The organism is Pedococcus sp. 5OH_020, from assembly GCF_027812955.1.
Lineage (GTDB): Bacteria > Actinomycetota > Actinomycetes > Actinomycetales > Dermatophilaceae > Pedococcus.
The window spans coordinates 1-109,451 of record NZ_JAPYZV010000007.1 but is presented as its reverse complement, the minus strand read 5'-3'; the positions used below and the strand labels follow the sequence as shown (position 1 = coordinate 109,451).

The following is a 109,451-nucleotide window of genomic DNA, read 5'->3' as shown; positions in this document are numbered from 1 at the left end:
ACCCTCCTCGGCGACAGGCACGACGGGATCGCGCAGATGTTTCGCGTCATCGAGCACGCGCGGATGCTCGTGGGAACCAAGGCCATCTCGACGCTTTCCACCGCCTACCTGAACGCCCGCGACTACGCCAAGGAGCGGGTCCAGGGAGCGGACCTGACCCAGCAGAACGACAAGTCCGCCCCGCGCGTCACCATCACGCACCACCCTGACGTCCGCCGGTCACTCATGACGCAGAAGGCGTACGCCGAAGGCCTGCGCGCCCTCGTCATCTACACCGCGACCCAGCAGGACGTCGTCGACCAGGCCTTCCTGGAGAACGGCTCCGAGGAGCTGGACCCGCAGAGTGCGGCCGCGATGGCGAACCGGCTCAACGACCTTCTCCTGCCGATCGTCAAGGGTGTCGGGTCGGAGCGCGCCTGGGTCCTGCTGGGGACGGAGTCGCTGCAGACCCTGGGCGGGTCCGGGTTCCTGCAGGACTACCCCGTCGAGCAGTACATCCGCGACGCGAAGATCGACACGCTCTACGAGGGCACGACAGCCATCCAGGGCCTCGACTTCTTCTTCCGCAAGATCATCCGCGACAAGGCTCAGGCGCTCGCGCACCTTGCGCTGCAGATCCAGGAGTTCGCCAAGGCGGACGACGGCACGGCGTTCCTGCGTACCGAGCGTGAGCTGCTGGGCAAGGGGCTCGAGGACGTCCAGGCGATCCTGGGCTTCATGGTGGGCGAGCTGATGAAGTCGGACCCGCGCCAGGAGGGGGGCGATCTCCGCAACCTCTACAAGGTGGGCCAGAACACCTCCAGGCTGCTGCTCAGCGCAGGGGACCTCGTCATCGGCTGGCTGCTGCTTCGCCAGGCCGACGTGGCGCAGAAGGCGATCGACGGCGGCGCCAGCGGCAAGGACCTCGACTTCTACACGGGCAAGGTGGCGGCCGCGTCGTTCTTCGCCCGTACGGTGCTTCCGCGCATCGCCGCGGAGCGTCAGGTGGCCGAGGCCACGGACAATGCCCTCATGGACGTACCCGAGTCGGCCTTCTGAGCCACGGGCCACCCCCTCGCCGACGAAGTGGTCGAAGTGTCAGGCGCGGGGGTCCACATCCACCTCGTCGACGCGGGTGCCGGTCGAGGGGTCGGTGTGGCTGACGCGGCGCGACGAGTAGCCGGGTCCACCGACGTTGCGGCGGTTCGCCAAGACGAGGGAGAGAAGGATGGCGAGGACCCCGGCGGCCATGCAGATCCAGCCGATGGCAGCGAGGTTGACCGCGTCGACGGACGCGTTGAGGGCGAAGGTCAGGATCGCGCCGACGACGATGAGAAAGATGCCGACTCCGATGTACATGCTCACTCCTGGTGTTTCGCGGGCTTGGGGTGACCCGACCCTTCGACTGTAGCCCCAAAGTCCGTGACCTGCGGGAACGCGACGCGGATCCTGACATTTCCGCGCGCATGGGACGCCGCGACAGATAGCGCACCACATCCCACGCCGGGCCGCGTCTCAGACGCCGCGCAGGTCCAGCGTCAACGTGTCCGCCGCACCCGCGGTGAGCACCACCGGGATCCCCCAGTCCTGTTGGAAGAGGTGGCACGCGGCGTGCTCGGGCACCTCGCCGGTGACGGGGTCGCCGTCGCAGGCGGCGGCCTGCACGGACACGTGGAGCACCCCGTCAGTGACGGATCGGTCCAGCTCGAGCTCCCTGGTCAGCCCGCGAGCGCTGCCGCCACCCGACCGCAGCAGGGACTCCGGCGTCGCGGAGACCATGAGCCGCGTGGGATCGCCCCACCGATGGTCCAGCTTCTGACCGGTCGGCGGTGTGAACCCGACGTTCAGGGTGACCTTCCCCGGAGCCAGCTCCGTGGGGGGCCGCTTCGTGTGGTGCGCCAGGCCGTCCACACGCACGGCGTGGTCCGGCAGCGGCACCCGTACCAGCTGGTGCGAGGCCGACTCCGCTACGAGGAGGGTCGCCGTCGCGCCCGGGGCTGAGCCCTCCACGAGAGCGTCCGAAGGCTCCCGCAGCCCGGTCGCGAGCGTGCTGACCTCGTCGGTGACAGGGTCGAACCGGCGGATAGCACCGTTGTACGTATCGCTCAGGACCACGGAACCGTCGGGCAGGGCGGTCACGCCGAGTGGATGCTGGAGCAGGGCCTGTGACGAGGGACCGTCCCGGTGCCCGAAGTCGAAGAGGCCCTGCCCCACATGCGTCGTGACGACGAAACCGTCGTCCGTCAGGTCCAGGGAACGCAGGGCCGATGTCTCGGAGTCCGCTACCCACAACCTGCTGCCGTCCGCGGACGTGGCGAGCCCCGACGGCTGCGCGAACCAGGCCTCGTCCGCGGCACCGTCCCGGACGCCTTCTGCCGACGTGCCGGCCAGGACCGCCACGGTGTTCTCCGCCGGGTCGGCGGCGAGATGCAGGGCCCAGAGCTGGTGAACCCCTGCCATGGCGATGACCACGCGGTCGATGAACCAGGCCAGGTCCCACGGCGTCGACAGCTGCTGTCGCAGGGCAGGTCCGCTGCCGGAGCGTTCACGCAGCTGCGTGCCCGTCCCGGCCAGAGTCGTCCACAAGCCGTCGGACAGACGTAGGCCCTTGACCTGGTGGTGCACCGAGTCGGCCACCACGGCGTCGTACCCCACGCGGGCCGCCGTCTCGCGGGGCAGCACCAGCACACCTTGCGGCTCGTTCAGCTCGCCCGGACCACCGAACCGTCGACGCTCGGTCTGCAGGTCGGCCTCGAGCCATACGACCTCGTGGTGGGCGGTGTCCGACACGAGGACGGACCCGTCCGCCAACGCGGCCACCTTCCCGGGAAACCGCAGCGCGGTCTCGGCGGGCTCGGGTGCGACGTACGGGGAGTCACCCCGGCGCAGCGTGCCCTTGGTGCGGTGCTCCTCGACGAGCTCCTCGACGAGGGTCGAGAGCCCGTGCCCGTGCCCCTCGCCCGACATCGAGGCGACGATGTAGCCCTCGGGGTCGATGACCACGAGAGTCGGCCACGCCCGCGCGGTGTAGGCCTGCCACGTCACCAGGGATGGGTCGTCGAGCACGGGGTGGTGGACCGCATACCGCTCCACGGCCGCGGCCAGAGCCTCGGCGTCCGCCTCGTGCTCGAACTTGGGCGAGTGCACTCCGACGAGGACCAGGGAGTCGGCGTACTTCTCCTCCAGCGGCCGCAGCTCGTCCAGCACGTGCAGGCAGTTCACGCAGCAGAAGGTCCAGAAGTCGAGGACGACGATCCGCCCCCGCAGGTCAGCCAGCGACAGCGTGGCACCGCCCGTGTTGAGCCAGCCACGCCCGACCAGCTCCGGCGCTCGCAAGCGGGTCGCCGACCTCGCCACCGACGTCGTCACAGTCGCCGGTCCTGGAGGACCGGGAACTGCTCGCGCCACGCGGAGACCGCGTCGAGGTCCAGCTCGACACTGAGGACCTGCTCGTCGGTCCCAGCCATCGCCAGCGCCTCCCCTTTGGCGTTCACCACCTGCGAGTGGCCGCCCATCTCGGTCCCCGCGTGTGTCCCGGCCGTGTTGCAGGCGACCACGACGCACTGGTCCTCCACCGCCCGCGCGTGCGCGAGCAGGGTCCAGTGCCGCACGCGCGCCGCCGGCCAGGCCGCCGGAACGATGAACGCGATGGCACCCGCGTCGAGCTGGAGCCGGTAGAGCTCCGGAAAGCGCAGGTCGTAACAGGTGGACAGGCCGGCCCGGCCACCGCCGGGCAGGTCGACGAGGACGACCTCCTCACCGGCGTCCATCAGCCTGGGTTCACCCGAGCCGAAGCCGAAGCGGTGGATCTTGCGGTAGGTCGCCAAGAGGTCACCGTCCCTCCCGTAGACCAGCGACGTGTTCCATAGCCCGTGGCCGTCCGGTCCCAGCTCGCCGGAGGCCGGCCGCTCCACGATCGAGCCCGCGTGGAGCATGACACCGGCCTCGCGCGCTGCTGCCGCCATCGCCTGGCCGACGGGACCGTCGACAGGCTGCGCGCGAGCCTCCCACTCTCGGTAGGCGAAACCGCCGGCCGCCCACAGCTCCGGCAGCACCACGAGGTCGTGACCGGCCTGGGCCCGCACCAGGTCGGCAACCCGTGACACCCGCTCCTCCATGGGCTCGCCGTCACCGTAGGCGACCTGGAGCACAGCAACCCGCATCGTCAGCCTCTTTCCTCGGCTCGCTTCTTGAGCTCCTGCAAGTGTGCGTTGTACGCGGCGAGCTCGGCATCGCCGTCCCGGTCTGCCTGGCGGTCACGGCGGGTCGTCTCGGCCCGGTCGGAGCGCACCCAGGCGATGGCGACCATGAGGGTCAGGGCCAGCGTCGGCGCCTCTCCGATGCCCCACGCGACCGCTCCCGCCTGCTTCTGGTCGCCCAGCACGTCGGTCATCCACGGCAGGTGCAGCGCCTCGAAGAAGCCGGGCGCGAGGACCGTGGTGCTCCCCGTCATGACGACCCCGAAGAAGGCGTGGAAGCTCATGGTGGCGAAGAGCACGACGAGGAGCATCAGGGGCGGCCACTTCCGCGGTCCAGGGTCGGCCCCTACCAGGACCCAGACGAACAGGTACCCGCTGAGCAGGAAGTGCACCAGCATGAGGACGTGCCCGGTGTGGGTTCGCAGCGCCAGCTCGAACAACGGGGAGTAGTAGAAGACGGCGAGGCTGAGGAAGAACAGCGCCGCCGCGACCACCGGGTTGGCGAGCCACCGGAAGACGTGCGAGTGCACCACCTGCAGGATCACCTCCCTCGGGCCCCACGTCTGGTCGGGGCGGGCCGGGATGGCGCGCAGCGCGAGCAGGATCGGGGCTCCCGGCACCAGGAGCAACGGCACGAGCATCGCGACCACCATGTGCATCACCATGTGCATGGAGAAGAGGACCCGGCCGTAGACACCCGGAGCGCCGCAGACGGCATAGACGAAGACCAGCCAGCCGAGGACCCACAGGAGTATGCGGTGCACGGGCCAGGCGTCGCCGCGGCGTCGCAGTCGTAGCACGCCGGCGACGTAGAGCCCTACGGCGACGGCGGCCAGCGCCACCCAGAGCCAGTCGGTCGTCCATGTGCTGAACCAGCTCGCCGAGGTCAGTGCGCGTGGCGCCGGGTAGCCGGTGAGCTCGTAGGCGGCGGAGGCGTCCTGGACGGGTGTGTCCGGGACTGGGGGTGCGCTGCGGGCAAGCGCGACAGCAGTGCCGGTCGCGATCCCCATCACCACGAGCTCCGCCAGGACCAGCCTGGTGAAGGCGGCGGTGGACCCGCTCGCCAGCCGGGCCAGCAGCGAGCGCCGGTGCCACCAGCCAGCGGCCCCCAGGAGCACCAGGGAGGCAGCCTTGACCACCAGCAGAGCGCCGTACCGGGTGGCCAGGTCGCTCCAGCCCCCCACCCGGATGAAGCCGCTCTGCACCCCGGAGAGCGCGACGGCCGCGAAGCACCAGCCGGCGAGCACGGAGAACCGCTGGGCGGTCGCCGCAAGGTCCCTGCCAAGCGTCGGCCGCATCACCGCAAGACCCAGTAGGCCCCCGACCCAGAGCGTCACCCCGGCGAGGTGGACCGCGAGCGCGTTCACGGCCGTCGCATGGTCTGCCGCCCCGGCCGCGTGGCCGCCCAGGGCCAGGGGCAGCACAGCGACCAGGGCAACCGTGGCGAGCCACGCCATGGCAGCCCTGCTGGTCGCCACTAGGGCGCACAGCGCCACCACGGTGACCAGGCCGGTGGAGATGAGTTCGACGCGGATGGTCTCCAGGCCCCAGGCGAACGACGTGAGCTGCTGGACGAAGGTCGCGTCGGACAGCGGGGTCCCGCTGAGGTCCGCGAACGCGAACACCGTGCCGACAGCGCCGGTCAGCGCCCACATCCATGCGCTCACCGCGGCCAGCCTCGTGGCCGTGAGGCGCCGATGCGTCCGCGTCGTCTCCGGCATGAGGAAGGCCGCGTGCACCAGGAGGCCCACCGTCGCCGCCGCGCTGACGTCGTGGAGGACCCGCGCGTAGAGCACGCCCCAGCGGACCACCGCGCCAGGGTCCCCCAGGTCCGGCTTGGCGGCTGCCAGGCCGACCGCGGCAGCCAGCGGGAGCATCCCGAGCGCCGCCACAGCGACCACCACCAGCGGCGCGCGGGTCGCGTGAGCCGTGGCGGCCGACCCGCTCTGGGGCCCCGCGGCCGTCACGCCCGCCGTCCCAGCGGAGGAAGTCATGCGGACAGCCTAAGTAGGGTGGGCCCATGCCCCTGCACCCGGCAGCACCCGAAGACCTGCCCGGCCTCGTCGCGGCCTACCAGCAGACGACCCAGGCGGTGATCGACCTGGGACGCAGCTGTGGCGACGCCGACTTCGACCTGCCCACCGCCTGCCCCGGCTGGTCGGTCAAGGACCAGATCTCGCACGTCGTCGGGCTGGAGTCCTGGCTCCACACCGGAGAGACGCCCAGCGCCACGGTCCCCCACTACGCCCACGTGCGGAACGAGGCGGGCCGCTTCGTGGAGCGGTCGGTAGAGGTACGTCGGACGATGCTCGGCGCCAAGGTCGTCGACGAGCTCGAGACCGTCGTGGCGCGACGGGTGGAGCAGTTCAGCGCTCCCGAGATGACGCTGGAGACCCCGGTGCGCGGAGCGTGGGGTCCGGGGCCCGCGGGCGAGAGCCTCAAGACCCGCATCCTCGACATCTGGACCCATGAGCAGGACATCCGCCAGGCCCTGGGACGGCCCGGGAACCTCGACTCCGGCGGGGCGGCCGTGTTCATGTCCGTGCTCTTCGACGCGCTGCCCAGGCTCGTCGCCCGGGACGCCGCCATCGAGCCGGGGAACGTGGTGATCTTCGACGTCACCGGACCGGTCCTCGGCCGCGCCGGCGTCTGGGTGGATCCCGAGGAGGGCGGCAAGCCACGCGGCATACCGCTGTTCTCGGGCATCGCGCACGACGGCGACCCGCACGACACCTTCACCACCATCACGCTGTCCACCGATGCGATCACCCGGCGGGCCGCCGGCCGCGGTGGCCTGGACGACATCCACTTCACCGTGCACGGCGACGACGAGGTCGCCCGGCGGGTCCTGGAGAACCTCGTCTTCGTCCCGTAGCCTGCCTGGCCGCAGTTGTTTGCGCCATACAAGCATCGCGTGATATTTGTATGGCGCAAGCAACCTCCCCGGTCCAAGGAACGTCATGCCGTCCACCCACCTCGACCCGCAGAGTGCCGACCGCGTCAGCCGAGGCCTCATCCGGGTCATGAAGCTCATGCAGGTGATGCGTCATCACGCGCCGCGCATCCACCCTGCGGTCGACGCTGCCGCGTACCCCCTGTTGTTCAACCTGGCCGCGGAGCCGAGGCGGGTCTCGGCGCTCGCCGACTGCGTCCATTCCGACGTCTCCACGGTGAGCCGGCAGGTGAGCACCCTCGTCGGGCATGGCCTGCTGGAGAAGCTCAGCGACCCTGACGACGGGCGGGCGCAGGTCGTCCGGCTCAGCGACGAGGGACACGAGCTCCTCAGCCGGATCCAGCAGCACCGCAACGCCTGGTTCGGCGAGCTTCTCTCGGACTGGACGGTGGACGAGGCCGCAGCCTTCGCCGCCCAGCTCGAGCGCTTCGCCGCGACCCTGGAGGGCGCCCGCGAGCAGGCCACCGGTCGCGGACGCAACATAGAGGCGAGCACCACCGGCACCACCACTGCACAGCCCACCCTCGCCGTCGCCGCAGGCGACCCGACACCATCGGAGCACTGACCATGGCAGCCACCGCCCCCGCGCGGACCGACGGGCCCCTCACCCACCGTCAGATCGTCACGATCCTGGTGGGTCTGATGATGGGGATGTTCCTCGCCGCCCTCGACCAGACCATCGTCGCCACGGCGATCCGAACCATCGCGGACGACCTGAAGGGGCTGGACGAGCAGGCCTGGGCGACGACGGCGTACCTCATCACCTCGACCATCGTCACCCCGCTCTACGGCAAGCTCTCCGACATCTACGGCCGGAAGAAGTTCTTCTCCACCGCGATCACGATCTTCATCGTCGGCTCCGTGCTCTGCACCCTCTCCCAGTCGATGCTCCAGCTCGCGTTCTACCGAGCGATCCAAGGTCTGGGCGCCGGCGGCCTGTTCTCCTTGGCACTGGCCATCATCGGTGACATCGTGCCGCCTCGCGAGCGCGCCAAGTACCAGGGCTACTTCCTGGCCGTGTTCGGTACCTCGAGTGTCCTGGGCCCGGTCATCGGCGGCTTCTTCGCCGGGCAGAACACCCTGCTCGGGATCGACGGCTGGCGCTGGGTGTTCCTCGTGAACGTCCCCATCGGCATCGCCGCGCTGCTCGTCGTCTCCAGGACCCTGCACCTGCGCCACACGCGGCTGGACCACCGGATCGACTGGTGGGGTGCGGCCATGCTGACCGTCGGGCTCGTCCCGCTCCTGCTCGTCGCCGAGCAGGGCCGCGACTGGGGCTGGGGCTCCGGACGGTCGGTCCTGTGCTACGGCGTCGGTCTCGTCGGCGTGGTGGCGTTCCTGCTCGTGGAGCGGGCGATGAAGGACGAGGCCCTGCTTCCCCTCACCCTGTTCCAGGAGCGGACGGTGGCCGTCGCCTCCGGGGCCTCGGTGCTCATCGGCATGGCGATGTTCGGTGGGTTGGCGTCGCTGCCGCTCTACCTGCAGATCGTGAAGGGAGCCAGCCCCACCAAGGCCGGCCTGCTGCTGCTCCCACTCACGCTGGGCATCATGGGCGGCTCGATCCTCTCGGGCCAGATCATCAGCCGCACGGGCCGCTACCGCAGGTTCCCGATCATCGGCTCGGCCCTGCTCGCCCTGGCGTTGTTCGCCTTCCACTACGTGCACGCCGACACTCCGCTGTGGCAGACGATGATCGTCATGGTGTTCTTCGGGCTCGGCCTCGGCTTCAACTTCCAGCCGCTGACCCTGGCGGTGCAGAACGCCGTGTCGCCCCGGCTCATCGGCGTCGCGACGTCGTCCGCCACGTTCACCCGTCAGATCGGCGGCACCCTCGGCACGGCCGTGTTCCTGTCGATCCTCTTCTCCACCGTGCCGGACAAGATCAGCGCGGCCATGCAGCGCGTCGCGCCGACCAGGGAGTTCCAGACCGCGCTCCACGACCCCGCCAACGCACAGTTCGCGAAGAGCCTGCAGGCCGCTCAGTCCGGCGGCTCCGGTGCCGGGTCGGCAGGCGGCGTCCTGAAGGACTCCTCCTTCCTGACGAACCTCGACGCCCGCCTGGCGAAGCCGTTCCTCCAGGGCTTCTCGGACTCGATGGACCTGGTGTTCCTCGTCGGGTCGGGCGTGATGCTCATCGGCTTCCTCGTCATGCTGCTGCTGCCGCACGTCGAGCTGCGAGGCGGGTCGGCCTACTCCGAGCGCGGCAAGGCCGACCAGGCCGACGCCGACGCAGCGGCAGCTCACGCGGCGCCCTCCGCCTAGCGCCCTCCGCCTAGCGGCCTCCGGCGAGTCCCAGACGGAAGAGGGGTCAGCCCCAGACGAGACCGCGTGCGGGATCGGCCAGGATGGCTCCTACGTCGGCGATGAACCTGCTCCCGAGCTCACCGTCCACGAGCCGGTGGTCGAAGCTCAGGGCGAGCTGGGTGACCCAGCGGGGCTCGATCGTCTCGGCGCCGTCGGGAGCGGTGACGACCCACGGCTGGCGGCGGATCGCCCCGAACGCGAGGATCGCCGACTCTCCGGGGTTGATGATCGGGGTACCGGTGTCGACGCCGAAGACGCCGACGTTGGTGATCGTGATGGTGCCGCCCGACATGTCGGCAGGCTGGGTGCGCCCCTCCCGCGCCGTCGCCGTCAGGTCGCCGATCGCCTGCGCGAGCTGGAGCATCGAGAGCTGGTCGGCGTCCTTGATGTTGGGGACGATGAGGCCACGGGGCGTCGCCGCGGCGATGCCGAGGTTGACGTAGTGCTTGACCACAATCTCCTGGGCTGCCTCGTCCCAGGTCGCGTTGATCTCCGGGTTGCGACGGATCGCCACGGTCATCGCCTTCGCGAGGACCAGCAACGGCGTGACCTTGACTTCCTTGAACTCGCGGTCCTTCTTCAGCCGCTCGACGAGCGCCATCGTGGCGGTCGCGTCGATGGTGACCCACTCGGTGACGTGCGGCGCAGTGAAGGCGCTTCCCACCATCGCCTGCGCGGTCATCTTCCGGACGCCCTTGATGGGGACGCGCGTCTCACGTTCCCCGCGGGTGAACACCGGAGCCTGGTATGCCGCGCGGCCGGCGCCGGCGCCGGAAGTCGGCTGCGTCCCGGCCACCTCCGACCCGCGCGCACCCGAGCCGCTGGCGTGGGCCTCGACATCGGCGCGGGTGATGACGCCACCCTCGCCAGAGCCGGTGACCGCCTCGAGGTCGACGCCGAGGTCCTTGGCGTACTTGCGCACCGGTGGCTTGGCCAGCGCACGTGCCCCGCCCTGGCCCCCAACGACGGGCTGGGCGGCCGCCTCCTGGGTGGTGACGGGCGGGGCGGCCGCCTCCTGGGTGGTGACGGGCGCCGCACCGCCCCTGCGGGGGCGACGGACCGCTTCGGTCTGCTTCACGCCATACCCCACGAGGACGGCCGTGCGCCCGGTGGACGTGGTGCCGCCGATCTTGCCTTCTTCGATCTCCTCGTCGTGAGCGGCGGCGATCTCCGCGGCGAGCTTCGGGGCCGGGCTTCCCTCGATACCAGGTTCGACCGGCCCCTCGGCGGGCGCGTCCTGCACGGTGGCGGCGGCCCCTGTCGCGGCGCCTCCGGCGGTGTCGACGGCGATGATGGGCGTCCCGACCTCGACGGTCTGCCCCTCCTCCACGAGGAGGGCCGTCACCCTCCCGGCGAACGGTACGGGCAGCTCGACCAGCGACTTGGCGGTCTCGATCTCCACGACGATGTCGTTGACCTTCACCGTGTCCCCGACCTTGACGTTCCAGGTGACGATCTCGGCCTCCGTGAGACCCTCACCGGGGTCGGGAAGCTTGAACTCCTTGACAGACGCAGACTTTTCGGCAGACACAGGCGTTTCGCGTCCTCTCTCAGAAGGCGAGCGAGCGGTCGACGGCGTCGAGCACCCGGTCCAGGTCGGGCAGGAACTCCTCTTCCAGCTTGCTCGGCGGATACGGCAGGTTGTACCCGCCGACCCGGAGCACCGGCGCCTCAAGGTGGTAGAAGCATCGCTGCTGCAGCGCGGCGGCGATCTCGGCGCCCATCCCGAGGAAGGTGGAGGCCTCGTGCACGACCACGGTTCTGCCCGTCTTCTCCACCGACGACGCCACCGTGTCGAGGTCCAGCGGGCTGAGCGAGCGGAGGTCGATGACCTCCAGGTCCTTGCCCTCGCCGGCGGCCGCCTCGGCCGCCTGGAGGCACGTCTTGACCATCGGGCCATAGGCGACGAGCGTCGCGTCGGCACCCTCACGGACCACCTGTGCCTTGAGCAGCTCACGGGGCGCAGCGCTGACGTCGACCTCGCTCTTGTCCCAGTAGCGGCGCTTCGGCTCGTAGAACAGGACCGGGTCGTCGCTCTCGATCGCCTGCTGGATCATCCAGTAGGCGTCCTCCGCGTTGGAGCAGCAGACGACCTTCAGGCCGGCGGTGTGCGCGAAGTACGCCTCGTTGGACTCCGAGTGGTGCTCGACTGCGCCGATGCCTCCGCCGACGGGGATGCGGATCACCATGGGAAGCCTGACCTTGCCGAGCGAGCGTGCCCTCATCTTGGCCACCTGGCTGACGATGTGGTCGAACGCCGGGTAGATGAAGCCGTCGAACTGGATCTCGACCACGGGACGGTAGCCGCGCAGCGCCATACCGATCGCCGTGCCGACGATGCCGGCCTCCGCGAGCGGGGTGTCGATGACCCGGTCCTCGCCGAAGTCCTTCTGCAGGCCGTCCGTCACCCGGAAGACCCCGCCGAGCTTGCCGATGTCCTCACCCATGAGAACGACCTTGGGGTCGCGTTCCATGGCTGCGCGCAGACCGTTGTTGACCCCCTTGGCGATGGTCATGCTGGTCATCTCAGTGACCACCTTCCGTCGCGAATCCGGCATGGTACTCCGCGAACTCGCGACGCTCCGCCTCGACGACCGGGTGCGGCTCGACGTAGACATGGTCGAACATCGAGTCGCCCGTGGGGTCGGGCATCGTCAGGCAGCCTTCCCGCACCTGCGCGGCCAGCTCGTCGGCCTCGCCGTCGACCGCGTCGAAGAAGCCCTGGTCGGCCTTGGCCTGGTGGACGAGGCAGGACTTGAGGCGCTCGATCGGGTCCCGGTGCTTCCACACCTCGACCTCGGCCGACACGCGGTACTTGGTCGGGTCGTCGGACGTCGTGTGCGCGCCCATCCGGTAGGTGTAGGCCTCGATGAAGGTCGGGCCCTGGCCCGAGCGGGCGGCGTTGAGCGCCTGGGTGGCGACGGCGTACACCGCCAGCACGTCGTTGCCGTCGACCCGCACTCCGGGGAAGCCGAAGCCGCGCGCCCGCTGGTACAGGGGGATCCGGGTCTGGCGCTCGTTCGGCTCGGAGATGGCCCACTGGTTGTTCTGGCAGAAGAAGACCACGGGTGCGTTGTTGACGGCGGCGTAGACGAAGGCCTCGTTGACGTCGCCCTGGGCGCTCGCCCCGTCACCGAAGTAGGCGATCACCGCGGTGTCGCGGTCCGGGTCGCCCGTCCCCACCGCGCCGTCACGCTGGACCCCCATGGCGTACCCCGTCGCGTGCAGGGTCTGCGCGCCGATGACGATCGTGTAGAGGTGGAAGTTCTTCTCGTTGGGGTCCCAGCCGCCGTGGTTGACCCCGCGGAACAGGCCCAGAAGGTTGAGAGGGTTCACCCCGCGGCACCACGCCACGCCATGCTCCCGGTACGTGGGGAACGCGTAGTCCTGGGGGCGCAAAGCCCTGCCGGAACCCACCTGGGCGGCCTCCTGGCCGAGCAGCGAGGCCCAGATCCCGAGCTCACCCTGGCGCTGCAGGGCGGTGGCCTCTGCATCGACCCTCCGGATGAGGACCAGGTCGCGGTAGAAGCCGCGCAGGTCCTCGTCAGTGAGCCCGTCGAGGTAATGGTCGTACTCGGTGTTCTCCACCCGCTGGCCCTCGGGCGTGAGCAGCTGGACCATCTCCGGTCCGCCGTCACCCACCTCCGGCACCGGGGCGGTCAGCTCCGCCAGCACGTCGTCCTCGGCGGGACCGGTGCTGACACCGGCGACAGCGTTGTCGCTCACAGGCACTCCTTCTTCCGACCGCTCCACGGGTGGCGGGGCGTCCGGCTCGGGCCGCGGTCCCCGTGCGGGGTCTCCGCTGCTGGTTCTGCGGCAGGCTGGTTGCGCCGAGTGTGGCGGCGCTCACATGGTGGCCTTGCTGAGGCCAAAGATATCCGCCGCCCCCGAAATCTCAGAATCCGGACCCCGCCCGGGACGCAGCTCGCCTGGTGGCGCCGCCTGTGGCCTCGTGGACCTGCCTCTGGTTTTCCGCGTGCGCGGAAGGGCACCATGAGGTATGTCGCCGCGCCTGGCAGGAACCCTCGGCTTCTGCGTCCTGCTCGCTGCCTGTGGCAGCACGGGTTCCGGAGCGGGATCCGGCCCGTCCAGCGGGCCGGAGACGACCACCCACGCGCCAACGCCATCTACCACCGACGCGCCAACGCCGTCGACCACCGAGGCACCGACGACAGCCGGGCGCAGCATGACGGTCACCGGCACCGTCTCCGCAGGCGTCGAGTCGGGCTGCCTGGTGTTCGAGCCGAAGTCGGCCCCGGGGAAGGGGACGTGGGTGCTCGTCGGCAGGACGGGCGGCCTGGAGGCCGGCATGACGGTGACCATCAGGGGCGCACTCGCTCCAGGTGTCATGACCACGTGTCAGCAGGGCACCCCCTTCCGGGTGGAGGCAGTCGTCTCCCGGTGACGATGCGGTTGACCGCTCCCTGTCCACCCTCGCCGGTTGGTAACCCGCGTCGACCGGGCGTGCAGCACGTGCGGACGCAGGTGTCCCGTCGGCGGGGTCTACCGGGGCGTCACGTGAGCCGGGACTGCGTACGCCAGAGGTCGATCCCCGCCTCCACCGCGTCCCGGTCGATCTCCTCGAGCTCGGCGTCCGAGAACCGGAGGTTGGCCACCGCCGCGGCGGAGTCCTCCAGCTGTCCGACCGAGGAGGCCCCGATCAGCACGGAGGTGACCCGCTCGTCGCGCAGCACCCAGGCCAGCGCCATCTGCGCGAGCGACTGGCCGCGCTCGGAGGCGAGGTCGTTGAGCTTGCGGACGTGCGTGAGCGACTCCTGCGTCAGCAGGTCCGGCGACAGGGACTTGCCCTGGGACGCCCGCGAGCCCTCGGGGATCCCTCCAAGGTACTTGTTCGTCAGCATGCCCTGAGCCAGCGGCGAGAAGGCGATGCAGCCGACGCCGCGCTCGCCGAGGGTCTCCAGGAGGCCACCCTCCACCCAGCGGTTGAGCATCGAGTAGGACGGCTGGTGGATCAGCAGCGGCACCCCGAGGTCGTCGAGCACGTCCGCGGCACGCGCGGTGAGCTCTGGGCCATAGCTGGAGATCCCGGCATACAGCGCCTTGCCCTGCTTGACGATGGAGGCCAGTGCACCCATCGTCTCCTCCAGTGGGGTGTCCGGGTCGGGGCGGTGGCTGTAGAAGATGTCCACATAGTCCAAGCCGGTGCGGCGCAGGGTCTGGTCCAGGCTCGCCACCAGGTACTTGCGGGAGCCGCCGTCACCGTAAGGCCCCGGCCACATGTCCCAGCCGGCCTTGCTGCTGATGACGAGCTCGTCGCGGTACGGCCTGAAGTCAGCGGCGAGGTGCCGCCCGAAGTTCGTCTCGGCCGCGCCGTACGGGGGCCCGTAGTTGTTCGCCAGGTCGAAGTGCGTGATGCCGATGTCGAACGCGCGGCGCAGGATCGCTCGCTGGACGTCGAAGGGCTTGTCGTCGCCGAAGTTGTGCCACAGCCCCAGGCTGACCGCGGGCAGGCGCAGCCCGGACTGACCGACCTGGCGGTACGGCATCGGCCCGTAGCGGTCGGGGTGGGCAAGGTACGGAGGCATCCAGGTGTCGACCATGGCCCCAGTCTGCCCGGGGACGGCCGCGGGGGCATGGCAAGGGGAGTCAGTCGCGGACGCGCCGCGTGCTGGGACGCCGCCTACGTGGAGGACCGGAGGAACTCCCCGGCGACTCGGACGAGGACGTCGTTGGCCTCACGCTCCCCGATCGTGGCGCGTACGCCGTCGTTGCCGTACTGGCGCAACGTGAGCCCTGCCTGTTGCGCTGCTGCGGCGAAGTCGCCGGACCGGTGGCCGAGCGGGAACCACACGAAGTTCGCCTCGCTGTCCGGGACGGCCCAGCCCTGGCCCCGCAGGGCCCCGACCACCCTGGTGCGTTCCGCGACGAGTGCGTCGACCCGCTCCTTCAGCTCGTCGAAGGCCGCCAGGGACGCCACCGCTGCGGCCTGGGCGATGGAGCTGACGCCGAACGGCGTTGCCGTCTTGCGCAGCGCCGACGCCACGGGCGGGTGGGCCACCGCGTACCCGACCCGCAGGCCGGCCAGGCCGTAGGCCTTGGAGAACGTGCGCAGCACCATCACGTTGGGTCGCTGCCGGTACAGCTCCAGGCTGCGAGGAGCGTCGTCACCCGTGACGAACTCGACGTACGCCTCGTCGACCACGACGAGCACGCGGCTCGGCACCGCGTCGACGAACCGCTCGAGCTCGGTGTGCGTGACCATGGGGCCGGTGGGGTTGTTGGGCGTGCAGACGATGACGACCTTCGTCCGGTCGGTGATCGCGGCGCGCATGGCGTCCAGGCGGTGCCGGGCCCGCTCGTCGAGCCCGACCTGCACCGAGGTGGCTCCGGCGAGCGCCGTGACGATGGGGTACGCCTCGAAGGAGCGCCACGCGTAGACCACCTCGTCACCCGGGTCGCAGGTCGCGGTGATGACCTGGCCGAGGACGCCCACGGACCCGGTTCCCGTCGCGATGTGCTCCACCGGCACCTCCAGCGAGTCCGCCAGAGCCTGGGTCAGCTCGGTGACTGCCATGTCGGGGTACCGGTTGATCGTCGCCGCGGCCTCCTGGACGACCTTGAGGACGGACGGCAGTGGGGGGTAGGGGTTCTCGTTGGAGGACACCTTGTACGCCGTAACCCCGTCCTGCGCAGCGGCGGGCTTTCCCGGGATGTAGGAGGGCACCTGGTCGAGGGCTGCCCGCAGGCGGACATCACTGTCAGTCATGGCATCACTGTAGGCGGCGCCGAACCGGCCCCACTCGGCTCTCGTGTGCGCGGCGTTCGGCGATGGAGTGCGGCGGTGCCGCGCGACAGCTGCCTCGCGTGGGTAAGGGGGCCCGTCTACTCGTCGCGGTCCGGGATGACCCAGCCCAGGACCATCGAGACGATGGTGATGACCAGTGCGCCCAGCACGGCGTCCCAGAAGAAGTGCCTGATGGCGAACGACAGCCCCAGTGGGCTCGAGAGCCACTCGGTGAGCTGGAGCATGAACGCGTTCACGATGAAGGTGAAGAGGCCCAGCGTGAGGATGATGAACGGGAAGCTGAGGAACTTCGCCACCGGTTTCACGACCGCGTTCACGAGGCCGAAGACCAGGGCGACCAGGATGACCGTGGCGAACCTCGAGCCGAACTTCCCCGCACCGAAGGTGATGCCCGGGACCAGCCACGCCGCCACCCACAACGCCACGGCATTGACCGCGATCTTGATGAGGAAGCCCATGGCGCGATAGTGCCAGACGACGCGGCGCCATACCCGGCCGGACTCACTTTCCTGCACTCACCTTCCGGCTCACTGACCTGCCTGCACTCACCTTCGCGCGGCCGTCCCCTTCCGTCCCCTCCCGCCCCCGTCCCTCGACCAGACTCACGTTGTTGTGCGTGTCTCGTCCGCCGAAGGCCCGACACGCACAAGATCCCGAGTCTGGTCGGGCGAGGGAACCGAGGAAGTGAGGGCACAGGACCTGGCACGAGGCTCGCCAGTCCACAGGACGTCTCGTCGGCGCCCTGCAGGGACCAGATCAGCCTGATGCTCGGACGGGTGCATCCAGACCTGCTGCCGGACATCTTCACCCGACGCCAGGCGGTCGAGGCGGGCGTCAGCGACGTACGGCTGCGTACGTGGGTGCGTCGCGGCCTCGTCCGCCGGCTGCGCCACGGCACCTATGAGAGGGCGGAGCCCGTCGCGCCCGAGGCCCGCTCGGCACGCCACGTCAGCGAGGCTCGCGTAGCCCTCGACCGGTTCACCACGGGGTATGCCGCGAGCCACCTCACCGCGGCCGCCGCATACGGCCTGCCTCTGCCCATGGGGCCGGCGGGACCCGTCCACCTGACGACGATCCACTCCACGCAGCGCTCGCGCACTCCCCACGGCGCGGTGCTCCACCACTGCGACTCCGTCGAGCCCGAGCTGGACCTCGCCGACGGGCTTGTCGTCACGAGCACAGCGTGGACCGTCGCCGACTGCCTACGCAGCTTCGGGCCTCGGGTCTCCGTACCGATCGCGGATGCCGCGCTCCACCGGGGTCTCACGGCTCCGCAGGACGTGCGGGCCGTCTTGGAGTCACAGCGTCGCTGGCGCGGTAAGCCGCGGGCTCGTGCGTCGCTGATGCTGGTCGACGGCCGACGGGAGTCCTGGCTCGAGTCCTGGGGGTCCGTCCGCTTCCACGAGTGGGGAGTCAACCTGCCGGAGCCACAGGTCGTCATCGAGGATCTCGGCGGGCTGTTCCTGGGTCGCGTCGACGGAGGGTGGAAGGACGATGCCACGGTGCTCGAGCTCGACGGTCGCGCGAAGTACCAGGACGACGATGGTGAAGGGATCGGTTCGACCTTCTGGAGAGAGAAGTCGCGTCACAACGACCTGACCAACGTGGGGCTGACGGTGGTCCGCTTCGAGCTGCGGGACTTGCTCGAGCGCCCGCGGTCCGTCCAGCACGCCGTCTGGTCTGCGCGCAGAGCCGGCGACGCTTCCCGGTTCACGGGCCTTTGGCGCTCCACCCCCTCGACCGGACTCACCTTTTTATGAGTGTCGAGCCGCTTGCGACCTCGACACTCACAAATTCGTGAGTCCGGTGGGGGAAGGGCGGCGGGGAAGTCAGACGTGGCGGCGTGAGGTGACGACCCGGAACCGGTTCGCCACGAAGGCCGTGTCGACGTATGCCGCGTTGGCGGCCGGGTTCGCGCCCGTGCCGTGCAGGTCCGAGAAGGCCGCGGTCTGGTTCACGAAGACGGCACCGGTGAGGTTCTCCGAGAGTGCGACGCCGGCGTCGGCAGCCGCCTCCCGGGCGTCGTCGAGGACCTGTTCGTCGGTGGAGTACACCGCTGCCGTCATGGCACCGTGTTCCCGCACGGTGTCTCGGAACTGCGCCAGCGACTGCTCCGTGCCCGCGGTCCCGATGAGGAAGCTGACCGGCCCGAAGCACTCCTGGGTGTAGACGTCCTCGCGGCTGACGTCGAGGCTGACCAGCCCGGGCGCCCTGACGACCGCCTCGGGGAAGGTCGGGTGAACGACCGCGCGGGAGTCGAGCACCACCTCGCCGCCGGCCTCCCGAGCCAGCGCGGCGAGCCCCTCGGCGTTCGCCCGGACCCCGTCGTTGACCGTGGCGCCGAGCAGCTCCACAGCCCGGGCGTCGTCGCCGGTGAGCTTCCCGACCGCGGCCGCCAGCTTGGCTCCGAACTCCTGGAACGACAGCATGCCCTCGTCGGTCCGGATGCCCTCGCGCGGCACGTAGATGTTCTGCGGGGTGGTGCACATCTGACCCGAGTACAGCGCCAGGGAGAACGCGAGGTTCCCGAGCACGCCCCGCAGGTTGTCCGTCGAGTCGACCACGACGGTGTTCACCCCCGCCTTCTCCGTATAGACCTGCTTGCCGGCTCCCGCGGCGGTCTGTTCGAGCCAGGTCCCGAACCCCGGACCTCCGGTGTAGTCGATGATGCGCACCTCGTCCCGCTGCGCGAGCACCTTGGCCAGGCCTTCGCCTTCCGCCTCGGGCGCCAGCTGCAGCAGGTCCGGGCTGAATCCCGCTCCGGCGAGCACCTCGCGACCCACCGCCACGGAGATCGCCAGGGGCAGGATCGCCCGGGGGTGCGGCTTCACGATGACGGGGTTCCCGGTGACGAGGGAGGCGAAGAGCCCGGGGTACCCGTTCCAGGTGGGGAAGGTGTTGCAGCCGATGACCAGCGCGACGCCACGGGGCACGACGCGGTAGTCCTTCTGCAGGCGGATGGGGGCAGGGTTGCCCTGCTTGTCTCGGCCTGGCTTCTCCCACACCACCGAGGCGGGGATGCGCTCCTGCTCGGCCAGCCCGGCGGCGACGGCCTCCAGAGCCCGGTCCTGGGCGTGTGGTCCGGCGGCCTGGAAGGCCATGACGAACGGCTGGCCCGTGGTGTGCATGACGGAGTGCCCGATCTCGAACGACCGCGTGTTGATGGCATCGATGATCTCGACGCAGACCGCCGCCCGCGTCCGTGCTCCGGCGTCCCGCCACCGCGGCAGGGCGGCCTGGGCCACCTCGATCGCACGGTCGACCTCCAGGTGGGGGTAGGTGACGCCCAGGGCCGGCCCGTACGGCGAGACCTCCTCGCCGACCCAGCCACCGTCGGTCGCCACCTCCCCCAGTGCGCCGAAGGCCTTGTCCAACAAGGCCTCGTATGCCGCCTGGCCCTGTTCGGCGGCCCCCGCGCCGTACACCCGAGGTGACGGCGACTCGGGGTAGCGCGAGAAGTAGGAACGTCCCGCGAGGGCGGCGGTGGCCTCCTGCAGCACCCCGGCATGCCGGTCGACGAGAGGGTGGCTCTGGGGCTGCTGGGACTGGGTGGGCGCCGTTGCCGTGGTCATGCCAGCCATCGTAGGCGCCGCTCGGACTACGTTGGCCGGCATGGACGAGGACCTCAGCCATGTGCGCAGGATGTGGGCCGACGACCGAGCGTCACGCGAGCTGGGGATGCGGGCCGTGACCATCGAGACCGACCACGCGGTCGTCACGATGCGGGTCACCGACTCCATGGTCAAAGGCCACGACATCGCGCACGGCGGTTTCATCTTCACCCTGGCCGACTCCACCTTCGCGCTCGTCTGCAACAGCCGGGGAGCGCTGACGGTGGCGGCAGGCGCGGACATCACCTTCGTCGCCGCCGCCCGGCGTGGCGACGTGCTGGTCGCCGAGGGCATACAGCGAGCGGCTTACGGCCGCAGCGGTCTCACGGATGTCACGGTCATCCGCGAGTCCGACGGGGCGCTCGTCGCGGAGTTCCGCGGCAGGTCCCGAAGCCTGTCCTCCGGGGCAGCGCGAGCCTGACCAGCATACGGTTGTCCCATGCGCGTCTTGGTCACCGGCGGTGCCGGCTACATCGGGTCCCACACCGTCGTCCAGCTTGCCGCCGCAGGGCACGATGTCGTGGTCGTCGACAGCTTCGCCAACGCCAAGCCCACGGTCGTGCCACGGCTCGAGGCACTGGTCGGCAAGCCGCTGGAGGTCCATGCGTTCGACCTCACCGACCGCGACAAGACGGAGTCGCTCTTCGCCGAACGGCAGTTCGACGCGGTGATCCACTTCGCCGGTCTCAAGGCGGTGGGCGAGAGCGTGACGGTGCCGCTGGAGTACTACCAGAACAACCTCGACTCCACGTTCGCGCTCGTGCGGGCCATGCAGCGGCACGGCTGCTTCAAGCTCGTGTTCTCCTCCTCCGCCACCGTCTACGGAGACAAGGCGCCGGTGCCCATGAAGGAGGAGTTCCCCACTTCCGCCACGAACCCGTACGGCTGGACCAAGGTGATGATCGAGCAGGTGCTGCGCGACGTCGCTACGACCGACGAGCGGTGGAGGATCGCGCTGCTGCGCTACTTCAACCCGGTGGGGGCCCACGCCTCGGGCACCATCGGGGAGGATCCGCAGGGAATCCCCAACAACCTCATGCCCTTCATCGCGCAGGTGGCGGTCGGCAAGCTGGACAAGCTGCGCGTCTTCGGCAACGACTACCCCACCCCCGACGGCACAGCGCTGCGGGACTACATCCACGTGGAGGACCTCGCGGCGGGTCACCTGGCGGCGCTGAACAAGCTGGGGACGAGCGAGGACCGGGTCTCCACCTGGAACCTGGGGACCGGGCACGGCACCAGCGTGCTGGAGGTGCTGAAGGCCTTCGAGAAGGCCTGTGGCCACGACCTGCCGTACGAGATCGTCGGACGGCGGGCCGGCGACATCGCCGCGTCGTACGCCGACCCCTCGCGCGCCGAGGCCGAGCTGGGCTGGAAGGCGACCCGGACGATCGAGGACATGTGCGCGGACCAGTGGCACTGGCAGCGCGAGAACCCGCTCGGCTATCCGGACTGACGCCCAGGGCGGCCGGCGTGGCCGCCGGCCCTGCCACCACCTGAGGCGACCGCACCCGTGCGAGCGGCGAACGCAGCGCTTGGGTTGAATGGGGTCATGACAGCACCCTCCCCCTACCGCGTCACCGTCGTCTGCACCGGCAACATCTGTCGCTCGCCGATGGCTGAGTTCCTGCTGCGGCAGCGGTTCGACGAGGCAGGGCTCGGCGAGGAGGTCGCCATCGACTCTGCCGGCACGCACTCGTATGAGGTCGGCAACCCGGCGGACCCCCGGACCCTGGCGGTCCTGGCCCGCAACGGCCATACCGACTGGGGTGGCGCAGAGCACGTGGCGCGCAAGTTCGAGCGGGCCTGGCTCGACGACGTGGACCTCGTGCTGGTGGCCGACTCGGGACACCTCAGCGAGCTCCTGCCCCTGTGCCGCACGGCCGGGCACCGTGCGAAGCTGCGGATGTTCCGGTCTTTCGACCCAGAGGCCGAACGCGCCGGAACGCTCGACATGGACGACCCCTGGTACGGCGACGACTCGTCCTTCGAACAGACGTATGCCGAGATCCTCGCCGCCGCCGACGGCGTGGTCGAGTTCGTCCGCGGCGAGCTCAAGACCCGTCATGCACAGGAAGCTGAATAGGTAGGAATAGGTGGGTCGGGACCGCGGTTGAGGCGACATGACGACGATGGCCAGCCCCTTCCCGCTGCGGCTCTCGTGGGCCCGGAGCCTTTTCGACCGCGGCGAGTACGCCGGCGCCGCAACGGCGCTCGCGCAGCTCGTCGCAGAGGTGGAGTCGCAGGCCCAGGGAACCGCCGATGGTCCCCTGCACGGCACGACGGACCTGCGTGTCCTGCTGGCCCGGGCCTACTTCGGCTCGGCGCAGCTGGGGCGGGCCGAGGTGGTGCTGCGTGAGCTCGTGGAAGCTGCACCGGACGACGGCTACCTCCACCTGCTGCTCGGCCGGACCCTCCAGCGACAGGGCAGGCACGCCGATGCCCGGCGTCACCTCGCGCTCGCCGAGGTGCTTGGCGACTACGCCCGGCCCGCGGCGTACGGTGAGGCCCGGACCAGCGACGACCGCTGAGGAGCTGCCATACCCGACTACGGCCACGACCTCCGGTTCGGGATCTTCCCCAGCCCGGACGCCGCCGGTGCGCAGCTCGTGCTCGAGCTCAGCGAGGCGGCGGACGTCGCGGGGCTGGACCTGGTGACGATCCAGGACCACCCCTACCAGGCGAGACACCTGGACGCCTGGACGCTGCTGTCCGTCATCGCGGCCCGGACCACGTCCATCAGCGTGGCACCCAATGTCGCGAACCTTCCCCTGCGGCCACCCGTGGTGCTGGCTCGCAGCGTGGCCACCCTCGACCTGCTCAGCGGCGGGCGCGCCGAGCTCGGCCTCGGCACGGGCGCGTTCTGGGATGCCATCGTGGCCGCGGGCGGCCCACGTCGCACGCCCGGGCAGTCCGTTGGCGCGCTCGAGGAGGCCATCGCGGTGATCCGCGCGGTGTGGTCCGGGAGGGGCTCCGTGCGGGTCGACGGAGAGCACTACCGCGTCACGGGACTGCACCCAGGGCCGGCTCCCGCCCACGACGTGGAGCTCTGGCTGGGCGCCTACAAGCCGCGGATGCTGCGAGTGACCGGCCGGCTCGCGGACGGCTGGCTCCCAAGCCAGGGGTACGCCGACCCGCCCGCCCTGCGGAAGCTGAACGCGACCATCGACCAAGCCGCCGTGGCGGCGGGGCGCGCCCCTGCCGCGGTACGGCGCCTCTACAACATCAACGGCACGTACGGCTCCGGCCCCGGCTTCCTGCGTGGAGGGCCGCGCGACTGGGCGCAGCAGCTGGCCGAGCTGACCCTCGACGAAGGCATGAGCACCTACATCGTCGGCGTCTCGACGGTCGCGGAGGTGGAGCGCTTCGCCGGCGAGGTCGCTCCTGCCACCCGCGAGCTGGTCGACGCCGAGCGGGAGCGCCGAGCCAGCCGGCCCTCCACGGATGACGGCGCCGAACCCCTCCGTGATGCCGGCGGGCGCAGTGACCCCGGCCGGCGGCAGGTGGCGGTGGAGACAGCGTCGGGGTGGGAGCCGCGCTCCAGCGCCCGGCCCCTCGTCGTGCGGCCGACCCCTGACGACGGCAACCGGTTTACGGGAACCCTCAGCTGGGACGAGGACAGTCGTCCCACCCTCTCGCGCGACCCGCAGTCCCGCTACACAGCCGAGCAGCAGGCCTCTGCTCAGCATCTCGTAGACATCCACGACGGTCTGCGCGGCGAGCTGGCCCGGCTGAGGGACATCGTGGAGCAGGTGCATGACGGCGCGGTGGAGGCCAACCGCGCGCGGAACCTCATCAACCAGCTCACGATGCGGCAGAACCACTGGACCTTGGGCGCCTACTGCGCGCAGTACTGCCGCATCGTCACGGGCCACCACACCTTGGAGGACCGTTCGGTCTTTCCCCACCTGCGCCGCAAGGAGCCGGCTCTCACGAGAGTCCTCGACCGGCTGCAGCACGAGCACGAGATCATCCACGACGTGCTCGAGCAGGTCGACCGCGCGCTCGTCAGCATGGTGTCGGAAGGCGGTGACACGACACCGCTGGACCGGGCGGTCGACCTCCTCACGGACACGCTGCTGTCGCATCTGGCGTACGAGGAGCGCGAGCTGATCGAGCCGCTGGCCCGTCACGGCCTGGGCTGAGGGCCAGGACGCCATTCAGGTCTTCTATGGCGGGCTGGGCAGGCCCCCGCGCCATGGGAGACGCTGTACGCAGGCAGTCCGGCGGTTCGCTCGCGCCCCCCCGTGCGTTCGGCTCGCCGGACTGCTCGTCCCGGCCCAGGACAGGGAGGAGGTCAGTCGAACCGCCTTGACACCACCTCGTCCCCTTGGTGGCTGTCAGACCCCTGTGGTTGGTTGGTCGTCAGCGGGCACAGGCCCGTAGACGTACTGACCAGGAGGTACCAGATGCCCACGCGTGACGAGCCATGGCCGGCGGGGACCCCGAGCTGGGTCGACCTGATGGTCGACGACGTTCAGCAGGCCCGGGAGTTCTACGAGGCGCTGTTCGGCTGGGAGTTCCAGCAGGGGGCACCGGAGAGCGGCGGCTATCTCACGGCCACCAAGGACGGCGGTGCCGCCGCCGGCCTCGGTGCGAAGCCTGAGGGGCAGGGCGACGTGCCGACCATGTGGACGACCTACCTGGAGTCGCAGGACGCAGAGGCCACCACGAGTGCGGTCACGGCCGCGGGCGGCCAGGTCGTCGTCCCGGTCATGGATGTCATGGGCCTGGGTCGGATGGCCGTCGCCACCGATCCGACCGGCGCGGTGTTCGGCATCTGGCAGTCCCAGACGATGACCGGCGCCGCGGTGGCGAACCAGGACGGCGCCTACTGCTGGAACGAGCTGCACACGCGCGACTACGAAGGGTCGAAGGAGTTCTACGCCGCCGTGTTCGGCTACCGGTACGACCAGATGGGGGATGGGGAGAGCTTCGCGTACTCGACGTTCACCGCGCCGGGGCAGCAGGCGAGCTGCGGGGGCATCAACGACGACACCAAGATGCCGGGCGAGCACCCGCCCTACTGGCTGGTGTGGTTCCAGGCGGACGACGTGGACAGCTCCACGGCGCGGGCCACCGAGCTGGGCGGGAGCGTCATGATGGGCCCCGACGACACCCCGTTCGGCCGGATGACGATCGTGCGAGCGCCCCAGGGCGAGGTGTTCGGCCTGATCGACCCGACCAGCACGACCCCGGCTCCGACCCCGGGCTGAGCGACCGGCGCTCGAAGGCCCACCGCGCCAGACCCGGTTCGGTTCGCCAGGATCAGCCCTCCTGGATGAGGGCCCGGTGGGGCTGCCTGACGCCAGCCGGGCCGTACGGGTAGTCGGGCACAGGCGGGGCGCTGACCTCGCTGAGACGGTCCAGGTGTTCCGGCGCCAGCTCGAGGTCGGCGGCCGCGAGGTTGTCCCGGAGCTGGTCCACAGTTCGCGCGCCAAGGATCACCGACGTCACGGCAGGCTGAGCGGCGACCCACGCCAGAGCGACCTGAGCGGAAGTGACTCCCTCGTCTCGGGCGACGTCCGCGACTTCCTCGATGACCTGCCACGTGCGCTCCTCGGCGTTCCGAGGGCCCCACGCCTCCATACCGCGGTTGGGGTCCTCTCCCAGGCGCGAGGCGCCGCTCGGCGTCTGGTCCCGCTGGTACTTCCCGCTGAGCCAGCCACCGGCGAGCGGGGACCACGGAAGCAGGCCGACTCCCGCATCGAGGCAGGCGGGGACCACCTCGTGCTCGATGTCGCGGACGAGCAGGTTGTACTGGGGCTGGAGGGTGACCGGTCGGCTCCAGTGATGTGCCTTGGCGGTCTCGGCCGCCTTGACGAGCTGCCAGCCGAGATAGTTGGAGAAGCCGTAGTACGAGATCTTCCCCGAGCTCACCGCGTCATCGAGGAACCGCAACGTCTCCTCGATCGGAGTCAGCCCGTCCCAGGCGTGCATCTGGTAGAGGTCGAGGTGCTCCACTCCGAGGCGTCGCAGCGAGTCCTCGAGGGCCATCCGCAGATGCCGGCGGGACAGCCCGAGGTCGTTGGGCCCCGTGCCCATCGGGAACCTTCCCTTGGTCGTGATGACCAGCTGCCGTGCATCCTCGGGATGGGAACGCAGCCACCGCCCGATGATCTCCTCCGACGTCCCCTTGCTGTAGACGTCCGCCGTGTCCACGAACGTGCCGCCCGCTGCGACATACTCCTCGAGGATCCGCCCGGAGGTCTCCTCATCGGCCTCCGCACCGAAAGTCATGGTTCCGAGACACTGCGTGGAGACGACAGTCCCGCTGGGTCCGAGGGTGGTGTATCGCATGACTGCCACCGTAGGTCCTGCCCCATCGCACCGCTCGCTCACCGACCGGTGCTCCACCGCGACGCTCCCTCACCGACCGCTCCACGTCCCGCCGGCTCACCGGCCACGCACCTGTTGGTCGCCGCGTACCGGAGGGACGACCTGCCGTCCAGAGCTGCATCGACGCTCTGGGAGACTGTGCGACATGGCCTCGCTTGCTGACGCGACCCCTCCCATCGCCCTGGGGGCACTCGACGGTCGCTACCGGGGCGCCGTGGCTCCTCTGGTGGACCACCTCTCCGAGCCGGCCCTCAACCGCGAGCGGCTGCGGGTCGAGGTGGAGTGGCTCCTCTTCCTGACCTCACGCCACGTCGTGCCGGGGGTCCGGACGCTGACCGAGGAGGAGCAGCGTCGGCTGCGCCAGGTGGTGGACGACTTCGGCGCCCAGGAGATCGCCGAGCTGGCCGAGATCGAGCGCGAGACCCAGCACGACGTCAAGGCCGTGGAGTACTTCCTGAAGCGTCGGCTGGGCACTATCGCGCCGGCCGAACACGACCGCGGCCTGGCCGAGCTGATCCACTTCTGCTGCACCAGCGAGGACGTCAACAACCTCTCTTACGCGCTCATGGTCAAGGGCGCCGTCAGCCAGGTGTGGCTCCCGCGGGCCTCCGCGCTCAGGGACATGGTCGCCACGATGGCTTCGGACCTTCGCGACGTACCGCTCCTCGCGCACACCCACGGCCAGCCCGCGACGCCGACGACCATGGGCAAGGAGCTGGCGGTGCTCGCCCATCGCCTCGGACGTCAGCTGCGCCGGATCGGCAGCGCCGAGTACCTCGGCAAGCTCAACGGCGCGACCGGGACCTTCGGGGCCCATCTGGCGGCTGTGCCCGAGGCCGACTGGCCGACCCTGAGCCGTCAGTTCGTGGAGTCGCTCGGCCTCCAGTGGAACCCGCTCACCACGCAGATCGAGTCGCACGACTGGCAGGCCGAGCTGTATGCCGACGTGGCCCGGTTCAACCGGGTGCTGCACAACCTCTGCACCGACGTGTGGACGTACATCTCACTCGGGTACTTCGCGCAGGTCAGGGGCCAGGGGACCGTCGGATCCTCGACGATGCCGCACAAGGTCAACCCGATCCGGTTCGAGAATGCCGAGGCGAACCTCGAGGTGAGCAACGCCCTCTTCGACGTCCTGGGCGCCACGCTCGTCACCAGCCGCCTCCAGCGTGACCTGACCGACTCCTCGATGCAGCGCAACATCGGCACTGCGTTCGGCCACTCCCTGCTCGCCATCGACAACGCGGATCGGGGTCTGGCCGGGTTGGACGCCGTCCCGGAGGCGATGGCAGCCGACCTCGACGCCAACTGGGAGGTCCTCGGCGAACCGGTGCAGTCGGCCATGCGCGCCCTCGGCGCCCAGGGGGTCGCCGGGATGGAGAACCCGTACGAACGGCTCAAGGAGCTCACCCGGGGTCGGCGCATCACCGGTGAGGACCTGCGCGGGTTCGTGGCCGGCCTCGGGCTCCCCGACGACGTGGCGAAGCGGCTCTGCGAGCTCACCCCGCAGACCTACGTCGGAGTCGCTCCACGGCTCGTCGACTACCTCGGCTGACGCATGGCCCCTGCCGCGGGATGGACGGTGCTGGCCCTCGTCTTCCTCGACGAGGTGCTCGCCGCGGTGTCCGCCGGGGTCTGGGGACACCACGCCGGTGGCCCGCTGCTCGCGGGTCTCCTGCTCGTCGTCGTCATCGCGGTGTGGTGGACGTTCGCCTCTCCGAAGGCTCCCGTGCGGGGCCGCGGGGTCCGACCGCTGACGAAGGTGCTCGTCTTCGGCGCCGCGTCCCTCGGCCTGTGGGCTGCCGGTCACCGCAGCTGGGGGGTCGCCCTGCTGGTGTTCTCTGCGGCGGTGAACGCCGCGGCGCAGCTGCCCTCGGTACGCGGGCTCGTCGCCGATGGCGGACCGGGGCCTGACGGCGCGCCCAAGCCCGATGGCTCACCGCACGCCGCTGGACCGCCTGCAGTGCCCTGAGCGACAGCGGCCGCTCAGAGCGCCGTGAGGACGAAGGCCTCCACGGGCTCGGCCTTGCCTTTCAGCTCGAACGTGCCGAGTGGCTCGGTCCGGGCGTTCGGGAGGAGTCGGGCCGTGGCCGCACTCACCGCGACGCCGCCCACCGGCGCCTTGGCCTCGAGCCGTGACGCCACGTTCACCGCGTCCCCGATGACGGTATGGGTGCGCCCGCCTCCGACGCCGAGGACGCTCACCGACACCTCTCCCGTGTTGACGGCGGCCCGGAACCGCGGCCAGCCCGGATGCTGCGCGGCGACCACGGCAGTCGCCTCCTGCATCGCCAGCGCCGCTGCGGCGGCCCGGCGCGCGTGGTCGGGCTGGTCGCCGCGCCGGTTGAACGTCGCCATGATCGCGTCGCCGATGAGGCGGTCGATGTCGCCACCGTGCGCGCTGACCACCGGCGGGATGGCCACCCGGAAGTAGGCGTTGAGCATGGCGGTGACCTCCTGTGGCTCATGGGCCTCGGAGAAGGTGGTGAACCCCTGGAGGTCGGCGAACAGGATGCTCATCTCGCGCCGTCCGGACACCGTCTGCTCGAGGTACAGGCCTACGAACCGCTCCTCGTGCCACTGGCGCTGCGCTCCCCACGCCACCAGGGTGAAGGCGGCCAGCATCAGCACGTGCCACTCCCACCAGCTGAGGTGCCAGTTCGGGGCGAAGAGCAGAGCGACCATGGCCTCGGCGAGCAGCACGACCGCCGCCGCGACGGCCAGCGGCATGGTCCCGCGCCGGGTGCGCCACAGTGCCAGGTAGCGGTAGGCCGCCCACCCGTAGAGGGCGATCGCGACGAGCGCCATCGCGACGAGGGGCCCGGACGCCTTCTCGGGTGCCTGGTCACCGTGCAGCGGGGGTAGCTCGGCCAGCGAGGCGACGGCCCAGAGCACCATGAGAGCGACGAGGGCGGTGCGGACCCACCCGGCGACAGCGATCAGGCGTACGCCGCGCTCGCCCTCCAGGGGGATCGCGGACCAGGCCGCGAACACCGCTCCCAGTGCCACCCCAACCGGCGTCGCGAGGACGAATCCCGCGTTGGGGTGCCCCAGCAGCACTCCCGGAGTGGCCAGCGCATGGAGCCCGAGGAAACCGGCAGCAGACAGGAAAGTCAACGACACGAGGAACACCCGCGCGTCTGCCCGTCGGATGGAGGCGACCCCCGTCCCGTACGCCACCACCGCACTGAGAGCCGCGGCTCCCAGTACGAGCCAGAAGTGTGACGGGTGGTGCTCCCACCGCAGGTCGAGCGCGGGCCGGCGCAGGAGCAGAGCGAGCCCGGCCAGCGGCACGGCGGCGGCGAGGCCTCCGGTGACCAGCGTGCTTCGATCGCGGGAGCGTGGCGCCGCGGCTCGCGGACCGGAGCTCACCGCGGCACGCCGGAGCGTTCGGACCGCAGGTTCGCAAGGTACTGGTGCAGCTGCGAGACGACCACCGAACCCTCGCCAACGGCCGAGGCGACCCGCTTCACCGAGCCGTGCCGCACGTCCCCGACGGCGAACACGCCCGGCATCGTCGTCTCGTACGGCAACGGCAGCCGGCCGCCCGGCCACCGGGGTTCGTCCATGGCGTCGGTACCACACAGGACGAACCCTTGGGCGTCCCGGACGACCTGCTCGGGGAGCCAGGACGTACGCGGGTGCGCACCGATCATGACGAAGAGGCCCTCGGCCCGCACGGTCTGCTCCACGCCGGTTCCACGGTCGCGCACCACCACCGTGGCGAGCCATCCGTCGCCACCGCCGCCGACGATCTCGCTGGAGGTGTGCACCACGACGCCCGGGTTGGCATGGATCTCGTCGACGAGGTACTGGGACATGCCCTCTGACAGCGCTTGAGCCCGCACCACAAGGCGCACCTGCGAGGCGTACCTGGCCAGGTGCAGGACCGCCTGGCCGGCCGAGTTGCCGCCGCCGAGCACCACGACGTCCAGACCGGCCAGCCCCTGCGCTTCCGAGACGCTCGCGCCGTAGTACACGCCAGCGCCGCTGAGCGCCTCGAGCGAGGCGATGCCCAGCCGCCGGTAGGAGACCCCCGCGGCGAGCACCAGGCATCTCGCGTGGACCAGGCCCACCGTGTCCACCTGCACCGTGAAGCCCTCTGCTTCCTGACGCACCTCCTGCACCTCGCGCGTGAGCAGGAAGTGCGCCCCGAAGACCCAGGCCTGCTGGTACCCCCGCTGGGCCAGCTCGGACCCGCTGAGCCCCCGGGAGAACCCGAGATAGTTCCGGATGAGGGAGCTCGAGCCGGCCTGGCCGCCCAACGTCTCCCGCTCGACCACCAGCACCCGCAGGCCTTCCGAGCTGGCATAGACCGACGTCGCCAGGCCGGCCGGACCCGCGCCGACGACGACCACGTCGAAGTCACGCTCGTCGTCCAGAGTCGTCCGGATGCCCCATGCCTCGCACAGGTCGGCGTCCGTCGGGTCGACCAGCACAGAGCCGCCGATAGCCGGCATCCAGACCACCACCGGGCCGGTCAGCGCTTCGGGGGTCCGCACCCCCATCTCGGTCAGGGCTGTGACGGCGGCCGGGGTACCTCGCTCGAGGTAGGCGTGCGGGATGCCGTTGCGGGTGAGGAGGTTGCGGATGCCGTGCCCGCGCGGCTCGCGGCGCTCGGCGACCACCACCACCTCCCGCGTCGGGGAGACGACCGTGCGCGACCACTCGTGGACGAACTCCCCGACGCTGCGGCTGAACTGCTCGTCGACGTCGGACCACGGCTTCAGGAGGTAGTAGTTGATGTCCCCCACAGCCATGGCGCGCAGCACCGCCTCCGCCGTGGGCCGATCGGACCACGACCCCCACCGGACGAGGAGCGCGCGCCGCGCGTCGGGGTGCAGGGTGCGGACATGGCGCAGCAGCTCCGATCCCGAGAGACCCGCGAGCCACAGGTCCGCGACGACCACTGCGACCGGGTCTCCGCGTTGTGCACACGCCTCGAGCAGCTCCAGCGCGGCGGCGCTGGACTGTTCACCACGGACCCGGTAGTCCGCCCCGAACCGGCGCTGGAGGTGCGTCTCGATGCGGGACAGCGCATCCGGGTCGGCGTCGACGGCAAGGAGGAGAGGACGAGCCATCGCACCTCCGGCGCCTGGGGACCCTGCGGGCCTCTCACGCTAGGTCTGAGGCTGGGCGCGCGAATCACCCCGTTGACGTAGCCGGGCGGCCTCACTGGTCAGCCGGTGACCCTGCCGGTCGGGTGGCGAAACTGCGGGGCTGGCGGGAGCCCGTCAGACGGTGACCTTGCCGGTCGGGGTGTCGAAGGTGACAGCCAGCAGGCCGGGCGTGCCGTGCGGGGCGACGAAGGTGAAGTCGATGACCGAGGACGTGTGGTCCGCCGGCAGGTCCAGCCAGTCGCGGACCCGGTCCGGGTCGCCGGCGATCTGGAGGTTGTCGATCGTCACCTGCGTGCGTGCGCCGACGGAGGGGTGCAGGCTCAGGTCTGCCCACTGCACGAAGAAGGGCAGCTGCGGGTCTGAGATGAGGCCCTTGACCCCGAGCTGACGCCACCGGATCTCGGTGCCGTCGGGGCGGTAGCGGTTGCCGTCGACGGCCTGCCGCCCGATCCGCGCCTCGAAGGGGGCGAGGTCGTCGACCGCCACGACCCAGCCGAGCCAGCCGCCACCGTTCTCCGAGCGGGCGCGGACTGCCTGGCCGAACGGCGCCTTGTCCGATGCCGGGTGGTCCAGGACCTCGACGACCTCGACGTAGCGCTCGTGCGCGAGGGGCAGGATCACGTTGCGAGTGCCGAACCGCGGGTGGATCCCGCCGTCCACAGGGTCGACCCCGATGAGCTTCGCCAGGCGGTCTGCGGTCGCCTGCAGACCGTCGTGCTCCGCGGCGTACGAAACGTGGTCAACTCGCATACCCGACATCGTGACATACGTCAGGGAGCGCTCCTGACAGGGGTGCGGGTCACTGGTACGAACGGCTGATGGCCCTTCTGCGCTGACGAACCGCCTCGTAGATGACGATGGCCGCGGACGTCGCGACGTTGAGCGAGTTGGCCTTTCCGACCATCGGGATCCGCACTCTTACCGCTGCCCGGTCGAGCACCTCGCCGGTCAGCCCGTGCTTCTCCGCGCCGACCGCTACGGCGACGGGGCCGGTGTAGTCGACCTCCGTGTAGTCGACGTCGGTGTCCGGCGTGGCGGCCACGAGCTGGATGCCTGCCGCGTCCAGCCACGCCAGCGCGTCCTGCGTCGAGTCGCTGGCCACCGGGACCGAGAACACCGTGCCCTTGGACGCCCGGACGAGGTTGGGGTTGCCCCAGTCGGTGACCGGGTCGGCGGCCACGACCGCCTCCGCGCCGGCGGCGTCGGCGGTCCGCAGCATGGCGCCGAGGTTGCCCGGCTTCTCGACTCCCTGGCACAGCACGACCAGCGCACTGCCGCTCACCGCCAGGTCCACGCACCGTCGCACGACTGCTGGGACGACGGCCAGGAAGCCGTCCGGGCCCTCGCGGTAGGCGACCTTCTCGAAGGCCGTCCGGGAGACCTGCACGGTCTCGGCGCCGTCCGCCCGGACCTGGTCCACGAGCCGGGTCTGCGTTCCGCGGTCGAGCATGAGCTCGGGACAGAAGTACAGCGTCTGAGGACGGACCCCGGCCGCCAGCGCCAGGGTGAGCTCCTCGTAGCCCTCGACCAGGGTGCGGCCGGCCTCCTCCCGCGTCCGCCTCCGTCGCAGGGCGGCAAGGGACTTGAGCCGAGGGTTCGCGGGCGAGGTGATCATCAGGTCAGCCATGGCGCGCCCCAGCATGGCAGGTCCGTCCGGCCCGTCAGGCAGACTGTCGGCCCATGAGCCAACCCGCTGTCACCGAGCGCTACTCCCTGCGCCAGAAGATCACCCTCATGGTGAACCGCTACGAGGTCCGCGCGGTGGACGCCGCCGGCGCCGAGGGACCGGTCATCGCCGTCGCCCAGCAGAAGCGGATGGCCTTCAAGGAGCAGGTCACCTTCTACGCCGACGAGGCGCGGACCCGGCCGGTGTTCTCGTTCAAGGCGCGGACCCGGCTGGATCTCGGTGCGACGTATGACGTCCTCGACGCGTCCGGCGCGCCCATCGGCTGGTTCCGGAAGGACTTCCGGAAGTCGCTGCTGCGCTCGTCCTGGCACCTGGGAACGCTGGACGGTCTGGAGGCGTTCGGCACGGAGCGCAACCCGAGGGTGGCCGTCCTGCGTCGGGTCTGGGACGTGCTCCCGGTGGTGGGTGACCTGCCGGTGCCCTTCCTGTTCCACTTCGACTTCACCGCCCCGGACGGCAGCGTGGTCCTCACGTCGGAGCGCCGACGGTCCATCCGGGACCGGTACGACATCCACCTGCCGCAGGCGAGCAACGGCTGGCAGCTGGACTGGCGGGTCGGGCTGGCGATGGCAGTGGCGCTGGACGCCCTCCAGTCCCGCTGACCATGGCCGCCGCCGTTCGGTCCAGCGTCAGCCCTGCGACGGGCCCTCGAGCAGCATGGACACGGACTCGGCGAGAGCCTCTGGTCGGCGGACCCGAACGGTCGGCCGGACGGCCGGGACCACCGCAGGCCAGCCCGGGCCACCGAGGACCAGCGTCATGGGCCAGTCGACGGTCTGCAGCACCTCCCAGAGGGGCTCCGCCGAGGGGCGCACCAGGGACGCCCAGAGGAAGAGCCGGGAAGGACGTCCACGACTGAGCACGCCGTGCAGGGCTGTCGTCGGGACCCGCGGCCCGAGCAGGGTGGTGCCCACCCCGTGTCGCGCGAGCTGGGCCTCGAGGGCCAGCAAGGGCAGGTAGTGCTGTTCCTCGTCCGGCGTCGCGAGGACGACGTCGACCCCGGTGCTCCGCGGCCTGTTCGCCTGGACCAGCGCGCGCAGCTCGGTGACGAGCACCTCGCTGGCCAGATGCTCCGACTCGACCCCCAGCACGCCGACGCCCCACTGGTCACCGATGAGGGTGAGTGCAGGGGCGAACACCTCCGTCCACGCGCTGACGACACCCCGTTCCCGCAGGGCTGTCTGGTAGAGCCCGGCCAGCGCCACGGCGTCCAGAGCGACGGCGGCGGCGCAGAGGGCGTGCACCACCGCGGAGGGGTCGTCGGCGAAGCTCCACGCAGGGACGGCCGCCCCGGGGCCCGGGTCGTCGGCCAACCTGTCGGAGTCCATGGCCAGGGCCACCCGCGCCGCCGCCTGCGCCGGGACGCCGCGGGCGGCGAACCCGGCCATGACCCCGACCCGGCGGATGTCCTCCTCGGTGTACCGGCGATGCCCGCCCTGCGTTCGGTGCGACGGCCCGACACCGTAGCGGCGGTCCCACGTGCGCAGCGTGTCCCTCGCGATGCCCACCCGCTGGGAGACCGCGCCAACCCCTGAGAGGAGACCCTGGGCCCGCAGTTCCTGGGCCGGCGGCCCCACAGCACGCCGCTCGGAGGCGTCGCCCTCCAGCGCCGCATCGCGGGCGTCGCTGTCCATGGTCCCTCGTTCTTCGGCGTGCTCTCCGGCGTGCCGCCCTCCCACGAGCCCCCACTGTAGAACCGGTTCAGAACTGTTGCAGTGTGAACAGGTTCTGCCTAGGTTGTGAGGGCACGCCCTCCCCACGTAGAACGAGGTCCGCCATGGCGAACATCAAGCGACTACCGTCACCGGTCCTCGGGACGTACGCGTGGCAGGAGCGGGGCGCGTGCCGCAGCACCGATCCGGAGCAGTTCTTCGCCGCGGAGGCCGAGCGTGGCCGGTCGCGCTCGAGCCGCGAGCGGGCGGCCAAGGCGCTGTGCGCGGTCTGTCCCGTCCTGCAGGCCTGCCTCGACCACGCGATGGCGGTCCGGGAGCCGTACGGCGTCTGGGGCGGCACCACGCCGCAGGAGCGCGTGCACCTGGCCCGTCACGTCGGCGCGGGGGTCGCCGTCTGACCGGCCGGCGACTGGCCGGCTGACGGGAGGAGGGACCTCAGGACTGGTACCAGGCCGTCGTCGTCCACGTGCCCGGTCACCTCGTCGGCGACGTCCTGCACCTCTTGTGGGGCGTTGCCCATCGCCACCCCACGCGCGGCCCACTGAAGCATCTCGAGGTCGTTGCGCTGGTCCCCTACCGCCACCGTGTACCGGGGGTCGACCTCGAGACGCCGGCGCAGGATCTCCAGTGCCGACCCCTTCGACACCCCTTCCGGGTTGAGGTCGAGCCACGCACTGAACCCGACCGCGTAGCTGACGCCGTGCAGGCCGATCCGCTCGGTCAGCGCCAGGAAGTCCTCCGCGGTGCCGTTCGGTGCGCGGAACGTCACCCTGGTGACGGGGTCGGCGACGAGCTCCTCCCACGGCACGACGCGGAGCTCGCCCTGGAGCTCGCCGTCCGGGAACGGGCCACTCAGCTTGAACCCGACGCCGAGCTCCTCGACAGCCACCACCGCGTCGGGCCACTCCTGCCGCAGCAGGTTCAGGGCGGGGGCGGGGTCGAAGGTGACCGCCTCAGCGATGCGAAAGCCTCTGTCCTCCAAGGGATCGAGCTCCAGGGTCACCGCACCGTTGGAGCACACGGCGAAGCCGCGCTCGATGCCGAGCTCGGCCAGGATGTCCGTCGTCGCCACGATCGACCGGCCGGTGGCGATGATGACGTGGTGCCCCGCGGCGACGACCGCCTGGACGGCCTCGCGTACGACGGGGGACAGCTCACCGGCATGGTTGATCGTCGTTCCGTCGATGTCCAGGGCCAGGAGCCGGGGTTCCGTCATGCACCTGAACCTAGGCCAGACGGACGTGGTGCGGACCGAGGTCGGCGATGCGACGCGCGCCCAGCAGCGCCATGGTGCGCCGGACCTCCGTGGTGAGGATGTCCGCCGTCCGCTGCACTCCCGCTTCCCCGCCGGCCATCAGCCCGTAGAGGTAGGCGCGCCCGACGAGCACACTGCTCGCCCCCAGCGCCATCGCAGCCACGATGTCCGCACCCGACATGACGCCGGTGTCCACCATGATCTCCACCTCGTCACCCAGGGCTTCGCGGACCTCTGGGAGCAGCCGTACCGGCACGGGGGCCCGGTCGAGCTGGCGACCACCGTGGTTGGACAGCACGATCGCGTCGGCTCCGGCTGCGACCACCCGCCGTGCGTCGTCGACGGTCTGGATGCCCTTGACCACCAGCGGCCCCCGCCAGGTCGACCGCACCCACTCCAGGTCCGCGATGGTCATCGTGGGGTCGAAGAGGGCGTTCATCATGTCGGCCACCGTGCCGTCCCAGCGGGCCAGGCTGGCGAAGTGGAGCGGTTCCGTGGTGAGGAAGTTGACCCACCAGCTGGGATGCAGTGCGCCGTCCAGGATGGTCCGCAAGGACAGGGCGGGCGGGATCGAGAACCCGTTGCGGGTGTCGCGCAGGCGCGCTCCGGCGACCGGCACGTCAACCGTGAGGATGAGGGCCTCGTACCCCGCCTCCGCCGCCCGCCGCATGAGGTCCTCCGCGGCCGCGTGGTCCCGCCAGACGTACAGCTGGAACCACTTCCGCGCCGCGGGCGACGCCGCGGCCACCGCCTCGATGGACGTCGTCCCGAGCGTCGACAAGCCATACGGTATGCCGGTCCGCTCGGCGACGCGGACGACCGCGCACTCTCCCTCGTGCTGCATCATCCGGGTGAACCCGGTGGGCCCGAAGCCGAACGGGTAGCGGGACGGCTTGCCCAGCACCATGGTCGTCGGGTCCACGTCACCGACGTCGCGCAGGACGGACGGCGCGAACGTCAGGTCCCGGAACGTCTGTCGGGCGCGACGCAGGCTGAGCTCCTCCTCCGCCGCGCCGTCCGTGTAGTCGAAGACCGACCGGGGCGTGCGCCGCCTCGCGACCGTGCGAAGGTCCGTGATCGTGAGCGCCGAAGCGAGCCTGCGCCGCTTGGGACTCAGCTCGAAGGGTCTCGGACGCAACAGCGTCCTGAGCTCCGACCACTCCGGCAGCTGGCGTTCGGCCACAGGGTGACGCTACCCGGTCCCGCCTACTCGACGTTTCCCGTCGTTCCCGGACCTTCACCATGGCCCGGCATGCTGGGGACCTCGTCGTGCGGCGTGGCCGGGTCGGACCACCGGAGCAGGGCCCCGATCCCGTCTCGCATGGACCCGGTCTCGTCGCCGACGAGCGAGATGTCGGCGTCGGTCCCCAGGACTGCCCAGAGCAGGGCTGCGTCGGCCCGCACCTCCTGAGCGGCCTGCGCACCTGCGTCCAGGACGTCCTGCTCCGTGAGGCCCACCTGTTGGGGGGCCTCGCCCACCCACAGCTTCGCTGTCGACGTCGGGTCGTCGAGCAGGACCAGCCGCTGCACCTGTCCGCGCCGCAGCACCTCCACGACGGGGCCCAGGCCCTCGACGGCGCGCTGTTGGCGGCTGAGCTGCTCGACGTACTCGTCCAGGACGGCTCGTCGCCGCTGGGAGATGTGCTCTGCGAGCGCCGCGTCGACCGCTTCCTGCTCGGCCTCGGGCGATACCCCGGCCGCCCGGCCACCGGAGTCCAGCACGACCAGGCGCTGCTGCAGCTCGGCGTCGGCTCTGCCGGTCAGCTCGACCACGGCGTGCACGTCACCGGCGACGAGCACGAGCTCCAGCCCGGCCCGCTTGACCACCCGCGAAAGGCGGTCGGCCACCTGGGCGGCGTTGCGGGCCCACGAGTCCTCCACCCGCTGCTGGTAGCGGCGCTGGGACCATCCCCCTGCAGGCACCTTGTGCAGCACGTCGTTGTCGCCCTCGAAGACCCGCTCGTCCTCGATCTGGCCCGCAGCGCTGAACACCTGCACGTCGGCGCCGGTGCGGTCCAGGCGGACGAGGGCGTACGGAACGGCGTCGGCCAGCGCCCGCGCCACCGGCATCAGATGCGGGACTGGACCGACAAGGCACTCGTCACGGGGAGGTCGGCCCGGCAGCACGAGGTCGACGACCACCTTGCCCCCTGCGGCCACCGCCACCCGGGCATGCTCGCCGCCGAGCCCTGTCGGGCTGGTGACCGCCTCCCCGAGCGCCTCGATGGTCTCCGCCGGAGCGTCGCGCTCCTCCAGCCGTCGGGCGAGCTGGCCCCAGTGGAGCTGCACGTCGTCCCCGGCCGCACGGTTCAGCCGGCTCACGTCCAGGCACACGGAGATGAAGGGCGGCGTGGCGTCGAGCAGGGCGCCGAGTTCGGCGGGGAGCATGGAAGACCTCCTGGGGAGCGCGGATCCGACCCACCGGTCCTACCCCGCCGCGCGACGGCCATGCACGCCGCCTCCGATCCGCACGGCACCTGCGGAGGCCTTGAGATGGGGCACGTTTTCCCGCTGCCTGCGCGGGTAGTCCGGGGCCATGACCGAGAACACCTCGTCCGAGGCCGAGTACGTGGACCAGGACTCCGAGCCCACCATGACCGCTCCCGAGGAAGGCCGACCCGACGGTCTGGACGCCCTCAAGCAGGACAGCTCGAGCGACGAGCAGGGCACCGGTGACGACGGGTCCGACGCCTCCGCGGCGGCGGGCTCCCCCACCTGAGCCGCGACGTGGACGTGCGGGAGGCGGCCCGGGCGGCGCTCGGGTTCAGCTCCCTACGCCCCGGGCAGGAGGAGGCTATGTCGGCCGCCCTCGAGGGTCGGGACGTCCTCGCGGTGATGCCCACGGGCCATGGCAAGTCCGCGCTGTACCAGGTGCCGGCCGCGGTCCTCGGTGGGGTGACCGTCGTGGTCTCGCCCCTGATCGCCCTGCAGCGCGACCAGGTCCGCGCCCTGGCCTCCCATCCCGGAGTGCCTCGACCCTGGGCCCTGAACTCGACGAGCTCGGCTCGTCGCCTCGAGAGGATGTGGTCGTCGCTGGAGGCCGGCGACCCCGGCTTCGTGTTCCTGGCACCCGAGCAGCTGGCTCGTGAGGACGTGCTCGCGCGCCTGGCGACCCTGGCGGTGCGGCTGTTCGTCGTCGACGAGGCGCACTGCATCTCCGCCTGGGGGCACGACTTCCGGCCGGACTACCTCCGGCTCGGCTCCGCAGTGGAGCGCCTGGGCCGGCCCCGCGTGGTGGCACTGACGGCCACCGCCTCGGCGCCGGTGCGCGAGGAGATCGTGGAGCGGCTCGGGCTGCGCGAACCCGTGGTGGTGGTCCGCGGCTTCAACCGGCCGAACATCCACCTGGACGTCCGCCGTGAGGTCACCGACGGCGACAAGCGCCGCGACGTGGTGGAGTGCGTGGCGGCGCTCGGGGGCCGCGGGCTCCTCTACGTCGGCACCCGCAAGGTCACCACGACGTACGCGCACGCGCTGCGCGAACGCGGCCTGCGGGCGGCCGCATACCACGGCGGCCTCAAGGCTGACGAACGACGGGCGGCGCACGAGCAGTTCACCACCGGGTCGGTCGACGTGGTCGTGGCCACCAGTGCCTTCGGGATGGGCATCGACCGAGCCGACGTGCGCTTCGTGGTCCATGAGAGCGTGCCGGCCTCACCCGACAGCTACTACCAGGAGATCGGCCGGGCCGGTCGCGACGGCGAACCGTCGTCGGCGGTCCTCTTCTACCGGCCGGAGGACTTCGGTGTCCATCGGTTCCATGGTGCGGCCACACCGGACGTCGACGTGTTGCGCCGGGTGTTCGCCGAGGTCTCGAAGGACGACCCGGGGGTACGTCTGGCTGAGCTCCGGGGGCGGCTGGACCTCCCGGCCCGGCGCGTCACCAGGGCGGTGAACCTCCTGGAGCAGGCCGGTGCCCTGAGGGTCGCGCGGTCCAGGGTCTCGGCCGTCGCCATGACGCACCAGGAGGCGGTCGACGCGGCGGTCGAGGTCAGCGAGTCCGCCGAGCGTGTGGAGCGCAGCAGGACGGAGATGATGCGCGGGTACGCCGAGACGACCGGATGCCGGCGGCGGTTCCTGCTCGGCTATCTCGGCGAGACCCTCGACGACCCCTGTGGCCACTGCGACACCTGCGAGGCCGGCCTGAGCGAGGCTCCGGCTCCTGCCCCCGAGGGTGAGTCGTTCCCCGTGGACAGCCGCGTGTCACACCGCCAGTGGGGCGACGGGATCGTGCTCAGCACGGAGAGCGACCGCCTCACGGTCCTGTTCGAGCGCGAGGGCTACCGGGTGCTGTCACGGGAGGCCGTGGAGAGCGAACAGCTCCTGACCCTCGCCAGACCGGCGTGAGGACGAGCGGGCAGAGCGGGCTCGTGGGCGTCGGCTAGACCGGCTTGAGGACATCCAGGCCGAGGAACGGCTGCAGGGCCGTCGGGACGCGGACCGACCCGTCTGCCTGCTGGTGGTTCTCCAGGATGGCCACGATCCACCGCGTCGTCGCGAGGGTCCCGTTGAGGGTGGCGACGGCACGGGTGCCCGAGCCGTAGGGGTCGCGCTCGCGGGTGTTCAGACGCCGCGCCTGGTAGGTGGTGCAGTTCGACGTGGACGTGAGCTCGCGGTACCGGCCCTGCGTCGGCACCCAGGCCTCGCAGTCGAACTTCCGGGCCGCCGGGCCCCCGAGGTCACCGGCGGCCGTGTCGATGACCCGGTAGGGGAGCTCGACCTTGGCCAGCATCTCCTTCTCCCACGCCAGCAGTCTCTGATGCTCTGCCGCCGCGTCCTCCACCCGGCAGTAGGTGAACATCTCCACCTTGTGGAACTGGTGTACGCGGATGATGCCGCGGGTGTCCTTGCCGTGGGAGCCCGCCTCACGCCGGTAGCACGCCGACCACCCGGCATACCGCCTGGGACCGGCGGACAGGTCCAGGATCTCGTCCGCGTGGTAGCCGGCGAGCGCGACCTCGGAGGTACCCGTGAGGAAGAGGTCGTCTGCCTCCAGGCGGTACACCTCGTCCGCGTGCTTGTCGATGAACCCGGCCCCCGCCATCACCTCGGTCTTCACCAGGGTCGGCGTGATCATCGGGGTGAACCCGTGCTCCACGGCCTGGGCCATGCCCATGTTCAGCAGCGCGAGCTCCAGACGGGCCCCCACCCCAGTGAGGAAGTAGAACCGCGAGCCACCGACCTTGGCGCCCCGCTCCATGTCTATCGCGGCCAGCGACTCCCCGAGCGCGAGATGGTCCTTGGCATCGAAGTCGAACTGCGGCGGCTCCCCCACGGTCTCGAGCACCGTGTAGTCGTCCTCACCGCCGACCGGCACACCGTCCTCGACGAGGTTGCCCACCTGCCGAAGCAGGTCACCGAGCTCGGTCTGCGCCGCGTCGGCGTCGGCCTGGAGCTGTCTCACCCTGGCGGCGAGCTCCTTGGTCTGCCCCAGGAGCGCCTGCTTTTCCTCCCCCTGTGCCCGAGCGACCTGCTTGCCGATCGACTTCTGCTCAGTCCGGAGCCGCTCGAACTCGGTGAGGCTCGACCGGTGCGCCTGCTCCGCGGCCACGATCGCGTCGACGATCCCGTCGTCCTCACCGCGAGCGCGCTGGCTGGCACGGACCCGCTCAGGGTCCTCCCGCAGGAGCTTGATGTCGATCACCGGGTCAGCCTACCGAGCAGCGTCGGGCCCCCGGCCACGCGATTCTCCGTGAGGGGGCAGGGCCGGCGCCCAGGCCTGCGGTAGCTCGTCCACGCCCACGTCGATGAGGTGGTGAGCGAGGTCGTGCAGGAAGTACTGACCGAGGGTCAGCACCGTGAACTGCGAGCCGTTGCTCCGCAGGCCCTTGCGGCCCCACTGGTCACCGCCCACTCGCCCGAACGCCGCAGACGCCTGTCGAGCCGACTCGGCCAGCTCGCCGGCGACGGTGGAGGGCTCCTGCTCGCCGTACCGCTCCGCGAGCGCGGTCTCGTCCTGGTCCCAGTCCGGGAACCGGGGCTCGTCGACGTCGAGCATGAGCCGCACCCTGCCTTCGAACACGCGGCACACGTCCCGCACGTGGCAGCCGTACTCCAGCGGGGACCACACCGCCGGGGAGGGACGCCGGGCGACGTCCGGTCGGCGCAGGACCTCCTGCCAGGGAGCGGTCAGCTCCACAGTCCGCCCGGAGATCGTCTGGGCCTCCGCCAGCCGCGCGTCGAAGCCACACTGGAGGCACCGGCGCTGAAGCGTCCAGGTCCAGTCCTTCGTGTCGGGCTGGACGTTCGTGTCGGCCTGGGCGCCGCCCGCCGTCCGGTCATCCTGAAGGTCAGCCATGGTTGCACCCTAGATCTCCGTACACCCAGAGGCGCAGGTGACCCGGCGCTGCCGACGTCGTCGGGCGGCTCGCTACCCTGGGGTAGCGTCACCCCGTGCTTCAGGAACATTCCGGATGGGTCGTCGCCGCGGCGGTCGCCCTCATCGTCCTCTTCGGCCTGGGACTCGCCGGGCGGGCCGGGATGCGCAGCCGCAGCCGGAGCGCCCCGCGTCGCAGCGCGCCGTGGCGACGTCGACCCCACCGCAACGAGTTCCGGCCCGAGGGAGTCGTCACGGAGCACCCCACCCGACGCGCGGCGGTCATCGTCAACCCGACGAAGTTCGACGACGTCTCGGTCGTGCAGGGACAGATCGCGCAGGAGTGCGCCAGGCTCGGCTGGGCCGAGCCGCTGTTCATCCTCACCACGGAGCGCGACACGGGCAGCGGCCAGGCCAAGGAGGCCCTCAGCAACGGGGTCGACCTGGTGTGCGCGCTGGGCGGCGACGGAACGGTCCGCGCGGTGGCCGGAGCACTGGTCGGCAGCGACACTCCCATGGGTCTGCTGCCCATGGGCACCGGAAACCTGTTGGCCCGCAACCTGGACCTGCGCGTCGACGACCTCAGCGTGGCGCTCGAGGTGGCACTCACCGGTCAGAACAAGCGCGTCGACGTCGGGCGGCTCACGGTGGACACCAGCGGCGAGGACCAGCGTCCGGTCCAGCATGTGTTCCTCGTGATGGCCGGCCTGGGGTTCGACGCGGCGATCATGGCCGACGCTCCGGAGACTCTCAAGGCGAGGGTGGGCCCCGCCGCGTACGTGGTGTCCGGGGCCAAGAACCTGCGGGGGCCCCAGTTCCGGGTCCGCATCAAGGTGGACGACCAGGAGGAGCTGATCCGACGGGCCCGGACCGTCGTGATCGGCAACTGCGGCAAGCTGCTCGGTGGCCTCGTGCTCATGCCGGAGGCCGAGATCGACGACGGCCTGCTCGACACCGTGATCCTCTCTCCCAAGGGCGTCGTCGGATGGGCCGCCGTCGCGGCGCGCCTGGCCTCCAAGAAGCGCAAGGGTCACCAGCGGGTGGACCACCATACGAGCGCCTCGGTACAGGTGCGTGCGGACCGGCCACAGGAGGTCCAGGTCGACGGTGACCCCGTGGGGAAGGCCCGTGCCATCACGGCCGAGGTGCTCCCCGGCGCCCTGCTGGTGAGGGTGGGGGCGCCGGCCTGATGGCCGAAGGGGACGTCGGCCCCACTGACCCTGCTACACCGGCCCCACCCAGCCGGACAGAGCGCCTCCTGCGCGGAGCGCTCGCCATGGTGCTCTTCGCCGTTCCAGTCGTGCTGCTCGCGTTCGCCGCGCGTCAGAAGTTCGAGCCGCTGGTCCGCCTCGACGACCGGCTGACCCTCGCAGCGACGGACGCCACGCGACGGACAGGCGCCAAGGCCGGCCTGATCCTCCTGCAGCAGGTCAGCCAGCCTGTCCGCATCTATGTGCTCGCGGTCCTCGTCGCCGCCTGGGCCTGGCGGTTCTGCAACCTGCGCACCCGAGCGCTGTGGGCGATCGTGACGATGATGGTCGCCTGGAACCTCGGCCTCGACGCGAAGCTGGTCGTGCAGCGCGCACGGCCGGTCCTCCATGAGCCCATCTCCCATGCTCCGGGCTACTCGTTCCCTTCCGGACATGCCTTCAACATCACCGTGATCGCCACGGTGATGGTCTTCATGCTGTGGCCGCTCCTGTCGTCCGTCGGCCGCCGGGTCGCGGTGGTGCTCGCCGTACTGGCGTCGTTGGCGGTCGGTCTCGACCGGGTGTTCCTCGGCGTCCACTTCCCTTCCGACGTCGTGGCCGGATGGGTCCTCGGGGTGGGCATCACCTTCTCGTCGTGGCTCGGCTTCGTGGGCGGGACCGTCCCGACGGCGGGGACCACTGGGAGGGACAGGACGACAAGCAGGGCCGCTGCCTCACTGTCCGGGCGTCCGAGCCGTGTCGTCCGGCAGGACGCCCAGGACCTCCTCGTCCGGGTCGTCGCACCAGGTGCCGCGCTGTGGACCGTCATCGTCGCCCTCGGCGTGATGCTCGGAGGCCCGCTGCTGTGGCTGTCGCGCGACGAGGAGGCGTTCAGCAAGGACCTGGCCCGCGAACGGACCCCTACCTGGAACGGCATCACGCTGGTCTGGTCGCATGTGGGGAACACGGAGATCATCATCAGCGTCTGTGTCGTGGTGATGGCGGTGCTGCTGTGGCGCACTCACGACTGGCGGCTCTCGGTCGTGCCGGGCATCGCGATCGCGCTCCAGGCCACGATCTTCGTCATCGCGACGAACCTGGTCGACCGTGGGCGACCGCAGGTGCCCAAGCTGGACCCCGCTCCTCCGACGTCGAGCTACCCGAGCGGCCACGTGGGAGCCGCCTTCGCGCTCTACCTCTCCTTCGCCCTCCTGCTGCTGGCCAGGAAACGTACGCCGCTACGACGCCTCACCTCGGTCCTGTGCCTCATGGTCCCGCTCCTCGTCGCCTATGCCCGCCTGTACCGCGGCATGCACCACCTGACGGACGTCGTGGTCGGTCTGGCAAACGGGGTGCTCTGCGCCCTGCTCGCGTACGGGTGGTACCGCCGACGGCAGCACGCCACCTTCGTCGCACATGCGCATACGCCGCGCGCGGTGCCATGATCGAGACGTGCCAGAGCAGACGACGCGCCGTCCCCAGACGATCTCCTACCCGGCGTCCGACGTGCGGTCGGCGCGCGGCGCCCTGGAACCCGCCGACCCCCATGTCATCGTCCTGTTCGGCGCGACCGGCGACCTTGCACGGCGGAAGCTCCTCCCGGGACTCGCCCATCTCGCGGCGTCGGAGCTGGCTCCCGACATCCGCGTGGTCGGTACCTCGCTGGAGGACCTGTCGGATGAGGAGTTCCGCGAGTTCGCCCGCAAGGCCGTCGTGGAGTTCGGCAGCCACTCGCTGACCCAGGACCAGTGGGACAAGTTCGACGACAACCTCGTCTACGTCCCCCAGACCGCCGGCCCCGAGCCGCTTGCCGCCGCGGTCGCCCACGCCGAGGCCCAGCTCGGACCCGAGGCCCTCCGGCTGCACTACCTGTCGGTGCCGCCCAAGGCCGCAGTCGCGGTGATCGCCATGCTGCGCAACGCCCAGCTGGTCGAGCGCTCGAGGGTCGTCATGGAGAAGCCGTTCGGCACGGACCTCGCGAGCGCCATCGAGCTGAACAACACGGTCCACCAGACCTTCGCCGAGGAGCAGATCTTCCGTATCGACCACTTCCTCGGCAAGGAGGCGGCCCAGAACATCCTCGCCTTCCGCTTCGCCAACGGGCTCTTCGAGCCCATCTGGAACCGCAACTTCATCGACCACGTCCAGATCGACATCCCCGAGACCCTGGGTCTGGACGAGCGGGCCGGGTTCTACGAGGCGACCGGCGCCTACAAGGACATGGTCGTCACCCACCTGTTCCAGGTCCTGGCCTTCGTCGCGATGGAGCCGCCCACGGCGCTGGAACCGCGGGCCATCTCCGAGGAGAAGAACAAGGTGTTCCGCTCGCTGCTGCCCGTCGACCCGTCGCAGGTCGTCCGCGGGCAGTTCGCGGGGTACACCCGGCTCGACGGCGTGGCACCGGACTCGGACACGGAGACGTTCATCGCGCTCAAGGCCGGACTGGACAACTGGCGGTGGGCCGGTGTGCCGTTCTACCTGCGAACCGGCAAGCGGATGGCGGAGGGCGCCCGGATCATCTCGATCGCGTTCAAGGAGGCGCCGCGCTCCATGTTCCCCCTGAACTCCGGGGTCGGGTCGGCCGGCCCGGACCACCTCACGTTCGACCTGGCCGACGAGTCCAAGGTGTCGCTGTCCTTCTACGGCAAGCGGCCTGGGCCGGGCATGCGGCTGGAGAAGCTGTCGATGCAGTTCTCCACGCGCGAGACGGAGCGTGCCGGGGACGTGCTGGAGGCGTACGAGCGTCTGATCCTCGACGCCATGCGCGGCGACCACACGCTCTTCACCACAGCAGAGGGCATCGAGTCGCTGTGGGAGCGGTCCCAGCCACTGCTCGACAACCCCCCCGAGGTCAAGCCGTACCAGGCCGGCACCTGGGGGCCGAACGCCATCCACCAGCTCATCGCGCCGCACGCGTGGCGCCTCCCGTTCGAAAGGGCCTGGCGCGAGAAGAAGTAAGGGCCAGCCCGCCAGCAAGGAGCCTGGAGCGCCGAGAGGTCGTGGGCGCCGCGCCCGGCAGGGTCGTGGAGTGCAGTCCGGCGTACCTCAGCCGCGCAGCGACCGCAGCCAGGACCGTGCCTCCGCGAAGGCCTCGTCCGTCGTATGCGGGCTGACCCGCACGGCGGTGCCGTGCGCGGCGGGGTAGCTGCCGAGGAACCGTACGTCGGCACAGACCCGCTTCAGCCCCAGGAGCGCCTCTCCGACCCGCTCGTCCAGCACATGGCCCTCGATGTCGATGGAGAAGCAGTAGCTGCCCATGGAGTCCTTGGTCGGGCGCGACTCCAGCCGTGACATGTTGATGCCCCGGACGGCGAACTGCTCGAGGAGCTCCAGCAGACCTCCCGCGTGGTCGTCGCGCTGGAAGAGCACCAGCGTCGTCTTGTCGGCGCCGGTCGGCTCCGGCAGGGCGCCGGGCCGGGCCACCAGCACGAACCGCGTCACGGCCGACCGGTTGTCGCCGATGTCCTCGGCGAGCTGGGTGAGCCCGTGGTCCTTCACCGCTGCCGGCGCGCAGACCGCCGCCTGGTACGACGTGCGCTCCGGCTGGCCCGCAGCGAGGGCGGCCGCTGCGGCGGCGGTCGACAGGGTGGGCACGTAGACAGCCTGGGGAAGGTTCTCCTGCATCCAGCCCCGCACCTGTGCCCAGGCATGGCTGTGCGTCCCCACCGCGGCGACGTCGTCCCACGACGTCCCGGGAGCAGCCGCCAGCACGAACGTGATCGGCACGAGCACCTCTGCCACCACGACCAGAGGGTCGCCACTGGCCAGGGCGTCGAGCGTGGCGCTCACGCCACCCTCCACCGAGTTCTCGATCGGGACCATGGCACCGTCGACCTCGCCGGAGCGCAGCAGCCCGAGCGCGGCGTCGACGGATCCGCAGGGTAGGTGGGAGGCCCCGGCGGCCGGGCCCCAGGCGTCGAGGGCCATCTGCGTGAAGGTTCCCGCGGGACCGAGGTAGGCGTAGGTCGTCACAATGCTCAGCCGCTCTGCGATCCGGTGCGAGCGGCCGCCAGGGCCTGTTGCTCCTCGGGGGTCAACGTCGTGTCGGACCGGCCGCGCACCACACCCTTGGCGTACGTCCGCGACTCTCCGCGGGCGTGGATGGCGGAGAGCACCAGGCCGTCGCCCCGGTCGTCGACCAGGGCGGCGCTGAACGAGAGCCGCCCACCCATGTCGCCGAACGCGTCGTACCGCACGACGGCCACGTGCCGAAGAGCCTGTGCCACGTCTTCCCGCAGGGCAGCGAGGTCTCCCGCGCCGACCGGACGATGGCCCTCCATCACGCGAAGCTGGGAGCGCACCCGCGCCAGCTGGCCGACGGCCACCGCCCCGCCCACCAGGGCGAGACAGGCCACGCCGAGCGTCAGCAGCGTGAGGGTGGACGGATCGGACACCGTCGCAGCGTATTCGGCCCGCTGGCTAGAGTCGACGGCGATATGGAACTCGACCTCGTCACCGCGGCCATCGTCTTCGGCGCCATCTTCCTCGTGGAGCTCCCGGACAAGACCTTCATCGCCACCCTGGTGCTCGCCACCCGCTTCCGTCCCCTGTTCGTGTGGGTCGGCGTCTGCCTGGCGTTCCTGGTCCAGACCGTCGTCGCGGTCTCGGTGGGCGGACTCCTCGCCCAGCTGCCGAAACGACCGGTGGAGGTCTTCGCCGCCCTGATGTTCCTGGTCGGCGGCATCGTCCTGCTTCGCGGTGCGGACCGGGCGGACGCGGAGGAGGAGGAGACCGAGGAGCAGTTCGCGCACAAGGGCGCGGCGACGGCGGTCGGCCTGAAGGCCGTGGCTGTGTCGTTCTCGGTGCTGTTCCTCGCCGAGTGGGGCGACCTCTCCCAGCTGCTGACCGCCTCCATGGTCCTGCGGTTCCACCAGCCGCTCTCGGTCTTCGTCGGCGCCTTCCTCGCGCTGGCCGCGGTGTCGGCGCTCGGCGCCCTCATCGGCCGCGCCCTGCTCCGACGGGTCAGGCTGGCGACGATCCGTCGGGTCGGTGGCGGTGTGTGCCTGCTCCTGGCCCTCCTGACAGTGCTGCAGATCGCCGGGGCGGTCGGCTGACGTCGGTCACTGGCGGGCGGTGCAGCGCCCACCAGAGCAGCGCCAGGGCGATCAGGGAGCCCACCGTGTCGGCGTTCTGGAGCATCCGGCCTGGGAGCTGGGGCCACTGGGGATGGCTGAGCCAGGTGATGCCCCACCAGGGAAGCCGGCAGAGGAAAAAGCCCGTGACCACCCCTGCTGCCACCAGCCGGCGCCGGTCCCGCCACGGGTCCGCACCGAGGATGGCGAAGACGACCACGACCATCCAGTGCAGGTGGTGGATCCACGCGACGGGGGACAGCAGGACCGCCATGAGGCCGACCGCGGCCACCTCGCTCACCGAGTCGCCGGCGCGGTAGGCCCGGCGGGCCAGGGCGTAGCCGATGGTGCCGACCACAGCGACCAGGACGAGCCACAGCACGGTGCCGGCCAGACCGGGCGGGCCCACCCGGAGCAGGAAACCCCGGATGCTCTGGTTGGACGTGCCGGCATTGGGTCCGAGCCGAGCCGGGTCCTGGAGGGCGCCGCCCCAGAACGCGAACGACGCCTCCGGCAACAGCATCCACGCGCCGACGGTGACCGCCCCGGCGGTCAGCACCGCCGTAGCCGCCTCCTTCCACCGGCGGTTGAGCAGGTAGTGCACGACGAAGACCCCTGGCGTGAGCTTGATGGACATGGCCAGCCCGACGAGGACGCCCGGGGGGACCCGCGTCAGGAGGCGCGGTCGCGGACGGCGCAGGTCCATCAGGCAGGCGAGCACCATGAAGGCGTTGACCTGCCCGAAGCGGATGCCGTCCGAGACGGGGTGCAGCCACAGCATCGGAGCGGTGAGTAGGGCGAGCGTGACGGGTACCAGCGGCCCGGTGCGGTGGATCAGGCGCCAGCCGGCATACCAGACCACCGCGGTGGTGGCGAGCACCTGGGCAGCGGTCCAGAGCCAGCCCACCAGCCCGAACGGCAGGAAGGCCAGCGGGACCGCCAGCACGGCCGCGAACGGCGGGTAGGTGAAGGGCAGCAGCTGCGGCGCCTCGGTCATCGCCTGGTAGACCGGGCGGCCGGTGAGGACCGAGACCCCTGCCTCGCGGTAGACCTCCACGTCCACCTGCCACTGGTCGAGCGGCCAGAAGACGAGGTAGCGAAGGACCGGAAGAGCCGCGGCCAGCAGCACGACCACGACGGCCAGCGCGACCCGGGCCGCGCGCGGCCAGCCTGCGACCCGATGCGCGACGGTCCGGCTTCGTCGAGCCACTCGGCGACCCAGGCGGACCATGACCCCCGGCTGCTCGTCCGACACAGCGGCCGTTGGCGTCGTGGTGGTCACGCGTCCATTCTGGCGTGTGGCCTGCCCGTAGCCTGTACCGGTGACCCGCCGCGCCCTGCTCTGCCTTGCCGGCCTGCTCGCGACCACGGTGGCCATCTTCGTCCCGACCGCCGCGACGGCCTCGTCCTCGGCCAGTCCCGCGCCCGTCATCCTCCTCGGCACCGGCGGCCTCACCTGGAGCGACGTGTCCCCCACGGGCACCCCCGCGCTGTGGTCCTTCCTTCGCGACGGGTCCAGCGCCGCCCTGTCCGTGCGGTCGGTCTTCACCAACACGTGCCCTGTCGACGGCTGGCTGAGCCTGTCAGCGGGGAACCGCGCCGCCGCGGCAGGGCCGGGCAAGAACGGCAGCCGCAGCCCCGGGGACCCGTGCCCTCCGGTGCCGACGGTCGAGAGTGGGGTCGTGCCTGGCTGGGGCGACTACGTGCGCACCGCCGAGGCCCTGAAGTTCGACTCGATGCTGGGCACCCTGGGCGAGCAGCTCGCCAGCCACCAGCAGTGCGTGCAGGCTGTCGGGCCGGGGGCCGGCGTGGCAGCCGCCTACCTGTCCGGGGCAGTCCCTCGGTTCACCGAGCTGGACGGCTCGGACCTGACGCGCTCGCTGTCGGGGTGCCGCGTCACCCTCGTGGACGTCGGGTCCCTCAGGGACCCGACCGACCTACCTGCGGCAGAGCGGACGCCGGAGCTGGGCAGCCGCAGTGAGCAGGCGGCGGCGATCGACCAACGGGTGGCCAAGGTCCTGGCCGCCGCACCGAACGGGTCGGACATCCTCGTGGCGAGCCTGTCCGACGCGGGACGCAGCGAGCGCCTGCGGCTCGTCGCGGCCAAGGGGCCGCACTATGGGCCAGGCACGCTGGGGTCCCCCTCCACCCGCCAGGCAGGGCTGGTCCAAGCGGGCGACCTCACGGTGACCCTCCTGACGTCGGCCGGCGTGCCGGTCCCGGGGGCGCTCGGCGGCGCGGCGCTGCGGCGCGGGGACGTCGGCGCCAACTCCGAGGAGGCGGCGCGCGACCGGCTGCGCCAGCTCGTCGACTTCGACCAGGCGAGCCACGAGGTGCACAGCCTCGTGCCGCCGTTCTTCAACGGCGTCGTCTACACCCAGATCGCGATCTACCTCTTCGCCGCAGTGGTGTGGCGCCGGGACTTCGGCTCGACCACGCTACGGCTGCGGCTGCTGCGCATCGTCCGCCGGGTGGCCGTCATCGCAGCGACCGTGCCCGCCTCCACGTTCCTGGCCAACCTCATCCCCTGGTGGCGCTTCCCCGTCCCGATGCTGGCGGTCATCGCATCGGTCGCGCTCTTTGTGGCCGTCATCTCGGCCGTCGCGTTCCTGGGCCCGTGGGGGCGGCGACTCACTGGTCCACTGGCAGCCGTCTCGATCGCCACGATGGTCGTGCTCGGGGGTGACGTGATCCTCGGCTCGAGGCTCCAGATCTCCTCGCTCATGGGCCTGCAGCCGGTGGTGGGCGGGCGGTTCTACGGCATGGGCAACGTGACGTTCGCGCTGTTCGGCACGTCCGCCCTGCTGCTGTGCATCGCCGTGTCCGGCTACTTCGTGAAGAGGGGGCAGCGGCGATGGGCGGCGCTCGCCACGCTGGCGGTCGGTCTCACCGCCGTCGTCGTCGACGGCCTGCCGAGCTGGGGCGCCGACGGCGGTGGTCCGCCCGCGCTGCTCCCAGGGCTGGCCTACCTCGTCCTGGCCATCCTCGGCATCCGGATGACGTGGCGGCGGGGGGCGCTGATCGGCCTGGTCACCGCCGGGCTGTTCCTCCTAGTGGCCTTCCTCGACTCCCTCCGGCCGACGGAGTCCCGCTCGCACCTCGGCAGGTTCTTCCGGTCCCTGGTGGAAGGAGGTGCCTGGGACATCGTCAGTCGCAAGCTCGACCAGAACATCTCCATCCTCTTCGGGAACTACCGTCTCGCCCTGCTGGTCCCGATCGCGCTGGTCTTCGTCATCTACATCCTGGCCCGGCCGACCTCGTGGGGCTCGCGGGCGCTTCAGCGGTCGTACGAGGCGTGCCCGACGCTGCAGCCGGGCCTGGTCGCACTGCTCATCACCCTGACCATCGGCTTCGCCATCAACGACTCCGGCGTGGCCATCCCTGCCAACGGCGCCATCATCGCCGTCCCGCTGATCATCGCCGTCAGTGTCAGGGTGCTGGAGGACGAGGCGCGCTCGTCCGCTTCCACCCGCGCGCTGCGGCGACGCTGAGCCAGGCCCACACGCCGAGCACCACGTAGGGCACGACCCGGCGGCGTACCTCGAGAGTGACCCGCTGCACCTCGGGCGTCATCCCGACGACCCGGCCAGGCACGTACGCCACCGCCAGGGCCGCCAGACGCACCAGCAGAATGGTGTCGAGCCGGCCCGCAGCGAGCAGCGGCAGGGTGGCCCAGGTCAGCACGTCGTACCAGGGCAGGCTGTATGGCGCCGCGAGCGTGTACGCCGTGGTGAGGACGAGCGCCCACCGGGCGGCAGCTGCCGTCACCCGGTCCACGGTGGCGCCGTCGGTGGTGGCGCCGTCGATGGTGGCGCTGTCGGTGGTGGCGCTGTCGGGGGGAAGGGTCAGCCGGCGAAGCACCACCACGAGGCAGAGCGCGAGGACGACGGACGACCAGGAGACCACGGTGCGCGCCGCGCCCTCGGGCAGCGGGCCGGTGAGGCCCTGGTAGACCAGCCGCCACGGGGTGGCGAGCGAGATGGACCGTCGTGCCCGGTCCAGCTGGTCGAACACATGCGGACCGGCCCACAGGTGCAACGGGACCGCCACGACGAGGGCGCCCAGGGCGAGCCCCGCCGCCCGCCATCCCACGCCTTCACGGCCACCCACGGCTTCACGGCCACCCACGGCCTCACGGCCACGCACCGCATCACGCCACCCGATGGCCTCGCGCCGCTCCGTCCACCACGCCGCGAGGATGGCAAGCCCCACCACGCCGTACGTGACCTTGCAGGAGGTCGCAAGGCCTGCCAGCAGGCCGGCCGCCAGCGGGGTGCGGGTCGCCACGACGAGCGCGGCGACCGCCAGCGCGCCGGCAACGACGTCCACGTGGGCACCCAGCACTCCGATGCCGAAGACCAGCGGGTTGAGCGTCCAGAGAGTGTCGACCCGGCGCGGGGAGGCGCCGGCACGCAGCAGCACGGCCCGGACACCGAGCCAGGAGAGGACCACGACGACCTGCCAGGCCCAGACGGTCTGGCGCTGGCTGTCGCCTCCGAGGTGCGAGGCGACAGCCTGGAGCAGCGTGGCGAAGGGCCCGTACACACTCACGGTGCCGGTCCACGGCGGTTCCACGAGGCTGGTGACCGGGTCGGACGCAGGCCACGCGTTGGGAGGGGTGAGGTACGGGTCCCCACCCAGTGCGGCGATCCGACCGTACGCGGCGTAGTTCGTGTGGTCCGCGGAGCCGAAGGGTCCGGTGAGCAGCGCCGCCGCGGCGAGCAGGACCGGCAGCGCCCAGTCGCGCCAGCCGGCGGGGACTCTGCGATCCCTGCCGATTCGTCCGTCGGACCGGAGGCGAAGCGCCACCCCACCCGCCCCCAGGGCGTACGCACACCACAGCAGTCCGGTGACGAGGGCGGGTTCCGGCGACCAGGGGAGGGTGCCAGGCGCCCAGCCAGGTGCCGACAGCGGCGGCTTGGCGGCGCTCGGCCCTGACACTCCTACGAGCAGCAGGAGGCCGAAGGACAACGCGAGCGCCGAGGCGGTCACCCGGTCCCGGGTCGAGGTCATCGCGAGGGCCGGCCGGCTCAGCGCAGCCCGCGGCGGACCCTGCGGCGGGCCAGCGCCAGAGCAACGTCACGGTACTGCGTCGCCCGGTGCACCTGGCCCCGCCAGTCGGCGCCACTGACCCGGTGGTGCAGGTCGCAGGGCACCTCCACCACCTCCAGGCCAGCGAGCAGGACGTCCACGGTCAGACCCACCTCGACGCCCCAGCCGGGGGCGAGCGGTGTGGCGGTCTCGAAGGCTTGACGGGACAGGCACCGCATCCCGGACAGCGGCTGGGCTGCGCGGAACCCCGTGAGGCGCTCGATGCCGTCGCGCGCCAGGCGGACCACGAAACCGTGCCCGCCACCGGAGCTCCTCTGCGGCGGCAGGGTGGCGATGGACATGTCGGCCCGGCCCTCGGCGACCGGCGGGACGAGGACGGCGACGTTCGCCGCCGACCCCTCCAGGTCAGCGTCCACGAAGAGCAGGGGCCGCCGGTGCTCCCGATCCTCCGCGGCCTCGTGGCGGCTCACGAACTCTGCGCCCGTGGTCATGGCGGCAGCCTTGCCGCGGTTGCGCGCGTGGGAGACGACGTGCGCCCCCGCTGCCCTGGCACGGTCCGCCGTACTGTCGGTACTGCCGTCGTCGACGACCACCACCAGGTCCACCGCGGGGATCGCTCGTACCGCTGTCACGGTCGCTGCGATCCGGTCGGCCTCGTCCTTGGCGGGGATGACGGCGGCCACGCCACCGGCCGGCGAAGGGCTCATCTCCTACCGCTCAGCGCAGGGTGACCTGGCGGCTCAGAAGCCCCGACCTCGCACGCCGCTCGTCAGGCGTCAGCGGGTCGTGCGACGCGAGAGCCTCGGCATACCTGGTGGTGAACGTGCTCAAGGGTCCCTCGTACTCCTCCGCGGACTTCTTGGGGTCCAGGTCCCAGACCGGCACCAGGAGACCGCACGCCCGGAACGCGCCGAGCAGCCGGGTCGCGTCCCCGAGTCCGCTGTCGCCGGCGGCGTGCAGGCGGGCAAGGGCGTTCGTCGCCACGTCCTCGTCCTCCGGGAGTACGAGGCGCAGATGCGTCCGCTCCCCGATCCGGCACCAGTACGCCGAGGCGGCGGCCTCGAGCCTGACGGTCGGGATGACGGACTCGTTCGCCCGCTCCAGCGACGCCTGGCCCTCCTCGTCCAGCTCGCTGTCACCCACCCAGAAGTCGAAACCGTCGTGGACGGTGACCTCGAAGGGCGCCGAGGCGTCGAGCAGCTCCTGCAGCCGTGGAGTGTCCGCGGTGGCGGCCGGCGTGCTGACCACCGGGGTGCCCTGCTCGGCTGCCACCGCGGCCAGCAGCGACATCGCCAGGTCCCGGGAGGCGTCGCCGGAGACCGAGCCGGACTGGGTGCCGACGAAGACGGTGCCGTCAGCCCGGTGCAGGGCCGGCCACGCGAGGGGCAGGACCGTCGCGACGGTCACCTCTGCCGGTGCGCCATCGGGCGCTCGGCCGTCGGCGAAGCGCACGCCCGCCGTGGCCGCGGGCAGGATCTCCCGCATGGCGACCCACTCGGTCTCCTGGGGCAGCCCCTGGAACGGCCGGGCCACGAACGGGGCCGGTGGTGCCTTGGTCGGTGCGACCCCGGCCGCTGCGTGGTCTGCGCCCTGTCTGCGGCGCCGCGATGCCTTACCCATGGCGCAAACCCTAGTGGGGCCGGTCAGGACGACCAGGCGGCGCGCTCAGTTGCGTGCGGCGCCGGGAGGGGCCACCCACGGACGCCCAGACGGTGGACCCGCTCCGGTCCTCGGTGACACCCCACTCGTGCGCGAGACTGCGGACGATCCGCAGCCCTCGTCCTGACGGCGCCCAGATCGTCCGGGGTGCCGGTCGCGGGGTGCTGTCGCCGCCACCGTCGGTGACCTCGACCTCCACGACGCCCCCCTTGACCTTCCAGTGCACTCGCAAGGTCCCGTCGGCAAGAGGGCGGGCATGGCGGATGGCGTTGGAGACGAGCTCGGAGATCACGATCTCCGCCTCGTCGATGACGGCCGCTGGGATGCCTCTTCCCTCGAGGTCGTCCACCAGCGTCTTACGGACCGTCGCCACGGACGTCGCCCGCCAGGGGACCCGCAGCGTGCGGGCGTCGCCACCGGGCGCGGCGGACAGCGACTCGGACCGCGAGGAGCGGTCTCGGTGTGAAGCGGCAGTCATGCGAGGTCTACGTCCGTTCGTCGCCCTTTCGCAGGGAGACTACCTAGCGAGGCGCACAGCGTCGAGAACTGCGCTGGGGTGGTTGCTGATGATCCCTTCCACACCGAGCTCCAGGCACAGCTCCACGTCGCGCGCGTCGTCCACCGTCCAGACGTAGACCTCGTGCCCGTGCCGGTGCTGCCGCACGACCGTCTCCGGGTACCGGCGGACGATGGCGATGTCCAGGCCCACCGTGTGTACGCCCTTGGGCAGGGAGCCGTCGCGGAACCGCAGCGGCATCGACGCCTCGACCAGGTAGACCGCCGGGACCGCCGGGCACAGCTGTCGCATGCGCTGCACGGCCAGCTGGGAGAACGACATGACCCGCACCCAGTGCTGCCCCGGCCGTGCCGGGCCGTCGAGCCCGAACTCGGCGAGCACCTTGGCCAGCTGCCTCTCGACCAGCCCGGCATACCGGGTCGGGTGCTTCGTCTCGATGGTCACGCCGATGGGCCGCTCGTGCGCAGTCACCGTGGTCAGCAGGGAGCGCAGGGTCAGCAGCCGGTTCCGGTCACGGTCCGGGAGCTCGTCGTCGTTGCCGTGGAGCTTCCTCCACGAGCCCCAGTCGAGGCCCTCGAGCTCGGCGAGCTCGAGGGTGGAGACGCTGCCGCTGCCGTTCGAGGTGCGGTTGACGCGCCGGTCGTGCACGCACACGAGATGCGAGTCCGCGGTCAGCCGGACGTCGCACTCGACCGCGTCGGCGCCGTCGTCGATGGCACGGAGGTAGGCCTTCAGCGTGTGCTCCGGTTCGGCCAGGCTGGAACCCCGGTGGGCGATCACCAGCGGCGGCTGCGTGACGGTCAAGGAACCGCGTCGCGCAGGGACGGCGTCGTCGAGCACCAGTCAATGCTTGCACATTGCGGGCCGGTGCGGGTGCGGCACGATGACGCCACGCACCGCGAAGCGTGCGCGGTACGGCGGTGGCTCACAGAACAGGGAGGCGAGGCGTTCGATGGGTGTGAACCTGCCGGCCTTCCAGACACTCGTCGACGCTCACTGGCGCGACGTCGCCCGGCTGGCCCATGCCCTCGCCGGGCCGGTCGACGGCGACGACGTGGCGCAGCAGGCCTGGACGCAGGCCCTCGCGGCGTACCCCTCGCTCCGCTCGGCCGGCAACCTCCGGGCCTGGCTGCTCACCATCACGCATCGGTGCGCGATGGACGTGCACCGCAGCCGGGGCCGTCGCCCGGTGCCGCACGACGACCCGGCGTCCCTGGCGTCGGTCCCGCTCACGGACGGGCCCGACGCCACCCTCCCCCACGAGCCGCTGTGGGCCCTGGTCGCACGGCTCCCAGAACGCCAGCGGCACGCGGTCGTCCTCAAGTACGTGGGCGACCTCGACCACCCGCGCATCGCTCTCGCGCTCGGCTGTTCACCGGCGATGAGCCGGCGCCTCGTCAGCGACGCCCTCGCCACGCTACGCAAGGAGCTGCCATGAACGACCCCGTAGACCTGCCCGCCGCGTTCGCGGCCTTCTCACCAGCTGTGCACCCGCCCCTGCTGCCCACCTCCGACGTCTCCTACGTCGTCGACGACACGGTCGTCGGACGGATGCTGCTGGCCAGCCGGTCAGACGGAGCCCTGGTCGCCTCGGCGTACGTCCCCGACACCGCGGCCGAGGACCGCCTGCTGGCGCGGCTGAGCACCCGGGTGTCGCCCCGGATCCTGCGGCACCCGGCGGCCCTCGACCTGGCTCGTCGCGAGCTGGAGGACTTCCTGGCGGGCCGCAGCAGGCGTTTCACGGTCCGGACGGACCTGGCGCTGGCCTCGGACTTCCAGCGCGTCGTGCTGCCAGGACTGGCCGCCTCCGTCGAGTACGGACGTCGCGCGACCTACGGTGAGCTCGCCACCCTGCTCCAGCGCCCGACAGCGGCCCGCGCGGTCGGCGCGGCGCTGGGCGCCAACCCGTTGTGCGTCGTCGTGCCGTGCCACCGGGTCGTTGCCTCCGACGGCGCCCTCACCGGGTACGCCGGGGGGCTGGCTGCCAAGCGCTACCTGCTGGACCTCGAGATGCGGGGGGCCGCAACGCTACGGGCACGGCCGCAGGGCTAGGGAACTAGGGGGCTCACGGGGCCGGTCAGCCCGTCGTCCGCAGGTAGCGGCCGAAGTGGGGCACCGTGAAGGCGATACGTCCTCGCTCGCCGGAGTAGATCAGGCCCTTCTTGAGCAGCGCGTCCCGGGCGGGCGAGAGCGACTGCGGCTTGCGGTCCAGGACCGTCGCCACCGCGGAGGTCGGCACCGACTCGGTCTCGTCCACCGCCTCGCCCGCATCGGCCATGGACACCGCGGCGTCCGCCATGGCGCGCAGGTACTCGCGCTCGGCCGGGGTGGCACGCTCGAACCGAGACCCGAAGAACCCTACGGCGAGCTCCGCCTCAGCCTCGGGGGCCGCCACCGTGACGTCCTCGGTGGTGATGGGTGAGCGCGGCGCCACGTCCCAGGCGACCTTGCCGTAGGCCTGGACGAAGTACGGGTACCCGGCGGTCGCCGCGTACATGGCGTCGAGGGCCTCCGCCGTGAACGCAGCGTCCTCGTCCGCTGCCGGCGCGACCAGTGCCAGGTCGGCCGCGGTGCGGTCCAGGCGGTCGATCCGCTGGTAGCGGAACAGCCGCTCCGAGTAGGACTTCGACGCGGACAGGACGGCCGGCAGGTGCGGCAGGCCGGCACCGACGACGATCACCGGCAGGCCGGACTGGGAGATCTCGTGGCACGCCGCACAGACCGCCGACACGTCGTCCGCGGAGAGGTCCTGCATCTCGTCCACGAAGATGGCCACGCCCTTGCCGACGTCCGCCGCAAGCCCGCCGACGTCGGTGAGCAGCTCGACCAGGTCGATCTCGATGTCGCCGGAGTCGGCGCGCCCGGAGACCGCCGGTGCCTCGATGCCGGGGCTCCAGCGGTCACGCAGCCTGGCGCCGGGTGCGGCGTCCCGCTGGGCGAAGGCCTTGATGACGCCCAGGACGTGGTCGACGTCATCCCCCTGCGGATGGCCGAGCTCGCGGACGGCGACGTGCAGGGCTGCGGACAGTGGACGCCGCAGCCCCTGGTCCGGGCGCGCCTCGAGCTTGCCGGTCCCCCAGTGGGCGCGGACAGCGGCCGAGCGAAGGGCGTTCAACAGCACCGTCTTGCCGACTCCGCGCAGCCCGGTCAGGACGATCGAGCGCTCCGGGCGGCCGCGGGCGATGCGCTCGAGGACGACGTCGAACGCCTGGAGCTGCTCGTCCCGACCCGCCAGCTCGGGCGGCCGCTGGCCGGCTCCAGGGGCATACGGGTTGCGAATGGGGTCCACGATCGCAGCGTATGCGTCTCTCTAGCACCTACCTGAGATTTCCCCATACATCGTGAGCGTGTCGCGGGCTCCGGGGCAGACCAGAAGGATCAGCGGTTGCGGCGGCGCACGATGTGCCCCACCACCGCGGGCACCCAGCCGGTCTCCCCTCGCATCCAGCGCCCCGCGACGAGGTTGTGCGGCACGACGACGAAGGAGCCCTTGAACCCCTCGGTGAGGGACAGGTCGGTGCCGAAGACATCGGTCACCACCTGCCAGTCCAGGTCCGTATGCCGTTCCAGGTACTCACCGATGCCCACGGCGTACCGCTCCACGATGGCGGCGTGGTCGGGCCGCGTGCCGTCCGGGGCGTCCCGCCACGCGGAGTACGCGCGGTCCAGCGCCGACCCCAGCGCCTCGAGGTCGTCGACGTCCACCCCTTCCGCCTGGAGGTCCGTCAAGGCCTGGGCGATGCGGGTCCGCTCCTGGTCGCCGAGGGGTTGGACCAGCGGACGGAGCGCCGCCCCGTCGTCGAGGGTGTCCCCGGCGTCGGGCAGCCGCACCTCCTCGGCCTCGAAAGGCTCCTCATGTGGCGCGTCGTCCCGCCGCCGTCCGAACCAGGCCACGGGCGGGGCTACTTCACCGTTGCGGCGCCGGACTCGGCGACGAGCTGCTTGCCCGCGCCCTGCCAGGCCTTCATGCCCCCGTCGAGGTTGGCGACGTCGAAGCCCTGCTGGGACAGCCACGCGACAGCGCGCGAAGACCGACCACCGCCACGGCATACCACCGCAAGGGTCGCCTCGTCCGTCTCGGGCAGCTCGTCAAGTCGCGACGGGAGCTCGGCGAGCGGGATATGGACCGCACCGGGGGCATGGCCGGCGTCCCACTCGTCCTGCTCACGGACGTCGAGGATGACGGCGTCGTCGGGGAGGTCGTTGACGGAGACAGCCGGGATGTTCATGCCCTCCATCCTTTCACTTGAGCAGCCGGGACATCCTGCGGTCCGCCAGCGGCTTGCCGCCCGTCTGACAGGTGGCGCAGTACTGGAGGGAGGAGTCGGCGAACGAGACCTCCTGTACGACGTCGCCGCAGACCGGACACTTCTCTCCGGTGCGGCCGTGGACCCGCATCCCGGCACGCTTGGCGTCCTTGAGCTCCTTGGCGGGTTTGCCTGAGGCGGCCGCCACGGCGCTGGTCAACGTCTCGCGCAACGCCGCGTACAGCCGGTCCACCGCCTCGTCGTCCACGCTCGATGCGAGGGCGAACGGGGACATCTTGGCCACGTGCAGGATCTCGTCGGAGTACGCGTTTCCCACCCCTGCGATCCAGCCCTGGTCGCGCAGCAGGCCCTTCACCTGGGACCGTCTGCCCGCGAGAAGGGCCGCGAAGTCCTCACGGGTGAAGTCGTCCGCCAGCGGGTCGGGGCCGAGGGTCGCGATGCCCGGGACCTCCTTGGGGTCCCGGACGAGATAGGCCGCCAGCCGCTTCTTCGTCCCTGCCTCGGTGAGGTCGAAGCCGGAGGCGTCGGAGAACCGGACCCGCAGAGCGATGGGCGACTTGCCAGGGCGCAGGACGGTGTTGGGGAGCGCGTCGGACCACCTGAGCCACCCGGCTCGGGCGAGGTGGAAGACCAGGTGCACGCCGTCGCAGTCGAGGTCGACGAACTTGCCGTGCCTGCTCACGGAGTCGACCGGCACGCCTTCCAGCGCCTGCGGAGGCGGGTCGAACGTCTTGAGGACGGAGAAGGACCCCAGCTCGACCCCTGTCACGGCCAGCCCGACGACCCGCTCGGCGAGGAAGTCGACGAGCGCCTGAACCTCCGGCAGCTCCGGCACGGGCTCATTCTGTCCCACCGGTCCGCCATCCTGCAGCCGGCTGGGTGCACCGCCGCTCGGAGTTGCCGCGCAGTGCTTTCTGGTCACCCGCTTCTGATGCGTGCGGGCGGCTCGGGACGTCCCCGGTGGGACCATGTGCCCCATGACCACCGAGGCCGCGCCGCACGAGCTCCTCCGGCTCAGGTCCCACCGGGGCAGGTTCGTGCTGACCACGACGGTTCTCGGCAGCGGCATCGCACTCCTCGACTCGACGGTGGTCAACGTCGCTCTGCCGACCATCGGCCGGGACCTGAGCGCCGACCTGGCTGGACTGCAGTGGGTCGTCAACGCCTACGCTCTGACGCTGGCGGCGCTGATCCTGCTGGGCGGGTCCCTGGGGGACCGGTTCGGTCGTCGTCGGGTGTATGCCGTGGGGGTCGCCGGGTTCGGTGCTGCCTCCGTGCTGTGCGCTGTGTCGCCGACGGTGGGCACCCTGGTGGCGGCACGGGGCCTGCAGGGCGTCTGCGCCGCTCTCCTGGTGCCCGGGAGCCTGGCCATCCTTCAGGCCTCCTTCCACCGGGAGGACCGGATGGCGGCGATCGGGGCGTGGACCGGCCTGCTGGGGGTCGCCTCCGCATCTGGGCCGATCATCGGCGGCTGGCTCGTCGAGCACGACTGGCGATGGGCCTTCTGGCTCAACGTGCCGCTCTCGGCGCTCGTGGTGCTGCTCAGCCTCAGGGTCGTCCCGGAGTCGTGGAACCCGTTGGCGGACAAGCACTTCGACGTAGGCGGTGTGGTGCTGGCCGTGCTCGGGCTGGCGGGTGTCACGTTCACCCTGACCCAGGCCTCGAACGGTCTGGACCCGCGATCGCTGACGATCGGCGCCGTAGGCCTCGCTGCGCTGGCTGCCTTCGCGGTCACGGAGGACCGCTCCCCGCACCCCCTGGTGCCGCCCAGCCTGTTCGCCAACCGCGTGTTCACGACCGTCAACCTCGTGACGCTGCTGGTGTATGCCGGGCTGTCGGCCGCACTGCTCTTCCTCGTGCTGTTCCTCCAGACGGTGGCGGGCTGGTCGGCGCTGCAGGCCGGCGCCGCCACCCTCCCACTGAGCGCGGTGATGCTCGTGCTGGCACGGCGGTTCGGGTCGCTGGCGGCCAGGACCAGCCCGCGTCCGTTCATGGTGGGCGGGACGCTCAGCGCCGCAGCCGGGTTCGTCCTGCTCGCGATGTCGCCCCGCGAGCCGTCGTTCGCCCTCCACATCTTCCCGGGCATCACGTTGGTCGGCCTCGGGCTGTCGTTGACCGTGGCACCCCTCACCGGGACGGTGCTGGCAGCCGCGCCGGATGAGCTGGCCGGCACGGCGAGCGGGGTGAACAACGCCGTCGCGCGCACGGCTGGACTGCTGGCGGTGGCTGCGCTCCCGCCGCTGGTCGGGCTCCGCGGTGAGGACTATGCGTCCGCGCAGGCGCTGGCTCCCTCGTACCGCCTTGCAATGCTGGTCTGCGCCGCTCTGCTGGTCGCCGGCGCCGCCCTGACGGAGCTCGGACTGCGACGGGAGAACCCCGCCTGTGCGGACACCCCGCACCTCGACGTGACGGCCCGTTAGCGGTGCGTTCCAGCTGTTGCACAGGTGGCTGTGATGCTAGAGGCGCGCGTCGATCTCCAGCGCCGCCTGCAGAAGCCGCAGGAGGCCGTAGCCGTCCCCGGCACGGCAGACCGGGACGTGCTTGCGGTGCCGCTCGCGGGCAGGGACGAACTCCTCCAGCGACACCGGGATGCCGTGGGACAGCACCTGCTCGCTGGGCGTCAGCTCGCGGATCGCGATGGCGGCCACCGCATCCGGGCGCTGTTCCGCGAAGTCACCGTAGATCTTGGGGTCGTGCTGACCGTCGTCTCCCACCAGCACCCACCGGATCGACGGGAACTCGTTGGCGAGCCGGTGCAGGCAGGCGCGCTTGTGGTCCTGACCGGAGCGGAACCAGCCAGTGTTGGTGGGCCCCCAGTCGGTGAGCAGGAGTGGGCCCGGTGGGTAGCCGTGCCGTCGCAGGAAGCGGGTCAGGGTCGGCGCGGTGTTCCAGGCGCCGGTCGAGACGTAGACCATCGGCGCGCCCGGATGCGCCTCGAGAAGGGACCGGTACATCGTCGCCATCCCGCCGACCACGTGGCGGGCGTTCTCGTTCTTCACGAACGTGTTCCAGGCGGCGATCATCGGGCGGGGCAGGGACGTGGAGATGACGGTGTCGTCGATGTCGGAGATGAGACCGAACGTCTGCTCCGAGTCGATGACGACCACGGCGGCCACGACGTCCTCGGCATCGACGGAGGTCAGCCGGGCCTCGTGCCAGCCGGGGGCGAGCCCGTGCTCCTTGACCCGTACGTCGACGTAGCCGCTGCGGTCCGTGCGCGTCCGGATCACCTGCTCGCCCACCGTGATCGTCACCGGGACGTTCATCGCGGGCGCGGTGATGAACGCGCGCCAGCCGCGTCGCTCGTCCTCAGCCGACCGCAGCTCGGCCGTGGTAGCGCCCGCGTCCTCGCGAGAGCCGGCCTCGGGCCGCCGGGTCAGCAGCACCCTGCCGAGCACCCGGACGAACGCCTGGGAGCCGTACCCGGTGTGCGCCACGATGCGCGTCTTCCACCCGCGAGCGCGGAGGACGGCGTCGACCCGGCGATGCCAGGCGTCCTCGACGATGGCTGAGGCGTGGGGGCGGGCCATGCTGAGACCCTACGGCCTGGTGAGCACGGTCCTGAACTGGTCGACCAGACGTTCAGCGGACGCGCCCAGCCCGTCGAACTCGAACAACCGCTCGCCGCGGCTCGCCAGCAGCAGCGGCCCGCCTCGCGCGTCCAGGTCCTTGGCCATCTCGAAGTCCTCCGCCGCCAGCTCCTGCGCCCGCGTGGAGCCGGCGAACAGCTCGACCGCAGGCGCGTCCAGCCCGAGGTCGGTCGCCACGCGCGACAGGACGCCCGGGGCCTCGATCGGCGCTCCGTGGACGAAGAACTCGTGCTGCACGGCCGCCAGAACCGTGGACACCGGCAGCTCCTCGGCCGCCAGCAGCGAGATCATGGCGGCCGCGGCGGCCGTGGGGTCGACCGTCAGCCGCCCCGAGTGGAGCGCCTCCAGGAAGTCGTCACCGAAGCGGGCGGTGGTCTGCAGCGCAGCGTCGGCGACGCTGTCCGCGAGGGCCGAGAACGGCTGTGCGGCATACCGGCCCGCGTGCACGACCTCGACGTCCACCAGGCTGCAGGCGGCGCTCAGCACCGCACTCACCGAGGGCAGGTACGCGTAGGACCACGGATCGTAGATGTCCATCACATAGACCAGGAGCGTCGACGCGTCGATGGTGGAGGGGCCCGCGAGGCGGGGCTCCCCGGCAAGACGGCCGGCGACGGGGTGAGCCGACCGCCCGTGCTCGCACCAGGAGAGGAGGTTGACAGGGGGGCGGCGTGACGTGTGCTCGCGGTGGTAACCGCAGCCGCGGGGAGCACCTCTCATGTGCGATCCTCCAGACACAAAAAAACAACCGGGGGCCAGCTGGCCGACCCGGTTGCTTCAGGTGCGTTGAAGGTTAACTCACATTGTTCGCGAATGGGAAGATCGCGCCTCGGCGACGAGCTGGGCGGCCACGACGCGAAGCTTGAGGTTCTGCTCCTGGGACTGGCGACGAAGCAGCTCGAACGCCACCGTCTCGTCGATCGCGTGCCTGGCCATGAGGACCCCCTTGGCCTGCTCGATGACGGCCCTGCTCGCCATGGCCTGCTCCATCTGTGCCGCCACGGCGCGGGCACCCGCGATGTGGACCGCGGCCGCTAGGGCATCGGCAGCGCGCTGCGCCGCCATCCTGATCACAGCGACCTCGGGACCCTGGAAGGCGTCCCGCCGGTACCCGTAGAGGTTGAGCGAGCCGAACCTGCGCCCGTCCGACTCCAGGGGCAGGGCGAACATGGACTGCACCTGCCCCGGCTCGCAACCCAGCATGAACGCGGGCCAGCGCTGCTCACCGCCGACGAAGTCCACGCGGTTCTCCCGGCCGTTGCGGAAAGCGTCCAGGCAAGGCCCGTCACCGACGGAGTACTGCACCGCGTCGATCTCCAGCGTCTCCACCGTCGTGTACGCCGCGGTACGCGGACGGTCGTCCATGACCACGGTCACCCCGACAGCGTCGCAGCCGTCGATGTTCGCGTTGACGGCGTGGACCAGGCGCTCGAGGTATGGCGTGAGGTCGTCGAGCGTGTGCAGCGTGCCGGCGAGCTCGCTCATCAGCCGTTGCGCGGTGGCCAGGCTCTGCACCTCGGCCCCGCGCGCACTCGACTCCGCATCGGGGGAGCTCTGAGACGGGTCGGTGGCGGCGGCCAGCTCGGCCATGGGCACCTCCTCGGCAAAGACCTGTTGAACAGACATACCGTACCGCCGACCTGAGCGGCGGCACTGCCGGATTCCCACGATCGTCGGCGGGGGCCTACCCTGCCGCCATGGGTGGGCCCGTCTTCCGGAAGGGCAGCGGTACGGTCCCCGATGGCTACTTCCGCTGGGAGGCAGCAGGGCTGAGATGGCTCGCTGCGGCGTCAGGAGGCGCCGCAGTGGTGGAGCCGCTCGAGGTCACCGCGCACCATCTGGACCTGCGTCGGCTGGTGTTCGTCAACCCCGATCCCGCCATGGCGGAGGCGTTCGGGGCGGGGCTGGCCCGCACGCATGACGCGGGAGCCGCCGCGTACGGCAGCCCCCCGGACGGGTGGGAGGGGGACGGCTTCCTGGGGCCAACGGCGCAGCCACTCCGCCTGGCACTCCGGCCGTCCGCGAGCTGGGGGCCCTTCTACGCGGAGCAGAGGTTGCTCCCCATGGTGTCGATGGCGGTCGATAGGGGTCTCTACCATCGATCCGATACAGCGCCATTCGAGACGATCGCACGGCGGTTGATGTCTGGCGAGTTCGACGACGGCGCACCGCCCGCCAGGATCCACGGAGACCTGTGGTCCGGCAACGTGGCGTGGACGGCGGACGGAGGCGTGCTCATCGACCCTGCCGCTCATGGAGGTCATCGAGAGACCGACCTGGCCATGCTGGCGCTCTTCGGCTGCCCGCACTGGGACTACGTGATCGGCGGCTATCTCGCCGAGCACCGTCTGGACGCGCAGTGGCCCGAACGAGTGGCCCTGCACCAGCTGCATCCGCTGCTGGTGCATGCCCTGCTCTTCGGCGCCGACTACCCGCGACGCGCGGTGCAGCTGGCTCGCCGGTACCAGTAGCCGGCACAGCAACGCAGACCGCTAGAGAGCGGGTGCCGCTTCCTGCGCCGCGGAAAGCGCGCTGAGCTGGATGAAGCGTCGGCAGGCGGCGTACACGGTGGCAAGCCCCTCGAGAGCGGCACAGGGATCGAAGCCCGAGGGGCACGCTTCGCTCTGGAGCTGCTCCATGCGCTCGAGCGCAACGAGCAGCTGGTCCAGCTCCTCCACCGGCACTCGGACAATTCGTGAGCTCATCTTCCGTGCCTCCGCTCGTGGGTCAACCGCCGTGAGGGTACATCTGTTGTCGTGGCGACGCCGGATGAACCTGGCCTCAGGGGAACCAGGTGGTCTGCACCGACGCGTTGGCCACCTTCCCGGACGCGTACCGACCGCTGACCTGCGCCTTTACGGGGCCGCTGGTCAGTGTGGCGGGCCACGTCGTATGGAGGCTGCCGGACCACCGGTCCGAGGCACGGCTGCCTCCGGTGCAGGCGATCTGCGCCCCGTTCTGGCGGCACGCCGTCCAGTCGCCCTCGGTGCTGCCCAGGCTCACCCCTCGGGGAACCGTGACCAGGAGCGTGACCGCGCCACGCACGCCGGGCACATCTCCGCGAACCGTCATGACCGTGTCCGCGGCGTCACCGGACAGCTCGAGGTCGATGGCCGCCGGACGGCTGGGCGGCCTGTTCGCAACGGTTGGAGCCGGTCTCGTCGGTCGGGGACTCGGCGGCTGTACCGGCAGAACCGTCACGCTGGGGCTGATCACCGGCGGCGGCGTGACAGGCAGCGCGGTCACGCGTGGCGCTGCCGTCGTGGCCGCCGTCACGGGTGTCGCGGAGCCCGTGGCTGAGCCCGTCACGGCGGCGCTCGTCGTTGCTGAGGTGTGGCGAAGTGCAGCGCCCTGAGTGCCACCCTTCGTCGGCGACCAGAGAACCGCCACAGTGACCAACGCGACGAGGGCAGCGGCGGCCAGCAGCAACCAGCGGCTGGAGAGGCGTCCACGCGACCCCGCTGCGCCGTCGGCTGCGGTCGCGCCGGCAGCGACGGCACCACCGACGGTCGTCGACCCAGCCGTCACGAGCTGGGCAGGCGCCAAGGCGAGGATCGCCGGTCCGAGCAGGCCGCCCATGCCACGCTCCATCGTGCGGAGCTCCGCCACCCGGGCCCCGCACCGTGCGCAGGTGCGCACGTGTGCACGCAGAGCGGCAGGCGCGCCCTCCTCGTTCACGACGAAGTCCGCGAGCCCGTCGATGAACGGTTGACACTCCGGCGCGACGCCGCTGCGCGACACGTGGACCTGGAGGTACGCCGTGCGAAGCCCTCGGCGGGCACGTCTCGACAGGGCCGCCACGGCGTTGGGCGAGATCCCCATGTCCTCGCCAATCGTCACGTTGCTGTCGGCGTCCACCGCGGTACGCCACAGGACCGTCTGCCACCTCCGCGGAAGCATCGCGAACGCCTCCCGGACCAGTCCGAGCTCCCCGAGCTGCGCCACTGGGTCGCTGGGGACCTGTCCGACACGGTCGAAGGTGTCCGAGTTGTCCGTGAGGACGTCACTGGAGGAGCCGCGGCGTGAGCGTGACGCCGCGAGGTTGCGCACCGACGTGACGAGGTAGCCGCGCACAGAGGTGCCGGGCCCCTTGCCGGACGCCAGGGCCGCCAGCATCCCGGCGAAGGCGTCGGAGGCGATCTCCTCGGCATCGCGCGGTTGGTGGGCGTACCGGCGAGCCGCCGACAGCGTGGCCGGGAAGTGTTCGGTCCACAGCTCGACGATCGCGTGCTGGTCCCCCTGACGGGCCAGTGCGGTGAGCTCGTCGTCGGTGGCTGCCATCAGCTGGTCGGTCATCAGCTGCCTCGCGGCAGCTCGAGGGCCGTGCGGTGCGCATGAACAGGGGGGAGCGGGGAGTACAGCGCGGCGACTTCGAAGGTCACCTCGCCCTGACCGCCGGCTTCGAGGTCGGCCTGTCGTTCGCGCTCCGCCGCCTCCATGGCGTCGAGTCCGGAGTCGTAGGGGCCGGAGTAGGAGACCGCACCCGTGTCCGGGCTGCGGGTCAGCACGATGTGCGGCATCCCCATCTCCGCGACCTCAAGGTCGAAGATCGCCCTGGTCAGAGCGATGAGCTCCTCGGCGCCCTCACCGAAGCGAAACTCACTCATGCGCCGTACCAGCACCTTTCCCTAGGTGTCCCCTTCGGAGAGGGAGACGCACGGCGAGCGGAACTGTGACGTCCCGGCATCTCCTCACGAGGCGTTCTCGACCTGCCCAGATCTGGTGGCGAGCTCTTCTCGTCATCGGCTCTTCTCGTCATGGGCTCTTCTCGCCAAGGCTCTTGTTGGTGGTCCGGCGGCGGCGTGGTCCACGGACCCTGCCCCTGGTGAACTGCTCGCCGCCCCACACGCCCTGCGGCTCCCGGCGTGCCAGCGCACCAGCCAGACACGGCTCGCGCTGGGGGCAGCCGCGGCAGAGCGACTTCGCACGGTCGACCTCCGTAGCGAGGTCCGAGAACCACAGCTCGGACTCGCCGGCGGTGCACGGCACCGGTTGGGCGGTCGACGACTTGACCTCATGGATGTCCCGGAGCAGATGAGCCAGTGCCTGCACGTGCTTCTCCCTCGTCTCAGCACACGACACCTGAGTCGTGCATTCTTTAGAGAGCGCTGGGCTCCGCCCATGACGCCGCCCCCTCTCGCTGCCTGCCCTCGAGCACAAGCGTGCGCCTGCCCCCAGGGCGGGCGCCTCCCGCTAGTCCGCTTCCCGTCGGCGTCTGCGGGCCCCTGCCGTCAGGAGGAGGCCGAGAACGAGCAGACCCAGGCCGACCGGCGCCAGCCCGTCGCTCGTCGGCCCGGTGAAGGCGAGGGCCCGCTGCGAGCGGGCACCCTCACCGCCGGTGTCCACGGCGAACGAGGAGTGCTGGCGCCGAGAGCCGAGCGCCGGGCTTCCGGGGAACCCCACTGCCGAGATCCCGAGCGAGCCAGGGGCCGCGTCCATGGCGCCAGTGGCCGTGGCCGTGAGCATGGCCGTGGTGGTGGTGGTGACGACGTTCGGCACGAGCCCCCGGTCGACGTCGGCCTGCCTGACCCGGTAGGACGCGGTCCGGCACACCATGCTCGCTCCCGGAGCGAGCGTCGCGGTCGGACAGAGGACGACCAGGCCGAGCCGGGTGAGGCGCTCGTCATCCACGAGGGAGCCGCGCAACGTCACCGCACCCGTGTTGGTGACGACGAAGCGGTACGAGATCCCCTCGCCCGGGTCGGCCACGGAGTCACCGTCCCTCTCGTGCAGCTCGGCACTCTGGGTCACGCGGATGCCGGCCCCTGGCGTATGGGTCGTGGTCCTGGACGGAGCGCTGACCACCCATCGACCGGTGGGCGGCCTACCGATGGCCCTCGCGCTGTTGCGGACGGCGCGAGCATCGACGTCGGCCTGCGTGACGGGGTACGCCCCGGAGGTGCACAGCATGCGGCCTCCGGGTGTCAGGGTCGTGTGCGGGCAGCTCACCGGTACTGCTGGAGTCGCTCCGGCGAGCGCAGGATCGGAGACTGCGACAGACGCGAGGCTCACGTCCCCGGTGTTCCGCACGGTGAACGTGTAGGTCAGGCGGTCAGCGACTCCGGCAAGCCCGTCGTGGTTCCCGTCGTGGGTGAGCGTCACCGACTTCGTCAGCGTGATCGCCGGACTGCTCGTCACGCAGGTGGTCACTGCCGCCGTGTCGTTGGAGGACAACGGATCCACCTCGTTGCCCCGGACGGAGGCGCGGTTCGTCAGACAGCCGGCGCTCGGCGGCGCGTGGGCGGTGATGACCATGCTCATGATCGCGCCCACGGCGAGCTCGCCCCCGGCGCACGACAGGCTCCGTGCCGTGACGGTGCACCCCGGGATCGTCGTGGCGATGCCCGTGTACCCAGGCGGCACGGCGTCGATCACGCGGAAGCCTGAGCCCGGGTTCGGTCCCAGGTTGCGGACGGTGACCGTCCACCTCACCGGGCCGCCCGGAGCCACAGTCGCCGGACCCCGCGTCACGACCTGCAGGTCCACCGGTCCGGGCACGCAGGACGTGCCGTCGTTGTTGTTGGAGCTTGGCCCCGACGACGACGTGACGAGGGTGAAGTCCGGGCTCGCGCTCGCCGGATGCGTCACGTGTAGCACGAAGACGCCGCCCGTGTTGATGTCGAAGCCCAGGTCGCCGTTGCCGTAGGTCCAGGCGGCGCCATACGGGCCGGCTGGAACCGAGGGGACGACGAAGTCCGTGACCGCGCCAGTCCTGACGTCGATGCGCTGAACCGCGCGGGTGCCGTTCCGGATGCCCCACAGGTAACCCTGCGCGTAGGTGAGGTCCAGGGAGTGAACGGTCGCCGAGGTGTCCAGCCGCGTTGCGGTACGCGCCCTGACGTCCACCCGGTACACGTCGCCGCTACCCGTCGTGGCGCCCGCGGCGACCCAGTAGTGGCCGGCTGTGTCGAAGGCCCCCGCGATGATCCGCGAGCCCATGTCCGCGACCGAGATCCCGGTCAAGGGGCCCAGGTCGGTGAGAGCGCCGTGACCGTCCACGACCACAAGGTGCGACACGCCCGCCAGCGTCTGGACCGCGTACAGCATGCGGTCAGCGGCGTTGTAGGCCAGGGCGTTGTAGACGCCGTCAGCAGTTCCGAGCGGGGTGAACGTCGAGGCGGACGCCGACCGGGTCTGCGCGTACAGCACCGTGGGCTGGCCCGCAGCGACGAAGACCGTGGGGGTCCGGCACGCGATGGGTGCCGGGCCCGTGGGGACGGAGGCGGCCGCTCGGCCGGCGGAGCCGACCACGGCAAGCCCCACCATGAGCGCGAGGAGGAGAGTCGAGACTCGTCCGACGACCGGACCTGCGCCGAAGCCGCGCAGAGGGGTCACGGGGATGGGTGAGGGCATGGGGACCAATCGACGAACAGGCGGGGGAACGGCCCCCTGACGAGCGGGGCCCATGGATAGGACGCCTGACCGGCGATGGCGTGACGCCCCGCATAGGTGACCTGCGCCACACGATGCCCTTTGCGTCCGGATGATCACCTTTCGTCACCTTTGCGGCCTTTGAGCGTCTCACCCCACAGTGAAGTCTGTCCATCAAGCCCAAGGAGCTGCAGTGACCCATCAACTTCGCGCGCCCGGCCGACGCCGGTCGGAAGTCCTTCGAGCCAGCACCACACCAGCCAACACGACACCAGCCAGCACCACACCGCGCGGCACCACACCCCGCAGCACCACACCCCGCGGACCAGGCCGGCTCGCGCTGGTCGCCGTGCTCGTCGTCCTCGGGACCATCCTCTTCGGCGGCGGCACCGCGCTCGGCACCGTCATCAGTGGCGGCATCACCGGGATCCAGACCACGGCCAGCCACACCTCCCAGTACGACCAGGTCGACTTCACGTGCCAGTGGGCAGTCCCGGACGGGTCTGCACCAGGCGACACCTTCACCCTGCGGCTGCCCGACCAGCTGCGCTGGTCTGGGGCAACCCAGTTCTCCCTGAAGGCGCCCGACGGGCAGGTCGTGGCCCGGGCGCAGGTCTCCACCGGCGGGCTGGTCACCTTCACGCTCTCGGACTATGTGACCACCCATCCCACCGACGTCCACGGAACCTGTGCCTTCACGACGCAGCTCGTCGCGACCACCACCGGCGGGCAGGAGGACCTGGAGTTCCAGGTGGGTGCGGACATCATCCGCGTGCCGTTGCAGACCGGGCCGCCGTGCAGCGAGCGCTGCGGTCCCGACCGTACGCAGGCCAGCAAGGCGATGTGGTGGACGGACGGCGCCCAGGACCGGACCCAGACGGTGGTGGCCGGCCCCGGCACGACGGCGGCCACCACGACGGTCGTCCTCACGGACACTCCCGACCCTGGACTGGCTTTGGACTGCAGCTCTGTACGGGCGCGCATCGGACGGACGCTGGACGCGGTGAGCACCATCGTCGACCCCACGGACGACGCCGCCCACCCCGCCGAGGTGCACTGCACGCCGCTCCAAGCGACGGCCCGATGGACCGGCGTGCCGGCCGGGGAGTACACCGAGCTCTGGGTGCAGGCGGAGGTCGTCGACCCGACGCTCTCGACGTACACCAACCGCGGGACTGTCACCCTGAACGGCGCCGGGACGCCCGTGCAGGGCACCGTCGTGCGGACGGACGCCAGCGGCACAGGCAGCGGAGCCATCCCCACCGCCACGCCGACGGCGACCACCCCGGGGCCGACCGTCACCACGACCACAGCGACGCCGCCTCCCACCACGACCGCTCCGGTCACCAGCACGACAAAAGCCACCGCACCCTCCAGCTCCACCTCGAGCACCACCTCACCGGAGGTGACTGCCTCGACGTCCAGCACGACGACCGAGACCCTCCCCTCCACCTCCGCAGGTACGGACGTAACCGGCGCGAGCACCACTGTGGTCACCGGCACCACGGCAGTGGCGACACCAGGCTCCACCAGCGACCGGCTCGCCTTCACGGGCGCACTGGTCTGGCCCTTGCTGCTGGGGGGCACTGCCCTGGCCGTGCTCGGCCTGGTCGTGACGCGGTCCGCCCGACGCCGGGCGCACTAAGCGCACTGACAACGAGGACCGCGTGCAACCGGGCGAGTGGTGGCCTCCACCGCTCGCCCGGCGGCTCGTCGTGCGCTCGTGTCACTGCCGAGGAGGCAGGAACAGCGCAGAGTCACCGAACTCATGCCAGAGGTACCCCGCGATCCGAGCCTCGTCGTAGGCACGCTGGGCCAGCGCAGGTCCCGCCACGGCCTCGACGAGCAGCAGGTGTGACGCCTTGGGGTCGTGCCACCCGGTCACGAGGCCGTCGACAACCCGCGGCGGGTCGTGGCGGGTGACCACGCGCTCCGTCCAGCCTCGGCGCCCCACCACCATGGCGTCCGGTCCCGCAGCGGACTCCAGAGCACGCGTCACGGTCGTCCCGACTGCGATGACCCGTCCTCCCTCGGCGCGGGTCGCGTTGACGAGGCGCGCGGTCAGTGCGCTCACCGCGAACCGCTCTGGCAGGGGTGTCTCGCCCGCCTCCTGCGAGGACACGCCGGCGTGCAGGGTCACCGTCGCGACGCCGATCTCGCGGGCGACCAGCCGCGTGACGAGCTCGTGGCTGAAGGGCCGCCCCGCACTGGGCATCTCGGCGCTTCCGGGACAGGCTGCGAAGACCGTCTGGTACGACGCCAGGGGGTAGCCACCGTCGAGGTAGCCGTAGGCGATCGGGCGTCCATGGCGAGCCAGTTGCTGCTCCAAGGGCGTGGGTCCGCTCAGGGCCGCGTGCCAGAGCCGGTTGCCCTCACCCGTTGGTGAGGCGCCGGTCCGGCGATAAGGGCCGAGGAGCGTCAGCTGCCCCGTAGCAGGCAGCTCCAGCCGGTCGCCCGGCAGGGCGTCCAGGATGGGCCGGTCGGCCGCGGGCGAGGTACGAAGCTCGACCAGCCACGTTCCGTCGTCCAGGTGGGTGGCAGCATGCACCACCACGGGGCCGCGGCCAAGGAGGACCGCGTCGAGCTGAGCGGCCACCGTGGCGGAGTTGTTCACTACGACGAGATCACCGGGTTTGAGGAAGGCGGGAAGGTCGCGGAACGTCGCGTGGGTCAGCCCCTCCTCCGTTGCCACGAGCAACCTCACCTCGTCCCGCGCCAGCCCGCGCTCCTCGGGGGGCGCGGGGGCCGTCATGTCCAGGGGACCCTCCGACCGAGTCAGTGGAGCCACGGACAGGATGCTCACACCGACCACCCCGCTGAGGGAGGGCCCTGGACCTCGCTCGCGGCGGCTGCAGGACCAGTGCGGAGATCCGCCGCTCTGTACCGTCCGCTGGCGGGCCGACGACGAAGCAGCTCCAGCAGCTGGGGGACGACCGACTCCGGTGGTGGGCGGTCGCTGATGTCCTCGCCCGGGAAGGCGGCCTGGTGCATCGCGGTACGCATGTCACCCGGGTCGACGGCGTACACGGCCAGCTCCGGGTTCTCCACTCCCAGGGTCAGGGTGAGGTGGTCGAGCGCTGCCTTCGACGCCCCGTACGCCCCCCAACCCTCGTAGTGCGCCACCGCCGCGTCCGAGGAGATGCTGAGCAGGACGCCGCGGCAGCCCCGCAGCAGCGGAAGGAGGGCCTGGGTGAGGGCCAGGGGAGCTGCGACGTTGGTCTCCCACACCTGGGCCAGCGCACGCAGGTCGACCTCCGCCAGGGCCGGGAGCGGGGTCTGCCCGAGCGTGCTGGCGTTGTGGACCAGGAGGTCCAGGCGTCCGGTCAGCGCCACCAGCCGAGACAGCTCACGACGATGCTCCGCGTCGGTGACGTCACCGGCCACGCGGATGAGGCGGTCCCGAACGTCACCGGGGTCGGTGCTGGCAGCCCCGGCCAGACGGTCGTGGTGACGGCCATCCGAGACGACGTGCCAGCCCTCCAGCGCCAGACCACGGGTGAGCGCGAGGCCGAGCCCCGCCGACCCGCCGGTCACAAGTGCGGTGTGCATGGTGGTCCTCCGATGCTGGTCGTCTGTCTCCTTCCCATGGTCAGAGTTAAAGTGGACTTGAAGTCAACCCCCCAGGGGAGGAGCAGTATGGAGCCGACCGACGTCCTGACGGTCTCCGAGGTGGCTCGGCGTAGCGGGTTCGCCGCCTCCGCACTGCGCTACTACGAGGAGCAGGGCCTGATCCAGTCGGCTCGGACCTCGGGTGGACAGCGCCGGTATCGCCGGAGCGTGCTGCGACGGCTGGCCTTCATCCGCGCCGCGAGCAATGTGGGCCTCACCCTCGACGAGATTCGGGAGGAGCTGGTCCAGCTCCCTGAGAACCGGACCCCGACCAAGTCGGACTGGCACCGGATCTCGGCCCACTGGCGGACCCGGCTGGACGAGCAGATGGCTGCCCTGGAGGCGTTGCGGGACAAGCTCGACTCCTGCATAGGCTGCGGCTGCCTGTCGCTCAAGCAGTGTGCGATCTCCAACCCCAGCGACCTCGCGGCGCGGTCCGCAAGCGCCCCGGGGGCTGCGTACCTTCCTCCGCTCCTGCGACGCCAGGCCGCGCGCGGCAGGTAGGACCCCACGTCCGCCGGCAGGCCGGCCCCAAGCCAGCCCCAAGTGGTCTGCAACCGGGCGCCCGCACTCTGGTCCCGACCAGAACCGGAAAGGACCACCACCATGACAACCCCTTCGACCACCGCCTCGACCGCCACCGCCCACCGCTGGCCGGAACAGCTCACCTTCCCGGGCCAGACCGCCGCCCACCCAGGGCCGGTGGACATGATGATGATGTACGTCATGCATCACGGCTTCCGCCGTGACCTGACAGCCTTCGCGGCAGCCGCTCAGGCCACCCCGGCAACCGACCGGGACAGCTGGAAGGCGCTCGCCGACCGTTGGGACCTGTTCTCCGAGGTCCTGCACCACCACCACAGCGGAGAGGACGCCGGACTGTGGCCGGCGCTCCTGCAGCGTGCCGACGAGGACGGCCCCCGGGTCCTGGAGGCCATGGGGTCCGAGCACGAGCAGATCGACCCGATCCTCACCGCGTGCGGCGCGGGCTTCGACAGGCTCTCGAAGCACGCCGACCACGGCGGCCGGGCGTTGGTCGAGCGCGACGTTCCAGGGCAGCCGGGCCGCGTCGTACCCCGGATCGCCGGGCAGGTGCACGGCACCGGCGCACAGACCGCGCAGCGAGGCGGCGCGGGAGGTGGGGGTGGTGAGCTCGATGGTCATGGTGTGACTCCTTGTTCCGCAGTGGTGGGTATGCGGAACAGGCTGCGCCGGAGCGCTTGTGAGTCACTTGGGGCCGACTTGGGGTTGAGCCGGCCCCTCTCGAGCTACTGCCGCACCGGCGCCTCCAGCGGCATGTCGGCCCGGCGCTCGCCGCGGGCCCTGATACGCGTGGCGGTGTCGCGGATGGTGTCCTCCAGCAAGGTGACGAGGCGGTCGGCCGGGTCTGCGACACACGCCACCGCGATGCCTTCGACGGCATACGACACGATGTGCGGCGCAGTCTGCCGACGGAAGGTACGTTCGCTGACCCTGGCGTCACGGGCATAGCGCTCGGCCCAGGCGCGTGCCTGCGGAGCGCAGGCGAACGCCGTGCGGCAGAGCTCCTCCAGAGCCGGCTCCGGCGAGGGCAGGGTCGCCACCATCCGTTGGGAGGTGAGCAGGCCCACCGCCAGGACGTTCTGGCGCGTGGCCGGGGCGACTGGCAGCGCCGCTGCGGCGGCCCGGGTCGCGATCGCCACGTCGATCTCCACGTCCGCGCTCGTCAGGCCCACCACATCGGGGATGAACCCGGCGATGCGGGGACGGTCGTCGTCGCTCAGCGAGTCGTTGACCAGGCGGGCCAAGGACGCGAGCAACGGATGGGTACAGGTGGGATGGTCGCTCCATCGCTCACCTGCGAGGAACGACGCCATCTCCATGAAGCACGCGCCCTTGCGCGCGTTCCGGTGCCGACCCGCGGACAGCACGGGAACCAGGTCCGGCAACGTTCCGAACGAATCACTCACAGCCCTCATGGCAACCCCACTTGACCTGCCGCGGGCACTCGCCGCGGCCCTTTCTCCACTATGCGCCGAGGTGACCCGGAGCGCCACCGCACGGCCAACCAGGGCCGAAATCCGAGAAACACCGCCAAACGACCGTAGTCGCAAATGCGCCCTCGTCCGGCTGGTGGAGCACGCGCGCCCGCGCCTGGGTGATGCCCCGTGCGTCACCTGCCAGCAGCATTGGGAGGACCGGGAAACCGTCCTACGGGCCCGGACCGCATCAACGTCACCTTGCAGGGGGTTTCGCCATGACGGTCATCGAGCGTCTCTACGACAACAGCTGGTACGTCGCCCACGCCTCGCCACAGGCGCGGGCAGAGCTGGCAGCAGACGTCACGCGCACCTGGATGGACCGGGAGGCCGCCCTGGAGGACGCGGCGCGCGCCCGCACCGTCGCCAACGTGTCGCCCGCGAGATCGGCCCTGGCGCTGTCCATGGGCAACGCCTCGCAGGCCCAGCATGACCGCGCCAAGGCCCGGGCCGCCGAGGCGGCACGGTGCACCGACATCGTGGCGGGACATGCCTTCTGCGTCCGCCGGGAGACCGGGGGCGGCGGGTCGATGCGGGTGGAGGTCTCCTCCTGCACCCTGCTGCGCCGCGCAGTCCTCTCGGTGGAGGGCAAGGGCCAGACGTGGTGCGCCACGTTCCACGACCCGCAGGCCGCGTACCGCGACACCTTCAGCACGGTGCTGGGTACGGACGGGTGGGAGGCCCTCCACACCGCCTGTGAGTGGATCACCACCGGACGGCTCTGAGCCCCTCCCGCTGCCTCAGCGGCCGAAGGGGCGGTCCAACAGGCCGGCCGTACCGCGCTGCTCCTCGCCGAGCGCGGAGTCCGCGACCAGCATCGCGCCGGTGAGTGCGGGAGTGACCCACTGCAGCCAACGCAGGCGGTCTCTGAGCTTGCGCAGCTCCAGTTGCTCGCGCGGGCTCCGCCACCGCTCGGCACCGTCGTCACCGGCCAGCTCTCCACTGAGGTGACCGTCCAGGTACGCCCACGCGGTCGCACCCACGGCCCCGGCGGTGAGCACCGTCTTGACCACCGTCGTGGCCTGCGTGGAGCGGTGGCGCCGGACGCGGTTCCGGTTGTCGGCGAGGATCGCCAGCCCGCTGAGCAGGTGAAGCCCCATGGCTGCCCCCTGCACCGGACCCCAGCGTTCCCAGCCCGTGCTGACGACCTGGGTCCGGTCCGCCGGCCGGTCGGCCTTCTCGGCAGCGGGGTGCAGACCGACCGCCGCCATGAGCGAGCCCCCGAACCAGGCCGCATTCGTCACGAGGTGGGTAGCCCGGATCGTCGTACTGAGCAGCGTCATCCGCCGACGCTAACCCGCCCGCCCTTCCGGCGCCCCCCGACGCCTGGAGGCGGTGCCGAGGTGGCGCCCCCAGAGGGTGCGCCCAAGTCGCCGCCGACGTAGGTAGGTTGCCTTGCAGCGACAGGCCCTCCGGGCGAGACGCACGGGGCAGACGCTCGGCGCGATGAGTTCCGGCCATCCGCCCGGTCTGTTGGCTGACCGCACCGCACCCAAGGAGGCACCACATGTCACGCAACGTCAGCGCCCATCTCTTCAGCGCCGTGAACGGGGTCGTCGAGGCCCCGAACACCTTCCAGTTCGACGCCTTCGGCCCCGAGGAGATGGAGCTCATGGGCAGGGCGATCAGCGGCGCGACCGACGTCGTCCTCGGCCGGACGCTGTGGCAGGAGTGGTCGGAGTACTGGCCGTCCGCAGCCGAGGGCGACCCCTTCGCCGCCTTCATCAACCCGGTGCGCAAGCACGTCATCTCCTCGACGCTCGAGGGCGATCCGGGGTGGAACAGCACCGTGGTCGGCGGTGAGCCGGTGCGGTACCTGCAGTCGCTGAAGGACGGCGACGGCGGGAACATCCTGGTGGCGGGCGGGATCGAGACTGTCCGCAGCCTGTTCCTGGCAGGGGTCGTGGATACCCTGACGCTGACCGTCCACCCCGCGGTCGGCGAGGGCCGACGCCTCTTCGACGAGACGGTGCCGACGACGCGCCTGGAGCTGGTCGACAGCGCCGTCACCTCTGCCGGCAACGCCGTACTGACCTACCGCCTGCGGAGCAGCTGACGAACGACAGGTGCCCTTCCACGTCATGCCGGTCGTAGATTCGGTGTAGCGACGACCACGGTGGTCGTCGAGCGACCAAGGGAGAGCGTCATGACGACCGTCAGCATCCTGGGCAAAGGCAACATGGGCTCCGCAATCGCCGGCATCGTCGAGAAGGGTGGCAACACCGTAGAGCTCCTCGGCAGCAAGGACACCGACAAGCCTGTCAGCGGCGAGATCGTCGTCCTGGCGGTGCCGTACCCCGCCGTGAGGGAGGTACTGAAGCAGCGTGGTGACCAGCTGGCCGACAAGGTCGTGGTCGACATCACCAACCCCCTGAACTTCGAGACCTTCGACTCCCTCACCGTGCCAGCGGACTCCTCGGCCGCTGCCGAGATCGCCGCGGCGCTGTCCGGCTCCCGGGTCGTGAAGGCCTTCAACACCAACTTCGCGGCCACGCTGGCCTCCGGCTCTATCGGCGACCAGCCGACGGCGGTGCTCATCGCCGGCGACGACGCCGAGGCGAAGTCCCAGCTGGCTGAGATCGTCACGGCGGGGGGCCTGCGCGCCATCGACGCCGGCTCCCTGAGCCGGGCCCGCGAGCTGGAGGCGCTCGGGTTCCTGCAGATCACCCTCGCGGCCGCAGAGAAGATCCCGTGGACAGCAGGGTTCGCCGTCCAGGCCTGAGTCGCGCTCGTCCTCGGTGAGGTCCTCGTCCCGGCTGAGCCTGGGAACCGCCGCGTCGGACTGCCGGCCGGGTCCGGACCTGACCCCGGCCGGGCGGTCCGACTCTCGTCGGGCCACCCGGCCGGGGTCGTAGGGAAACCCCACTCCTGCGTGCGCGAGGGGGGATTTGAACCCCCACGCCCTCTCGGACACTGGCACCTGAAGCCAGCGCGTCTGCCGTTCCGCCACTCGCGCGCGGTGAACAGTGTGCTGCATGGCGGGCTGGAACTCCAAACCGCCCCGGCGGGGACGCCCGACCCCCTGACGACGGGCCGGCGCGAGCCCAGGACGCTGCACCTCGTCGTCAAGATGCCGGGCGGCGCGTGTGCCGAGTGCACCCAGCCCAGCCGGTTACGATCAAGAACCAGTCACAGAAGGAGGCCGAGCGGTGGGACTGTTCGACCGGGTCGAGCAACGCCTAGAGCGTGCCGTCAACGGTGCCTTCGCGCGCGCCTTCAAGTCCGAGGTCCAACCCGTGGAGATCGCCAGCGCGATCCGCCGGGCCATGGACGACCGCGCCGCCATCGTGGGCCAGGGCCGCACGATCGTGCCGAACCTCTTCACCGTCGAGCTGTCCGACACCGACTACGAGCGCCTGGCGGGCTACGACGAGCAGCTCGAGGAGGAGCTCATCGCCGCAGCGCAGGAGCACGCCGAGTCGCAGCGCTACCAGCCCGGGGGCCCGCTTCGGGTGACCTTCTCCAGCGCGAACGACCTGGAGACCGGTGTCTTCCGCCTGCGCACCTCCACCGCTCGGCGACCAGGTCCGCCAGCAGGATCCCCTGCGGGGCACCCGGAGGACGGGTATGGCGCGGGGCCAGCCCCCGGTGCGATGCCCGGGGTGGCGCAGGCGGCGGGTGCCGCCCTGCCCGCCGAGCGGCATACGCCTCGACCGCAGCCGGTCGACGACGGCCTCGAGCCGACCCAGCGGCACCAGGCTCCCCAGCCTCCGCCGCCCGCCCGCCGGACCAACCCCGCCGACCGGCCATGGCTCGACGTCGACGGCGAGCGCTATCCCCTGATGGGCGCCCTCACCGTCCTGGGGCGCGACGACAGCGCCGACATCATCCTCGACGACCCCGGGATCTCCCGGCGGCACAGCGAGGTCCGGGTCACGAACGACGGCCCCCATCTGGTCGCCAGCATCCGCGACCTCGGCTCCACCAACGGCACGTTCGTCAACAGCGAGCGGGTCACCAGCCAGCGCCTCTCCGACGGGGACCGGATCACGGTGGGGCGCACCTCCGTCATCTACCGCGGCGGGCGGCGGTGAACGCCACGCATGAGTGAACTCACCCTCACGATCATCCGGTTGGGTCTGCTCGTTCTCCTCTGGGTCTTCGTCTTCAGCGTCGTCGGTGTGCTCCGGGGCGACATCTACGGCACCCGCGTCGTGAGCCGTACGCCCCGCAGGTCCACTCCACCGAAGCGCCAGCCCGCGCGGACGGCGGCGGACGGCGGCCGGCCCGGCAGACGTCAGCCCCACTCCACGGCGCCGCGAACGCTGGTCGTCACGCAGGGACCCCTGACCGGGACGACCCTGCCGTTGCGCGAGGCCGGAACGGTGATCGGCCGCAACCCCGAGTGCGCGCTGGTGCTCGACGACGACTTCGCCAGCGGCCGGCACGCACGCGTGTTCCACCAGGACGGTTCCTGGTTCGTCGAGGACCTGGGGTCGACCAACGGAACCTTCCTGGGGCAGGAGCGGCTCACCAGCGCCCGCCCGGTGGAGGCGGGCGCCGCGCTGCGCATCGGCAAGACCGTCATCGAGCTGCGGCGATAAGGCACGACGACGATGCCCTTCGCTTTCGACTATGCCGCGCGTTCCGACGTGGGCATGGTCCGATCCGAGAACCAGGACTCCGGGTATGCCGGTCCACGCCTGCTTGCCATGGCGGACGGCATGGGCGGGCACGCCGGCGGTGACATCGCCTCCTCGGTCGTCATCGGGGCCCTGGCCGACCTCGACGGGGAGGCGCTCGGCAGCAGTGAGGCCACCCGTGCCCTGCAGCACCGCATCACCTCCGCGAACGAGCAGCTGGCGGAGATGGTGCAGCACGACCCCAGCCTGCGCGGTATGGGAACGACGCTGATCGCGATCCTGCGCTCCCAGAACAAGCTGGTGCTCGCGCACATCGGCGACTCGCGCGCCTACCTCGCCCGCGACGGCAAGCTGACCCAGATCACCAAGGACCACTCCTTCGTGCAGAGCCTCGTCGACGAGGGCCGGATCAGCGAGGACGAGGCGATCGGCCATCCGCAACGCTCGCTCGTGACGCGCGTGCTCACAGGTCACGAGGACGACGAGCCGGACATCACGGTGCGAGAGGCTCGGATCGGCGACCGCTACCTCATCGCCTCGGACGGCCTGACCGACTACGTCGCGACGGACACCATCGCCGACATCGCCACTGCCGGCGACCCGCCCGGACCGACCGCCGACCGTCTCGTCGACCTGGCCTTGAAGGCCGGCGCACCGGACAACGTCACCGTCGTGGTGGGTGACGTCACGGACGCCACCAAGCCGGCCTCGCTCTCGACGCAGCCCCAGATCGTGGGTGCCGCCTCGAGCCGTCACAAGGGCACCCGGCCCGTCCCGGTCACGCCAGCCGCCAAGGCCGCCGCCCTGTCCCGGCAGGCCGCCGGCGAGAACGACGACTCCTTCACGCTGGCCGAGGAGGCACCCCGGTCCCGCACCGGTAGATGGCTGCGCGCGGCCGCACTGGTGATGCTTGCCCTCGTCGTCGTGTCCGGCGGCGCCTACGCGGCATACGACTGGTCGCAGCACCAGTGGTTCGTCGGCAGCAACGACGGCAGAGTGGCCGTGTTCCAGGGTGTCTCCCAGGACGTGGGGCCACTCAAGCTGTCGCACGTCGCGTCCCAGTCCGACGTGGCCGTGGCAGACCTGCCCGACTTCTACCGCGGCAAGGTGCAGGACACCATCTCCAAGGCAACCAAGCGCGACGCCCAGGCGCTCGTCGAGGAGCTTCGCGTGGAGGCCGACAGGTGCGCCGCGAGCAGGGCCACCGGGGACCCCTGCACCGAGAGCGCCACGAGCTCCACGACGACCACGACACCCAGCACCACGGAGAGCACTACGGCGCACAGCAACCCGACGAACACGCCACCGGTCCGCACCCCCACCACCGGCACGACACCATGACGACGATCTCCAGCTTCGCCCCCAAGACCCGCCGCAACGTCGAGCTTGCCCTCCTGCTGCTCGCTGTCGGGATCGTCGTCCTCGCCTACGTCGACGTCAGCCTCTCGGTCTCGGGGACGTTCCCTCCGGACCTGGCCACGCACGGTGCCGGCCTGCTCGCCATCTCGCTGGCGTTCCACCTGCTGCTGCGCTGGAGGGCCGCGTACGCCGACCCGCTCCTGCTGCCCATCGTCACCCTGCTGAACGGGCTGGGGCTCGTCATGATCCACCGCCTCGACCTGGCCCACGGCAGGACGCTGGCCGAAGGGCTGGCTCTCAAGCAGCTGACCTGGAGCGCCCTGGCGGTCGCCATCGCCGCCGCAGTGCTGTTCCTCGTTCGCGACCACCGCACCCTTCGGCGGTACACCTTCACGGCGGCGGTCGTGGCCTTCCTGCTCCTGGTCCTGCCCCTGGTGCCCGGGATCGGGCGCAGCGTCTACGGCTCCCGCATCTGGATCGGCCTGGGACCTTTCACGTTCCAGCCCGGCGAGGTGGCCAAGATCGCCCTGGCGGTGTTCTTCGCCGGATATCTCGTGCAGACCCGGGACGCGCTCTCGCTGGCGGGACGCAAGATCGTCGGCCTGACGCTGCCCCGGGCGCGTGACCTCGGCCCGATCCTGGTCGCGTGGGTGCTGTCCCTGCTCGTGCTGGTCTTCGAGACGGACCTCGGGTCCTCCCTGCTGCTCTTCGGCCTGTTCGTGTGCATGCTCTACGTCGCCACCGAGCGGATCTCCTGGATCGCCATCGGCCTTGCCCTCTTCAGCGCGGGCGCCTACCTGGCGTTCCTGGTCTTCGGCCACGTCCAGGCCCGCGTCCACCTGTGGCTCGACCCGTTCGCGCCCGGCCAGTCCGACCAGATCGCCAAGGGCCTCATGGGTATGGCGGCCGGTGGCCTGCTCGGCACCGGCCTCGGCCGGGGGCGTCCTGACCTGACCTACTTCGCCGAGTCCGACTTCATCGTGCCGAGCTTCGGCGAGGAGATCGGGCTCGTCGGGCTCTTCGCCCTGCTCATGCTGTACGTCCTGCTCGTCGAGCGTGGCCTGCGGACGGCGCTGGGCGTCCGCGACGGCTTCGGAAAGCTGCTCGCCACCGGGCTGGCGTTCTCGGTGGCCCTGCAGTGCTTCGTCGTCGTCGGAGGCGTGACACGGGTCATCCCGCTCACTGGTCTCACCATGCCGTTCCTGTCCTACGGGGGGTCCAGCCTGCTGGCCAACTGGTCTCTCGTGGCGATCCTCCTGAGGATCAGCGACCAGGCACGGCGCCCCGTGATCGACCCGGTCCAGGGCGCACGGTCGCCGGGCGAGGCCAAGACCGAGCTGGTGAGTATGCGATGAACGCACCGATCCGGCGTATGTCGGTCGTGGTGGCCCTGCTCTTCACCGCGCTGCTCATCTCCTCGACGTTCATCCAGGTGGTCCAGGCCAAGTCCCTGCAGGAACGCCCCGGAAACCGACGCACGCTGCTCGCCAACTACGCCCGCGAGCGCGGCCAGATCCTCGTCGACGGCCGCCCGGTCGCCAAGTCGACCGCCACCAAGGACGAGCTCAAGTGGCTCCGCACGTACCCGCAGGGCGAGCTCTACGCCCACGTCACGGGCTTCTACTCCTTCACCTACGGCGCCGGTGGAGGGATCGAGGGCGCCGAGGACAGCCTCCTGTCCGGCGCCTCCGACAAGCTGTTCTACCGCCGGGTCTCCGACATCCTGACCGGCAAGGACCAGACGGGCGCGAGCCTGGAGCTCACCCTCAACCCCAAGGCGCAGGCGGCCGCCGACAAGGCGCTGGGAAACCAGCGCGGCGCCGTGGTGGCCCTGGACCCCTCGACCGGCGAGATCCTCGCCCTGGTCAGCCACCCGACGTACGACCCCTCCGTACTGAGCAGCCACAACACGACCAAGGTGACGACCGCCTGGAAGAAGCTCAACGCCGACCAGGCGAGACCGATGGTGGACCGGGCCATCGCCGGGAACCTGTACCCGCCGGGCTCGACCTTCAAGATCGTGACGTCCGCCGCGGCCCTCGAGTCCGGGAAGTTCACCGAGGAGAGCCGGATCCCCGGCCCGGCGACCCTCAAGCTGCCGCAGACCTCCACCCCCCTGCCGAACGACGACCGACAGCCCTGTGGCCCCGACGGCAAGACGTCGCTGACGCACGCGTTGGAGATCTCGTGCAACACCGCGTTCGGCTGGCTGGGGCTGCAGCTCGGAGCGAAGGACCTGGTCGACCAGGCGTCGAAGTTCGGCATCGGAGACCGGCTCGCCATCCCGATGACCGTGACGCCCAGCACGATTCCCAGCAACCTCGACCCGCCGTCCTTGGCCCAGTCCGCCATCGGGCAGCGCGACGTCCGGGTCACCCCCCTGCAGGTCGCCATGATCTCCGCCGCGGTGGCCAACCGCGGGGTCGTCATGATGCCGCACCTGGTGAAGAAGGTGACCTCCTCGGAGCTGGAGGTGCTGGACGAGCCCGAACCACGGGAGCTGTCCCACGCCGTCTCCACCGACACGGCCACGGCTCTGACGCGGATGATGCAGAAGGTCGTGGAGAGCGGGACCGGCACGGCGGCCCAGATCCCGGGCATCGACGTCGCAGGCAAGACGGGCACGGCGCAGCACGCCGTCGGCCAGGCTCCGCACGCGTGGTTCACCGGGTTCGCGCCGGCCGTGGACGCCAAGGTCGCCGTCGCGGTCGTCGTGGAGGACGGCGGCAACGCCGGCAACGAGGCGGTCGGTGGCCGCGTGGCCGCGCCCATCGCCAAGGCAGTCATGGAAGCGGTGCTGGGCCGGTGAGCGCGCGTCAGGCAGGTTCGCGGCTGCGCCAGACCGCCTTCCGGAAGACCATCAGCACAGCCACGGCAGCCCCGGCCCCGGGTGCTGTCCGTACGTCGCCGTCGTCGACGCCCGCACCACACCCGGGCAACGGCGCCGGCAAAGGGGGAAAGAAGAAGTGACCGCACCGCGCCTCCTCGGAGGCCGCTACGAGGTCGGCGAGCTCATCGGCCGCGGCGGGATGGCAGAGGTCCATCTCGGCTACGACACGAGGCTCTCGCGGCCCGTCGCCATCAAGATGCTCCGGTCCGACCTGGCCCGGGACACCTCGTTCCTCAACCGCTTCCGCCGTGAGGCACAGTCCGCCGCGGGCCTCAACCACGCGTCCATCGTCGCCGTCTACGACTCGGGCGAGGACAAGCTGGTCGAGGCGGGCGGCGCCAGCGTGCCCGTGCCGTACATCGTCATGGAGTACGTCGAGGGGCGAACCCTCCGCGAGGTGCTCAACGAGCGGTCCCCACTGGACCCCGCGGAGGCTGCCCGCATCACCGAGGGCATCCTCGACGCCCTGGCGTACAGCCACCGGATGGGGATCGTCCATCGGGACATCAAGCCGGCCAACGTCATGGTGACCCCCCACGGTGGCATCAAGGTCATGGACTTCGGCATCGCCCGCGCCGTGGCCGACGCCAACGCCACGATGACTCAGACCCAGGCAGTTATCGGCACTGCCCAGTACCTCTCACCGGAGCAGGCGCAGGGGCACCACGTCGACAACCGCTCGGACCTGTACTCCACCGGGTGCCTGCTCTTCGAGCTGCTCACCGGGCGTCCCCCGTTCCAGGCCGACTCGCCGGTCGCCATCGCGTACCAGCACGTCGGTCAGCCCCCGCCCCGCCCCTCCTCGTTCAACCCCGAGGTCGGGCATGCGCTCGACGCCGTGGTGCTGCACGCCCTCAACAAGGACCGTGAAGCGCGCTACCAGGACGCCACCGCCTTCCGGGCCGACCTGCAGGCGGCGCGCCTCGGGCGGCCCATCAGTGACGGAGCGCGGGGCACTGCGGTGCAGGGCGCCGACGCCACCGTGGCTCTCGGTGCGGGCGTGGCTGCCGCCGCCGCCGCGGCGGCTCGGGGAGCGGGAGGCGCGATCGGGTCGGCCGGGTCCGCAGGCGCCACCACGGTGATCCCTTCGGACGGCGCGTACGAGACTCCTGCCCCCGTCGGCGATCGCAGCAACACCGCGTCCCTGCCCGCCATCGGCCACGATCCCGACGACGAGCCGCGACGACGCCGGGGCCTGGCCTACGTGCTGCTCGTGATGGCCGTCGTCGGTGCTCTGGTGCTGCTCGTGCTGGCCGGCAAGGGGCTGCTGGACCGCCCCCCGCAGGGCTCTGCGCAGGTCGCCGTGCCGTCGGTCGTCGACCTGCCGGTCGAGACGGCCGAGGCTGCCGTCCGCGCCGCGGGGCTCGTGCCGGAAGCGACCCAGGTGGCCAGCTCCAAGGAGGTCGGCCACGTCGTCGAGCAGAGCCCAGGCGCCGACGAGCGGGTCGACCGCGGCTCCAAGGTAGACCTGAGCGTGTCCGCCGGTCCCGACACCGCCGAGGTCCCTGACCTCAAGGGGTACAGCCTCGACGAGGCCAAGACGTTCCTCGGGAACCTGGGGCTCGGGGTAGGCGCCGTCACGAAGGTCGACGACAGCGGCATAGACGAGGGCAAGGTGGTCTCGACCAGTCCGGACCCGGGCTCCAGCGTGGCCGTCGGCAGCAAGGTCGCCCTGAACGTGTCGTCCGGGCTCGTGACGGTTCCCGACGTGGTCGGTAAGGCCCGCAACGACGCGGTCGACGCCCTCGGCAACGCCGGCCTGCGCGCCAAGACGACGTACGTGCCCAGCACGCAACCGGAGAACACCGTGCTGAAGCAGAGCGTCAAGGCCGGCAGCAAGGTGGCCGACGGCACGACGGTCTCCCTCACCGTCGCCCAGCCGGCACTCCCCACCCCGACCACGGTGACGACGACCGCCGCGCCGCCGACCACGGCCACCCGCAGCCCTTCGCCCACGACGACCACCGCTACTCCACCGGGGACGCCTACGGCCACCGCCACCACGACCGCCAAGCCCTGAGGCTGCGCGCTGTCGGCGGCTCCTTCTACAGTCCTGGTTCTACAGTGCTCGTTCTCGTTCTACAGTCCTCGTCCCGGGAGGGCTCGGTAGGTCGGTCTCGGTTCAGGAGCAGAGGGGCAGCAGATGGCTGAGGTAGTCCTTTTCCACCACGTGCAAGGCCTGACCCCCGGGGTGGTCGCGTTCGCCGAGGGGCTGCGCCAGGCCGGCCACATGGTGCATGTGCCCGACCTCTTCGAGGGCAGCACGTTCGAGTCCATAGACGACGGGATGGCCCACGTCCGTCAGCTGGGGTTCGACACGGTGCTCGAGCGGGCCGTCGCCGCCGTCGAGGGCCTGCCGCCGGAGGTGGTCTACGGCGGGTTCTCGCTCGGCGTCCTGCCGGCGCAGAAGCTGGCCCAGACCCGGCTGGGCGCGCGCGGTGCGCTGCTCTTCCACGCGTGTGTGGCCGTGTCGGAGTTCGGTGACTCCTGGCCGCAGGACGTGCCCGTGCAGATCCACGCCATGGAGGCCGACCCGTTCTTCGTGGACGACGGCGACATCGACGCCGCCCGCGCGCTCGTCGACCAGAGCACCAGCGCCGAGCTGTTCCTCTACCCGGGTGACCAGCACCTCTTCGCCGACAGCTCTCTTGCGGCGTACGACGCAGACGCGACGGCGCTGCTGAGCCAGCGGGTCCTGGCGTTCCTGGAGGACGCTGGGGAGAAGTAGCGACTCAGTCGGCGGCGACCGCGCGGGCCACGCCCTTGGCGTCGCGCACCAGTGGGCTCAAGCCCTCCGAGCGGCTCACCGCGTCCTCCTGCCCGGAAAGCTGCAGCCAGTTCGCCAGGATCCGATGACCACCTTCGGTGAGCACGCTCTCGGGATGGAACTGGACCCCGTGCAGGGGCAGGTCACGGTGGCGGACCGCCATGATGATGCCCGACTCGGTGTGCCCGTTGGCCACCAGCGTCTCGGGAACCGTCTGGGGGTCAATCGTCAGGGAGTGGTACCGCGTCGCCGTGAACGGACTGGAGAGACCCGACAGCACACCCGTGTCGTCATGTCTGACCCGTGAGGTCTTGCCGTGCAGGAGCTCGGGCGCGCGACCGACCGTGGCACCCATCGCCACCCCGAGCGCCTGGTGACCGAGGCACACACCCAACATCGGTTGGCGCCGCTCAGCGCACGCCTCGATCATGGCCAGCGACACACCGGCCTCCTCTGGGGTACCGGGCCCCGGCGAGATGAGGACGCCGTCGAAGTCGGCGCCGTCGGAGGGCGCCACCTCGTCGTTGCGCCGTACCTCGCACTCGGCGCCGAGCTGCTGCAGGTACCCCACGATGGTGAAGACGAAGCTGTCGTAGTTGTCGACGACCAGGATCCGGCTCATCGGGCTGCCCTCACGTCCATCAGGTGCACGCCGGTGGCCGACGGGTCAACGGTGTTGTCGTTGAACGGCATGAGGGGCGCGATCCGGGGGAAGAGCCACAGGAAGCAGAAGGCGACCACGGCGAACGCGAGCGCCACAGCCAGGAGCAGCCTGACGACGAGCGGCCCAGGCAGGGCGCGCCAGATCGCGGCGTACAGCATGGGTCAGTCTCCCTTCGGGGCCGCCAGAGTGCCCGCGGGCAGGCCCTCGGCGTGGGGGTACGTCCTCACCAGCTCGGCGAAGACGACATACCGCTGGGCGGCAGAGTACTTGGGATGGCAGGCGGTCATCGTCATCCATCGCTGGGTGGGCTTGGCGCCGGGCCTCTGGGGCACCGGCGCGATCACGTCCACCGCGGTCGGCGCCACGATGACGTGGCGCTTCACGGCATACACGCTGTATGCCGTCCTCGTCTCGACGACCACCACGTCGCCCTCACGGAGCCTGTCGATGTCGTGGAACGGCCGGCCGTACGTCGTGCGATGGCCGGCCACCGCGAAGTTGCCCACGTCCCCAGGCAGCGCCGTGCCGTCGTAGTGCCCGACTCCCTCCTGGAGGATGTCGCGACTGGTGCCCTCCAGCACCGGACGGGCGTAGTCGGCCCCGAACCTGGGGATCCGTACGATGGCGAACGCCTTCCCGAAGACGACCGGCTTCGGCGTCTGGGAGGCAGGCGTCGTGGAGCCCTTCGGCGCTGCGGCGAAGTCGCGGGTCAGGGTGGAGACCGTGCCGTGCTGCGCCCGGTTCGCGGTGACATCGGTCCACCACAGCTGCCAGCCGACGAAGAGCAGAAGAAGCAGGCCCGCCGTGACCAACAGGTCCCCCGTGAGGCCGAGGCCCCACCGCATCAGCTTCATCTACCTGCCCTTGCCTTGTTGAGGTTGATCGAGCCGGCATACGCCGGAAGAGTCTGCTCAGGGCTCGTCGTGACGTCGTAGCCCAGCCCGACAGCCTGCACCCACTGCTTGTAGATGCCGACGGTGGGGCTGGCGTCCAGGGCAGCCTTGAGGTCGCTCTGGTTACCGATCGCGGTGATGACGTAGGGCGGGGAGTACACCCTGCCCTGAAGGATCAGCGTGTTGCCCACGCACCGTACGGCGCTCGTGGAGATGACGCGCTGGTCCATGAGCATCAGGGCCTCGGCGCCTCCCTGCCACAGTGCGTTCACCACCGCCTGGACGTCCTGCTGGTGGACGACATAGTCGTCGACGGTGAAGTCGTCCGGTAGGACGCCGGGTACCGACTTGGCGTCCGTGAGCGTGACCTTCACGGTCGGCCCCGTCACGGCCTCGGTGCCCGCTGCGAGCATGAGCCGGTCGGCCTGCCTGGTGAGCTGGGTGACCCTGAGGTCGCCCGGCGCCTGCTCGGCAGACAGCGCGTCGACGTCGGCACGCAGCCGGCGGACCTGCTCGGCGGCGATCGCGTTACGGCGGGTCTGCTCGCGGATCAGCCCCGGAAGGTCGCCGCCGGACGAGCGCAGGTCGGTGCCGTTGGCCGTGGTGGCACTGGTGGCGAACATGATCCCGGCGCCGAGGGCGACGAGCGGCACGACCGCCGACCAGGCCGTCGGCCGGCGTGTCAGCCACGTCAGCCGCTGTGGTGCCATGGCACTACGCTATGCCAAACGTCGAGGTGGCCCCGCTGCTGTCCGACCGCCTTTCCGACTGCTGTCCGACCTGCCGTTCGACCTGCAAGGAGTGTTCCGTGCCCGAGTCCAAGGGCCGCGCGAAGCGCGCCTACACCCCGCCCAGCAAGCCCGCGAAGGCCAAGGTAGGCAATCCGACGTGGTTCGTCCCGGTGATGCTGGCCCTGATGGTTGTCGGCCTGCTGTGGATCGTGGTCTTCTACATCACCAGCCAGCGCTTCCCGCTCGAGTCCCTTGGCCGGTGGAACCTCGGGATCGGGTTCGGTCTCATGCTTGCCGGCTTCGCCATGACCACTCGGTGGCGCTGACGGCCCCTTCCGTCGGCTTCCCCCCGTCAGCACTGTTTTCCACAGGGTTGTTCACACCTGGGGACAGAATGACAGTCGTGTAATACGTCAAATGACGTAGAGGAACGGACAAAGGGGACATTGCCGGGGTGGCAGCTTTGCCCCTGCTCAGCCCACCAGGACGACGCTCGGAGTGAGCGCGTACTTCACCACGGCGGCCAACACCAGGATGACCAGCACCAGGCCGATGCCCGGCCACTGCAGCCGTCGGCGTGCGGGCGGGGTCGTCCACGCCACGACGGCCGCGACCGCGGCCCCGGTCAGCAGGCCGCCGAGGTGGGCCTGCCAGGCGATCCCGGGCACGATGAAGCCGATCACCGCGTTGATGCCGATCGTCGCGTACATCCCGGCGGAGGACCGTCCGAGATGACGGTTCAGCACCAGGAGCGCCCCGAACAGCCCGAAGACGGCGCCGGACGCCCCTACGGTCGGGGTCAGCCAGGCGCTGCCCGTGGCGAAGTCCGCGGTCGGCGGCGAGGCCATGAGCAGGTAGACCACCGACCCACCCAGCGCACTGACCAGGTAGACCGCCGCATACCTCGCGCCACCCAGGAGGCGCTCGAGGTACTGGGCACCCACCATCCACAGCGCCAGCATGTTGAAGAGGATGTGGGTGACCGTCGCGTGGGCGAAGGCCGCGGTGAGGAACCGCCACGGCTCGTGCTGGCCGAGGACCGGGACGAACGCGATGTCGCGAGTGAGCCCAGGCCGGGCCGTCTGCAGCAGGTACACGAGCACGCAGAGGGCGATGATCCCGTAGGAGACCCTGGGGGTGTCACTCACCCGCCCGCCGAAGACGGTCGTCGCCGACCGCATGGTCCGCGCCTGCTCGCGGACGCAGTCCACGCACTGCACACCCACGGCCGCGGGCCGCTGGCACTCCGGACAGACGGGCCGGCCGCAGCGCTGGCACCGCACGTAGGAGACCCGTTCGGGATGCCGCGGGCAGACGGGGGTCGTCTGCTGCTGCGGGTAGGCCGTGGGCTCACTCATGCGGGTACCTCGTCCTGGCTGCGGAAGGGCGGCTCAGTCGTGGACCACGACCGACTCGATGACAACGTCCTCGACGGGCTTGTCGTTCGCACCCGTGGGCACCGCGGCGATCTTGTCGACGACCTCTCGGCTGGGGCCGTCGGACACCTCACCGAAGATCGTGTGCTTGCCCTGCAGCCAGGTGGTGTCGCCCACGGTGATGAAGAACTGGGAGCCGTTGGTCCCCTTGCCCATCCGCTTGCCGGCGTTCGCCATCGCCAGCATGTAGGGCTTGGTGAAGTTCTTGTCGGGACTGATCTCGTCGTCGAAGGTGTAGCCGGGCCCGCCCATGCCCTGGCCGAGGGGGCAGCCGCCCTGGATCATGAAGCCGGGAATGATGCGGTGGAAGATCAGGCCGTCGAAGAACGGCGTCGGGTTGGTGCGACCGGCGTCGTCGCGGTACTCCTGCTCCCCCTTGGCCAGTCCGACGAAGTTCTTGACGGTCTTCGGCGCGTGGTCGGGGAACAGCGTGATGTTGATGTCGCCGTGGTTGGTCTTCAGGGTGACGTCCATGGCCTCATCCTTCCATGCCCGTCGCGGGGGCCGGCTGGCGGACGTCCGCGGGCCCGGGGCACCCCCCACGGGCTTGCCCGGTGGCCGAAACAGGGCAGGATGGACGCGGAAGCACGTACGCACGTCATGTCTGCATCACGAGGGAGGCACGGGTGTTCCGCACCAAGACCAAGACCGAACAGGCCACCGAGGCGGCGAGCTCGTCGGTCCAGGCCGCCGCAGAGTATGCCGCGGCGCTCCGGGACCGGGTCGCCCCCGCGGCTGAGATAGCCAAGGACCGCGCGAGCCACGCCAAGGACTGGGGCAAGCCGCACGTGGAGGCCGCCCGGGACTGGGTGAAGCCCCACGTGGACCACGGCATCGAGCTGGCGGCGCCGAAGCTGCAGGGGGCCGTGGAGAGTCTGGCGCCCAAGGTCGACACCGCCCGCGACACGATCGTGGACAGCCTGCTGCCCAAGGTGGCCGAGGCCATCGCGGCCGTGGCCGCCGCCTCCGCGGCTGCCAAGGCGACCGCCGGTGAGACGGCCGAACGAGCCCCCGACGCGCTGGCCGTCCTGAAGGGCGAGGCGGTGGCCTCGCGGCCGCGCCGCCGCAAGAAGGGTCGGCTGCTCATCTTCCTCGGCCTGGTCGCCGCCGCTGCGGCTGCCGTAGCCGCGTTCAGGAAGACGACCCCCCGGGAGGACCCCTGGGCCACGCCGCTGGACGACCCCTACACCGCTCCCTCGACCGGCCAGGGCTCGAGCACCGACTCGGCCACCGAGAAGATCGGCGGTCTCGCCGAGGCCGCGAAGGAGAAGGCGAGCGACGCCAAGGACTCCCTGGGCGGCGGACAGAGCGGCGACACGAGCTTCGACACCGCCTCTGACACGGGATCGGGCCCGGCACTCGGCACCGGCGACGCGACCGACGAGCTCGGCGGCACCGCGGGCAGCTTCGGGAACGAGCCGCAAGAGGTGAAGGACCGGCTCGACTGACCAACGGTCTCCTGGACGACCACAAGGTCTGCTGGACCGACCACCAGGTCTGCCGAAACGGGGGTCGCGTGACGACACGGCACTGTGAGCCGGCGGTCGAGACGCGGCCCCCGTTTCGCATGGGGATGTCGGCGGTGGCCCGGTACGGTGACCTCGTATGTGGGACGTAGCTGCCGGACCGTTCCTCGCCGCGGCGGGGCTGCTCGTCGTGGCCGGAGTGCCCAAGGTCGCCGACCCCATGCCCCTCGTCCGGGCCCTGCGCGCCGCCGGGCTGCCGGCCAACCGCCTGGTCGTGCGCGGCTTCGCCGCTGCCGAGGTCCTGGTGGGTGGCTGGGCGGTGCTGGCGCCCGGGCGGATCGGCGCGGCGCTGGTCGCGACGGCGTACCTGGTCTTCACGGCGTTCGTGGTGCGGGTCCTCACGCGCGGCGGCATCCTCGGGTCGTGCGGCTGCTTCGGCAAGCCGGACACGCCGGCCACGCGGACGCATGCGGCGCTCACCGGGCTTGCGGCGCTGACGGGCGTCGCCGTCGCACTGGAGCCACCGCAGGGCGCCTGGTCGGCCGTCGACGCCGCCACCGTGACGACCGTGGCACTCGCCCTGCTGGTCGGCTTCCTGGCCTGGCAGGTCATGGCCGTCCTGCCCACCGTCTCCCCTGCCGCCATCCGCGGCACCACGAAGGGCTGAACATGCTTGCTGCAGTCGTCGCCGAGGGCGTCGCCATCGCCCTGCTCGGCGTCCTGGTCCTGGGGCTCCTGCGAAGCCACGCCCTGATCCTCAAGGCGCTTCACGAGCTGGGTGCGGGCCTGGAGCTCGAGAAGGAAGCGGGCACCGGGGTGACTCGAGCCACGACCGGAGGCGGTCCGGGGCCGGTCCCGGTGGAGCTGGAGCCGGGCGTCGTCCCGGCCAGCAGGAAGGAGTCGACCCGGGCACGCGACATCGTCGGCACCGACCTCGACCGTGCCGAGACGACCGTGACCGTGACGACGCCCGGGTCGCGGACGCTGCTGGCGTTTCTCACGAGCGGATGCAGCGTCTGCGAGACGTTCTGGCAGGAGTTCAGGCAGGAGGTCGACGTGCCGGGCAACGGAGACCTGCGCGTGGTAGCCAAGGGGCCGGAGGAGGAGTCGGTGCCGAGCCTTCGCAAGCTCGCCGGAGACCTGCCGGTCGTGCAGTCCTCGGGGGCCTGGACCGACTACGACATCCCGGGCTCCCCCTACTTCGTCTACGTGGAGGGCGGTCGGATCACCGGGGAGGGCTCGGCGACGACCTGGCCGCAGGTGCGGGACCTGATGGCGCAAGGCGTCTCCGACAGCGCGGACGCCCGTGCCGCCGCGGGCCGCAGCGGCCCCGGCCTGCTGGTCGGCGAGGACCTCGGCCGCGGCGAGCGCGACAACGTCCCGCGGATGGACGAGGAGCTGCTGGCCGCCGGCCTGCGACCTGGCGACCCCAGCCTCTTCCAGTCGCCGGATGTCGAGGCTCTGGATCGCGGAGTTCTGGATGGCGGAGTTCTGGACGGCGAGCATCCGGACACCGAGGGTCACCACCACGACCACAACCACGGCCACCATCACGACCACGCCAGCCATGCCCACCATGACCACCATGACCACCATGACCACCATGACCACGCGGACCACGCGGACCACGCGGACCACGCGGACCACGCGGACCACGGACGCTGAACCATGTCGGTGACGACTCTCGCGCTCGGCCTGGGGCTGCCCATGGCCGTGGTCGCGGCGGTGCGCGCCACGTGGTCGCCTTGAGGCGAGTCGATGCTCTCCAGCATCAGCCCGCTCGGTGAGCGGGCCCGCGGCTCCCGGTGGTGGCTGACCACCGCGGCATACCTGGTCGGCTCGCTGGCCGGCGGTCTGGCTCTCGGTGGCCTCGCCGCGCTACTCGGCGGCCTTCTCCCGGACGCAGTCCGCGGCTCACGCTGGGCGCTGCTCGCGGCAGGCGGCCTCCTCCTGCTGGGACTGGCGCTCGACCTGCGCCCCGGTGGCGCTGGCGTGCCGTCGTGGCGCCGACAGGTGGACGAGCAGTGGCTCACCCGGTACCGCGGCTGGGTCTACGGCGTCGGCTTCGGTGCCCAGCTCGGGTTCGGGCTGGTCACGATCGTCACGAGCGCGACGACGTACGCGGTGGTGTTGCTCGCGACGCTGAGCGGACGCGTGGAGGTCGGGTTCGCGATCGGTGCGGTGTTCGGGGTGGTGCGTGCCGTACCGTCGTTGCTCATGGCGCGTGTGCGGTCCCGAGAGGCGCTCCACGCGGTCTTCGGCACGGTCGATCGATGGGCAGTTCCGGCGCAGGTCGTGGCTAGGGTGGCGCTCGGAGGCGCTGCCGTAGCCCTCCTGGCCGCGGCGACGGGGAGCTAGGCATGGCAGACGACTACGGAATCAAGGCTGCTCCGCCGCGTGGCTGGCAGGTCGCCGTCACGCGACGTCCGGGAGCCGAACCGCTCGAGCCTTCCGCACGCTCGATGACCCTTCAGGACGTCACCCGTCCGGTGCTGCACGCCTGCACCCGGACGATGCCCGCCGCGCGGGGCGACTTCGGCACGGGAGTCGTGGACCTCCTCGGGCCCGACGACATCTTCGTCGCGCTGGTGGACTACGGCCCGGAGGTCGCCGACCAGGGGCTCTTCGAACGGCAGGGCATGCCGCGGCTTGCGCCCTCCCAGTTCGCCCCGAACCGGCTGCAGCGGCCGCTGCCGGGCATGAGTGCCGCCCAGCACTTCTTCTCCTCCGGCGGGCGTGCCTTCTGTCTGTTCACGGTGCTGGGCAGCCATGCCCGCCGGATGGCCTCGGTGCCACGGGCGGCTCAGCTGATCAAGACCGTGCACATCACCGACCGAGACACCCTCGTCCGCCAGGGAGGACGGCCATGAGCACGCTGGACGACGTCATCGAGGGGCCCGGCGGGGTCGCCGGGCTCATCGGGTCGCTGTCACGCCGTCTGCGTCCGGTGAGACGGCGCGACCTGCTCGTCGGGACCACCGTGGCGGCGGCCGCGCTCGTCACCAAACCCAAGGAGTACGTGCTGCGGCCAGTGCCGGCGTACGCGACGATCTGCGGACCGGGCAACACGGCGAGCAGCGGCTGGACCGTCTTCTGCTGCACGATCAACAACGGTGTCAACGCCTGCCCGCCAGGCAGCTTCTCGGCAGGGTGGTGGAAGGCGGCCGACTCCTCCTGGTGCGGCAGCGGGTACCGCTACATCGTCGACTGCAACGCCTCCTGCTCGAAGTGCACCTCGGGCTGCAGTGACGGCATCTGTGACAGCAGGTGCTGGAGCTGCTCGTGCGGTTCCGGCTCCACCGCCACGTGCGACCAGCGGCGGGTCTGCTGCAACGCCTTCCGTTACGGCCAGTGCAACACTCAGGTCAAGTGCAGCGGAGGGGTCCACTGCCGGGTCGTCAGTTGCGTCGCGCCGTACCACTGGGCCAACTGCACGACGACCTCCCTGTCGGACAACCGCACCAGCGAGCACAGCGCGCCGTGCCTGCCGAAGTGGGAGCCGATCACCCGGAAGTACCACGCGATGGGCGAGCAGGGGTCGTACCTCAAGGCCTCTCGCGGGCCGGTGCGGGCCATCGGTGACGGGCGGGGACGCTACGTCGCCTACCAGGGTGGGGTCATCTACTACACGTCCACGTATGGCGCTGTCCCCGTCACCGAGTGGATGCGCACGATCTACGCCGCGAACGGCGGCCCGACCGGGCGTCTCGGCTACCCGACCGCGGCCACCGTGCGCGGTCTCACCGACTCCGGCTGGATGCAGATCTTCGAGAAGGGCGCCATCACCGACTCCGCCAGCACGACCACGCAGGTGGTGTGGGGCTATCGCTGGACGCTGTGGAAGGCCAACGGGCGCGAGCGCGGGGTCCTCGGCTATCCCGTCGGCGCGTACGCGACGAGCACCCAGGGCGGCTGGTACCAGCTGTTCCAGAAGGGTGCCATTGCAGACAGCAGCGTCACGTCGACACAGCTCGTGGTGGGCCAGAGCTACGCCACGTGGAAACAGCTGTCCCGCGAGCGCGGGCCTCTCGGCTACCCCACCGGACCGCAGAAGGCGGCCGTGAACAGCGGCTGGATCCAGCCTTTCCAGAACGGAGCGATCTGTGGGGGACCCGTCCCCACGCAGGCCGTCTTCGCACCCATGTACGCACGGTGGGTGGCAGCCGGCCGCGAAGGTGGCGTACTCGGGTATCCCACGGGTGCCAGCCACAGCGTCACGCGGGGGACGGCGCAGTTCTTCCAGCGTGGGGAGCTGTGGGCCCTGACCTCGACGACGCCTGCGCCGAAGCGGGTCTACGGTGCGGTGCTGACCCAGTGGAAGCTCGCCGGAGGCTCCACCGGCCAGTACGGGTTCCCGCTCACGGACACCGTGGCGACCGCGGACGGGCAGCTCACCTGCACCTTCGAGGGCGGCACGATCACAGCCTGAGGCCGGCCTGACGATCACGGCCCAACCCATCGGAGCCTGACGATCACCCCCTGGCGGAGAGGATGGCGTCCAGCACCGCGCCGTCCGCCTCCGCCGCGATGCACCGTAGGTCCACCAGGCAGTGTCCCCGCTCGAGGCGCGCGACGACGGGGTGGTCCAGCGACCGGAGGCGCGCGGCGTACGGCTCGGGAAGGGCGACCGCCCACCCGGGCAGGGCCAGCCCGGGCGCGCCACCGCCACCGACCACTCCCTCCGCTGGAACGGTCTCGGCGCGCAGGTCCGCCGGAAGGGCCGCCACCAGGGCCTCGCAGCGCGACCGTAGGACCTGCGGGTCGGCTTCGAGCGCCTGCCGCACCGGCGGGGCGGGACCTCGCAGGGTGGCCTCGAGGGCGGCAAGGGTCGTCTTGTCGACGCGCAGGGCCCGGGCCAGCGGGTGGCGGCGCAACGTCTCCACGATGTCGGCCCGCCCGAGGACCAGCCCAGCCTGCGGCCCGCCCAGGAGCTTGTCGCCGCTGGCGGTGACGACCGAGGCCCCTTCGGCCAGGGAGCGGGCGGCGTCCGGCTCCTCGGGCAGGAGCGGATGCGGCTGGAGGAGGCCACTGCCGATGTCGTGGACCAGGGGCGTGCCGAGCGTTGCGAGCGCCGCGACGCCCACCGACGACGTGAACCCCTCGACCCGGAAGTTGCTGGGGTGGACCTTGAGGACGCATCCCGTCTCGGGGCCGATGGCCGCTTCGTAGTCGGCGAGCGTCGTGCGGTTCGTCGTGCCGACCTCGCGCAGCCTGGCGCCGGCGCTCTGGATGAGCTCTGGCAGGCGGAAGCCGTCGCCGATCTCCACCATCTCGCCGCGGCTGACGACGACGTCCCGTCCTGCGGCCAGCGCGGTGGTTGCCAGCACCAGCGCGGCGGCACCGTTGTTGACGACCAGGGCGGCCTCGGCCTGCGGCACCGCAGCGAGGAGGGCGGCGAGGGTGCCACGACCGCGCCGCGACCGCTGGCCGGTGGCGAGGTCGAACTCGACGTCGACGGTCCCGGCGGCCAGCGTCATGGCCTCCACTGCGGCCGGCGACAGGGGCGCGCGGCCGAGGTTCGTGTGGATGACGACGCCCGTGGCGTTCAGCACGGGAGTGAGCGAGGTGGGGCGGACCGGTAGGGCCGCGAGCGTGGCCTCGACCACCGCGTCCGGAGCGAGCTCGCCGCGCCGGACGCGGTCCTGGGCCGTCACCACGGCGGTGCGCACCGTGTCGCGACCCCACCGTGAGATGGCAGCCACCACAGCAGGATCCGCCAGCACGACGTCTGTCCGGGGCACCAGCCGGCGCGCCTCCGTGGGCGGCGGCTGCGGCATACGTCCTCCAGGGGTGCTCGTGCGGTGGTGAGGTTAGCGTAGGCACCGTGACCGCTCAGAGCCTGGCCGTGAGGCTGACGCAGTATGCCGCCGGCGGCGGGTGTGCCTGCAAGATCCCGCCCGGGGAACTCGAGGAGGTGGTTCGAGGCCTCGTGGGCGACAGCCACGAGGGGCTGCTCGTGGGCCTCGACGACGGGGACGACGCCGCCGTGCTGCGCCTCGACGACCGGACCGCGGTGGTGAGCACGGCCGACTTCTTCACCCCGGTGGTCGACGACGCCTACGACTTCGGTCGCATCGTGGCCGCCAACGCGCTGTCCGACGTCTATGCCATGGGCGGTCGGCCGGTGCTGGCCCTGAACCTGGTCGGCTGGCCCCGCTCGGTGCTGCCCTTGGAGCTCCTGCGTGAGGTGCTGCGCGGCGGCCTGGACGTCGCCACCCAGGCCGGGTGTGCGGTGGCCGGTGGTCACAGCATCGACGACCCGGAGCCCAAGTACGGGATGGCGGTCACCGGCCTCGCGGACCCGAACCAGCTCCTGCGGAACGACTCCGCCGAGGCTGGGGCGCCGATCACCCTCACCAAGCCGATCGGCGTCGGCATGCTGAACAACCGGCACAAGGCGACCGGCGAGGTGTCCCCGCAGGCGATCGCGTCCATGACGACGCTCAACGACCGCGCTCGCGATGCCGCGCTGGCGGCAGGGGCACGGGCGGCCACGGACGTCACGGGCTTCGGGCTGCTGGGGCACCTCTACAAGCTGCTCCGGGCCTCCGGCGTCGGGGCCGAGCTCGACGCGGCCTCGGTGCCGCTGTTGGAGGGGGCGCGGGAGGCGCAGCGGGCTGGGTATGTCAGTGGTGGCACCCGGCGGAACCTGGACTGGGTGCGGCCGCACCTCGACGGTTCGGCCACCGAGGACACGCTGCTCATGCTGGCCGACGCGCAGACCAGCGGCGGCCTCCTCGTAGTGGGCGAGCTACCTGGCTATCCGGTCATCGGTCGCACGGTCGCCGGCCCCGCACGGATCCGGGTCGACTGACCGAGCCGTTCGGCCGTCCCGCACCGGCTCTCGACCTCGACCACCGGACTGCCGAGAGTGCTTGTGCAGCACGGTGTCTGAGACGCACTCTTGGCACATGCCACGCTTCGAGCTCGTCGCCCAGGACCGGACCGGCCACGCGCGAGGGCGGGCAGTCCACGTCCGCGCCTCCACGCCCGGCGATGCGGTCGTCCTCGCTCTGCCGACCTTGCGGCGCGAGGTGCACGGCTCGGGGCACGGTCAGGACCTCACGCTCTACGCGGTGTACCGGCACGGTCGCGCCCGGCGCCGCAAGCTGGTGTGGGTGTTTCCCAGCGAGGGTGGCAGCGACGGCGGCGGCACTGCCGGGGTCCGCGAGCCACGACGGCCCCTTCCGAGCCCGCCGAGCCTGCACGCCGAGGCCGAGCTACCGCCGTCGCCGTAGCAGCAGGGTCACAGCCGGGGTCATGGCTGAGGTCATTGCTGAGGTCATGCGGTTGTTCGCGGCCGATCTCGGGGGCGCGCAGACGCAGTAGCGTGAGTCCACCTCATACCTCTGCCGTTCGGAGCACGCCATGCCGCACTTCTCGCACACGCTCTCGGTCAGCGCGCCTCCGCAGGAGGTCTTCGCCATCATGGACGACTTCACCAAGACGCCTCAGTGGCTCTCGCGCTGCACGGGCATCGACAAGCTCGACTCGGGGCCCAACGAGGTGGGGACGAAGCTCACGTACCACTACCACGACAGCCGCCGCACCGGGACGATGGACGGCGAGATCGTGGCCCGGGAACCGGCCCGGCACTTCGCGATGAAGTTCTCGGACAAGATGATGGACGTGACGGTCGACTTCGTGGCGGCGTCCGACGGGGTCGGGACGACCCTGACGCACACGATCGACATCGCCACCAAGGGGGTCGGCAAGGTGTTCTCGCCCCTGATCAAACGCCAGCTGCCGAACCAGACGCTGGACGCCATGACCAAACTGAAGGCCATGGCGGAGAGCGGCATGCCGCGCTGAGCCCGTAACACGCGCGGAGGTCGGCCGTGACCGGGGAGAGGGTCAGAGGCTGGCTCGCCCGCCTCTCGGTGGTCCTCGCAATCGTGCTCGTGTCCGTGGCTCTGACCAAGCTGTGGAGCTTCGCGCACACCGACGACCCGGACGTCCTCGAGCAGTCGGTCATCACCCGCACGGCGGCAGCCGCCTGCGCCCGGATGCGTGACACCGCGTCCGAGGCCGCCGTGGGCACCACTGCTCCGATCTCGCAGCGGGTCGGGGCGATCAACGCCCAGAACGACGCCGTGACCGAGCTGGTCGCGACGATGGAGCAGCTGGGGGCCGAGCGGCTCGCCTCGGACCGTCCGGTAGAGCGGTGGCTCGCCGACTGGCAGCGGCTGGTCGCGGCCCGCGACGGGTACGCACAGTCCCTCGCGGCAGGCAGGCCGAGGCCGATGCACCTGCCGGTGGTCGACGGCCGGCCCCTGGTGGAGCGGCTCAACACAGTGGGGGTGAGCTGCCGGGTCCCGTTCGCCCTGCTGGCTCCGTAAGACACCCCTCCACCCTTTCATTACGTGGTGAATTGGCGCATCCTTGGTGGGTGAATGACACCAAGAAGAGCGCGGCCACGGGTCCCCCTGCGTGGGCGGTCCGCGCCAGTGAGCCGGTGGCCAGGCTGCTGGCCGGGCGGCGCTGGTTCCCGATCTGGGCCGTGGTGCATCACCGCGGGCGCAGGTCGGGAAAGGAGTACGCCGTCCCCGTAGCCATCATCCCTACCGGCTCCTCGGACACCATGCTCATCGGTCTGCCGTGGGGGACCACGACCAACTGGGCGCGCAACGTCCTCGCTGCAGGCGGCGCGACGGTGACCTGGAAGGGGCGGGAGTACGCCGCGACGGAGCCTCGCCTGGTGGGTGCCGAGGTGGCTGCGGCGCAGGCCAAAGGTCCAGTCAGGCGACTTGTGGGCAGCGGAAGGTTCCCGGCCTTCCTGCAGCTGACCTACTCGCGCGGCAGCCGACCACGGCGGACAGACTGACGAACGGCTGTCGCTGACCTACTCCTTGCTCGGCAGGGGAGCAAGGGGCCGTCCGGGTCCGCGCGACCGGGCCGTCGCGAACGGGACCGCGGCCGAGACGACGAACAGGGCGACGAAGGCGACCCCCATGACCCAGGTGAGCGGGCGGTCGCCGATGAGCTCGTGTCGCGACCGCACGGCCCCGAGAAGGATCAGCGCGAACACGACGAGCTGGACCTCGTTCATCAGCCGTACCGCTTCGAGGCGGTCGTCGACCAGCACCACGAGCCCCGCACTGCCGAGGCAGAACGTCGCGCCCACCACTCGCGCCGTGAGCGGCGTCAGCGTCCAGGGCCACAGTCGTGCGGCCCACACCGGGGTCAGGAAGAGCACGACGCCGGTCACGAGAGCCAGCCCACTCACCCCGGCCACCGCCCAGCGAGCACCGGCCGGGACCCGCGCCTGCGCTGCGCCCGGTGGCGCCGCATACCGCTGGTTCGTGACCCAGGACGCAGCGACGAGGAACGGGGCCGTGAAGTAGAGGGCCGTCCAGATCCAGAAGGCGACGTTGCCGTGGCTGAAGCGGTCCCAGTGCACGATCGTCGCGACCCCGAGCAGGCTCGCGAAGATGGTGACCGCCACGAACCCTGCGCGGACGGCGGCCCAGTGCCGCTCCACGAAGACGACCCGGACGAAGAAGTAGCACCCGCCGAGGTACGCGGAGGCCAGCAGCATGGAGGTCAGGTGAGACTGGATGGTCCACGACCACAAGCGCTTCGTCTCGCCGGGGAACCCGTAGAGGATCACGAAGGCCACGAGCAGGAACGGGGCGATGAACGCGGACAGGAGCCTCGTCGTCCCGAGCAGCCGGTCGTCGTGGCTGATGCCTTCCGGGGCGGTGCCTTCGGGGGTGGAGTCGTTGGCGGAGACAGCGGGGGTCATACCGGGCTCCTGGACACCGCGTCGAGCAGAGCGGCGTACGAGGCGACGAGCGCCCGCCGCTCCGCTGCGAGGAGGGGGTCGGCGGGGTCGCAGCCGGCGGCGACCCAGGCGTCGGAGAGGTCCATGGCTTCGGCGCGGCAGCGGGCGGCCTCGGCCATGAGGCTCGGTGCCGTGCCGTAGACATAGGCGTAGAGGTCGACGAGGGCCTGCTCGAGGTCTGCGCGGGAGACGGAGGAGTCGTGTTGGCGTGCCCGGTGAAGCCGCCACCACTCGACCTCGAGCTCCGCAGCGCGGGTCGGGTCAAGGCGCAGGTCCGAGTGCGCGACGACCAAGGCATAGAACCGGCGCATCGAGGCCCGGGCCGCATCCGGGTCGTTCCGCGGGAACGGCGCCCACGCCTGGTTCGCGCGGAGCACGTGCCAGGCGCCGACGAGGGTGAACCACGGTCCCAGCCCGAAGCCCTCCCGCACCATCCCCACGAACGCCCGGAGCGCGCGAAGCCACTCACGACGGTAGTACCCGGCCCACGCGTCGGTCTCGAGCCGGCCCAGCGCAACGGCGTCGAACTCGCGAGGACTGTGGCGGGTCAGCACGGCGTACCTGGCTTCCCGGCCGGTGGACGCGCCCGGCAACTGCCTGACAACCGCCCGGCCGAGTCCGAGAATAGTCCCGCAGGGACCGCGCTCGTGAGGAGTTCCGGATGTCCACCAGCTCGCCTGGGTCTGCGCCGACGCCCTCGGACCGCGGCCTCGACACGGTGCTCGGCGCCATGGCGGACCGGCTCGACCGGATGCCACCCGAACGGACCTCACAGCGGCTCTTCCTCGAGACGTACCGCCGGACCACGGCGGCCGTGGGCAAGGCCATCTCCGACGCGCAGTTCGAGGACCCCCACTGGGTGGAGCAGTGGGACGTCGTCTTCGCCGACCTCTACCTCGCCGCGCTCGACCTCGACCTCGCCGGCAGCCCGTCGGTGCCCCGGCCGTGGCGGCTGGCCTTCGACGCGCCTCTGGAGCTACCGGCTCTGCGACACGTGCTGCTCGGGATCAACGCGCACATCAACTACGACCTGCCGCAGGCGTTACTGGCGGTGATCAGGGACGTCGACTTCGACAACCCGGTGGTCGTCGGTCGCCGGCGTCGCGACCACGAACGGATCGACGGGATCCTGTCCGGCCGCGTGGCCGCCGAGGACGAGGAGCTGGGGGCCGTTGCCGGACGCACCCTGCTCGACCGCGTGCTGCAACCATTGAACCGGCTGTCGTCCAGACGGTTCCTGCGGGAGGCGAGACAGAAGGTGTGGCACAACACCATGGAGCTGCAGGGGGCTCGGCTTGCCGGCCCAGAGCCGTATGCCGCGCGGCTGGCGGAGCTCGAGGTGCTGAGTGCCGCCCGCATCGCCGACCTCCTGGCCCCGGGGCAAGTGTTGCTGCGCCTGGCCGTTGCAGGGTTCGGGGTGACCCTCCCGCCGCCCGCTCTGGACGCACGGTAGCCAGCGGTCGGCGGGAGGCGGTTGGCTACCGGGCGATGCGGCGAAGGAGGTGCAGGACGGTCTGGTAGTGCTCGGTGACCTGGCCACCGACGTCGTCGACTGCGGCTGCTGCGGCCTCGACCTCGGTGCTGTCCCAGTTACTGAAAGGTCCGAAAGAGCCGGCGGACCTGGTCTGTGCTCAGGTATATCGACCACCGCCAGTGCTGGGTGCCCACCGGATCGAACCAGCCCCCGGCGGCGAGCTCCTCCATCGTGGGACGCTCTTCCCTCTTGGGCTCTTGGTCCTGTTGTTGCCGCGCCGCGACGATCTCCGTGACCCTTCGGCGGAACTTCGTCTCGACAGAGTCGTCGCCGAAGATCGTCCGCCAGACGGCGAGCCACCCGTGAGGTCGCAGCGCGGCGTGAAGCTTGGGCAGGCCGACGGAGAGGTCGACCCAGTGGAGCGAGGTGGCCGCGACGACCGAGTCGAAGGTGGTGTCCGGCAGGATCGCGTCTTCGAGTCGCGCGTGGACGACTTCCGCACCCGGGTTGGCAGCTGCCAGCAGGTCTGCGAGCTGCTGGCCGGGCTCGAGAGCGACCACGCCGCTGCCTAGGCGGAGCAGCTCTCTCGTGGCGAGCCCATCGCCAGCGCCGACCTCGAGGACCCGGAGCCCTGGGCCGGCCACGCCCGCTGCTCGCAGGGCGGCGAAGAGGGCATCGGGGTATGGCGGACGCGATCCGGCATACTCACGCGCCATCCGCTCGAAGTGCATGCCGGACACGATCGCCACCCTAGGCCTCGCCACACCGAGAGTGCGCAACGCTCGAAAGCGGCGCATGTGTCAGGCGCACCTGGCAGGCTGCCAGCGTGACAAACGGGGACGGAACCCTGCTTGAGGGGATATACGAAAGCCTGATTACGCGTGCCCTGGAGAAGCGTCTGGCGGATATCTCGACCTTGGTCGTCCACAGGGGAGCGATCGACGAGGCCGACGAGCCGGATGTCCTCGCAAGGCATGTCCGTGATGTCACCCTGCGGGCCCTACGCCAGGAGAGGGACGCTGAGCGACGGTTGGCCCTGGTCAACCGGATCGTTGAGACGCTGGGGGCTTCTGAGGATTCCCTGTCGGCCGCACGCCAACTCCTCGCCCTTGCGATGCCGTCCGCCCCGGGCACCCTGGTCCGTGTGCTTGACGAGCGTCCGTCTACACCGCTCTCGGAGGCCGCTCTGCTTACCAATGCCCCGGGTGAGCCAGGAATTGGCCACGAGATTCGCGCTGAGCTGACGAGTGCTGACCAGGTCGATGTCATCATGGCGTTCGTCAAGTGGTACGGCCTGCGCCTCTTTGACGACCGGCTGAAGGCGCTACGAGAGCGTGGCGTCCCTCTCCGTGTGATCACCACGACCTACATGGGGGCGACTGAGCGGGCCGCCCTCGATCGACTGGTGAGGGACTTCGGAGCTCAAGTTAAGGTGCAGTACGACGCCCAACGAACGAGACTGCACGCCAAAGCCTGGCTCTTCCGACGCAACACCGGCTTCGACACGGCGTACGTGGGCTCCAGCAACCTCTCGCGTGCCGCGATGCTGGATGGCGTCGAGTGGAACGTGCGCTTGTCGTCCGTGTCCACGCCGCCCTTGCTGCAGAAGTTCCTCGCCACGTTCGACAGTTACTGGAACGACGCCACGTTCGAGTGCTACGACCCCAACGCCGATCGCGACAAGTTGGATGATGCGCTGGCCGAAGCAGCCGGCAAGCGCCTTCATGACAGGGCGACCCTCACACTCTCGGGCCTCGAAGTCCGCGCCTACCCGTACCAACAGGAGATGCTCGACCAGCTCGAGGTCGAGCGCGTCGTTCACGGCCGTCACCGAAACCTCTTGGTCGCCGCGACTGGCACGGGAAAGACGGTCGTCGCTGCCCTCGACTACCGGCGCCTGGCTGCCGAGGCCCCAACGCTCCCGGGGCTGCTCTTCATCGCACGCCGGCGCGAGATCCTCCAGCAGTCCATGCGCACTTATCGCGAGGTCCTTGGTGACGCCAGCTTCGGCGAGCTCTACGTGGACGGTCGTCGCCCCGAGCGCTGGGCGCATGTCTTCGCTTCGGTCCAGTCACTGTCCAGCTATGGCATCACCAACATCCCCGCCGGGGCCTACCGAGTCGTCGTCATCGACGAGTTCCACCACGCAGAGGCGAAGACTTACCGACGCATCCTCGGTCACCTCAACCCGAGGGAACTCCTTGGTCTTACGGCCACTCCCGAACGCGGTGACGGCCTGGACGTGCGGTCCTTCTTTGATGGCCGCACTGCGGCCGAGCTGCGCCTCTGGGATGCCCTCAAGGCGGACCTGCTCATACCGTTCCATTACTTCGCCGTGGCGGACGGTATGGACCTGACACGCCTCGACTGGAAAGCCGGCGCCTACGACACGGGCGAGCTGTCGAATCTATTCACTGGGAATGACGCTCGAGCGCGGATCGTCCTCAAGGCTGTTCGTGACAAGGTCGCCGATCTCACGGCCATGAAGGCGTTGGGGTTCTGTGTCTCCCGCGACCATGCGCGGTACATGACCAAGGTCTTCAACGAGGCCGGGATCAAAGCGGCGACAGTGCTCGGCAACACTGCGTCGAGCGACCGCGACGCCGCGGTGCAGGACCTCCGAGATGGCGCCGTACAGGTGGTGTTCACGGTCGACGTGTTCAACGAAGGTGTCGACGTACCGGCCATCAACACCGTGCTTTTCCTCCGGCCCACGGAGAGCTCCACCGTGTTCCTGCAGCAACTTGGACGAGGGCTTCGTCGTGCGAAGGACAAGGCGGTCCTCACCGCGCTTGACTTCGTCGGCCACCATCGCAAGGAGTTCCGCTTCGACCAACGGTTCCGTGCGATGACAGGCAGCACCCGTGCAGCGCTCGAGCGCGACATCGAGCAGGGCTTCCCGTTCCTTCCCGCTGGTAGCCAGATTGTTCTCGACCGCCAGAGCCAGAAGCTGGTCCTGGAGAACATCAAGAGTCAGATCACCAAGCGCTGGCCCAACATCACGTCGGAGCTGAGAGCCCACCCGACCGATGACCTCGGCACCTTCCTCGGCGACTCCGGCGTGGAGCTGGCCGACGTAATCCGCGGCGATCGCTCCTGGGCTCGTCTTCGCCGTGAGGCCGGTCTCGAGGTGGCTGAAGAGGGCCCCCTCGAGGCGCGGCTTCTGAAACGTGTCCGCGCGCTGTGCCACGTCGACGACCGCGAGCGCGCGGACGCGTACCTGACCTGGCTCCACGATGACGCACCGAGCTATGGCAAAGCCAACCCTGTCCTTCAGGCGTACGCACGGATGTTGTTCTTTTCGCTGTGGCCGGATGGGGGTGGGTTCGAGTCGTACGGCGCGGCGCTCGGCGCGCTGCGCGATGAGCCCGCTCTGCGGCAGGACCTGAGAGCTGTGGTGGGGCTCGGTCTGCGGGAGGCCGAGCGGGTCGCCACCCCGCTGCCTGGTCAGCTGGGCATGCGGCCACTGAGGGTCCACGCCCGGTACACACGGGAAGAGATCGTCGCTGCACTGGACTACGTCTCCATCGACGGACGCAAGCCCAACAGCTTCCGCGAAGGGGTTCTCTTCTCAGCCGCGGCCAACGCCGATGCCTTCCTCGTGACTCTGCACAAGTCCGAGGCCGACTACTCGCCGACCACCATGTACCAGGACTACGCGATAAGTCCCGATCTGTTTCATTGGGAGTCCCAGTCAGGAACGACGGTCGCCTCAAAAACCGGTCAGCGCTACCTCAAGCACCGTGCCAACGGCAGCCACATCCTCCTCTTCACTCGGCCGAACAAGGTCTCCGCGCTCGGCACTGGGGCGCCCTACCTGTTCCTCGGCGAGGCGGACTACGTCCAGCACCGTGGAGAGCGGCCGATCGCCATCACCTGGCACCTACGGAGTCCTATGCCGGCGGCGGACTTTCGCCATGGCAAGCGTTGTGCTCTAGCAGCCAGATCGCGAGTTCGTCGCACCGTGCTGCTGCGGGCGAAGGGCCCTTGCTGCACGAACAGCCCCCGGGTTGGCGAGGAGAGGATTCGCTGCCCTGAGCGGGCTAAATCCAGGACACGCGCTGCGGTGCTTCCTGGGTCCGAAGCCGACAGTAGCCCTCCCCGCCAGCGGAAGGGCCTCTGACCTGCGGTGGAGCCAAGGGGACTCGAACCCCTAACCCCCTGCTTGCAAACTCGGCGCGAGGTCGTCGAAACGGGCCGTCCGTGCGTGGCGCGAGGCGTGAACCGGCAGTTGCAGATGCCCGTTCGACCACCCGTTGCAGTACTTCGGTGCAGTACTTCCGAAGGCGAACGCGCGCCCATGGACTCAACTCGTTGGCGCACGGGAACAGCGACTAGTTCGCGCTCGCTAAGCCTCGATCCACCGATGGGCCTGAGGTGTTGAGCGCGCCGTAACAACGAGATGCCCCGCCGTGCTGGGAGATTGGTTCTTGCGACAGTCCCAATCGACCCACCCGGAAGGGCATCTCTGAGGTGCAACTCTCTCACACGCACAGCGGGACCACGGCGGTCTTCGACGACCCGAACCTGGTCGCCTCGGCCGGGCTGGTCCCGATGCTCGCCCTGGCGGACTTGGCCGGGCTGGCTGAGCTGGCGCGGGAGCGGTTGAGCGTGCCGACGGACAAGGGCGCCAACGCCGGGTTGAAGGTCGTCTCGCTGGTCGCCGGGATGCTCGCCGGCGCGGACAGCATCGAGGACATGGGCCTGTTGCGGCACGGCGGGATGGGCCGGGTCTTCGACCACGCGTACGCCCCCTCGACGCTGGGCTCGTTCCTGCGGGCGTTCACGTTCGGGCACGTGCGCCAGCTCGACGGCATCGCCTCCCGGTTCCTGACCGCCCTGGGCCGGCGGGCGCC

109 protein-coding genes, 1 tRNA gene and 2 pseudogenes (1 of these 112 running past the window's edge) are annotated in these 109,451 nt (G+C 70.8%); 55 read left to right on the top strand and 57 right to left on the bottom strand.

The genetic code is table 11. The annotated features are described in order from the left end of the window. Positions 1-1,038, top strand: the 3' portion of a protein-coding gene (locus PHA84_RS14165) for an acyl-CoA dehydrogenase (protein WP_270888771.1). 834 nt of this gene lie to the left of the window's left edge; the window shows 1,038 of its 1,872 coding nt (coding positions 835-1,872); its start codon lies beyond the left edge, outside the window; the stop codon is at positions 1,036-1,038. Positions 1,039-1,077: 39 nt separating this feature from the next. On the opposite strand, the gene PHA84_RS14160 is transcribed toward PHA84_RS14165, so the two are convergent. From PHA84_RS14160 to PHA84_RS14145, 4 genes are all read right to left on the bottom strand, one after another. Continuing rightward, the gene (locus PHA84_RS14160; protein WP_270888770.1) at positions 1,078-1,338 is read right to left on the bottom strand and encodes a DUF6458 family protein; all 261 of its coding nucleotides are present in this window, start codon (positions 1,336-1,338) and stop codon (positions 1,078-1,080) included. 156 nt (positions 1,339-1,494) lie between these two features. After that, positions 1,495-3,348, bottom strand: coding sequence for an NHL domain-containing thioredoxin family protein (locus PHA84_RS14155; protein ID WP_270888769.1), 1,854 nt, complete (start codon positions 3,346-3,348; stop codon positions 1,495-1,497). Beyond that, positions 3,345-4,142: a carbon-nitrogen family hydrolase gene (locus PHA84_RS14150; RefSeq protein ID WP_270888768.1), complete on the bottom strand. Its 798-nt coding sequence runs from the start codon at positions 4,140-4,142 to the stop codon at positions 3,345-3,347. The genes PHA84_RS14155 and PHA84_RS14150 overlap by 4 nt, the downstream gene beginning before the upstream one ends. Before the next feature lie 2 nt (positions 4,143-4,144). After that, positions 4,145-6,172: a cytochrome c oxidase assembly protein gene (locus tag PHA84_RS14145; protein WP_270888767.1), complete on the bottom strand. Its 2,028-nt coding sequence runs from the start codon at positions 6,170-6,172 to the stop codon at positions 4,145-4,147. A gap of 26 nt (positions 6,173-6,198) precedes the next feature. Between PHA84_RS14145 and PHA84_RS14140 the strand changes: the two genes are divergently transcribed. The 3 genes from PHA84_RS14140 (at position 6,199) to PHA84_RS14130 (ending at position 9,393) form a co-directional block, all read left to right on the top strand. Continuing rightward, entirely contained in the window at positions 6,199-7,053 is an 855-nt protein-coding gene (locus tag PHA84_RS14140) for a maleylpyruvate isomerase family mycothiol-dependent enzyme (RefSeq protein ID WP_270888766.1), read from the top strand. Positions 7,054-7,138: 85 nt separating this feature from the next. Next, a complete protein-coding gene (locus tag PHA84_RS14135; RefSeq protein ID WP_270888765.1) occupies positions 7,139-7,696 on the top strand; it encodes a MarR family winged helix-turn-helix transcriptional regulator in 558 nt (185 codons plus the stop codon). A 2-nt stretch (positions 7,697-7,698) separates the two neighbouring features. Continuing rightward, positions 7,699-9,393, top strand: coding sequence for an MDR family MFS transporter (locus PHA84_RS14130; protein ID WP_270888764.1), 1,695 nt, complete (start codon positions 7,699-7,701; stop codon positions 9,391-9,393). Between the two features lie 46 nt (positions 9,394-9,439). Here the strand turns inward: PHA84_RS14130 and PHA84_RS14125 are convergent, their stop codons facing one another. The 3 genes from PHA84_RS14125 to pdhA are packed head-to-tail and all read right to left on the bottom strand — an operon-like array spanning position 9,440 to position 13,161. Further along, positions 9,440-10,966, bottom strand: coding sequence for a dihydrolipoamide acetyltransferase family protein (locus PHA84_RS14125; RefSeq protein ID WP_270888763.1), 1,527 nt, complete (start codon positions 10,964-10,966; stop codon positions 9,440-9,442). A 19-nt stretch (positions 10,967-10,985) separates the two neighbouring features. Further along, on the bottom strand, positions 10,986-11,960 hold the full coding sequence (locus tag PHA84_RS14120; protein ID WP_270888762.1) for an alpha-ketoacid dehydrogenase subunit beta: 975 nt from the start codon (positions 11,958-11,960) through the stop codon (positions 10,986-10,988). A gap of 1 nt (position 11,961) precedes the next feature. After that, on the bottom strand, positions 11,962-13,161 hold the full coding sequence (gene pdhA, locus PHA84_RS14115; protein ID WP_442952895.1) for a pyruvate dehydrogenase (acetyl-transferring) E1 component subunit alpha: 1,200 nt from the start codon (positions 13,159-13,161) through the stop codon (positions 11,962-11,964). A 274-nt stretch (positions 13,162-13,435) separates the two neighbouring features. Between pdhA and PHA84_RS14110 the strand changes: the two genes are divergently transcribed. Next, positions 13,436-13,840 (top strand): hypothetical protein, encoded by a 405-nt coding sequence (locus tag PHA84_RS14110; protein WP_270888761.1) that lies wholly within the window; start codon positions 13,436-13,438, stop codon positions 13,838-13,840. Between the two features lie 109 nt (positions 13,841-13,949). Here the strand turns inward: PHA84_RS14110 and mgrA are convergent, their stop codons facing one another. The 3 genes from mgrA to PHA84_RS14095 all read right to left on the bottom strand — a co-directional run bounded on the left by mgrA (position 13,950) and on the right by PHA84_RS14095 (position 16,659). Next, positions 13,950-14,996, bottom strand: a complete 1,047-nt coding sequence (mgrA, locus tag PHA84_RS14105; RefSeq protein ID WP_270888760.1) for an L-glyceraldehyde 3-phosphate reductase — start codon at positions 14,994-14,996, stop codon at positions 13,950-13,952. Between the two features lie 80 nt (positions 14,997-15,076). Next, the gene (hisC, locus tag PHA84_RS14100; RefSeq protein WP_270888759.1) at positions 15,077-16,162 is read right to left on the bottom strand and encodes a histidinol-phosphate transaminase; all 1,086 of its coding nucleotides are present in this window, start codon (positions 16,160-16,162) and stop codon (positions 15,077-15,079) included. Positions 16,163-16,278: 116 nt separating this feature from the next. Beyond that, complete coding sequence (locus tag PHA84_RS14095; protein WP_270888758.1) at positions 16,279-16,659, bottom strand: phage holin family protein; 381 nt, start codon at positions 16,657-16,659, stop codon at positions 16,279-16,281. A gap of 306 nt (positions 16,660-16,965) precedes the next feature. On the opposite strand from PHA84_RS14095, the gene PHA84_RS14090 reads away from it, so the two are divergent. After that, positions 16,966-17,961 (top strand): type IV toxin-antitoxin system AbiEi family antitoxin domain-containing protein, encoded by a 996-nt coding sequence (locus tag PHA84_RS14090; RefSeq protein ID WP_270888757.1) that lies wholly within the window; start codon positions 16,966-16,968, stop codon positions 17,959-17,961. Between the two features lie 69 nt (positions 17,962-18,030). Here the strand turns inward: PHA84_RS14090 and paaN are convergent, their stop codons facing one another. Further along, positions 18,031-19,773 carry a phenylacetic acid degradation protein PaaN gene (gene paaN / locus PHA84_RS14085; protein ID WP_270888756.1) on the bottom strand — a complete coding sequence of 581 codons (1,743 nt, stop codon included), beginning with the start codon at positions 19,771-19,773 and terminating at the stop codon, positions 18,031-18,033. Between the two features lie 40 nt (positions 19,774-19,813). On the opposite strand from paaN, the gene paaI reads away from it, so the two are divergent. From paaI to PHA84_RS14055, 6 genes are all read left to right on the top strand, one after another. Beyond that, positions 19,814-20,233 (top strand): hydroxyphenylacetyl-CoA thioesterase PaaI, encoded by a 420-nt coding sequence (gene paaI / locus PHA84_RS14080; RefSeq protein WP_270888755.1) that lies wholly within the window; start codon positions 19,814-19,816, stop codon positions 20,231-20,233. A gap of 18 nt (positions 20,234-20,251) precedes the next feature. Next, positions 20,252-21,268 carry a UDP-glucose 4-epimerase GalE gene (galE, locus tag PHA84_RS14075; protein WP_270888754.1) on the top strand — a complete coding sequence of 339 codons (1,017 nt, stop codon included), beginning with the start codon at positions 20,252-20,254 and terminating at the stop codon, positions 21,266-21,268. Positions 21,269-21,364: 96 nt separating this feature from the next. Beyond that, entirely contained in the window at positions 21,365-21,898 is a 534-nt protein-coding gene (locus PHA84_RS14070) for a low molecular weight protein-tyrosine-phosphatase (protein ID WP_270888753.1), read from the top strand. A 37-nt stretch (positions 21,899-21,935) separates the two neighbouring features. Continuing rightward, positions 21,936-22,343, top strand: a complete 408-nt coding sequence (locus PHA84_RS14065) for a tetratricopeptide repeat protein (RefSeq protein ID WP_270888752.1) — start codon at positions 21,936-21,938, stop codon at positions 22,341-22,343. Positions 22,344-22,421: 78 nt separating this feature from the next. Continuing rightward, positions 22,422-23,957 carry an LLM class flavin-dependent oxidoreductase gene (locus tag PHA84_RS14060; RefSeq protein ID WP_270888751.1) on the top strand — a complete coding sequence of 512 codons (1,536 nt, stop codon included), beginning with the start codon at positions 22,422-22,424 and terminating at the stop codon, positions 23,955-23,957. A 264-nt stretch (positions 23,958-24,221) separates the two neighbouring features. Continuing rightward, positions 24,222-25,028, top strand: coding sequence for a VOC family protein (locus PHA84_RS14055; protein ID WP_270888750.1), 807 nt, complete (start codon positions 24,222-24,224; stop codon positions 25,026-25,028). Positions 25,029-25,080: 52 nt separating this feature from the next. Here PHA84_RS14055 and PHA84_RS14050 read toward each other — a convergent pair whose 3' ends face one another. After that, entirely contained in the window at positions 25,081-26,112 is a 1,032-nt protein-coding gene (locus PHA84_RS14050) for an aldo/keto reductase (RefSeq protein WP_270888749.1), read from the bottom strand. A gap of 184 nt (positions 26,113-26,296) precedes the next feature. Here PHA84_RS14050 and purB point away from each other — a divergent pair, with 184 nt between their 5' ends. Together purB and PHA84_RS14040 are read left to right on the top strand one after the other, a co-directional pair. After that, positions 26,297-27,706, top strand: coding sequence for an adenylosuccinate lyase (purB, locus tag PHA84_RS14045; protein ID WP_270888748.1), 1,410 nt, complete (start codon positions 26,297-26,299; stop codon positions 27,704-27,706). Positions 27,707-27,709: 3 nt separating this feature from the next. Further along, positions 27,710-28,123: a YrdB family protein gene (locus PHA84_RS14040; protein WP_270888747.1), complete on the top strand. Its 414-nt coding sequence runs from the start codon at positions 27,710-27,712 to the stop codon at positions 28,121-28,123. Between the two features lie 14 nt (positions 28,124-28,137). On the opposite strand, the gene PHA84_RS14035 is transcribed toward PHA84_RS14040, so the two are convergent. The 4 genes from PHA84_RS14035 to PHA84_RS14020 all read right to left on the bottom strand — a co-directional run bounded on the left by PHA84_RS14035 (position 28,138) and on the right by PHA84_RS14020 (position 32,898). After that, a complete protein-coding gene (locus PHA84_RS14035; RefSeq protein ID WP_270888746.1) occupies positions 28,138-29,523 on the bottom strand; it encodes an adenylate/guanylate cyclase domain-containing protein in 1,386 nt (461 codons plus the stop codon). Continuing rightward, entirely contained in the window at positions 29,520-31,232 is a 1,713-nt protein-coding gene (locus PHA84_RS14030) for an FAD-dependent oxidoreductase (RefSeq protein ID WP_270888745.1), read from the bottom strand. The genes PHA84_RS14035 and PHA84_RS14030 overlap by 4 nt, the downstream gene beginning before the upstream one ends. Before the next feature lie 153 nt (positions 31,233-31,385). After that, complete coding sequence (locus PHA84_RS14025) at positions 31,386-32,021, bottom strand: VOC family protein (RefSeq protein ID WP_270888744.1); 636 nt, start codon at positions 32,019-32,021, stop codon at positions 31,386-31,388. A 49-nt stretch (positions 32,022-32,070) separates the two neighbouring features. Further along, a complete protein-coding gene (locus PHA84_RS14020) occupies positions 32,071-32,898 on the bottom strand; it encodes a TrmH family RNA methyltransferase (protein ID WP_270888743.1) in 828 nt (275 codons plus the stop codon). A gap of 53 nt (positions 32,899-32,951) precedes the next feature. Here PHA84_RS14020 and PHA84_RS14015 point away from each other — a divergent pair, with 53 nt between their 5' ends. Then, entirely contained in the window at positions 32,952-33,560 is a 609-nt protein-coding gene (locus PHA84_RS14015; RefSeq protein ID WP_270888742.1) for a hypothetical protein, read from the top strand. A 27-nt stretch (positions 33,561-33,587) separates the two neighbouring features. Here the strand turns inward: PHA84_RS14015 and PHA84_RS14010 are convergent, their stop codons facing one another. After that, a complete protein-coding gene (locus PHA84_RS14010; protein ID WP_270888741.1) occupies positions 33,588-34,592 on the bottom strand; it encodes a MerR family transcriptional regulator in 1,005 nt (334 codons plus the stop codon). 143 nt (positions 34,593-34,735) lie between these two features. On the opposite strand from PHA84_RS14010, the gene PHA84_RS14005 reads away from it, so the two are divergent. Continuing rightward, complete coding sequence (locus PHA84_RS14005; protein ID WP_270888740.1) at positions 34,736-35,029, top strand: WhiB family transcriptional regulator; 294 nt, start codon at positions 34,736-34,738, stop codon at positions 35,027-35,029. On the opposite strand, the gene PHA84_RS14000 is transcribed toward PHA84_RS14005, so the two are convergent. From PHA84_RS14000 to PHA84_RS13990, 3 genes are read right to left on the bottom strand one after another with little or no spacing between them, the layout of a single operon-like run. Continuing rightward, positions 35,002-35,847: an HAD family hydrolase gene (locus PHA84_RS14000; protein WP_270888739.1), complete on the bottom strand. Its 846-nt coding sequence runs from the start codon at positions 35,845-35,847 to the stop codon at positions 35,002-35,004. The two genes, PHA84_RS14005 and PHA84_RS14000, sit on opposite strands and share 28 nt — an antisense overlap. A 10-nt stretch (positions 35,848-35,857) precedes the next feature. Continuing rightward, a complete protein-coding gene (locus tag PHA84_RS13995; RefSeq protein ID WP_270888738.1) occupies positions 35,858-37,069 on the bottom strand; it encodes an alpha-hydroxy acid oxidase in 1,212 nt (403 codons plus the stop codon). A 23-nt stretch (positions 37,070-37,092) separates the two neighbouring features. After that, complete coding sequence (locus PHA84_RS13990; RefSeq protein WP_270888737.1) at positions 37,093-38,274, bottom strand: baeRF2 domain-containing protein; 1,182 nt, start codon at positions 38,272-38,274, stop codon at positions 37,093-37,095. A 148-nt stretch (positions 38,275-38,422) separates the two neighbouring features. Between PHA84_RS13990 and PHA84_RS13985 the strand changes: the two genes are divergently transcribed. Continuing rightward, complete coding sequence (locus PHA84_RS13985) at positions 38,423-38,605, top strand: hypothetical protein (protein WP_270888736.1); 183 nt, start codon at positions 38,423-38,425, stop codon at positions 38,603-38,605. Between the two features lie 8 nt (positions 38,606-38,613). Beyond that, positions 38,614-40,233 (top strand): RecQ family ATP-dependent DNA helicase, encoded by a 1,620-nt coding sequence (locus tag PHA84_RS13980; RefSeq protein WP_270888735.1) that lies wholly within the window; start codon positions 38,614-38,616, stop codon positions 40,231-40,233. Between the two features lie 34 nt (positions 40,234-40,267). Here PHA84_RS13980 and serS read toward each other — a convergent pair whose 3' ends face one another. Together serS and PHA84_RS13970 are read right to left on the bottom strand one after the other, a co-directional pair. After that, the gene (serS, locus tag PHA84_RS13975; RefSeq protein ID WP_270888734.1) at positions 40,268-41,530 is read right to left on the bottom strand and encodes a serine--tRNA ligase; all 1,263 of its coding nucleotides are present in this window, start codon (positions 41,528-41,530) and stop codon (positions 40,268-40,270) included. 9 nt (positions 41,531-41,539) lie between these two features. Beyond that, positions 41,540-42,184 (bottom strand): DinB family protein, encoded by a 645-nt coding sequence (locus PHA84_RS13970; protein ID WP_270888733.1) that lies wholly within the window; start codon positions 42,182-42,184, stop codon positions 41,540-41,542. A gap of 95 nt (positions 42,185-42,279) precedes the next feature. Between PHA84_RS13970 and PHA84_RS13965 the strand changes: the two genes are divergently transcribed. The 3 genes from PHA84_RS13965 to zwf all read left to right on the top strand — a co-directional run bounded on the left by PHA84_RS13965 (position 42,280) and on the right by zwf (position 46,350). Further along, positions 42,280-43,392, top strand: a complete 1,113-nt coding sequence (locus PHA84_RS13965; RefSeq protein WP_270888732.1) for a diacylglycerol/lipid kinase family protein — start codon at positions 42,280-42,282, stop codon at positions 43,390-43,392. 86 nt (positions 43,393-43,478) lie between these two features. After that, positions 43,479-44,837, top strand: coding sequence for a phosphatase PAP2 family protein (locus PHA84_RS13960; protein WP_270888731.1), 1,359 nt, complete (start codon positions 43,479-43,481; stop codon positions 44,835-44,837). A gap of 61 nt (positions 44,838-44,898) precedes the next feature. After that, positions 44,899-46,350: a glucose-6-phosphate dehydrogenase gene (gene zwf / locus PHA84_RS13955; protein WP_270888948.1), complete on the top strand. Its 1,452-nt coding sequence runs from the start codon at positions 44,899-44,901 to the stop codon at positions 46,348-46,350. 87 nt (positions 46,351-46,437) lie between these two features. On the opposite strand, the gene pheA is transcribed toward zwf, so the two are convergent. Next, the gene (gene pheA / locus PHA84_RS13950; protein ID WP_270888730.1) at positions 46,438-47,364 is read right to left on the bottom strand and encodes a prephenate dehydratase; all 927 of its coding nucleotides are present in this window, start codon (positions 47,362-47,364) and stop codon (positions 46,438-46,440) included. 5 nt (positions 47,365-47,369) lie between these two features. Further along, the gene (locus tag PHA84_RS13945; protein ID WP_270888729.1) at positions 47,370-47,786 is read right to left on the bottom strand and encodes a DUF4446 family protein; all 417 of its coding nucleotides are present in this window, start codon (positions 47,784-47,786) and stop codon (positions 47,370-47,372) included. A 42-nt stretch (positions 47,787-47,828) separates the two neighbouring features. Here PHA84_RS13945 and PHA84_RS13940 point away from each other — a divergent pair, with 42 nt between their 5' ends. After that, positions 47,829-48,446: a TMEM165/GDT1 family protein gene (locus tag PHA84_RS13940; protein WP_270888728.1), complete on the top strand. Its 618-nt coding sequence runs from the start codon at positions 47,829-47,831 to the stop codon at positions 48,444-48,446. Here PHA84_RS13940 and PHA84_RS13935 read toward each other — a convergent pair. Beyond that, positions 48,355-49,746, bottom strand: a complete 1,392-nt coding sequence (locus PHA84_RS13935; RefSeq protein WP_270888727.1) for a glycosyltransferase 87 family protein — start codon at positions 49,744-49,746, stop codon at positions 48,355-48,357. The genes PHA84_RS13940 and PHA84_RS13935 overlap by 92 nt on opposite strands. A gap of 40 nt (positions 49,747-49,786) precedes the next feature. On the opposite strand from PHA84_RS13935, the gene PHA84_RS13930 reads away from it, so the two are divergent. Further along, positions 49,787-51,955, top strand: a complete 2,169-nt coding sequence (locus PHA84_RS13930) for a hypothetical protein (protein ID WP_270888726.1) — start codon at positions 49,787-49,789, stop codon at positions 51,953-51,955. On the opposite strand, the gene PHA84_RS13925 is transcribed toward PHA84_RS13930, so the two are convergent. Genes PHA84_RS13925 through PHA84_RS13905 form a run of 5 tightly spaced genes read right to left on the bottom strand, consistent with a single transcriptional unit; the run spans position 51,894 to position 56,532 of the window. Continuing rightward, positions 51,894-53,477 carry a hypothetical protein gene (locus PHA84_RS13925; RefSeq protein ID WP_270888725.1) on the bottom strand — a complete coding sequence of 528 codons (1,584 nt, stop codon included), beginning with the start codon at positions 53,475-53,477 and terminating at the stop codon, positions 51,894-51,896. The two genes, PHA84_RS13930 and PHA84_RS13925, sit on opposite strands and share 62 nt — an antisense overlap. A 17-nt stretch (positions 53,478-53,494) precedes the next feature. Beyond that, entirely contained in the window at positions 53,495-54,223 is a 729-nt protein-coding gene (locus tag PHA84_RS13920; protein WP_270888724.1) for a glycosyltransferase, read from the bottom strand. Between the two features lie 10 nt (positions 54,224-54,233). Beyond that, entirely contained in the window at positions 54,234-55,136 is a 903-nt protein-coding gene (locus PHA84_RS13915; RefSeq protein ID WP_270888723.1) for a DUF5926 family protein, read from the bottom strand. A 10-nt stretch (positions 55,137-55,146) separates the two neighbouring features. Beyond that, positions 55,147-55,653 carry an ATP-binding protein gene (locus PHA84_RS13910; RefSeq protein WP_270888722.1) on the bottom strand — a complete coding sequence of 169 codons (507 nt, stop codon included), beginning with the start codon at positions 55,651-55,653 and terminating at the stop codon, positions 55,147-55,149. 39 nt (positions 55,654-55,692) lie between these two features. Continuing rightward, complete coding sequence (locus tag PHA84_RS13905) at positions 55,693-56,532, bottom strand: glycerophosphodiester phosphodiesterase family protein (RefSeq protein ID WP_270888721.1); 840 nt, start codon at positions 56,530-56,532, stop codon at positions 55,693-55,695. A gap of 112 nt (positions 56,533-56,644) precedes the next feature. Between PHA84_RS13905 and PHA84_RS13900 the strand changes: the two genes are divergently transcribed. Both PHA84_RS13900 and PHA84_RS13895 read left to right on the top strand, forming a co-directional pair. Beyond that, entirely contained in the window at positions 56,645-57,130 is a 486-nt protein-coding gene (locus PHA84_RS13900; protein ID WP_270888720.1) for an RNA polymerase sigma factor, read from the top strand. Then, positions 57,127-57,744: a methylated-DNA--[protein]-cysteine S-methyltransferase gene (locus tag PHA84_RS13895; RefSeq protein ID WP_270888719.1), complete on the top strand. Its 618-nt coding sequence runs from the start codon at positions 57,127-57,129 to the stop codon at positions 57,742-57,744. Before PHA84_RS13900 ends, PHA84_RS13895 begins: the two co-directional genes overlap by 4 nt. Positions 57,745-57,769: 25 nt before the next feature. Here the strand turns inward: PHA84_RS13895 and PHA84_RS13890 are convergent, their stop codons facing one another. From PHA84_RS13890 to PHA84_RS13875, 4 genes are all read right to left on the bottom strand, one after another. Next, positions 57,770-58,981, bottom strand: coding sequence for an ATP-binding protein (locus PHA84_RS13890; RefSeq protein WP_270888718.1), 1,212 nt, complete (start codon positions 58,979-58,981; stop codon positions 57,770-57,772). A gap of 89 nt (positions 58,982-59,070) precedes the next feature. Next, positions 59,071-59,586, bottom strand: coding sequence for a DUF3806 domain-containing protein (locus PHA84_RS13885; protein WP_270888717.1), 516 nt, complete (start codon positions 59,584-59,586; stop codon positions 59,071-59,073). 8 nt (positions 59,587-59,594) lie between these two features. Then, on the bottom strand, positions 59,595-59,930 hold the full coding sequence (locus PHA84_RS13880) for a rhodanese-like domain-containing protein (RefSeq protein ID WP_270888716.1): 336 nt from the start codon (positions 59,928-59,930) through the stop codon (positions 59,595-59,597). Positions 59,931-59,934: 4 nt separating this feature from the next. After that, complete coding sequence (locus PHA84_RS13875) at positions 59,935-60,795, bottom strand: Fpg/Nei family DNA glycosylase (protein ID WP_270888715.1); 861 nt, start codon at positions 60,793-60,795, stop codon at positions 59,935-59,937. A 142-nt stretch (positions 60,796-60,937) separates the two neighbouring features. On the opposite strand from PHA84_RS13875, the gene PHA84_RS13870 reads away from it, so the two are divergent. Beyond that, positions 60,938-62,380: an MFS transporter gene (locus tag PHA84_RS13870; RefSeq protein ID WP_270888714.1), complete on the top strand. Its 1,443-nt coding sequence runs from the start codon at positions 60,938-60,940 to the stop codon at positions 62,378-62,380. Between the two features lie 36 nt (positions 62,381-62,416). Here PHA84_RS13870 and PHA84_RS13865 read toward each other — a convergent pair whose 3' ends face one another. From PHA84_RS13865 to PHA84_RS13855, 3 genes are all read right to left on the bottom strand, one after another. Next, positions 62,417-63,490 (bottom strand): App1 family protein, encoded by a 1,074-nt coding sequence (locus PHA84_RS13865; RefSeq protein ID WP_270888713.1) that lies wholly within the window; start codon positions 63,488-63,490, stop codon positions 62,417-62,419. Between the two features lie 9 nt (positions 63,491-63,499). Then, entirely contained in the window at positions 63,500-64,270 is a 771-nt protein-coding gene (locus PHA84_RS13860; protein ID WP_270888712.1) for a DsbA family protein, read from the bottom strand. Positions 64,271-64,348: 78 nt separating this feature from the next. Next, positions 64,349-65,140: a GAF and ANTAR domain-containing protein gene (locus tag PHA84_RS13855; RefSeq protein ID WP_270888711.1), complete on the bottom strand. Its 792-nt coding sequence runs from the start codon at positions 65,138-65,140 to the stop codon at positions 64,349-64,351. Positions 65,141-65,247: 107 nt separating this feature from the next. Between PHA84_RS13855 and PHA84_RS13850 the strand changes: the two genes are divergently transcribed. After that, positions 65,248-66,021, top strand: a complete 774-nt coding sequence (locus tag PHA84_RS13850) for a fructosamine kinase family protein (protein WP_270888710.1) — start codon at positions 65,248-65,250, stop codon at positions 66,019-66,021. A 21-nt stretch (positions 66,022-66,042) separates the two neighbouring features. Here PHA84_RS13850 and PHA84_RS13845 read toward each other — a convergent pair whose 3' ends face one another. From PHA84_RS13845 to PHA84_RS13825, 5 genes are all read right to left on the bottom strand, one after another. Next, on the bottom strand, positions 66,043-66,255 hold the full coding sequence (locus tag PHA84_RS13845; protein ID WP_270888709.1) for a hypothetical protein: 213 nt from the start codon (positions 66,253-66,255) through the stop codon (positions 66,043-66,045). 76 nt (positions 66,256-66,331) lie between these two features. Continuing rightward, positions 66,332-67,846, bottom strand: coding sequence for an RNA polymerase sigma factor (locus PHA84_RS13840; RefSeq protein ID WP_270888708.1), 1,515 nt, complete (start codon positions 67,844-67,846; stop codon positions 66,332-66,334). Next, complete coding sequence (locus tag PHA84_RS13835) at positions 67,846-68,157, bottom strand: hypothetical protein (protein ID WP_270888707.1); 312 nt, start codon at positions 68,155-68,157, stop codon at positions 67,846-67,848. Before PHA84_RS13835 ends, PHA84_RS13840 begins: the two co-directional genes overlap by 1 nt. Positions 68,158-68,305: 148 nt before the next feature. Then, the gene (locus PHA84_RS13830) at positions 68,306-68,602 is read right to left on the bottom strand and encodes a WhiB family transcriptional regulator (RefSeq protein WP_270888706.1); all 297 of its coding nucleotides are present in this window, start codon (positions 68,600-68,602) and stop codon (positions 68,306-68,308) included. A gap of 141 nt (positions 68,603-68,743) precedes the next feature. Continuing rightward, positions 68,744-70,903: a DUF11 domain-containing protein gene (locus PHA84_RS13825; protein ID WP_270888705.1), complete on the bottom strand. Its 2,160-nt coding sequence runs from the start codon at positions 70,901-70,903 to the stop codon at positions 68,744-68,746. Between the two features lie 211 nt (positions 70,904-71,114). Here PHA84_RS13825 and PHA84_RS13820 point away from each other — a divergent pair, with 211 nt between their 5' ends. Beyond that, on the top strand, positions 71,115-72,566 hold the full coding sequence (locus PHA84_RS13820; RefSeq protein WP_270888704.1) for an Ig-like domain-containing protein: 1,452 nt from the start codon (positions 71,115-71,117) through the stop codon (positions 72,564-72,566). A gap of 81 nt (positions 72,567-72,647) precedes the next feature. On the opposite strand, the gene PHA84_RS13815 is transcribed toward PHA84_RS13820, so the two are convergent. After that, entirely contained in the window at positions 72,648-73,724 is a 1,077-nt protein-coding gene (locus PHA84_RS13815; protein WP_270888703.1) for an S-adenosylmethionine:tRNA ribosyltransferase-isomerase, read from the bottom strand. Further along, positions 73,721-74,470: an SDR family NAD(P)-dependent oxidoreductase gene (locus PHA84_RS13810; RefSeq protein ID WP_270888702.1), complete on the bottom strand. Its 750-nt coding sequence runs from the start codon at positions 74,468-74,470 to the stop codon at positions 73,721-73,723. Before PHA84_RS13810 ends, PHA84_RS13815 begins: the two co-directional genes overlap by 4 nt. Before the next feature lie 87 nt (positions 74,471-74,557). On the opposite strand from PHA84_RS13810, the gene soxR reads away from it, so the two are divergent. Beyond that, a complete protein-coding gene (gene soxR / locus PHA84_RS13805) occupies positions 74,558-75,034 on the top strand; it encodes a redox-sensitive transcriptional activator SoxR (RefSeq protein ID WP_270888701.1) in 477 nt (158 codons plus the stop codon). A 102-nt stretch (positions 75,035-75,136) separates the two neighbouring features. After that, a pseudogene (locus tag PHA84_RS20805) lies at positions 75,137-75,454 on the top strand (hemerythrin domain-containing protein); the annotation flags it as partial. Between the two features lie 344 nt (positions 75,455-75,798). Here PHA84_RS20805 and PHA84_RS13800 read toward each other — a convergent pair. Continuing rightward, positions 75,799-76,479 carry a hypothetical protein gene (locus PHA84_RS13800; protein ID WP_270888700.1) on the bottom strand — a complete coding sequence of 227 codons (681 nt, stop codon included), beginning with the start codon at positions 76,477-76,479 and terminating at the stop codon, positions 75,799-75,801. A gap of 287 nt (positions 76,480-76,766) precedes the next feature. On the opposite strand from PHA84_RS13800, the gene PHA84_RS13795 reads away from it, so the two are divergent. Continuing rightward, positions 76,767-77,273: a hypothetical protein gene (locus PHA84_RS13795; RefSeq protein WP_270888699.1), complete on the top strand. Its 507-nt coding sequence runs from the start codon at positions 76,767-76,769 to the stop codon at positions 77,271-77,273. A 15-nt stretch (positions 77,274-77,288) separates the two neighbouring features. On the opposite strand, the gene PHA84_RS13790 is transcribed toward PHA84_RS13795, so the two are convergent. Then, complete coding sequence (locus tag PHA84_RS13790) at positions 77,289-77,831, bottom strand: hypothetical protein (protein ID WP_270888698.1); 543 nt, start codon at positions 77,829-77,831, stop codon at positions 77,289-77,291. A 224-nt stretch (positions 77,832-78,055) separates the two neighbouring features. On the opposite strand from PHA84_RS13790, the gene PHA84_RS13785 reads away from it, so the two are divergent. Then, a complete protein-coding gene (locus PHA84_RS13785; RefSeq protein ID WP_270888697.1) occupies positions 78,056-78,604 on the top strand; it encodes a dihydrofolate reductase family protein in 549 nt (182 codons plus the stop codon). A 90-nt stretch (positions 78,605-78,694) separates the two neighbouring features. Next, positions 78,695-79,270: an NADPH-dependent F420 reductase gene (locus tag PHA84_RS13780; protein WP_270888696.1), complete on the top strand. Its 576-nt coding sequence runs from the start codon at positions 78,695-78,697 to the stop codon at positions 79,268-79,270. A gap of 151 nt (positions 79,271-79,421) precedes the next feature. Here PHA84_RS13780 and PHA84_RS13775 read toward each other — a convergent pair. Next, positions 79,422-79,504 (bottom strand) — tRNA-Leu (locus tag PHA84_RS13775). 193 nt (positions 79,505-79,697) lie between these two features. Here PHA84_RS13775 and PHA84_RS13770 point away from each other — a divergent pair. The 7 genes from PHA84_RS13770 (at position 79,698) to PHA84_RS13740 (ending at position 88,108) form a co-directional block, all read left to right on the top strand. Then, on the top strand, positions 79,698-80,582 hold the full coding sequence (locus PHA84_RS13770; protein WP_270888695.1) for an FhaA domain-containing protein: 885 nt from the start codon (positions 79,698-79,700) through the stop codon (positions 80,580-80,582). A 9-nt stretch (positions 80,583-80,591) separates the two neighbouring features. After that, positions 80,592-81,092 (top strand): FHA domain-containing protein FhaB/FipA, encoded by a 501-nt coding sequence (locus PHA84_RS13765; RefSeq protein ID WP_270888694.1) that lies wholly within the window; start codon positions 80,592-80,594, stop codon positions 81,090-81,092. A gap of 12 nt (positions 81,093-81,104) precedes the next feature. After that, on the top strand, positions 81,105-82,472 hold the full coding sequence (locus PHA84_RS13760) for a PP2C family protein-serine/threonine phosphatase (RefSeq protein WP_270888693.1): 1,368 nt from the start codon (positions 81,105-81,107) through the stop codon (positions 82,470-82,472). Further along, a complete protein-coding gene (locus tag PHA84_RS13755; protein ID WP_270888947.1) occupies positions 82,469-83,845 on the top strand; it encodes an FtsW/RodA/SpoVE family cell cycle protein in 1,377 nt (458 codons plus the stop codon). The genes PHA84_RS13760 and PHA84_RS13755 overlap by 4 nt, the downstream gene beginning before the upstream one ends. Continuing rightward, positions 83,842-85,299: a peptidoglycan D,D-transpeptidase FtsI family protein gene (locus PHA84_RS13750; protein WP_270888692.1), complete on the top strand. Its 1,458-nt coding sequence runs from the start codon at positions 83,842-83,844 to the stop codon at positions 85,297-85,299. The genes PHA84_RS13755 and PHA84_RS13750 overlap by 4 nt, the downstream gene beginning before the upstream one ends. Before the next feature lie 157 nt (positions 85,300-85,456). After that, positions 85,457-87,400: a Stk1 family PASTA domain-containing Ser/Thr kinase gene (gene pknB / locus PHA84_RS13745; protein WP_270888691.1), complete on the top strand. Its 1,944-nt coding sequence runs from the start codon at positions 85,457-85,459 to the stop codon at positions 87,398-87,400. Between the two features lie 123 nt (positions 87,401-87,523). Beyond that, positions 87,524-88,108 carry a dienelactone hydrolase family protein gene (locus tag PHA84_RS13740; protein WP_270888690.1) on the top strand — a complete coding sequence of 195 codons (585 nt, stop codon included), beginning with the start codon at positions 87,524-87,526 and terminating at the stop codon, positions 88,106-88,108. Between the two features lie 4 nt (positions 88,109-88,112). Here the strand turns inward: PHA84_RS13740 and PHA84_RS13735 are convergent, their stop codons facing one another. The 4 genes from PHA84_RS13735 to PHA84_RS13720 are packed head-to-tail and all read right to left on the bottom strand — an operon-like array spanning position 88,113 to position 90,414. Next, a complete protein-coding gene (locus tag PHA84_RS13735; RefSeq protein WP_270888689.1) occupies positions 88,113-88,769 on the bottom strand; it encodes an aminodeoxychorismate/anthranilate synthase component II in 657 nt (218 codons plus the stop codon). Further along, entirely contained in the window at positions 88,766-88,969 is a 204-nt protein-coding gene (locus PHA84_RS13730) for a hypothetical protein (RefSeq protein WP_270888688.1), read from the bottom strand. The genes PHA84_RS13735 and PHA84_RS13730 overlap by 4 nt, the downstream gene beginning before the upstream one ends. Before the next feature lie 3 nt (positions 88,970-88,972). After that, positions 88,973-89,665 (bottom strand): class E sortase, encoded by a 693-nt coding sequence (locus PHA84_RS13725; RefSeq protein WP_270888687.1) that lies wholly within the window; start codon positions 89,663-89,665, stop codon positions 88,973-88,975. Beyond that, a complete protein-coding gene (locus tag PHA84_RS13720; RefSeq protein ID WP_270888686.1) occupies positions 89,662-90,414 on the bottom strand; it encodes a DUF881 domain-containing protein in 753 nt (250 codons plus the stop codon). The genes PHA84_RS13725 and PHA84_RS13720 overlap by 4 nt, the downstream gene beginning before the upstream one ends. 98 nt (positions 90,415-90,512) lie before the next feature. On the opposite strand from PHA84_RS13720, the gene PHA84_RS13715 reads away from it, so the two are divergent. Further along, the gene (locus PHA84_RS13715) at positions 90,513-90,761 is read left to right on the top strand and encodes a cell division protein CrgA (RefSeq protein WP_270888685.1); all 249 of its coding nucleotides are present in this window, start codon (positions 90,513-90,515) and stop codon (positions 90,759-90,761) included. Between the two features lie 147 nt (positions 90,762-90,908). Here PHA84_RS13715 and PHA84_RS13710 read toward each other — a convergent pair whose 3' ends face one another. Next, on the bottom strand, positions 90,909-91,793 hold the full coding sequence (locus tag PHA84_RS13710; protein WP_270888684.1) for a rhomboid family intramembrane serine protease: 885 nt from the start codon (positions 91,791-91,793) through the stop codon (positions 90,909-90,911). A gap of 33 nt (positions 91,794-91,826) precedes the next feature. Continuing rightward, positions 91,827-92,345 carry a peptidylprolyl isomerase gene (locus PHA84_RS13705; protein WP_270888683.1) on the bottom strand — a complete coding sequence of 173 codons (519 nt, stop codon included), beginning with the start codon at positions 92,343-92,345 and terminating at the stop codon, positions 91,827-91,829. A gap of 152 nt (positions 92,346-92,497) precedes the next feature. Between PHA84_RS13705 and PHA84_RS13700 the strand changes: the two genes are divergently transcribed. From PHA84_RS13700 to PHA84_RS13675, 6 genes are all read left to right on the top strand, one after another. Then, positions 92,498-93,319 (top strand): hypothetical protein, encoded by an 822-nt coding sequence (locus tag PHA84_RS13700; protein WP_270888682.1) that lies wholly within the window; start codon positions 92,498-92,500, stop codon positions 93,317-93,319. 157 nt (positions 93,320-93,476) lie between these two features. Beyond that, complete coding sequence (locus tag PHA84_RS13695; RefSeq protein WP_270888681.1) at positions 93,477-94,004, top strand: MauE/DoxX family redox-associated membrane protein; 528 nt, start codon at positions 93,477-93,479, stop codon at positions 94,002-94,004. 2 nt (positions 94,005-94,006) lie between these two features. Continuing rightward, positions 94,007-95,002: a hypothetical protein gene (locus tag PHA84_RS13690; protein ID WP_270888680.1), complete on the top strand. Its 996-nt coding sequence runs from the start codon at positions 94,007-94,009 to the stop codon at positions 95,000-95,002. A gap of 93 nt (positions 95,003-95,095) precedes the next feature. Then, the gene (locus tag PHA84_RS13685) at positions 95,096-95,695 is read left to right on the top strand and encodes a hypothetical protein (protein ID WP_270888679.1); all 600 of its coding nucleotides are present in this window, start codon (positions 95,096-95,098) and stop codon (positions 95,693-95,695) included. A 2-nt stretch (positions 95,696-95,697) separates the two neighbouring features. Beyond that, a complete protein-coding gene (locus tag PHA84_RS13680; protein WP_270888678.1) occupies positions 95,698-96,207 on the top strand; it encodes a hypothetical protein in 510 nt (169 codons plus the stop codon). Continuing rightward, positions 96,204-97,766 carry an LGFP repeat-containing protein gene (locus PHA84_RS13675; protein WP_270888677.1) on the top strand — a complete coding sequence of 521 codons (1,563 nt, stop codon included), beginning with the start codon at positions 96,204-96,206 and terminating at the stop codon, positions 97,764-97,766. The genes PHA84_RS13680 and PHA84_RS13675 overlap by 4 nt, the downstream gene beginning before the upstream one ends. A 43-nt stretch (positions 97,767-97,809) precedes the next feature. Here PHA84_RS13675 and selA read toward each other — a convergent pair whose 3' ends face one another. Continuing rightward, positions 97,810-99,114 carry an L-seryl-tRNA(Sec) selenium transferase gene (gene selA / locus PHA84_RS13670; protein ID WP_270888676.1) on the bottom strand — a complete coding sequence of 435 codons (1,305 nt, stop codon included), beginning with the start codon at positions 99,112-99,114 and terminating at the stop codon, positions 97,810-97,812. Between the two features lie 47 nt (positions 99,115-99,161). Between selA and selD the strand changes: the two genes are divergently transcribed. The 5 genes from selD to PHA84_RS13645 all read left to right on the top strand — a co-directional run bounded on the left by selD (position 99,162) and on the right by PHA84_RS13645 (position 102,161). After that, positions 99,162-100,151 (top strand): selenide, water dikinase SelD, encoded by a 990-nt coding sequence (gene selD / locus PHA84_RS13665; protein WP_270888675.1) that lies wholly within the window; start codon positions 99,162-99,164, stop codon positions 100,149-100,151. A 97-nt stretch (positions 100,152-100,248) separates the two neighbouring features. Then, entirely contained in the window at positions 100,249-100,575 is a 327-nt protein-coding gene (locus tag PHA84_RS13660) for a hypothetical protein (RefSeq protein ID WP_270888674.1), read from the top strand. Between the two features lie 130 nt (positions 100,576-100,705). Further along, positions 100,706-101,149, top strand: a complete 444-nt coding sequence (locus PHA84_RS13655; protein ID WP_270888673.1) for an SRPBCC family protein — start codon at positions 100,706-100,708, stop codon at positions 101,147-101,149. 26 nt (positions 101,150-101,175) lie between these two features. Then, complete coding sequence (locus tag PHA84_RS13650) at positions 101,176-101,676, top strand: hypothetical protein (RefSeq protein WP_270888672.1); 501 nt, start codon at positions 101,176-101,178, stop codon at positions 101,674-101,676. A 50-nt stretch (positions 101,677-101,726) separates the two neighbouring features. Next, positions 101,727-102,161 carry a nitroreductase family deazaflavin-dependent oxidoreductase gene (locus PHA84_RS13645; RefSeq protein WP_270888671.1) on the top strand — a complete coding sequence of 145 codons (435 nt, stop codon included), beginning with the start codon at positions 101,727-101,729 and terminating at the stop codon, positions 102,159-102,161. A gap of 18 nt (positions 102,162-102,179) precedes the next feature. Here the strand turns inward: PHA84_RS13645 and PHA84_RS13640 are convergent, their stop codons facing one another. Next, positions 102,180-103,082, bottom strand: a complete 903-nt coding sequence (locus tag PHA84_RS13640) for a hypothetical protein (protein WP_270888670.1) — start codon at positions 103,080-103,082, stop codon at positions 102,180-102,182. Further along, positions 103,079-103,675 (bottom strand): hypothetical protein, encoded by a 597-nt coding sequence (locus PHA84_RS13635; protein WP_270888669.1) that lies wholly within the window; start codon positions 103,673-103,675, stop codon positions 103,079-103,081. Before PHA84_RS13635 ends, PHA84_RS13640 begins: the two co-directional genes overlap by 4 nt. Before the next feature lie 107 nt (positions 103,676-103,782). On the opposite strand from PHA84_RS13635, the gene PHA84_RS13630 reads away from it, so the two are divergent. After that, positions 103,783-104,574, top strand: a complete 792-nt coding sequence (locus PHA84_RS13630) for a DUF5995 family protein (protein WP_270888668.1) — start codon at positions 103,783-103,785, stop codon at positions 104,572-104,574. A 137-nt stretch (positions 104,575-104,711) separates the two neighbouring features. On the opposite strand, the gene PHA84_RS13625 is transcribed toward PHA84_RS13630, so the two are convergent. After that, the gene (locus tag PHA84_RS13625) at positions 104,712-105,326 is read right to left on the bottom strand and encodes a class I SAM-dependent methyltransferase (RefSeq protein ID WP_270888946.1); all 615 of its coding nucleotides are present in this window, start codon (positions 105,324-105,326) and stop codon (positions 104,712-104,714) included. A 116-nt stretch (positions 105,327-105,442) separates the two neighbouring features. Here PHA84_RS13625 and PHA84_RS13620 point away from each other — a divergent pair, with 116 nt between their 5' ends. After that, on the top strand, positions 105,443-108,718 hold the full coding sequence (locus tag PHA84_RS13620; protein ID WP_270888945.1) for a DUF3427 domain-containing protein: 3,276 nt from the start codon (positions 105,443-105,445) through the stop codon (positions 108,716-108,718). A 350-nt stretch (positions 108,719-109,068) separates the two neighbouring features. Beyond that, positions 109,069-109,451 (top strand): annotated as a pseudogene (locus tag PHA84_RS13615) (IS1380 family transposase); the annotation flags it as partial.

What these genes read in the sequence shown, in the direction of transcription:
- PHA84_RS14160 (WP_270888770.1), bottom strand. Translation starts at nt 1,338, where the DNA reads ATGTACATCGGAGTCGGCATCTTTCTCATCGTCGTCGGCGCGATCCTG.
- PHA84_RS14150 (WP_270888768.1), bottom strand. Translation starts at nt 4,142, where the DNA reads ATGCGGGTTGCTGTGCTCCAGGTCGCCTACGGTGACGGCGAGCCCATG.
- PHA84_RS14145 (WP_270888767.1), bottom strand. Translation starts at nt 6,172, where the DNA reads ATGACTTCCTCCGCTGGGACGGCGGGCGTGACGGCCGCGGGGCCCCAG.
- PHA84_RS14140 (WP_270888766.1), top strand. Translation starts at nt 6,199, where the DNA reads ATGCCCCTGCACCCGGCAGCACCCGAAGACCTGCCCGGCCTCGTCGCG.
- PHA84_RS14135 (WP_270888765.1), top strand. Translation starts at nt 7,139, where the DNA reads ATGCCGTCCACCCACCTCGACCCGCAGAGTGCCGACCGCGTCAGCCGA.
- PHA84_RS14130 (WP_270888764.1), top strand. Translation starts at nt 7,699, where the DNA reads ATGGCAGCCACCGCCCCCGCGCGGACCGACGGGCCCCTCACCCACCGT.
- PHA84_RS14120 (WP_270888762.1), bottom strand. Translation starts at nt 11,960, where the DNA reads ATGACCAGCATGACCATCGCCAAGGGGGTCAACAACGGTCTGCGCGCA.
- PHA84_RS14110 (WP_270888761.1), top strand. Translation starts at nt 13,436, where the DNA reads ATGTCGCCGCGCCTGGCAGGAACCCTCGGCTTCTGCGTCCTGCTCGCT.
- mgrA (WP_270888760.1), bottom strand. Translation starts at nt 14,996, where the DNA reads ATGGTCGACACCTGGATGCCTCCGTACCTTGCCCACCCCGACCGCTAC.
- hisC (WP_270888759.1), bottom strand. Translation starts at nt 16,162, where the DNA reads ATGACTGACAGTGATGTCCGCCTGCGGGCAGCCCTCGACCAGGTGCCC.
- PHA84_RS14095 (WP_270888758.1), bottom strand. Translation starts at nt 16,659, where the DNA reads ATGGGCTTCCTCATCAAGATCGCGGTCAATGCCGTGGCGTTGTGGGTG.
- PHA84_RS14090 (WP_270888757.1), top strand. Translation starts at nt 16,966, where the DNA reads ATGCTCGGACGGGTGCATCCAGACCTGCTGCCGGACATCTTCACCCGA.
- paaN (WP_270888756.1), bottom strand. Translation starts at nt 19,773, where the DNA reads ATGACCACGGCAACGGCGCCCACCCAGTCCCAGCAGCCCCAGAGCCAC.
- paaI (WP_270888755.1), top strand. Translation starts at nt 19,814, where the DNA reads ATGGACGAGGACCTCAGCCATGTGCGCAGGATGTGGGCCGACGACCGA.
- galE (WP_270888754.1), top strand. Translation starts at nt 20,252, where the DNA reads ATGCGCGTCTTGGTCACCGGCGGTGCCGGCTACATCGGGTCCCACACC.
- PHA84_RS14070 (WP_270888753.1), top strand. Translation starts at nt 21,365, where the DNA reads ATGACAGCACCCTCCCCCTACCGCGTCACCGTCGTCTGCACCGGCAAC.
- PHA84_RS14065 (WP_270888752.1), top strand. Translation starts at nt 21,936, where the DNA reads ATGACGACGATGGCCAGCCCCTTCCCGCTGCGGCTCTCGTGGGCCCGG.
- PHA84_RS14055 (WP_270888750.1), top strand. Translation starts at nt 24,222, where the DNA reads ATGCCCACGCGTGACGAGCCATGGCCGGCGGGGACCCCGAGCTGGGTC.
- PHA84_RS14050 (WP_270888749.1), bottom strand. Translation starts at nt 26,112, where the DNA reads ATGCGATACACCACCCTCGGACCCAGCGGGACTGTCGTCTCCACGCAG.
- purB (WP_270888748.1), top strand. Translation starts at nt 26,297, where the DNA reads ATGGCCTCGCTTGCTGACGCGACCCCTCCCATCGCCCTGGGGGCACTC.
- PHA84_RS14040 (WP_270888747.1), top strand. Translation starts at nt 27,710, where the DNA reads ATGGCCCCTGCCGCGGGATGGACGGTGCTGGCCCTCGTCTTCCTCGAC.
- PHA84_RS14030 (WP_270888745.1), bottom strand. Translation starts at nt 31,232, where the DNA reads ATGGCTCGTCCTCTCCTCCTTGCCGTCGACGCCGACCCGGATGCGCTG.
- PHA84_RS14025 (WP_270888744.1), bottom strand. Translation starts at nt 32,021, where the DNA reads ATGCGAGTTGACCACGTTTCGTACGCCGCGGAGCACGACGGTCTGCAG.
- PHA84_RS14020 (WP_270888743.1), bottom strand. Translation starts at nt 32,898, where the DNA reads ATGGCTGACCTGATGATCACCTCGCCCGCGAACCCTCGGCTCAAGTCC.
- PHA84_RS14015 (WP_270888742.1), top strand. Translation starts at nt 32,952, where the DNA reads ATGAGCCAACCCGCTGTCACCGAGCGCTACTCCCTGCGCCAGAAGATC.
- PHA84_RS14010 (WP_270888741.1), bottom strand. Translation starts at nt 34,592, where the DNA reads ATGGACAGCGACGCCCGCGATGCGGCGCTGGAGGGCGACGCCTCCGAG.
- PHA84_RS14005 (WP_270888740.1), top strand. Translation starts at nt 34,736, where the DNA reads ATGGCGAACATCAAGCGACTACCGTCACCGGTCCTCGGGACGTACGCG.
- PHA84_RS14000 (WP_270888739.1), bottom strand. Translation starts at nt 35,847, where the DNA reads ATGACGGAACCCCGGCTCCTGGCCCTGGACATCGACGGAACGACGATC.
- PHA84_RS13990 (WP_270888737.1), bottom strand. Translation starts at nt 38,274, where the DNA reads ATGCTCCCCGCCGAACTCGGCGCCCTGCTCGACGCCACGCCGCCCTTC.
- PHA84_RS13985 (WP_270888736.1), top strand. Translation starts at nt 38,423, where the DNA reads ATGACCGAGAACACCTCGTCCGAGGCCGAGTACGTGGACCAGGACTCC.
- PHA84_RS13970 (WP_270888733.1), bottom strand. Translation starts at nt 42,184, where the DNA reads ATGGCTGACCTTCAGGATGACCGGACGGCGGGCGGCGCCCAGGCCGAC.
- PHA84_RS13960 (WP_270888731.1), top strand. Translation starts at nt 43,479, where the DNA reads ATGGTGCTCTTCGCCGTTCCAGTCGTGCTGCTCGCGTTCGCCGCGCGT.
- PHA84_RS13940 (WP_270888728.1), top strand. Translation starts at nt 47,829, where the DNA reads ATGGAACTCGACCTCGTCACCGCGGCCATCGTCTTCGGCGCCATCTTC.
- PHA84_RS13925 (WP_270888725.1), bottom strand. Translation starts at nt 53,477, where the DNA reads ATGACCTCGACCCGGGACCGGGTGACCGCCTCGGCGCTCGCGTTGTCC.
- PHA84_RS13920 (WP_270888724.1), bottom strand. Translation starts at nt 54,223, where the DNA reads ATGAGCCCTTCGCCGGCCGGTGGCGTGGCCGCCGTCATCCCCGCCAAG.
- PHA84_RS13915 (WP_270888723.1), bottom strand. Translation starts at nt 55,136, where the DNA reads ATGGGTAAGGCATCGCGGCGCCGCAGACAGGGCGCAGACCACGCAGCG.
- PHA84_RS13910 (WP_270888722.1), bottom strand. Translation starts at nt 55,653, where the DNA reads ATGACTGCCGCTTCACACCGAGACCGCTCCTCGCGGTCCGAGTCGCTG.
- PHA84_RS13900 (WP_270888720.1), top strand. Translation starts at nt 56,645, where the DNA reads ATGGGTGTGAACCTGCCGGCCTTCCAGACACTCGTCGACGCTCACTGG.
- PHA84_RS13895 (WP_270888719.1), top strand. Translation starts at nt 57,127, where the DNA reads ATGAACGACCCCGTAGACCTGCCCGCCGCGTTCGCGGCCTTCTCACCA.
- PHA84_RS13880 (WP_270888716.1), bottom strand. Translation starts at nt 59,930, where the DNA reads ATGGAGGGCATGAACATCCCGGCTGTCTCCGTCAACGACCTCCCCGAC.
- PHA84_RS13870 (WP_270888714.1), top strand. Translation starts at nt 60,938, where the DNA reads ATGACCACCGAGGCCGCGCCGCACGAGCTCCTCCGGCTCAGGTCCCAC.
- PHA84_RS13865 (WP_270888713.1), bottom strand. Translation starts at nt 63,490, where the DNA reads ATGGCCCGCCCCCACGCCTCAGCCATCGTCGAGGACGCCTGGCATCGC.
- PHA84_RS13860 (WP_270888712.1), bottom strand. Translation starts at nt 64,270, where the DNA reads ATGAGAGGTGCTCCCCGCGGCTGCGGTTACCACCGCGAGCACACGTCA.
- PHA84_RS13855 (WP_270888711.1), bottom strand. Translation starts at nt 65,140, where the DNA reads ATGGCCGAGCTGGCCGCCGCCACCGACCCGTCTCAGAGCTCCCCCGAT.
- PHA84_RS13850 (WP_270888710.1), top strand. Translation starts at nt 65,248, where the DNA reads ATGGGTGGGCCCGTCTTCCGGAAGGGCAGCGGTACGGTCCCCGATGGC.
- PHA84_RS13845 (WP_270888709.1), bottom strand. Translation starts at nt 66,255, where the DNA reads ATGAGCTCACGAATTGTCCGAGTGCCGGTGGAGGAGCTGGACCAGCTG.
- PHA84_RS13840 (WP_270888708.1), bottom strand. Translation starts at nt 67,846, where the DNA reads ATGACCGACCAGCTGATGGCAGCCACCGACGACGAGCTCACCGCACTG.
- PHA84_RS13835 (WP_270888707.1), bottom strand. Translation starts at nt 68,157, where the DNA reads ATGAGTGAGTTTCGCTTCGGTGAGGGCGCCGAGGAGCTCATCGCTCTG.
- PHA84_RS13825 (WP_270888705.1), bottom strand. Translation starts at nt 70,903, where the DNA reads ATGCCCTCACCCATCCCCGTGACCCCTCTGCGCGGCTTCGGCGCAGGT.
- PHA84_RS13810 (WP_270888702.1), bottom strand. Translation starts at nt 74,470, where the DNA reads ATGCACACCGCACTTGTGACCGGCGGGTCGGCGGGGCTCGGCCTCGCG.
- soxR (WP_270888701.1), top strand. Translation starts at nt 74,558, where the DNA reads ATGGAGCCGACCGACGTCCTGACGGTCTCCGAGGTGGCTCGGCGTAGC.
- PHA84_RS13795 (WP_270888699.1), top strand. Translation starts at nt 76,767, where the DNA reads ATGACGGTCATCGAGCGTCTCTACGACAACAGCTGGTACGTCGCCCAC.
- PHA84_RS13790 (WP_270888698.1), bottom strand. Translation starts at nt 77,831, where the DNA reads ATGACGCTGCTCAGTACGACGATCCGGGCTACCCACCTCGTGACGAAT.
- PHA84_RS13785 (WP_270888697.1), top strand. Translation starts at nt 78,056, where the DNA reads ATGTCACGCAACGTCAGCGCCCATCTCTTCAGCGCCGTGAACGGGGTC.
- PHA84_RS13780 (WP_270888696.1), top strand. Translation starts at nt 78,695, where the DNA reads ATGACGACCGTCAGCATCCTGGGCAAAGGCAACATGGGCTCCGCAATC.
- PHA84_RS13765 (WP_270888694.1), top strand. Translation starts at nt 80,592, where the DNA reads ATGAGTGAACTCACCCTCACGATCATCCGGTTGGGTCTGCTCGTTCTC.
- PHA84_RS13760 (WP_270888693.1), top strand. Translation starts at nt 81,105, where the DNA reads ATGCCCTTCGCTTTCGACTATGCCGCGCGTTCCGACGTGGGCATGGTC.
- PHA84_RS13755 (WP_270888947.1), top strand. Translation starts at nt 82,469, where the DNA reads ATGACGACGATCTCCAGCTTCGCCCCCAAGACCCGCCGCAACGTCGAG.
- PHA84_RS13750 (WP_270888692.1), top strand. Translation starts at nt 83,842, where the DNA reads ATGAACGCACCGATCCGGCGTATGTCGGTCGTGGTGGCCCTGCTCTTC.
- PHA84_RS13740 (WP_270888690.1), top strand. Translation starts at nt 87,524, where the DNA reads ATGGCTGAGGTAGTCCTTTTCCACCACGTGCAAGGCCTGACCCCCGGG.
- PHA84_RS13735 (WP_270888689.1), bottom strand. Translation starts at nt 88,769, where the DNA reads ATGAGCCGGATCCTGGTCGTCGACAACTACGACAGCTTCGTCTTCACC.
- PHA84_RS13730 (WP_270888688.1), bottom strand. Translation starts at nt 88,969, where the DNA reads ATGCTGTACGCCGCGATCTGGCGCGCCCTGCCTGGGCCGCTCGTCGTC.
- PHA84_RS13725 (WP_270888687.1), bottom strand. Translation starts at nt 89,665, where the DNA reads ATGAAGCTGATGCGGTGGGGCCTCGGCCTCACGGGGGACCTGTTGGTC.
- PHA84_RS13720 (WP_270888686.1), bottom strand. Translation starts at nt 90,414, where the DNA reads ATGGCACCACAGCGGCTGACGTGGCTGACACGCCGGCCGACGGCCTGG.
- PHA84_RS13710 (WP_270888684.1), bottom strand. Translation starts at nt 91,793, where the DNA reads ATGAGTGAGCCCACGGCCTACCCGCAGCAGCAGACGACCCCCGTCTGC.
- PHA84_RS13705 (WP_270888683.1), bottom strand. Translation starts at nt 92,345, where the DNA reads ATGGACGTCACCCTGAAGACCAACCACGGCGACATCAACATCACGCTG.
- PHA84_RS13695 (WP_270888681.1), top strand. Translation starts at nt 93,477, where the DNA reads ATGTGGGACGTAGCTGCCGGACCGTTCCTCGCCGCGGCGGGGCTGCTC.
- PHA84_RS13690 (WP_270888680.1), top strand. Translation starts at nt 94,007, where the DNA reads ATGCTTGCTGCAGTCGTCGCCGAGGGCGTCGCCATCGCCCTGCTCGGC.
- PHA84_RS13685 (WP_270888679.1), top strand. Translation starts at nt 95,096, where the DNA reads ATGCTCTCCAGCATCAGCCCGCTCGGTGAGCGGGCCCGCGGCTCCCGG.
- PHA84_RS13680 (WP_270888678.1), top strand. Translation starts at nt 95,698, where the DNA reads ATGGCAGACGACTACGGAATCAAGGCTGCTCCGCCGCGTGGCTGGCAG.
- PHA84_RS13675 (WP_270888677.1), top strand. Translation starts at nt 96,204, where the DNA reads ATGAGCACGCTGGACGACGTCATCGAGGGGCCCGGCGGGGTCGCCGGG.
- selA (WP_270888676.1), bottom strand. Translation starts at nt 99,114, where the DNA reads ATGCCGCAGCCGCCGCCCACGGAGGCGCGCCGGCTGGTGCCCCGGACA.
- PHA84_RS13660 (WP_270888674.1), top strand. Translation starts at nt 100,249, where the DNA reads ATGCCACGCTTCGAGCTCGTCGCCCAGGACCGGACCGGCCACGCGCGA.
- PHA84_RS13655 (WP_270888673.1), top strand. Translation starts at nt 100,706, where the DNA reads ATGCCGCACTTCTCGCACACGCTCTCGGTCAGCGCGCCTCCGCAGGAG.
- PHA84_RS13640 (WP_270888670.1), bottom strand. Translation starts at nt 103,082, where the DNA reads ATGACCCCCGCTGTCTCCGCCAACGACTCCACCCCCGAAGGCACCGCC.
- PHA84_RS13630 (WP_270888668.1), top strand. Translation starts at nt 103,783, where the DNA reads ATGTCCACCAGCTCGCCTGGGTCTGCGCCGACGCCCTCGGACCGCGGC.
- PHA84_RS13625 (WP_270888946.1), bottom strand. Translation starts at nt 105,326, where the DNA reads ATGCACTTCGAGCGGATGGCGCGTGAGTATGCCGGATCGCGTCCGCCA.